The 113,383-nt window shown below is 73.1% G+C and carries 97 protein-coding genes (2 of these 97 running past the window's edge); 34 read left to right on the forward strand and 63 right to left on the reverse strand.

Annotation, left to right across the window (positions count from 1 at the left end):
* The 7 genes from ACIQE0_RS26200 to ACIQE0_RS26230 all read right to left on the reverse strand — a co-directional run.
* A protein-coding gene (locus ACIQE0_RS26200) for an SDR family oxidoreductase (protein WP_402336602.1) crosses the window boundary here: on the reverse strand, nucleotides 1–527 show its 5' portion. 241 nt of this gene lie to the left of the window's left edge; 527 of the gene's 768 nt are visible here — the first part of the coding sequence; it begins with the start codon at nucleotides 525–527; the stop codon falls past the left edge of the window.
* On the reverse strand, nucleotides 520–1,734 hold the full coding sequence (locus tag ACIQE0_RS26205) for an MFS transporter (RefSeq protein WP_366330882.1): 1,215 nt from the start codon (nucleotides 1,732–1,734) through the stop codon (nucleotides 520–522). Before ACIQE0_RS26205 ends, ACIQE0_RS26200 begins: the two co-directional genes overlap by 8 nt.
* 91 nt (nucleotides 1,735–1,825) lie before the next feature.
* The gene (locus tag ACIQE0_RS26210; protein ID WP_402336605.1) at nucleotides 1,826–3,529 is read right to left on the reverse strand and encodes a thiamine pyrophosphate-binding protein; all 1,704 of its coding nucleotides are present in this window, start codon (nucleotides 3,527–3,529) and stop codon (nucleotides 1,826–1,828) included.
* Nucleotides 3,529–4,353, reverse strand: coding sequence for a phytanoyl-CoA dioxygenase family protein (locus ACIQE0_RS26215; protein ID WP_402336608.1), 825 nt, complete (start codon nucleotides 4,351–4,353; stop codon nucleotides 3,529–3,531). Before ACIQE0_RS26215 ends, ACIQE0_RS26210 begins: the two co-directional genes overlap by 1 nt.
* Before the next feature lie 30 nt (nucleotides 4,354–4,383).
* Complete coding sequence (locus ACIQE0_RS26220) at nucleotides 4,384–5,256, reverse strand: fumarylacetoacetate hydrolase family protein (RefSeq protein WP_402336612.1); 873 nt, start codon at nucleotides 5,254–5,256, stop codon at nucleotides 4,384–4,386.
* Nucleotides 5,257–5,260: 4 nt separating this feature from the next.
* On the reverse strand, nucleotides 5,261–6,295 hold the full coding sequence (locus tag ACIQE0_RS26225) for a hypothetical protein (RefSeq protein ID WP_366330878.1): 1,035 nt from the start codon (nucleotides 6,293–6,295) through the stop codon (nucleotides 5,261–5,263).
* Between the two features lie 864 nt (nucleotides 6,296–7,159).
* Nucleotides 7,160–8,101, reverse strand: a complete 942-nt coding sequence (locus tag ACIQE0_RS26230; protein ID WP_402336616.1) for a LysR family transcriptional regulator — start codon at nucleotides 8,099–8,101, stop codon at nucleotides 7,160–7,162.
* A gap of 72 nt (nucleotides 8,102–8,173) precedes the next feature.
* Between ACIQE0_RS26230 and ACIQE0_RS26235 the strand changes: the two genes are divergently transcribed.
* On the forward strand, nucleotides 8,174–9,097 hold the full coding sequence (locus ACIQE0_RS26235; protein ID WP_402336619.1) for a DMT family transporter: 924 nt from the start codon (nucleotides 8,174–8,176) through the stop codon (nucleotides 9,095–9,097).
* 132 nt (nucleotides 9,098–9,229) lie between these two features.
* Here the strand turns inward: ACIQE0_RS26235 and ACIQE0_RS26240 are convergent, their stop codons facing one another.
* From ACIQE0_RS26240 to ACIQE0_RS26275, 8 genes are all read right to left on the reverse strand, one after another.
* Entirely contained in the window at nucleotides 9,230–9,841 is a 612-nt protein-coding gene (locus ACIQE0_RS26240; RefSeq protein ID WP_366330875.1) for an LmbU family transcriptional regulator, read from the reverse strand.
* 731 nt (nucleotides 9,842–10,572) lie between these two features.
* Entirely contained in the window at nucleotides 10,573–11,913 is a 1,341-nt protein-coding gene (locus tag ACIQE0_RS26245; protein ID WP_366330874.1) for an ATP-grasp domain-containing protein, read from the reverse strand.
* 8 nt (nucleotides 11,914–11,921) lie between these two features.
* The gene (locus ACIQE0_RS26250; RefSeq protein WP_402336622.1) at nucleotides 11,922–13,244 is read right to left on the reverse strand and encodes an MFS transporter; all 1,323 of its coding nucleotides are present in this window, start codon (nucleotides 13,242–13,244) and stop codon (nucleotides 11,922–11,924) included.
* Nucleotides 13,241–14,410, reverse strand: a complete 1,170-nt coding sequence (locus tag ACIQE0_RS26255; protein ID WP_402336625.1) for a GNAT family N-acetyltransferase — start codon at nucleotides 14,408–14,410, stop codon at nucleotides 13,241–13,243. Before ACIQE0_RS26255 ends, ACIQE0_RS26250 begins: the two co-directional genes overlap by 4 nt.
* A 2-nt stretch (nucleotides 14,411–14,412) precedes the next feature.
* Complete coding sequence (locus tag ACIQE0_RS26260) at nucleotides 14,413–15,387, reverse strand: aspartyl/asparaginyl beta-hydroxylase domain-containing protein (RefSeq protein WP_402336628.1); 975 nt, start codon at nucleotides 15,385–15,387, stop codon at nucleotides 14,413–14,415.
* Nucleotides 15,384–16,706 (reverse strand): diaminopimelate decarboxylase, encoded by a 1,323-nt coding sequence (locus tag ACIQE0_RS26265; protein WP_402336630.1) that lies wholly within the window; start codon nucleotides 16,704–16,706, stop codon nucleotides 15,384–15,386. The genes ACIQE0_RS26260 and ACIQE0_RS26265 overlap by 4 nt, the downstream gene beginning before the upstream one ends.
* Nucleotides 16,707–16,738: 32 nt before the next feature.
* Nucleotides 16,739–17,731 carry a fatty acid desaturase gene (locus ACIQE0_RS26270; RefSeq protein WP_366330869.1) on the reverse strand — a complete coding sequence of 331 codons (993 nt, stop codon included), beginning with the start codon at nucleotides 17,729–17,731 and terminating at the stop codon, nucleotides 16,739–16,741.
* Nucleotides 17,732–17,800: 69 nt separating this feature from the next.
* Nucleotides 17,801–19,726, reverse strand: a complete 1,926-nt coding sequence (locus ACIQE0_RS26275) for an AMP-binding protein (RefSeq protein WP_402336634.1) — start codon at nucleotides 19,724–19,726, stop codon at nucleotides 17,801–17,803.
* 435 nt (nucleotides 19,727–20,161) lie between these two features.
* Here ACIQE0_RS26275 and ACIQE0_RS26280 point away from each other — a divergent pair, with 435 nt between their 5' ends.
* Nucleotides 20,162–20,863: an HAD family hydrolase gene (locus tag ACIQE0_RS26280; protein ID WP_402336637.1), complete on the forward strand. Its 702-nt coding sequence runs from the start codon at nucleotides 20,162–20,164 to the stop codon at nucleotides 20,861–20,863.
* A 107-nt stretch (nucleotides 20,864–20,970) separates the two neighbouring features.
* On the opposite strand, the gene ACIQE0_RS26285 is transcribed toward ACIQE0_RS26280, so the two are convergent.
* Nucleotides 20,971–22,362 (reverse strand): cytochrome P450, encoded by a 1,392-nt coding sequence (locus tag ACIQE0_RS26285; RefSeq protein WP_402336640.1) that lies wholly within the window; start codon nucleotides 22,360–22,362, stop codon nucleotides 20,971–20,973.
* 136 nt (nucleotides 22,363–22,498) lie between these two features.
* On the opposite strand from ACIQE0_RS26285, the gene ACIQE0_RS26290 reads away from it, so the two are divergent.
* Together ACIQE0_RS26290 and ACIQE0_RS26295 are read left to right on the forward strand one after the other, a co-directional pair.
* Nucleotides 22,499–22,903: a (2Fe-2S) ferredoxin domain-containing protein gene (locus ACIQE0_RS26290; RefSeq protein ID WP_366330865.1), complete on the forward strand. Its 405-nt coding sequence runs from the start codon at nucleotides 22,499–22,501 to the stop codon at nucleotides 22,901–22,903.
* Between the two features lie 175 nt (nucleotides 22,904–23,078).
* On the forward strand, nucleotides 23,079–23,915 hold the full coding sequence (locus ACIQE0_RS26295) for a winged-helix domain-containing protein (protein WP_402336643.1): 837 nt from the start codon (nucleotides 23,079–23,081) through the stop codon (nucleotides 23,913–23,915).
* 71 nt (nucleotides 23,916–23,986) lie between these two features.
* Here the strand turns inward: ACIQE0_RS26295 and ACIQE0_RS26300 are convergent, their stop codons facing one another.
* Together ACIQE0_RS26300 and ACIQE0_RS26305 are read right to left on the reverse strand one after the other, a co-directional pair.
* Complete coding sequence (locus ACIQE0_RS26300; protein WP_402336645.1) at nucleotides 23,987–25,273, reverse strand: MFS transporter; 1,287 nt, start codon at nucleotides 25,271–25,273, stop codon at nucleotides 23,987–23,989.
* Nucleotides 25,270–26,043, reverse strand: coding sequence for a helix-turn-helix domain-containing protein (locus ACIQE0_RS26305; protein ID WP_402336647.1), 774 nt, complete (start codon nucleotides 26,041–26,043; stop codon nucleotides 25,270–25,272). The genes ACIQE0_RS26300 and ACIQE0_RS26305 overlap by 4 nt, the downstream gene beginning before the upstream one ends.
* Nucleotides 26,044–26,297: 254 nt before the next feature.
* On the opposite strand from ACIQE0_RS26305, the gene ACIQE0_RS26310 reads away from it, so the two are divergent.
* From ACIQE0_RS26310 to ACIQE0_RS26325, 4 genes are all read left to right on the forward strand, one after another.
* Nucleotides 26,298–27,194, forward strand: coding sequence for a DMT family transporter (locus tag ACIQE0_RS26310; RefSeq protein ID WP_402336650.1), 897 nt, complete (start codon nucleotides 26,298–26,300; stop codon nucleotides 27,192–27,194).
* A 32-nt stretch (nucleotides 27,195–27,226) separates the two neighbouring features.
* Nucleotides 27,227–27,778 (forward strand): NUDIX domain-containing protein, encoded by a 552-nt coding sequence (locus ACIQE0_RS26315; RefSeq protein WP_402336652.1) that lies wholly within the window; start codon nucleotides 27,227–27,229, stop codon nucleotides 27,776–27,778.
* Nucleotides 27,779–28,008: 230 nt separating this feature from the next.
* A complete protein-coding gene (locus ACIQE0_RS26320; protein ID WP_402336655.1) occupies nucleotides 28,009–29,067 on the forward strand; it encodes a phosphotransferase family protein in 1,059 nt (352 codons plus the stop codon).
* Between the two features lie 7 nt (nucleotides 29,068–29,074).
* Nucleotides 29,075–30,289: an acyl-CoA dehydrogenase family protein gene (locus ACIQE0_RS26325; RefSeq protein WP_402336658.1), complete on the forward strand. Its 1,215-nt coding sequence runs from the start codon at nucleotides 29,075–29,077 to the stop codon at nucleotides 30,287–30,289.
* A 206-nt stretch (nucleotides 30,290–30,495) separates the two neighbouring features.
* Here ACIQE0_RS26325 and ACIQE0_RS26330 read toward each other — a convergent pair whose 3' ends face one another.
* The 3 genes from ACIQE0_RS26330 to ACIQE0_RS26340 are packed head-to-tail and all read right to left on the reverse strand — an operon-like array spanning nucleotide 30,496 to nucleotide 33,616.
* A complete protein-coding gene (locus tag ACIQE0_RS26330; RefSeq protein ID WP_366330858.1) occupies nucleotides 30,496–31,107 on the reverse strand; it encodes a TetR/AcrR family transcriptional regulator in 612 nt (203 codons plus the stop codon).
* Nucleotides 31,108–31,136: 29 nt separating this feature from the next.
* Nucleotides 31,137–32,846 carry a class I adenylate-forming enzyme family protein gene (locus ACIQE0_RS26335; RefSeq protein ID WP_402336661.1) on the reverse strand — a complete coding sequence of 570 codons (1,710 nt, stop codon included), beginning with the start codon at nucleotides 32,844–32,846 and terminating at the stop codon, nucleotides 31,137–31,139.
* Complete coding sequence (locus ACIQE0_RS26340) at nucleotides 32,843–33,616, reverse strand: SDR family oxidoreductase (protein WP_402336663.1); 774 nt, start codon at nucleotides 33,614–33,616, stop codon at nucleotides 32,843–32,845. Before ACIQE0_RS26340 ends, ACIQE0_RS26335 begins: the two co-directional genes overlap by 4 nt.
* Nucleotides 33,617–33,843: 227 nt before the next feature.
* Between ACIQE0_RS26340 and ACIQE0_RS26345 the strand changes: the two genes are divergently transcribed.
* Both ACIQE0_RS26345 and ACIQE0_RS26350 read left to right on the forward strand, forming a co-directional pair.
* On the forward strand, nucleotides 33,844–35,142 hold the full coding sequence (locus ACIQE0_RS26345; RefSeq protein WP_402336666.1) for an exo-beta-N-acetylmuramidase NamZ domain-containing protein: 1,299 nt from the start codon (nucleotides 33,844–33,846) through the stop codon (nucleotides 35,140–35,142).
* A 104-nt stretch (nucleotides 35,143–35,246) separates the two neighbouring features.
* Entirely contained in the window at nucleotides 35,247–36,575 is a 1,329-nt protein-coding gene (locus tag ACIQE0_RS26350; protein WP_366330854.1) for an MFS transporter, read from the forward strand.
* Nucleotides 36,576–36,662: 87 nt separating this feature from the next.
* Here ACIQE0_RS26350 and ACIQE0_RS26355 read toward each other — a convergent pair whose 3' ends face one another.
* Together ACIQE0_RS26355 and ACIQE0_RS26360 are read right to left on the reverse strand one after the other, a co-directional pair.
* Nucleotides 36,663–37,703, reverse strand: a complete 1,041-nt coding sequence (locus ACIQE0_RS26355; protein WP_366330853.1) for a LysR family transcriptional regulator — start codon at nucleotides 37,701–37,703, stop codon at nucleotides 36,663–36,665.
* A 202-nt stretch (nucleotides 37,704–37,905) separates the two neighbouring features.
* Nucleotides 37,906–40,725: a penicillin acylase family protein gene (locus tag ACIQE0_RS26360; RefSeq protein ID WP_402336670.1), complete on the reverse strand. Its 2,820-nt coding sequence runs from the start codon at nucleotides 40,723–40,725 to the stop codon at nucleotides 37,906–37,908.
* A 253-nt stretch (nucleotides 40,726–40,978) separates the two neighbouring features.
* On the opposite strand from ACIQE0_RS26360, the gene ACIQE0_RS26365 reads away from it, so the two are divergent.
* Both ACIQE0_RS26365 and ACIQE0_RS26370 read left to right on the forward strand, forming a co-directional pair.
* Nucleotides 40,979–41,593 (forward strand): hypothetical protein, encoded by a 615-nt coding sequence (locus ACIQE0_RS26365; protein WP_366330851.1) that lies wholly within the window; start codon nucleotides 40,979–40,981, stop codon nucleotides 41,591–41,593.
* A 399-nt stretch (nucleotides 41,594–41,992) separates the two neighbouring features.
* The gene (locus ACIQE0_RS26370) at nucleotides 41,993–43,435 is read left to right on the forward strand and encodes an amidase (protein WP_402336674.1); all 1,443 of its coding nucleotides are present in this window, start codon (nucleotides 41,993–41,995) and stop codon (nucleotides 43,433–43,435) included.
* Between the two features lie 30 nt (nucleotides 43,436–43,465).
* On the opposite strand, the gene soxR is transcribed toward ACIQE0_RS26370, so the two are convergent.
* Nucleotides 43,466–43,993: a redox-sensitive transcriptional activator SoxR gene (gene soxR / locus ACIQE0_RS26375; RefSeq protein WP_366330849.1), complete on the reverse strand. Its 528-nt coding sequence runs from the start codon at nucleotides 43,991–43,993 to the stop codon at nucleotides 43,466–43,468.
* Between the two features lie 116 nt (nucleotides 43,994–44,109).
* On the opposite strand from soxR, the gene ACIQE0_RS26380 reads away from it, so the two are divergent.
* Nucleotides 44,110–44,571, forward strand: coding sequence for a MaoC family dehydratase (locus tag ACIQE0_RS26380; protein ID WP_366330847.1), 462 nt, complete (start codon nucleotides 44,110–44,112; stop codon nucleotides 44,569–44,571).
* Nucleotides 44,572–44,606: 35 nt separating this feature from the next.
* Here the strand turns inward: ACIQE0_RS26380 and ACIQE0_RS26385 are convergent, their stop codons facing one another.
* Both ACIQE0_RS26385 and ACIQE0_RS26390 read right to left on the reverse strand, forming a co-directional pair.
* The gene (locus ACIQE0_RS26385) at nucleotides 44,607–45,230 is read right to left on the reverse strand and encodes a TetR/AcrR family transcriptional regulator (RefSeq protein ID WP_366330846.1); all 624 of its coding nucleotides are present in this window, start codon (nucleotides 45,228–45,230) and stop codon (nucleotides 44,607–44,609) included.
* A gap of 139 nt (nucleotides 45,231–45,369) precedes the next feature.
* Nucleotides 45,370–46,524 (reverse strand): acyl-CoA dehydrogenase family protein, encoded by a 1,155-nt coding sequence (locus ACIQE0_RS26390; RefSeq protein ID WP_402336679.1) that lies wholly within the window; start codon nucleotides 46,522–46,524, stop codon nucleotides 45,370–45,372.
* 92 nt (nucleotides 46,525–46,616) lie between these two features.
* On the opposite strand from ACIQE0_RS26390, the gene ACIQE0_RS26395 reads away from it, so the two are divergent.
* Together ACIQE0_RS26395 and ACIQE0_RS26400 are read left to right on the forward strand one after the other, a co-directional pair.
* A complete protein-coding gene (locus tag ACIQE0_RS26395; RefSeq protein WP_402336681.1) occupies nucleotides 46,617–47,255 on the forward strand; it encodes a TetR/AcrR family transcriptional regulator in 639 nt (212 codons plus the stop codon).
* 77 nt (nucleotides 47,256–47,332) lie between these two features.
* A complete protein-coding gene (locus ACIQE0_RS26400; RefSeq protein ID WP_402336684.1) occupies nucleotides 47,333–48,325 on the forward strand; it encodes an urea transporter in 993 nt (330 codons plus the stop codon).
* A gap of 151 nt (nucleotides 48,326–48,476) precedes the next feature.
* Here the strand turns inward: ACIQE0_RS26400 and ACIQE0_RS26405 are convergent, their stop codons facing one another.
* Both ACIQE0_RS26405 and ACIQE0_RS26410 read right to left on the reverse strand, forming a co-directional pair.
* Complete coding sequence (locus tag ACIQE0_RS26405) at nucleotides 48,477–49,577, reverse strand: zinc-binding dehydrogenase (RefSeq protein ID WP_402336687.1); 1,101 nt, start codon at nucleotides 49,575–49,577, stop codon at nucleotides 48,477–48,479.
* Nucleotides 49,578–49,817: 240 nt separating this feature from the next.
* Nucleotides 49,818–50,465: a TetR/AcrR family transcriptional regulator gene (locus ACIQE0_RS26410; protein ID WP_402336853.1), complete on the reverse strand. Its 648-nt coding sequence runs from the start codon at nucleotides 50,463–50,465 to the stop codon at nucleotides 49,818–49,820.
* Between the two features lie 303 nt (nucleotides 50,466–50,768).
* Here ACIQE0_RS26410 and hmgA point away from each other — a divergent pair, with 303 nt between their 5' ends.
* From hmgA to ACIQE0_RS26425, 3 genes are all read left to right on the forward strand, one after another.
* The gene (gene hmgA, locus ACIQE0_RS26415) at nucleotides 50,769–52,094 is read left to right on the forward strand and encodes a homogentisate 1,2-dioxygenase (protein WP_366330841.1); all 1,326 of its coding nucleotides are present in this window, start codon (nucleotides 50,769–50,771) and stop codon (nucleotides 52,092–52,094) included.
* Between the two features lie 34 nt (nucleotides 52,095–52,128).
* Nucleotides 52,129–52,878: a GntR family transcriptional regulator gene (locus tag ACIQE0_RS26420; RefSeq protein WP_402336690.1), complete on the forward strand. Its 750-nt coding sequence runs from the start codon at nucleotides 52,129–52,131 to the stop codon at nucleotides 52,876–52,878.
* A gap of 102 nt (nucleotides 52,879–52,980) precedes the next feature.
* The gene (locus tag ACIQE0_RS26425) at nucleotides 52,981–54,249 is read left to right on the forward strand and encodes a type ISP restriction/modification enzyme (RefSeq protein ID WP_402336693.1); all 1,269 of its coding nucleotides are present in this window, start codon (nucleotides 52,981–52,983) and stop codon (nucleotides 54,247–54,249) included.
* A 166-nt stretch (nucleotides 54,250–54,415) separates the two neighbouring features.
* Here the strand turns inward: ACIQE0_RS26425 and ACIQE0_RS26430 are convergent, their stop codons facing one another.
* Together ACIQE0_RS26430 and ACIQE0_RS26435 are read right to left on the reverse strand one after the other, a co-directional pair.
* Nucleotides 54,416–54,685 (reverse strand): hypothetical protein, encoded by a 270-nt coding sequence (locus tag ACIQE0_RS26430; protein WP_366330839.1) that lies wholly within the window; start codon nucleotides 54,683–54,685, stop codon nucleotides 54,416–54,418.
* Nucleotides 54,686–54,925: 240 nt separating this feature from the next.
* Nucleotides 54,926–55,732, reverse strand: coding sequence for an SGNH/GDSL hydrolase family protein (locus tag ACIQE0_RS26435; protein WP_366330838.1), 807 nt, complete (start codon nucleotides 55,730–55,732; stop codon nucleotides 54,926–54,928).
* Between the two features lie 313 nt (nucleotides 55,733–56,045).
* On the opposite strand from ACIQE0_RS26435, the gene ACIQE0_RS26440 reads away from it, so the two are divergent.
* On the forward strand, nucleotides 56,046–57,284 hold the full coding sequence (locus ACIQE0_RS26440; RefSeq protein WP_402336697.1) for a S8 family peptidase: 1,239 nt from the start codon (nucleotides 56,046–56,048) through the stop codon (nucleotides 57,282–57,284).
* Nucleotides 57,285–57,391: 107 nt separating this feature from the next.
* On the opposite strand, the gene ACIQE0_RS26445 is transcribed toward ACIQE0_RS26440, so the two are convergent.
* Complete coding sequence (locus ACIQE0_RS26445) at nucleotides 57,392–58,099, reverse strand: YoaK family protein (protein WP_366330837.1); 708 nt, start codon at nucleotides 58,097–58,099, stop codon at nucleotides 57,392–57,394.
* A gap of 584 nt (nucleotides 58,100–58,683) precedes the next feature.
* On the opposite strand from ACIQE0_RS26445, the gene ACIQE0_RS26450 reads away from it, so the two are divergent.
* Entirely contained in the window at nucleotides 58,684–59,796 is a 1,113-nt protein-coding gene (locus tag ACIQE0_RS26450; protein ID WP_384100540.1) for a DUF5925 domain-containing protein, read from the forward strand.
* A gap of 43 nt (nucleotides 59,797–59,839) precedes the next feature.
* On the opposite strand, the gene ddaH is transcribed toward ACIQE0_RS26450, so the two are convergent.
* The 3 genes from ddaH to asnB all read right to left on the reverse strand — a co-directional run bounded on the left by ddaH (nucleotide 59,840) and on the right by asnB (nucleotide 63,103).
* A complete protein-coding gene (ddaH, locus tag ACIQE0_RS26455; RefSeq protein ID WP_402336699.1) occupies nucleotides 59,840–60,616 on the reverse strand; it encodes a dimethylargininase in 777 nt (258 codons plus the stop codon).
* 117 nt (nucleotides 60,617–60,733) lie between these two features.
* On the reverse strand, nucleotides 60,734–61,123 hold the full coding sequence (locus tag ACIQE0_RS26460) for a GntR family transcriptional regulator (RefSeq protein WP_402336702.1): 390 nt from the start codon (nucleotides 61,121–61,123) through the stop codon (nucleotides 60,734–60,736).
* A gap of 129 nt (nucleotides 61,124–61,252) precedes the next feature.
* The gene (gene asnB, locus ACIQE0_RS26465; RefSeq protein ID WP_402336704.1) at nucleotides 61,253–63,103 is read right to left on the reverse strand and encodes an asparagine synthase (glutamine-hydrolyzing); all 1,851 of its coding nucleotides are present in this window, start codon (nucleotides 63,101–63,103) and stop codon (nucleotides 61,253–61,255) included.
* A 223-nt stretch (nucleotides 63,104–63,326) separates the two neighbouring features.
* On the opposite strand from asnB, the gene ACIQE0_RS26470 reads away from it, so the two are divergent.
* Complete coding sequence (locus ACIQE0_RS26470; protein ID WP_402336707.1) at nucleotides 63,327–63,641, forward strand: hypothetical protein; 315 nt, start codon at nucleotides 63,327–63,329, stop codon at nucleotides 63,639–63,641.
* A gap of 33 nt (nucleotides 63,642–63,674) precedes the next feature.
* Here the strand turns inward: ACIQE0_RS26470 and ACIQE0_RS26475 are convergent, their stop codons facing one another.
* A complete protein-coding gene (locus ACIQE0_RS26475; protein ID WP_402336710.1) occupies nucleotides 63,675–64,343 on the reverse strand; it encodes a class I SAM-dependent methyltransferase in 669 nt (222 codons plus the stop codon).
* Nucleotides 64,344–64,528: 185 nt separating this feature from the next.
* On the opposite strand from ACIQE0_RS26475, the gene ACIQE0_RS26480 reads away from it, so the two are divergent.
* Both ACIQE0_RS26480 and ACIQE0_RS26485 read left to right on the forward strand, forming a co-directional pair.
* The gene (locus tag ACIQE0_RS26480; RefSeq protein WP_402336713.1) at nucleotides 64,529–67,060 is read left to right on the forward strand and encodes a SpoIIE family protein phosphatase; all 2,532 of its coding nucleotides are present in this window, start codon (nucleotides 64,529–64,531) and stop codon (nucleotides 67,058–67,060) included.
* Between the two features lie 349 nt (nucleotides 67,061–67,409).
* Entirely contained in the window at nucleotides 67,410–68,378 is a 969-nt protein-coding gene (locus tag ACIQE0_RS26485) for a lytic polysaccharide monooxygenase (RefSeq protein WP_402336715.1), read from the forward strand.
* Nucleotides 68,379–68,755: 377 nt separating this feature from the next.
* Here ACIQE0_RS26485 and ACIQE0_RS26490 read toward each other — a convergent pair whose 3' ends face one another.
* Nucleotides 68,756–69,670 carry an alpha/beta fold hydrolase gene (locus ACIQE0_RS26490; RefSeq protein ID WP_366330829.1) on the reverse strand — a complete coding sequence of 305 codons (915 nt, stop codon included), beginning with the start codon at nucleotides 69,668–69,670 and terminating at the stop codon, nucleotides 68,756–68,758.
* 349 nt (nucleotides 69,671–70,019) lie between these two features.
* Between ACIQE0_RS26490 and ACIQE0_RS26495 the strand changes: the two genes are divergently transcribed.
* Nucleotides 70,020–70,721: a pyridoxamine 5'-phosphate oxidase family protein gene (locus ACIQE0_RS26495; RefSeq protein ID WP_366330828.1), complete on the forward strand. Its 702-nt coding sequence runs from the start codon at nucleotides 70,020–70,022 to the stop codon at nucleotides 70,719–70,721.
* Between the two features lie 22 nt (nucleotides 70,722–70,743).
* Here ACIQE0_RS26495 and ACIQE0_RS26500 read toward each other — a convergent pair whose 3' ends face one another.
* Together ACIQE0_RS26500 and ACIQE0_RS26505 are read right to left on the reverse strand one after the other, a co-directional pair.
* The gene (locus ACIQE0_RS26500) at nucleotides 70,744–71,847 is read right to left on the reverse strand and encodes a hypothetical protein (protein WP_402336719.1); all 1,104 of its coding nucleotides are present in this window, start codon (nucleotides 71,845–71,847) and stop codon (nucleotides 70,744–70,746) included.
* Nucleotides 71,844–75,389 carry a DNA polymerase III subunit alpha gene (locus tag ACIQE0_RS26505; protein WP_402336721.1) on the reverse strand — a complete coding sequence of 1,182 codons (3,546 nt, stop codon included), beginning with the start codon at nucleotides 75,387–75,389 and terminating at the stop codon, nucleotides 71,844–71,846. Before ACIQE0_RS26505 ends, ACIQE0_RS26500 begins: the two co-directional genes overlap by 4 nt.
* Nucleotides 75,390–75,579: 190 nt before the next feature.
* On the opposite strand from ACIQE0_RS26505, the gene ACIQE0_RS26510 reads away from it, so the two are divergent.
* Nucleotides 75,580–76,653, forward strand: a complete 1,074-nt coding sequence (locus ACIQE0_RS26510; RefSeq protein ID WP_402336724.1) for a DUF3533 domain-containing protein — start codon at nucleotides 75,580–75,582, stop codon at nucleotides 76,651–76,653.
* Between the two features lie 130 nt (nucleotides 76,654–76,783).
* On the opposite strand, the gene ACIQE0_RS26515 is transcribed toward ACIQE0_RS26510, so the two are convergent.
* Nucleotides 76,784–77,554, reverse strand: coding sequence for an SDR family oxidoreductase (locus ACIQE0_RS26515; RefSeq protein WP_366330824.1), 771 nt, complete (start codon nucleotides 77,552–77,554; stop codon nucleotides 76,784–76,786).
* Nucleotides 77,555–77,683: 129 nt separating this feature from the next.
* Between ACIQE0_RS26515 and ACIQE0_RS26520 the strand changes: the two genes are divergently transcribed.
* Both ACIQE0_RS26520 and ACIQE0_RS26525 read left to right on the forward strand, forming a co-directional pair.
* Nucleotides 77,684–78,406 carry a TetR/AcrR family transcriptional regulator gene (locus tag ACIQE0_RS26520; RefSeq protein ID WP_402336728.1) on the forward strand — a complete coding sequence of 241 codons (723 nt, stop codon included), beginning with the start codon at nucleotides 77,684–77,686 and terminating at the stop codon, nucleotides 78,404–78,406.
* A 354-nt stretch (nucleotides 78,407–78,760) separates the two neighbouring features.
* Nucleotides 78,761–79,207, forward strand: coding sequence for a subtilase-type protease inhibitor (locus tag ACIQE0_RS26525; protein WP_366330822.1), 447 nt, complete (start codon nucleotides 78,761–78,763; stop codon nucleotides 79,205–79,207).
* A 116-nt stretch (nucleotides 79,208–79,323) separates the two neighbouring features.
* Here the strand turns inward: ACIQE0_RS26525 and ACIQE0_RS26530 are convergent, their stop codons facing one another.
* From ACIQE0_RS26530 to ACIQE0_RS26560, 7 genes are all read right to left on the reverse strand, one after another.
* Nucleotides 79,324–80,355 carry a S1 family peptidase gene (locus tag ACIQE0_RS26530; protein WP_402336855.1) on the reverse strand — a complete coding sequence of 344 codons (1,032 nt, stop codon included), beginning with the start codon at nucleotides 80,353–80,355 and terminating at the stop codon, nucleotides 79,324–79,326.
* Between the two features lie 477 nt (nucleotides 80,356–80,832).
* A complete protein-coding gene (locus tag ACIQE0_RS26535) occupies nucleotides 80,833–81,711 on the reverse strand; it encodes a DUF4231 domain-containing protein (RefSeq protein WP_402336731.1) in 879 nt (292 codons plus the stop codon).
* Between the two features lie 146 nt (nucleotides 81,712–81,857).
* A complete protein-coding gene (locus ACIQE0_RS26540; protein WP_402336734.1) occupies nucleotides 81,858–82,844 on the reverse strand; it encodes a slipin family protein in 987 nt (328 codons plus the stop codon).
* A gap of 141 nt (nucleotides 82,845–82,985) precedes the next feature.
* Entirely contained in the window at nucleotides 82,986–83,897 is a 912-nt protein-coding gene (locus tag ACIQE0_RS26545) for a S1 family peptidase (RefSeq protein ID WP_402336737.1), read from the reverse strand.
* Nucleotides 83,898–84,159: 262 nt separating this feature from the next.
* Complete coding sequence (locus ACIQE0_RS26550; RefSeq protein ID WP_402336740.1) at nucleotides 84,160–84,939, reverse strand: amino acid ABC transporter ATP-binding protein; 780 nt, start codon at nucleotides 84,937–84,939, stop codon at nucleotides 84,160–84,162.
* Between the two features lie 159 nt (nucleotides 84,940–85,098).
* On the reverse strand, nucleotides 85,099–86,997 hold the full coding sequence (locus ACIQE0_RS26555; RefSeq protein WP_402336742.1) for an FAD/NAD(P)-binding protein: 1,899 nt from the start codon (nucleotides 86,995–86,997) through the stop codon (nucleotides 85,099–85,101).
* Nucleotides 86,994–87,857 (reverse strand): amino acid ABC transporter permease, encoded by an 864-nt coding sequence (locus tag ACIQE0_RS26560; protein WP_402336744.1) that lies wholly within the window; start codon nucleotides 87,855–87,857, stop codon nucleotides 86,994–86,996. The genes ACIQE0_RS26555 and ACIQE0_RS26560 overlap by 4 nt, the downstream gene beginning before the upstream one ends.
* A 526-nt stretch (nucleotides 87,858–88,383) precedes the next feature.
* On the opposite strand from ACIQE0_RS26560, the gene ACIQE0_RS26565 reads away from it, so the two are divergent.
* Complete coding sequence (locus ACIQE0_RS26565) at nucleotides 88,384–89,337, forward strand: ABC transporter substrate-binding protein (protein WP_402336747.1); 954 nt, start codon at nucleotides 88,384–88,386, stop codon at nucleotides 89,335–89,337.
* A 108-nt stretch (nucleotides 89,338–89,445) separates the two neighbouring features.
* Here ACIQE0_RS26565 and ACIQE0_RS26570 read toward each other — a convergent pair whose 3' ends face one another.
* The 4 genes from ACIQE0_RS26570 to ACIQE0_RS26585 are packed head-to-tail and all read right to left on the reverse strand — an operon-like array spanning nucleotide 89,446 to nucleotide 93,269.
* Nucleotides 89,446–90,048 carry a GTP-binding protein gene (locus ACIQE0_RS26570; RefSeq protein ID WP_402336750.1) on the reverse strand — a complete coding sequence of 201 codons (603 nt, stop codon included), beginning with the start codon at nucleotides 90,046–90,048 and terminating at the stop codon, nucleotides 89,446–89,448.
* Nucleotides 90,032–90,373 (reverse strand): DUF742 domain-containing protein, encoded by a 342-nt coding sequence (locus ACIQE0_RS26575; protein WP_366330814.1) that lies wholly within the window; start codon nucleotides 90,371–90,373, stop codon nucleotides 90,032–90,034. Before ACIQE0_RS26575 ends, ACIQE0_RS26570 begins: the two co-directional genes overlap by 17 nt.
* On the reverse strand, nucleotides 90,370–90,795 hold the full coding sequence (locus ACIQE0_RS26580) for a roadblock/LC7 domain-containing protein (RefSeq protein ID WP_366330813.1): 426 nt from the start codon (nucleotides 90,793–90,795) through the stop codon (nucleotides 90,370–90,372). The genes ACIQE0_RS26575 and ACIQE0_RS26580 overlap by 4 nt, the downstream gene beginning before the upstream one ends.
* Nucleotides 90,792–93,269, reverse strand: coding sequence for a nitrate- and nitrite sensing domain-containing protein (locus ACIQE0_RS26585; RefSeq protein ID WP_402336755.1), 2,478 nt, complete (start codon nucleotides 93,267–93,269; stop codon nucleotides 90,792–90,794). Before ACIQE0_RS26585 ends, ACIQE0_RS26580 begins: the two co-directional genes overlap by 4 nt.
* 396 nt (nucleotides 93,270–93,665) lie before the next feature.
* Here ACIQE0_RS26585 and ACIQE0_RS26590 point away from each other — a divergent pair, with 396 nt between their 5' ends.
* Nucleotides 93,666–94,115, forward strand: coding sequence for a cell division protein SepF (locus ACIQE0_RS26590; RefSeq protein WP_384100587.1), 450 nt, complete (start codon nucleotides 93,666–93,668; stop codon nucleotides 94,113–94,115).
* Nucleotides 94,116–94,194: 79 nt separating this feature from the next.
* On the opposite strand, the gene ACIQE0_RS26595 is transcribed toward ACIQE0_RS26590, so the two are convergent.
* Nucleotides 94,195–95,388, reverse strand: coding sequence for an acyl-CoA dehydrogenase family protein (locus tag ACIQE0_RS26595; RefSeq protein WP_402336759.1), 1,194 nt, complete (start codon nucleotides 95,386–95,388; stop codon nucleotides 94,195–94,197).
* 167 nt (nucleotides 95,389–95,555) lie between these two features.
* Nucleotides 95,556–97,283 carry an MFS transporter gene (locus tag ACIQE0_RS26600; protein WP_402336762.1) on the reverse strand — a complete coding sequence of 576 codons (1,728 nt, stop codon included), beginning with the start codon at nucleotides 97,281–97,283 and terminating at the stop codon, nucleotides 95,556–95,558.
* Between the two features lie 225 nt (nucleotides 97,284–97,508).
* Here ACIQE0_RS26600 and ACIQE0_RS26605 point away from each other — a divergent pair, with 225 nt between their 5' ends.
* Together ACIQE0_RS26605 and ACIQE0_RS26610 are read left to right on the forward strand one after the other, a co-directional pair.
* Complete coding sequence (locus ACIQE0_RS26605) at nucleotides 97,509–98,702, forward strand: hypothetical protein (protein WP_366330808.1); 1,194 nt, start codon at nucleotides 97,509–97,511, stop codon at nucleotides 98,700–98,702.
* Between the two features lie 265 nt (nucleotides 98,703–98,967).
* Nucleotides 98,968–99,996 carry a phosphatase PAP2 family protein gene (locus ACIQE0_RS26610; RefSeq protein ID WP_402336765.1) on the forward strand — a complete coding sequence of 343 codons (1,029 nt, stop codon included), beginning with the start codon at nucleotides 98,968–98,970 and terminating at the stop codon, nucleotides 99,994–99,996.
* Between the two features lie 131 nt (nucleotides 99,997–100,127).
* Here the strand turns inward: ACIQE0_RS26610 and ACIQE0_RS26615 are convergent, their stop codons facing one another.
* Nucleotides 100,128–100,352 (reverse strand): proteinase inhibitor I78, encoded by a 225-nt coding sequence (locus tag ACIQE0_RS26615; protein WP_402336768.1) that lies wholly within the window; start codon nucleotides 100,350–100,352, stop codon nucleotides 100,128–100,130.
* A gap of 474 nt (nucleotides 100,353–100,826) precedes the next feature.
* Between ACIQE0_RS26615 and ctaD the strand changes: the two genes are divergently transcribed.
* The gene (gene ctaD / locus ACIQE0_RS26620) at nucleotides 100,827–102,506 is read left to right on the forward strand and encodes a cytochrome c oxidase subunit I (protein WP_402336770.1); all 1,680 of its coding nucleotides are present in this window, start codon (nucleotides 100,827–100,829) and stop codon (nucleotides 102,504–102,506) included.
* A gap of 22 nt (nucleotides 102,507–102,528) precedes the next feature.
* Here the strand turns inward: ctaD and ACIQE0_RS26625 are convergent, their stop codons facing one another.
* From ACIQE0_RS26625 to ACIQE0_RS26640, 4 genes are all read right to left on the reverse strand, one after another.
* Complete coding sequence (locus tag ACIQE0_RS26625; RefSeq protein ID WP_402336774.1) at nucleotides 102,529–103,446, reverse strand: MerR family transcriptional regulator; 918 nt, start codon at nucleotides 103,444–103,446, stop codon at nucleotides 102,529–102,531.
* A gap of 26 nt (nucleotides 103,447–103,472) precedes the next feature.
* Entirely contained in the window at nucleotides 103,473–104,315 is an 843-nt protein-coding gene (locus ACIQE0_RS26630; RefSeq protein WP_366330803.1) for a hypothetical protein, read from the reverse strand.
* Nucleotides 104,316–104,398: 83 nt separating this feature from the next.
* On the reverse strand, nucleotides 104,399–105,670 hold the full coding sequence (locus ACIQE0_RS26635) for a glycosyltransferase (protein ID WP_366330802.1): 1,272 nt from the start codon (nucleotides 105,668–105,670) through the stop codon (nucleotides 104,399–104,401).
* Between the two features lie 222 nt (nucleotides 105,671–105,892).
* Nucleotides 105,893–106,468, reverse strand: a complete 576-nt coding sequence (locus tag ACIQE0_RS26640) for a transglycosylase family protein (RefSeq protein WP_402336779.1) — start codon at nucleotides 106,466–106,468, stop codon at nucleotides 105,893–105,895.
* 287 nt (nucleotides 106,469–106,755) lie between these two features.
* Between ACIQE0_RS26640 and ACIQE0_RS26645 the strand changes: the two genes are divergently transcribed.
* Together ACIQE0_RS26645 and ACIQE0_RS26650 are read left to right on the forward strand one after the other, a co-directional pair.
* A complete protein-coding gene (locus ACIQE0_RS26645) occupies nucleotides 106,756–107,544 on the forward strand; it encodes a hypothetical protein (protein WP_366330800.1) in 789 nt (262 codons plus the stop codon).
* Nucleotides 107,545–107,660: 116 nt separating this feature from the next.
* Nucleotides 107,661–108,008, forward strand: a complete 348-nt coding sequence (locus ACIQE0_RS26650; protein ID WP_366330799.1) for a hypothetical protein — start codon at nucleotides 107,661–107,663, stop codon at nucleotides 108,006–108,008.
* A gap of 55 nt (nucleotides 108,009–108,063) precedes the next feature.
* Here the strand turns inward: ACIQE0_RS26650 and der are convergent, their stop codons facing one another.
* The 6 genes from der to ACIQE0_RS26680 all read right to left on the reverse strand — a co-directional run.
* A complete protein-coding gene (gene der, locus ACIQE0_RS26655; RefSeq protein WP_366330798.1) occupies nucleotides 108,064–109,533 on the reverse strand; it encodes a ribosome biogenesis GTPase Der in 1,470 nt (489 codons plus the stop codon).
* A 69-nt stretch (nucleotides 109,534–109,602) separates the two neighbouring features.
* Nucleotides 109,603–110,259: a lysophospholipid acyltransferase family protein gene (locus tag ACIQE0_RS26660; RefSeq protein ID WP_366330797.1), complete on the reverse strand. Its 657-nt coding sequence runs from the start codon at nucleotides 110,257–110,259 to the stop codon at nucleotides 109,603–109,605.
* Entirely contained in the window at nucleotides 110,256–110,990 is a 735-nt protein-coding gene (gene cmk, locus ACIQE0_RS26665) for a (d)CMP kinase (RefSeq protein WP_366330796.1), read from the reverse strand. The genes ACIQE0_RS26660 and cmk overlap by 4 nt, the downstream gene beginning before the upstream one ends.
* A 166-nt stretch (nucleotides 110,991–111,156) precedes the next feature.
* On the reverse strand, nucleotides 111,157–112,242 hold the full coding sequence (locus ACIQE0_RS26670; protein WP_402336784.1) for a prephenate dehydrogenase: 1,086 nt from the start codon (nucleotides 112,240–112,242) through the stop codon (nucleotides 111,157–111,159).
* Entirely contained in the window at nucleotides 112,239–112,601 is a 363-nt protein-coding gene (gene aroH / locus ACIQE0_RS26675) for a chorismate mutase (protein ID WP_366330794.1), read from the reverse strand. Before aroH ends, ACIQE0_RS26670 begins: the two co-directional genes overlap by 4 nt.
* Nucleotides 112,602–112,940: 339 nt before the next feature.
* Nucleotides 112,941–113,383, reverse strand: partial view of a pseudouridine synthase gene (locus ACIQE0_RS26680; RefSeq protein ID WP_366330793.1) — the 3' end only. 694 nt of this gene lie beyond the right edge of the window; 443 of the gene's 1,137 nt are visible here — the last part of the coding sequence; the start codon falls outside the window, past its right edge — the gene reads right to left on this strand; it ends in the stop codon at nucleotides 112,941–112,943.

A 113,383-nucleotide genomic window follows, 5' to 3' on the forward strand; every position in this document is an offset into this window, starting at 1 on the left:
TTGACCGTGATCCCCTCGGGCGCCAGCTCGTTCGCCAGCAGCTTCAGGTAGGAGTTCACGGCGGAACGGATCACCGACGAGACGGCGAGTTCGTCGATGGGGGCGATCACCGAGCTTGAGGAGACGTACAGCAGCCGGCCCCATTGCTGGGACTTCATGCCGTCGACGACCGCGGAGACGACCTGTTGCAGCGACAGGAACATCGAGCCGTAGGCGCTGGCGAAATCGTCCGATGTCGCGGTGGAGATACGCCCCGGCCGATACCCCGGGCCGTTGAGCACGACGACGTCGAAGCTCCTGCCGTGCCTCAGGAGCGTGTCTGCGACCTTCTCCGGATGGCAGAGGTCGAGGCCGATACCGGAGGCGCTCGGTATGCCGGCGGCGCCGATGCTCTCCGCCGTCCTAGCGGCTCGGTCCGGATCGCGGCTGGTGATCGTCACCTCCGCCCCGTGTGCGGCGAAGGACTGCGCTATTCCCCGGCCGATACCGGAAGTCCCGCCCAGCACCAGGGCAGTTCTCTTATGCACTGACCGTTTCCTTTCGATCCGTGCCCTTTCGGTTCGCGGCCGCGGTGAGTGCGAAGAGCACAAGCAGCGCCAGCGCAAACCCGACGAAGATCAGCACGATGGAGGTGAATCCGGCGATGTACACGTTGTCGAACACCACCAGCAGCACGCCGGTGAAGAACATCTTGATGGCGCCCTGTACCGCGCTGGCCGCGCCGCGTGCCGTTTCCACCGTCGTCATGCTCAGGGTCAGGGTCAGCGGCGCCATCACACCGCAGGTGAATCCGAGCGCGACGGAGAACAGACCGATCTTCACCAGACTGCTGTCCAGGCCCGAGAACGCCGAGACCGCGAAGACCACCAGATAGACCGCGAGACCCGCGCTATAGGTGCTCTTCGGCGACCAGCGGATCCAACTGTTGAAGAACGAGCCGCAGATGATGGACACCGAGTACAGGATGTAGAACAGGCTGTTGCCGACCGGGCTGATCCCCAGCGCGTGGAAAGCGAAAGGAGTTGTCGCGTAGAACGCGATGGTGAAGGCGAAGATCAGCGCCGAGGCGATGCTGTACGACGTGAAGTTGACGTTTTTCAGCACCGAGGTGTACGCCTGCACCTTCCCCGTCCGATCATGACTGCGCGCCGATTCCGGGTGGGTTTCCGGCATCAGGAACGCAATCATGATCAGACCTGCGACGATCGCCACCGAGAACAGCAGGAACTGGAGGTGCCAGCCGAAGCGGATACCGATGAAGCTACCGACCAGCGGGGCCAGCGAGGGCGACAACTGACTGGCCATCGAGAAGTACGAGAAGGCCTTCCGCAGCTTCCCGGGCTCCTGCAGGGTGTCGACGATCAGCGCTCGGGAGATCACGGTACAGGCGGCCGTGCCCAGGGCCGTGAGGACGCGGGAGATGTCCAGTACGACGATGCTGTGGGCGGTGTACCCCAGGAACAGCCCCACTGCTGCGACACCGAGCCCCGTCGTCAGGGCTATCTTCCGTCCCTTGGCGTCAGAGAGACTTCCGTAGAAGAACTGAGCCAGTCCGAGCACCACCATGTAGAGCACGATGAGGTTCTTGATGGTGCCCTGACTGACCGACAAGTCCTTCTGGATCAGCGGGAGGGAGGGGTTGAAGAAATCAACCGCCATCAACCCGATGACGACACTGAAGAACGCAAAGAACAGTACGCGCAGTTCGTTGCTCGTAAACTTCGCACCAGACATCTCCGCTACTTACCTCATTGTTGTTGCAGCACGCATCGCAGATCCGTGCCAGGGGTGGTTCTGACGTGCTTCCGGTGGGCCCGAGGACGTTCTACTGAGCATCGCTCCCACTTCTCGACTTGGCGAAGGACGTCAGGTTTTCCCGATACGACTGGGCGGGCGTGCCGGCATCACGGTCGACCATGATGTGCAGCACATAGACCCCGTCGTCGTCCTTGATCTTTTGGGCCACGGTGTCCAGTTCGTCGAGCGTCCGCACGCGGAATCCCGCCGCGCCGACGGACTCGGCGAACTTGACCCAGTCGTGAGCCGGCAGAACGCTCAGCTCCGGAAGATTGTTTTTGTTGTTCATGTACGTCGCGCCGTACGACGAGTTGTCGAAGATCGCGAAAATGATGTTCCTGCGGTACCGGACGGCGGTCTGGATCTCCATCCCGTTCATCAGGGCGCAGCCGTCACCGGTGATGACGAGGCAGCCCTCTTCCCGGGCGTAGGAAATACCGATCGCCGCGCCGAAAGCCCAGCCCATGACGCCCATGGTGGTGCTGGAGTGGAAACCGGCGTCGATGTGCGTCGTCCAATAGTGCGTCGCGAAGGACCGGTGGTTTCCCGAATCCGCTATGCACACCCGGTCTTTCAGCCACTTGTTCAGGCACCGCACCGCGCGGGCCGGGTGCAGGGCGTCGACGTCGTCGGGAACGGGCTCGTGCAGCGGGACGGTCTCGACGCGTTCGCGCACCGCCGCGTTTCCGGCGAAGGCCGTGCCGGCCAGAGTGGTCTCCCAGTGCCGCAGGAAGGCCAGTTCGTCGCAGAGGAGCGTTTCGGAGCCGGGCACGAAGTTGCCGATGTCCTCGATCGACGAGGTCACTTCGATGATGTTCCGCGCCCCGGAGAGGCCGGGATCCCAGGCGTTGGTGTTCCACTGCGAGGGCCGGCAGCCCAGCAAAAGCACGGTCTCCGGGGGATTGCGCGCGAAGAGGTCGACGGCCCGCAGGTTGGCCGAATACCCGAACACCCCGACGCTGTTGGGGTGGCTCTCGGTGAAAGCCCCCTTCGCGTCGATGGTGGAGCCGACGAGGATGTCGTGGGATTCGGACAGGCGGGTCAGCAGCTTCCGCACGTCCCGCTTGTTGGCGTGGGAGCCCACCAGTACGGCGACACTCGCCGACTCGTTGATCCTCGTGATCACGCGGTCGAGATCCGCCTGGTCGCAGCTCGTGTGCGACGAGGTCAACGCGCGCATGCTGACGGCGGATTCGTCGGTCTCCGCGAAGAGCACGTCCGCGGCATAGGACAGATACACCGGTCGCGTCGGACAGGCCGCGAGGCTCCTCAGCGTGGTGTTCCAGTAGCGGATCGGATGTCCCGCGCTCCGCGCCTGGAGCGATGAACTCGTCACCGGGGCCAGCAGCGCCGCCATGTCCAGGCCCGTCGGCGTCACGTCCTGGAGTGCGTCACGGGCGTCGAATCCCCGGGGAATGTGGCCCGACAGCAACACGACGGGCGAGCGGTCCGCCTGCGCGTTGACCAGTCCCCCGACGGCGTTGGCCACACCCGGTCCGTCCAGGGCGATGGCCACGCCGAACTTCTCCGAGGCCCTGGCATATCCGTCGGCCATCGCCGCCGCGCCGCCCTCGGCGGCGGCGATCACCGGTGCTATCCGGGGGTGCCCCTGCTCGTCCCCCTGACGGTAGTTGGACATATAGGCATTGATCATCTTCCCCGGGACCATGAAGAAGGCCGATATGCCCTCGTCCCCGAGAGAATCCAGGATCACGCGCGACACGTTGGGCATCAGCGTGCGTCCTGTTCCACGATGTCGGCGAACCCGCGGTACTCAAGGCCCTCCGGGAAGACCGGTTTCCCGCAGGATTCCTCGATGAGTTCGCGGGTGATGTGGGGCAGGTCCGCGAAGTAGTTCGTCGCCTTGTGGTTGGTGAAGTCCGAGATGTGCAGCTTCTCGGTCAACCGGGCGCGCAGGTATTTCAGGTAGTCCTGGGTGACCGCCTCGTCGGTGGAGAAGGTCCACTGCAGCGCGAGCCGGTCGACATCGCTCTCGACCTGCGGCTGGGTGCCGCGGTGCACATCCCGGTAGTCGAAGATCACCAGGTCGCCCGCCTTGTTCTGCACCGTGTCCTGGGGCACGAACTCATGGCTGCGGATGAGCTCTTCGCGCTCGTCGCGGGGCAGCAGATGGCTCGACGGGACGATGTCCGCGCCACCGCCGTTGACCGGATCGTTGTCCTGCAAGTAGACGTTGAACATCAGGATCGCGGGAAAGTCACCGGGCTTGTTCACCGGCTTCGAGAGCATGCGGTCGTCTATGTGCCAGTTGATGACCAGCTGCTTGCGGACGGTGAAGTTCGGATACATCAGCAGCGGTCCGACCTTGTCGTTGAGGTCGGCCACCATCGCGTAGAACTTCTCGGAGAAAAGCGCCTTCTTGAGCTCTTCGCTCTCCAGCAGCCGGCTCGGCGGCATCGTGCCGCCGACCTCACTGGTAAGGACCTTCTGGGACACCTCACGCAGGCTTTGCACGGTCTCCTGGTCGAGGTAGCCCTCGATCACGCAATAACCCTTTTTGGTGAAGTCATCGAAGTGCTTGGCGTCAAACACCATGTGTCCAATCCCTTCTCGTGAGTACGACGGCTACGCGGCTTCGACGGGGTGTTCCAGTACGCCGATACCGGAGACTTCCGCGCGAACGGTGTCGCCGGGGGAAATCACCGTGGCTCCCGGGGTGCCGGTGGAGATCACCGTGCCGGCCGGGAGCGTACGGCCGGCCGAGAAGTACTCGAGAATCTGTGCCGGATTGAACTTCATGGCACTGACGGTGTTCCGCGAGATCAGCTCGTCGTTCCGGTACGTGGAGATGCTGATGTCGCCGAGGTCGCCGTGCTTTTCCTGGTCCCGCAGCACGAGGGACGGTCCGACGCTGCAGAAGGCGTCAAAGCCCTTGCACCAGGCGATGTACCGGAGGTTCTTCCGCAGGGCGTCCTCGGCCGTCATGTCGATGACGGTGGTGAACCCGAGGATGTAGTCGAACGCCTCGTCCGCCGACACGTTCTTCGCCGCCTTGCCCAGCACGATTCCCAGCTCCCCTTCGGCGGTGACGCGAGAGGACTGTGTGGGAATCTTGATGGCGCCGCCGTTGGGGATCACGCAGCTGTACGGGCGCGAGTACGAGCCCGGGAACGGCGGTTGTTCGGCTTCCAGATCGTTGGCGTGCGCGGCGAAATTGAGTCCCACACCCCAGATCTGAGGTATGGAGGTGAACAGCAGGGAATCCGACAGCGAGACCTGACCGATCGCTATGCTCTCCCGGCCGGCGGCGCGGAGTTCGTGGAACTTCTCGACCAGCGGCGACAGCTTCTCCAGCGCGATGAGCTGTGCCAGATCGATCGGCAGCGGCTCCTTCAGCTCGCTCGCCAATGCCCGGACGGACGCCTGGTATCCCTCGCCGTCTTCGATGATGAGGTCGGGCTGCCGCTCGAATACCTGGGGGTAGACCTTCAGGTTCACGTTGTTACTCCGATTCCGGGAAAGACTTCGCGATGGCCTCGATGTCCTTGCGTGACAGATCCCGCCGGTACGCCTCCGGCTTCACCGCGTTCATCAACTCGGTCCGGCTGATCGCGTACGTCTCGGACGCGTCGGCGATGGCGGGGAAGTACTTGGAGTGGAGTCCGTACAGCGCGCCGAGAACCTGGAGTTCACGGTCCGTCCTGATCGTTTCGAGGCGCGAGACGCAGTACTCGCTGGTGTGGGCGAGCGCGTCCGTGTGGTAGACGCGCTTGCCTTCCTGCAGCTCCAGGGCGGCGGCCATCTGCTCCAGGACGGCGTTGCCGGCGTCCCTGCCCAGTCCCGCCAGCGTGCAGTCCACGATCGAGGCGCCGTTGTCCGCCGCGGCCAGGGAGTTCGCGTTGGCCAGGCCCAGGTTGTTGTGTCCGTGGAAGCCCAGGGGCGTCTTGAGCTGACGCGCCGCCGCGCTGTAGAGGCGGGCCGTGCGGTCCGGGAGGAACTGCCCGACCGAGTCGACGAAGTACAGGCCGTCCAGGTCGCAGGAGTTCTCTATCCGGGTGGCGATCTCTATGGATTCGTCGATCTCGCACACATGGGACTTCATCAGGTTGACGAAGACCGTCAGGCCGAGTTCCTTGCCGCGGGCGACGAAGTCGTAGACCTGCTCGTACGAGGTGATGTCGGCGCCGATACGGGCGAATTTCATCCCGGCGTCCGCCATCGGCTCCAGATCCGATACGGCGGCCAGATTCGCCTGCGCGAACATGCCCCAGCGGCAGTCCGCGGGCAGCAGGCGGTTGGCGATGTCGCACCACTCCAGGTCGGAGATGTTCGATTCGGCGATCAGATGGCCCTTGAGCCCCAGGCCATGGCCGACCTCAATCCACTCCAGACCTGCGGAACTCACGCTGCTGAGTATGGTCTCGACGGTCTTGAGGTCGAAGTGGAAATTGACCGAGTAGGCGCCGTCACGAACCGTGCAGTCCATGATCGTGTGGTGCTCCGGCTCCGGGAAAAGCGGCGTGCGATGCTCGTTCATTGGCACTCCTTCTTCTTGTTGATACGCATCGATGTCACGGGGTGTGCATTGCATATGCGCAGAACAGAGGTGAGAACCATGCGGCAGATTTCGAAGATCTGCCTTGGCGTCAGCGTCGCTAGCGGGAGACAAGATACAGCCTGATTCTGCCGGGGCAATGGCAGGGATTTTGCCGCACGGCGGCAAGGAGCGGTCGGCACGCCGAATTGTTCGCGTCGTGCCGGGAATCAAGAGAAAAACTGATGTGGACGAGGAAGTACTTACACCGCTTCCTCCACCCCTGAGGGCGTCGCGGCATCCGTGCCGGCGGAGCGTGCGTCCGCGGCACGGTCCTCAGAGCGCATCACTCCGGCACGGCAGGAGGAACTCCCGCTTTGCGCGGGAATCCAAGTCCACCAGGACGGCGGTGCCACAGGGAGCGAATGAGCCGCTTCCGCATGGCGGGCCGGTCGTTCCCCCCGAGCGTGGCAAAAACGTCGTTCCGACGTGCGCCGGCATCGGAGTCGCCTTGACGGCGCAGAGTCCCGGACGGGGCTCTGCGCTAAGTCCCCAGGCGCTAAGTCTCCAGGCATTCCCACAGCAGCCTTCCCCCGCTTGTGACAGCTGATGAAGTGCGCGATCCGTCTGGGCCCAGCCGTGCGGCCGGCCACAATGATCACTGAATCAGGGAATCCAGGTAGCGTGCAACTACCCGCTACCTTCCTTGAGTTGTTCTTTACGTTATGCAAGGTTGCCCTTACCTGCGATGGCAAAACCTGAGCAACTCCCTTGCGATGAGCGGCAGTTGACGAGCGGCCCACCGGGACGTGACGAAGCGCCGGTCCGGCCGGGCCCGTTCACAGGCCGCGCGCCTCGCTCCCGCTCTCAGGCGCCGTGCTCGGGGCCGGCTGCCGCCAGGCCCGCCGCGCCCGTCAGGCGGTCCAGGACGTCGCGGATGCCGGGGTGTTGGCCCGTGCCCGCGTGGTAAAGGGCCTGGACGCTGCGGTGGACCGGGGTCCGCAGGGTGTGGACGCTGAGGTCCGGCGAGGCCTCCGGCAGCGCCAGCCGGGGAATGAGCGTGACGCCCGCACGGCGGGCGGCGAGGGCCGCCAGCACGGTGAAGTCGTTCGCCACCGCCACCGGTCGGGGCACGAACCCGGCCGCTCCGCATGCGCGCCGGGTCATCTCGTGGCAGGCCGTGTCGGGGCCGGGCAGCAGCCAGTGGGCGTCGGCGAAGCGGCTGAGGTCCGCGGGGGCCCCCGCGGACAGGCCGTGGAGGGCGGCGTCGGCCGGGTGGAGGACGAGGTGGACGGGCTCGTCGAACAGGGCCCGCTGCTCGCACCCGGGAGGCAGCGGACGGGGCAGCAGGCTGTAGGCGTGGGTGACGGCGACGTCGACCTCGCGCTTCTGGAGCGCGGTCTCGGCGGCGTGCGGTTCGTGCTCGACGAGGTGGAGGGACGGGGCGTGCGCGGCGGGCTCCGTCTGCGGGTCGGGCCAGAGACGGGGAATCAGGGTGCGGGCGACGGAGGGGAACGCCGCGATGCGCACGCTCCCGCGCTCCCCCCGGCGCAGCGCCGCGAGGTCGGACTCCGCCGCGGCGAGATTACCCAGGACCACATGCGCGTGGTCTATCAGGCGCCGCCCCGCGGGGGTGAGGTGCAGCGTGCGGCCGCGCTTGAGCAGCAGCTGCACCCCGACTTCCTTCTCCAGGGCCGCCAGTTGCTGGGAGACGGCCGAGCCCGTCAGGCGCAGCGCGTCCGCGGTGGCGGCCACCGTGCCCTGCGCGGCGAACTCGGCCAGCAAGCGCAGCCGACGTACGTCCAACAAGAAGCTCACCTACTGGAACACGGAAGAAAGAGTAACTGGACCTAATCAATCCTACGGGGCAGAGTCGGTACGGTGAAGCTCGACAAGACCTTCCTCGCACTGGCCCTGACCGTGACGCTGTGGGCTTCGGCGTTCCCCGCGATCCGGGTGGCACTGCACGGCTACGGGCCGGCGCAGCTGTCCCTGCTGCGCCTCGCGGTGGCCGCGGTCGCGCTCGCGGCCGTGATGCCGCTGGCGAAGGTCCGCCGGCCGGCCCGACGGGACCTCCCTCGCATCCTCGTCGTCGGCGCCGCCGGCATGAGCGCCTACCAACTGCTGCTCAACTGGGGGGAGGTCCACGTCCCGGCGGGCACCGCCGCCCTGATCGTCGCCGTGGTCCCGGTGATCAGCGCTTTGCTGGCCGCCTCGTTCCTGGGGGAGCGGCTGAGCCCGGCGAAGATCCTCGGTTCGCTGGTCGCCCTCTCCGGAACGGCCGTCATCGCCGTGACGGGCGGCGAGACCGGCTACACCACGGCGGCCTGGGTGGTCCTCGCGGCCGCCGTGGCCCAGGGCGTCTACCACTTCGCCATCAAGCCCCTGCTGAGCCGCTACAGCGGGCTCGAAGTCGCGGCCCACGCCACCTGGGCGGGAACCGCGCTGCTGCTCCCGTTCGTCCCCACCACCGTGCGGGCCGTGCTGGACGCCCCGACCGGGAGCACCCTCGCCGCGGTCTACCTCGGCCTCCTGCCGTCGGCCGCCGGATTCGTGGTGTGGGGGTACGCCGTCGCCCGGCTGACCGTCACCGCCGCCACCGCGGCGCTGTACCTGGTGCCCGTGACCGCGCTGGCCGTGGCGTTCGTATGGCTCGGCGAGGAGCCCCGGCCCGTCGAGCTGCTGGGCGGGGTGGTGACCCTCGCGGGCGTCGCGCTGCTCAACCGGCGTCCGCGCAACCGCGGATCCGGCGGTGGGCAGCCGGTGCGCCCGGTGCCCGCGGAGCAGGTCCGTCGGGATTCCTGAAGGGGACGACCGCTGGTGAGCGAGAGGGGGGACCGCATGGCACGGAGGGCGGTGCAGCGCGCGCCGGGCCGATGCGCCGGTGGGCGCCTCCCGGCCGCCGGGCGCGGCGACGTGATCGGATACCGGCCCGCGTCAGCTTCCCGGCGCGGGCTTGAGATCCGCTGCCTGGTCCAGGCAGTGGACGATCCACTCGGCCAGATCACGGCCGGCGCGCTCCGCGGCGGTGGCCCATTTGGACTCCTGCTCACTGCTGACGCGCACCTGGAGGCGGACCTCCTGCTTCCGCTCCCCGTCCGGACCGGACAGCGCCTGGCGCATGTGCTGGCGCAGCGCGTTGCGGGACCAGTCCTCCCGGGCGGCGCGCTCCAACCACCTCCCGCGTTCGGCGGGTTCGAGCGAGGCGACCTCCGCGTGGTGCTGGAAGCTGAGTTTGGTATGCCGCTCGGTGACCGGGAATCTCCGGGCGACCCAGGCGTAGTTCCGCAGGGTCTTGTAGTCGAGTCCGGTCTCCAGGATCGCCTGGCGGTACCGGTCGGGGTACATGTCCTGCCCGTAGAGCAGCCAGTCTCCGAGCCACCAGCTGGAGGAGTCCGATATCAGGAACAGGTGCCGGCCGAACCGCTTCCAGTCCGTCAGGGAGAAGTCGGGCGGAAGGAGGAGGCCGGTGCGGCGGGTGAGTGCCTGAGCGTTCAGGGGAGGCGTGGGAGCCCTGCGGAGGTCGGTCACGCCGGCGGTGTTCACCATGCACATCACTTCCCTGGTCAAGGACGGATTGACTGCTGGACACGAGATCTGAACGGCCGTTGTGCATTTGAGGGCGACGGGCTTGTCCGGGGAAGGCCCCGGACAGGGGCGCAGGGCTGCCTGTGCGCGCACCGGCGCCCTGGTTCAACGCGTGGGACCAGTGCCTGCTGCCGCCGCGCGGACGCTCACCGCGAACAGCGACAGGCCCGGAGACATCCGGACGTCGCGCTCGTGGCGGATCCGCGTCCCTGGTCCACGCCCCGTCGGGCACGACGGTGCCGAAGTGCCTGCGCCACCCACCTGCACTTCGACACCTGTGCTTCTTTCGCTTCGCGCGTCGATCGACTGGGCAAGGTCCGTGACCCGCTGTGCTCCGAGTGACGGACGAGAACTCTCCGCTTTGGAGGCAGTCTGACATTGCCTTCGGGGCACGGTCCAGATCAATCGACGTCAACGAACGGGACCGGCCATCGGACGGTCTCGATCACGGCGATCGGACACGGCGGGGCGAGGGAACGGGACGCGGAACGGGTGGCGGAACGGGTGGCGGATGCAAACCGGCCGGCGACCGTCCGGCCGGGGACGATCCCCTCCCGGACGGTCGTGAGCAACCCCGCTACGCGCCCCGGCAGTCGGCGAGCCGCCGACTGCGCCGTCAGCCCGGCGGCCGGGGCCGGCCGCCTCGTGCGGTGGCCCGCGGTGGCCGGCGGGCGGGCGTCGCCGGGATCGGGTCAGCGGTCGCCGGCCGCCGCGGTGGGCGGACGGGTGGTGACCCGCACCGAGGAGGCCCACTGCCGGCCCGGCGCGTCGATGTCGGCGGTCAGCGGCGCGTCGCCGACGACGGACACGGCGCGGGCCACGGAGTCCACCTGCTCGCCCAGGAGTTCCCCCACCGCGCGGGTCACCAGTACCGCCGTGTGCCGGGCCGGCGCATCGGCGCCGGTGGCCTCGGTGGCGGGCCACCGGCCGTCGCACGGGATCCAGGAGACGTCAGGGCCTCCCGGTGCGGTGCGCACCTCGCTCAACGTGCCGCTCTCGTGGTCGAGATAGCGCTGGGCGGCGCGGCGGACCGGCTCCGGGTAGTCGGGCTTGGCGCCCAACGCCAGGTCGACGATGGCCGGTTCCAGCGGAGCCCCGGTCGCCAGGTGCCACAGCATGGTGATCGCGTCGCCCGGGAGCCGCGCGGCGACCTCCATCAGCACGGCCCTGCCGCCGGACAGCCGGAACTCGGCGTGCGTGATCCCGTGCCGCAGCCCGACCGCCGCCAGCACCCCCGCGTTCGCCCGGGTCAGGGCCGACTCCTCGGCGGCGGTGAGGCCGGGGGCCGGGCAGGTGTGGCCCAGTTCGGTGAAGAAGTGCCCGCCGTCCTCGTTGGTGCGCTTGGCGGTGATGCCCGACCACAGCACCGCACCGTCGTAGACCAGCGCCTCGACGGAGAACTCCGGTCCCTCCACCAGCTCTTCGAGGAGGACGAACTCCTCGGGGCCGTACTCCTGGAGCGCGGCCCGCAGTTGCCCGGCGTCGTCGACCCGACGCACACCGGAGCTGTACATCCGGCCGGCCGGTTTGACGACGGCCGGGTAGCCGGGCGGTTCGGCCCGGGAGCGCTCGGCCGGGGCGACGGCGCGCCAGCGCGGGCTGAACGCGTCCAGCGCCGTCCGCTGCATGATCTTGTCCCGGCAGACGCGGGACGCCCAGCCGCCGGGGCCGGGCAGGCGCAACAGGTCGTTGAGGGCGCCGGCCGGGTCCACGAAGACCTCGCCGCAGCAGACCGACGCCTTGACCTCGTACTCCCGCACCCAGTCCTGCACCGCGCAGAGCACCGTGTCCACCGCGGGGTCGGGGACCTGGACCAGCTCGCTGAGCACCGACAACGGGTGTGTGGGATCGGCCATATGGGCGCGCAGCCGGTCCATGGGGGTGTCCGGTCCGACCAGGACCAGGGGCACCAGATCGCGGGCGACGATCTCCTCGATCAGCCGGGACTGCCGTGCGAGCACGACCAGATCGCTCATCACGATCACCGCGGGTCTGCGGACGGCCTCGGGCGTGCGCTCGGTGCGGGAGTGCATGGATCACCTCACGAGGGGTTGGCGGGAGAGGTCCGGACGGGTTCCGCCGAGTCGTTCGCGGCGCCGTCCGGCCCGGTTCCGCGCCCCTTCGGCAACACCGCCGCGATCGTGGCGCGCAGCCGCAACGCACTGACGGCGAACACGGCGAAGGCGACGGCGAGCAGCGCGACGAAGACGGTCAGGGATGCCCGCAGCCCCAGGAAACCGCCCGCCCAGCCGCCGAGCAAGGCCCCCAGCCCGATCGGTCCGAACGCCAGGAAGCGGTAGGCCGCCGAGACGCTGCCCAACCGCTCGGGCGGGGTGAGCATCTGGCGCAGCGACACCGCGTGCACGTTGTACAGCGTCAGACCGAAGCCGTAGATCATGAACGTGGCGCTCGCCATCGTGATCAGGATCGGGCGGGACCCCCCGGCGAAGACCAGCAGCATGGGCGTGAGCGAGGCCAGCCCCATGCCGAGCACCAGCGCCCGCACCGCGGACATCCGGCCGCCCCGGCCGGCGGCGACCACGGCCCCCAGGACCGTGCCGGCCCCGCCCACCGTGATCGTCATGCCGACCGAGCCGGGCGAGAGCCCCCAGAGGCGGACGGCGAGCAGCAGGTAGACCGTCATCACCGCCTGCTCCAGGAAGTTGAAGAGGCCGGCCTGGACGGTCGTCACCCGCAGGACCGGGTGGCGCAGCAGAAAGCGCATACCGGAGACCGTGGCGGCCCAGACCCGCGGGCGCGCCCCGGGCTCCGGGCCCGCGCGGCGGCTGAGCCGCAGTCCCAGGCTCAGCACGCCGGCCGCGCAGCACAGCGCGCTGACCACCGTCAGCCCCGGCCCGGAACCGAACCGGTCGTAGAGCAGACCGGCGGCGCCCGGCGCCCCGACCAGGCACAGGGAGTAGACGAACTCCAACCGCCCGTTGGCCGCGACGAGTTGATCGGCGGGCACCAGGTCCGGGGGCACGGTCTGCGCGCACATGTCCGCGAAGGCCACCAGGCAGCCCATGGCGGTGCAGACCCCGACCAGGAGCAGGACCCGGTGCCGGCCGTCGCCGTAGAGCGGCACCAGCAGCAGGGCCGCGCTGTTGCCCAGGTAGGCGGCGACGAAGCAGGTGCGGCGGTTCCAGCGGTCGAAGGCGGCGCCGAAGAGCAGCGCGACCGCCAGCACCGGGAAGTACTGGAGGGCGTTGAGGAAGCCGAGCACCGCCGGGCTGACGCCGTAGCCGCGGATCGCCAGCAGCGGCAGGAACAGCAGGGCGACCTTGGCGCCGACCTGGGCACTGAGCTGGATCAGCCAGAACTGGAGGAAGCGTCCGGCCAGGACGCGGCCGGGACCTCGGCTCACAGCAGCTCCGCCAGGGCGGGGTCGTCGAGAGCGCTCGCCACCGCGTTGGAGCTGCCCATGAGCGTGCGCAGGGTGTCGGCGTTCCGCGCCGCCACCTTCTCGTCCATGCCCTCAAGGACGCTGTGCTCACTGAGGTCCAGCAGCCACAGGCCGCGCATCCGCCCGCCCCTGAGGGCCTTGGCCTCGGCGGCCTCGATGCCGGCGTGGACGCGGCGTACGCCGCGTTCGCAGGCGACCTCCAGCGGGAGGTAGTAGACGAGGTTGAAGTACTCGGTGGCGCCGGTCACGGCCTCGTAGTCGAAGCCGGCGGCCCGCAGGTAGAGCGTGTCGCCCCACACGTAGTAGAGGCAGAAGCCGAGCGGTCGGCCGTCGGCGGTGCGGGCCAGGAAGACCTCGGTGCGCCCGCGCATCGCGCGCGCCTGCTCCTCGAAGGACTGCGCGAGCACCTTGGCGTCGGCCGGGTGCCCGTAGCGGTGCTCGGTGCAGGCCAGCAGATGGCCGGCCTCCTCGCAGCACTCCTCCAGGGTCAGGCGCTCCACCCGGTGGCCGGCGGCCTCGAACCGGCGGCGGTCCCGGCGCACCGTGGCGGCCCGCTTGTGGCCCAGGCTCCGCAGATAGCCGTCCCAACCGCCTTCGGGGACGGGGATCCAGGCCTCCAGCTGGAGCAGCACCGCGGGCGCCGTCACCCCGGCCCGGCGGAAGGCCGCGACGGTGCGGCCGTCCACGAACATCGCCAGGCACGGCACCGGGTCGGGCTCCGGGGTCCCGGTGAGCTCCCGGGTCAGCGGATCGGCGGCCAGCCGGCGCAGCTCGGGTAAGAGCCCGGCGGCGGCCTCGTCGTGGGTCATGCCCGGCTCATGGAGCAACTCGGTGTGGTAGCCGCGGTGTTGACCTGCCATCAGGCCCTTGGGGCCGGGGCTCGGCAGCCCGAGCCCGCCCAGCGTCTCGTGCCACTGGTAGAACGCGTTGCCCATGGTGCGTACGGCCGTCACTGGGACCGCGGCCCGGGGACGGTCCGGGCTTCCGATGTGCACCGCGCCGACGCGCCCGGGGTCGTCCCCGTGGCAGAAGGAGAGCCAGTCGGCGGACGCGTACAGATGGGGACCGACCAGCCGGTCCCAGCTACCGGGGGCTATGCCCCCGGTAGCCGTGGAGAAGGGGTTCATCCTTACCTCGGGTCGTGGTTCTCGGGCAGGGCCAGGCAGCGCACCGTACTGCCAACCCTGCTGCGCAGCACAACCCCACCGCCACCGCGGCGCAGTTGCACCGTCCGCTCCTCGGACCAGCCCGCGTAGCGGAACTCCCCGTCCTCGATGTGGATCAGCCGGATCGGCGCGGCTCCCTCATAGGTCAGGAGCAGCTGGCCGTCCTTCTCCTGGACCGCGGCCCTGCGCCGCGGCACCGCCGGGTCGAGGAACGCCCCGTCCGGCTCCTCCCAGTCCGTGAAGGTCTCCGGGACCTCGAAGGAGCACTCCCACTCCCCCGGCGTGCCGGGCAGCGGCGTGGCCGGGCGGTTGAGCACGGCCCCGCCGCCCAGCAGGAAGTCCCGCCAGGCGCCGGGGAAGAGCTCCGCCAGCTCCGGTGCCACCAGGCAGTCGATCACCAGGTGGACGCGGGGCTCGGTGCCCTCGTTGGCCACCAGGTGGTCGCGGCTGAAGTCGCCGAACCAGAACGCGCCCGGCTGCCAGCGGTGTTCCTCCCCGTCGAGGTGGAGGACCGCGCCGGGGTTGGTGGTGAGGGGGACGTGCAGTCGGGCCACGCCCCATGCCGGGCCGTACTTCATGTCGAAGTGCCGGTGGCTGCGGGTCCCCGGCCCGAGGGCCATGTAGCGCACGGCACGCAGCGGTGCGGGGATGCTCCGCAGCACCTCCCGGGCCCGAGGGGTCCGCGCCGACCACGGGGTGTCGGCGAAGTCCTCCGGGCCGGGCCCGCCGGGGTCGGTGCGCGCACCGTCCCCGCCCGGGCTGCGCAGCGCCAGACAGGTCCAGTCGACCTGGGAGGCGCGGCCGATCTGGCCGCCGTAGATCCGCTGGCGCTGCCAGGCGTGCTGCCTGACCCCGTCCAGCTCCGCGGCCAGGGCTCCCCCGTCGAAGGTCGGTGTCAGCCGGGCTGCGGCGCCCGGCTGCTCGACCGTGATCGTCACGCGGACGCCTCGCGGAGGTCGTCGGGGATCAGCTCGTTCGCCGTCAGCTGGTCGATGGTCTGCCGGGACCGGATGAGCGTGAACGTGCCGTCGGTGCGGCGCAGCACCTCGGGCGCCTCCGGGTAGGAGTTGAAGTTCTTCATGGACATGCTGGCGCAGTAGCCGCCGGACCGCTCGATGACGAGGTAGTCGCCGGGCGTCACCTCGCCCAGCCGGACCGGGCTGAGCTCCTCGACGGATCCGGGACGCGTCGTCAGCATGTCGCCGGCGATGCAGCAGTGGCCGGCCACGCAGGTGAGCGGGCCCTCGGGGGGCAGCTCGCCCTTGCGGGTCACGGCCACCACGGGGTGCGGCGAACCGTAGTAGGAGGGCCGGAGGATCTCGGTCAGCCCGGCGTTGATCTTCACGAACCGGCGCCCCTCGTCACCGGTGGACACCACGTCGATGACCTTGGCCACGATGGCGCCGGCGTTCGCGACGAGGAAGGTGCCGGGCTCCATCTCCATGTGCAGCTCGCGGCCCGTCTCCTCCTGGAACAGCCGCAGGTCGGAGGCGAGTTCCTCGGCCCACTCGGAGTGGTCGTACTCCGGGTCGTCGGCCATCACGGTGAGGCGGTAGCCGCCGCCGAGGTCGACGGCGTGGACGTCACCGAAGTCCTTGGCGATCTCCAGCAGCCGGCGCGCGGCGGGCAGCAGGACGTCGGCGTGGTGGCCGGAGCCGATGTGGACGTGGAGCCGGACCACGGTGAGGGAGTACCGCTCGGCCAGCGCCTTCACCTCGGCCACCTGCTCGTGCCAGATGCCGAAGCTGGAGTCGGGGCCGCCCGAGGTCAGCCGGCGCACCAGGCCCGAGCCGAAGCCCGGGTTGATGCGCACCGACACCTCGGTGCCGGGGAACGCCTGGCCGTACTCGGCGAGCTGCTGGAGCGAGCCGGCGTCGAACTTCAGGCCCTGGCGGATCAGTTCCGGGAGCTCGGTGGAGCCGAAGTCCGCCTCCTGGGCGGTCATCAGGATCTTCTCCGGGGCCACCCCGGCCCGCACCGCCCGGATCACCTCCCAGACGGAGCTGGCGTCGAACTCCACGCCCACGCTGTCGAAGATCCGGATGACCGCGGCGCTGGGCGAGGCCTTGAGGGAGTAGCGGATGGTGTGCCCGTAGGCGCTGGGGAGTTGCTGGAGCTGGGCCACTCCCGCGCGTATGCGTTCCTCGTCGTAGACGAAGGCGGGGGTTCCGAACGTCTCCGCGACGTGCCGGACCTCGGCCGGGGAGAGGAACTTGAGCTGTTCCAGCGCGGGGGACGTGTCGCTCTGGACGGACATGTGGGGGTTCTCCATTTCGCGTAGTCCTGCGGTCACCGGGTCATGCAGTTCTCGGAACTGTCCTGGTAGGTGATGCGGCCGGTGAAGACGTCCCGGTAGAAGGCCCAGTAGGACGGCTCCACCGTCTGCACGCGGTTCTCGATCACGCCGTGCAGCTCGCGCACATGGACCATGGGGACGCCCTGGTGGAAGTGGTGCGCGGTGTGGACGTCGTTGCCGTTGGTGAACCACTTCGCGAACCAACCCGCCTCGATGGTGCGGGTGTTGGACAGGACGTCGGGGTCGGTCTGGGTGTTGAGGCCGTAGTGCTCCGGCATCTCGATCAGGAAGTGCGTCGGCTCGGCGACCAGGAGGGTGGGGAGCACCCAGACCCAGACCAGATAGGCGTTCTGGGCCACCACCGAGTAGGCGATCGCGGCGGCGATCAGCACGGCGAAGAGCTGGTACTCGGTGCGGATCTTCTTGGCCGCCACGGTCTTGGTGATCATCGGGTTGGTGCGCCCGATCAGCGAGCGGGCGGTGTCCTTGACGACGTCCAGGTACCGGCCCAGGTGGTACGCGCCGCGGACGAAGCCGGGGATGCTGCCGAGGCCGTCGAACCGGTAGTTGAAGAACTCCTGGTTCTGCGGGGTGCCGAGGTAGGCGTGGTGGCGCAGGTGGTCGTGCTTGTAGTGCCAGTACGAACTCAGCATCGGCGCACCGGCGAGGAACCCGATGAAGCGGTTCATACCGCGTTTGTTGTAGGCGTGCTCGTGCAGGGTTTCGTGTTGGAGTTCCACGAGATGGGCGTACATCAGCCCATTGACGATCACCGATAAGGCGATGACCCACCAGGTCGGCCGGAGAGCCACGGCGACCCAGGCGACGGCGACGATCGCGACGGCGAAAACGAATTTCACCGTGAAGACCGCCGGTCGCTTGACGAACATCGTCTTCGGAAGTTTTCGGCGCTCATCGGTCCCGCGGACGGGGGCCAACAGGACGTTTGTGGAACCGTCGAGGTCCGGCTCGACTGCCTGACTCATTTTCCGTTCCCTCCCTGTCAACTGACTGCGCAGATCTTTATACGCCCGCCTGAATTGCCGCAAGGAAAGTCACTGAGAATACCGAAAAATACCGGGGAGCATAGGAAACGCGGGCATCTTGTCTTTGCGCGGGGCGACCGGATTTTCCGTCCCATTGGCGGGCGCGGCGGCGGCCGCCGACCGCGGGTGGAGTGTCCCGCCGGCGGGACAAACGCCCTTCGCCTCTTGACAACCGCATTCAGCGGAGGGGCAGTTCGGCGCGCAGCGGTGGCCCGGCGCCGGGTGCAGCGGGAGCGGCAGGCTGCCGTGCACCAGGCGCCAGCGCGCCGCCGCCCGCGGCGCCCTCAGCTGCTCCCACATCAGGCGCCGCCGGGGCGTCCCGTTGGAGGTGCGGACGATGGAGCCGCGTCCGCCCTGGAGCACCACGACGTCGACCGAGGACGAGGTGAGGGCGCCGACCCGCTGCGCCGCGTTCCGCGGCCAGCACTCGGGCAGTTCGCCCTCCACGAAGACCGCCGCGAGGCCGGCCCCGGCGGCGGTGCCGAACGCCACCGTGACGCCGTGGGCCTGCGACCGGTCCAGCGCGGCCAGTTCCGCCTCCACCTCCTCGGCGGGCACCAGCGCCCCGCGGACGTTCAGGGCCTCGGCGATCCGGCCGGCGACATAGACCTCGCCGGCCAGCTCGAAGCCGGCGTCGCCGGTCCGCAGCCCTTCGGGACCGAACGCCGCCGTGCCGTCCTCGGCCAGGTAACCCCGGGCCAGGGAATCCCCGGACAGCCGGATCTCACCGAAGGTGCCGGGCGGGAGCTCCCGTCCGTCGCCGTCGACGATGCTCAGGCGGGTGCCGTCGACCGGCCGCCCGCAGCTCACCAGCCAGCCGCCGCCCTCGGTGCCGTCCCGGCCCAGCACCGCGCACTCGGCGACGGCGACCGGGTCGCCCGTCGAGAGCAGGGTGTTCTCGACCCGGACCAGGCGGGAGCCGCCGCCGGGCGACGCCCCGGTGGCCACCAGGGTGTTCTCCGCCAGGCCGTAGGCGCCGATCAACGCCCCTTCGGGGAGGCCGTGCGGGCCCACCAGACGCTGGAAGCCGGCGAGGACCGCCGGGTCGATGCGCTCGGCGCCGACGACGGCCGCCCGCCAGCGGGAGAAGTCCATGCCCGCCAGTTCCGCGGGCCGCACCGTGCGCACCGCATGGGCGTAGCCGGAGCTCGGGGCGGCCGTCAGCGTGGCGCCGTGCACCCCGAAGCAGGCGAGCCACTGGCGCGGACTCCGGACGAACTGACGGGGCGTCATAAGCCAGAGATCGGTGCCCGAGACGACCGGGGCGAGCATGCCGCCGATCAGTCCCATATCGCGGTGGAGGGGCAGCCAGCTGGCGAACACGTCCCGCTCCGACCAGCACAGCCGGCTCCGGATGGCGGCGATGTTGGCCGCCAGGTTCGCCCAGGAGACCCGGACGGCCTTCGGCGCCCCCGAGGCACCCGAGGTGAACTGGAGCAGCGCGAGGTCCTCCGGGGCGCGCCGGACCGGCAGCGCGTCCGGCCCGTCCGCCGCCTGCTCCGCCGCGCCGTCCGGCCGCGTCCGGCAGGTGACGTCGACAAACACGGCGGACCCGCCGGAGCCTTCGACCGCCTGCATCAACGGGGCCTCCACGGTGCGGTTTCCGCACACGAGCGCGGGCCGGGCCAGGCCCATCACCGCGGACAGGTGCCGCTCGTAGTGAGCGGCGCTGCGGAAGGCCGTCGGGGGCGCGAGGGGGGACGGCACCATCCCCGCGGCGAGCGCGCCGTTGAACGCCGTGATGAATTCCTCCGGGTCCCCGGTGACGATCACCGCCACGTCCTGGGGCCGGCCGCCCGCGGCCCGTAGTGCGCACGCGGTGCGGCGCACGTCGAGGGAGAGTTCCTTGTAGGAGCGGAGGCGCCACTCGCCGTTGTCCGCAAGGAAGCGGACACCGCGGTCGCTTCGCGCCTCCATGAGCCAGTCAAGTAGCACGATCCATCCTCTGCCGAGTCGGGGGACTCGCATTCCACCCAGGAGTGTGACCGCCCCCGTTGTGATGCGAGTGAGGATAGGGATGCGTGCATTGCGTGAGTCAAGAGAAAAGGATCATGGATGGCTGATTTCCTTCGCTGTCCGCGTCGCCCCCTCCGCAAGAATCCGTAAGGCACTCGACTAAACGTTCCGAGCGGAAGGAAATAGCGGTATCCGCGATTCCGGTTCAGCGGGTTTTACGCCACCGCGGTTGAATTTGACCTTTGCGTCAATCACTCATGACGAAGTCGAAATCGGCGGTGCCGGGCCCGACTTCGCCGACCGCCGTGCCGTGCGGCGGTTCCGCCCGTGGTCGCGTACCGGACGCGCGGAATTTCCGATGCGGGTGCGCCGGCCCCTGCGTAGGGTTCCCCCGGCCCATGGACGCAAGAGGCCATGGACGGCGAGAGGGGCGACGGACCGGTGCTGATCTTCGACGCGGACGACACGCTGTGGGAGAACAACGTGATCTTCGAGCGGGTCATCGAGGAGTTCACGGCGTGGATGGCGCGGCCGGGGCTGGACCGGGACGGGGTGCGGACCGTACTGGACGAGATCGAGGCGGCCAACGCCATGACGCTGGGGTACGGCAGCAAGGTGTTCCTGCACAGCCTCGGGCAGTGCCTGGAGCGGCTGCGGGGGCGGACGGCCACCGCGGCGGAGCGGGCGCGGATCGCCGGGTGGACGGCGGCGTTCGAGGGGAACCAGGTGGAGCTGATCCCGGGGGTGGCGCAGACGCTGGCGGAGCTGGCGCACCGCCATGAACTGCTGCTGCTGACCAAGGGCGATCAGGAGGAGCAGACGCGGAAGGTGACCGCGTCGGGCCTGACCGGGCACTTCCGAGGGGTGCACATCGTGCCGGAGAAGAACGTGGCCACCTACGAGGAGCTGACGCGGGCCTACGGACTGGCGCCGGAGCGGACCTGGATGATCGGGAACTCGCCGAAGTCGGACATCCTGCCGGCCCGTTCGGCGGGGCTGAACGCGGTGTTCATCCCGCACGACCACACCTGGGTGCTGGAGCACGGGGAACTGGACCCGGGCGACGAGAAGGTGCTGCGACTGGGGGCGTTCGGCGAGCTGGTGCGGCACTTCTGAGCCGAACGGGGCGCCGCGGCCGGCCCGTTGGGGACGGACCGGCCGCGGGACGCCGGGAAGCGGTCGCCCGTCAGCGGGGGTCGGCGGGCGCCACGGCGAGCACGGCTCTAGAGGGCCCGCAGGCGCACCCGGGCGGGGCCGGTCGCCTGGAGGGTGATGCCGGCGGCGACCGGCACGCGCTGGTCGACGGCGGTCAGTTCGTGGGAGCGCAGCAGGGTCGCCAGGGCCAGCACGGACTCCAGCATCGAGAAGTGCTGGCCGATGCAGGCGCGCGGGCCGCCGCCGAACGGGAACCAGGCGTAGCGGTGCCGCTCCGCCTCGCGCACCGGCGCGAAGCGGTCCGGGTCGAACCGCTCGGGGTCCTCCCAGAGATCCGGGTGGCGGTGGGTGACCCAGGGGGCGACGACGACATCGGCGCCGGCCGGGAGCGCGAAGCCGGCCACCTCGGTGGCCTCCACGGCCCGCCGGCTGACCACGGGGGCCGGCGGGAAGAGCCGCATGGACTCCTTGAGTGCCTGGGTGAGCCGCGGCAGCCGGTCCAGGTCGGCGGCGGTGGGGGCGCGGTCGCCCAGGACACTGGCCAGCTCGGCGCGGATCCGGGTCTGCTCGTGCGGGTGGCGGGCGAGCAGGTGGAGGGTGAAGGCCATGGAGGTGGCGGTGGTCTCGTGGCCGGCCAGCAGGAAGATCAGGACCTGTTCGCGGATCTCGGTGGCGTCGAGGGCGCCGTCCTCCTCGTTGCCGGCGGCGACGAGCAGGGAGAGCAGGTCCTGGTGGTCCGGGGCGCCGGCCGGGCCCGCGCCGGGGGCCGCGCGGCGTTCGGCGATGATCCGGTCGCACAGCGCGTTGAGCTCGTCGGTGACCCGGTGGGCGCGGAGGTTCCCGGGGGTGGGCCAGTCGCGGGGGACCTTCAGGGGGGCGTAGGCGCGGCGGACGACGTAGTCGTTGATGACGGGGGCGCAGCGGTGGATGGCGGCGACCGCGGCCTCCACGTCGAGGCCGAAGAGGATGCGGGCGACGGTGCGCAGGGCGAGCCGGTTCATCTCGGGGACCAGGTCGACCACGCCGTCCTGGACCGTCCGCCAGCGGGTGGTGACCGCGTCGGCCTCGGCGCTGATGGCGGTGGCGTAGCCGTCGACCCGGCGCCTGGTGAACAGCGGCTGCACCAGCCGGCGTTGCCGGAGGTAGTCGGTGTCCTGGCTGGTGAGCAGCCCGTTGCCGAACGACTGGCGGACCTCCTCGTAGAGCGGGTGCTCCTTGCGGAAGTTGGCGGCCTGGGTGGCGAGGACCTGCTGGACGCCCTCGGGCGCGAACACGGCGTAGAAGACGCTGCGGAGGCCGGGCGGACCGGCCTCCAGCCGGACCAGGTCGCCGTGTTCGCGCCGGGCTCTGAGGAACGCGCCGAGGGAGTCGCGGCGCAGATCGAGCAGGGAGCCGATCACGGGCAGGCCGGCGGGGCCGGGGACCGCGGCCCGGACGGGACTGGGGTTGATCAAGGACATGCTCCGATACCTCTCCACGAACGGTCCGGAAAATGTGGCGCCCGCGCTGCGGTGTGCGCAACAGGCGTGGCGGGGACGGCGGGACGAGTGGCCGGGAGCACACGGGCACGGTGGCACGGCCACGTAGCATGAACGAATGATCGAAAAGCGTGCCGGACGGGCGGGGACCACCGCACAGCAGTGCCGGGTCACGGTCTGCCGTGGCTGCTGCTGCGGGGACGCGGCGAAGCTCCCGGGGATCGACCACGCCGGGCAGATACCCCGGCTGCGGGCGGCGCTGGGGGACGCGGCGCCGGTCCGCGCCTCGGACTGCCTGGACGTCTGCGACCAGGCGAACGTGATCGTGGTGCAGCCCTCGCCGGCCGGCCGGGCCGCGGGCGGGCGGCCGGTGTGGCTGGGGCTGGTCAACGACGACGACGCGCTGGCGGACATCGCCGCCTGGATACAGGCCGGCGGGCCGGGGATCGCGGAGCCGCCCGGGGTGCTGGACCTCTACGCGTTCACGGTGTCGCGGCGGGTGCGGGAGCAGTTGGAGTCCTGAGGCCAGGGCCCTGGTGGGAGGGCCCGCCCGGGGGCGGCTCCCGGTTCGGCGCGCGAGGGCGCGCCGCCGGGTGTTCGCTGGAGGTATGAGGACTCTCCCGACGGCGCGTCCCCGCAGCCGGTGGGGCCGGGCGCGGCACGCGCGGACGCGGCCCCCGCGAAGGGCGGGCTGAGCCGTGCGCCGCGCCGCATCGCCCCCTCCCCCGCCCGGGCCGTCGCACCGCGTCCTGGTCGTCGCGGACGACCCGGCCGTCGCCGCTGCCGCCGCCGACGCGCTGACCCGCGCCGGCCATGCCACCGCCTCCGCCACCGACGCCTTCACCGCCCTCGAACGCGCCGCGGACTTCCGGCCGCACGCCGTCGTCCTCGATCCCGCGCTGCCGGGCATCGACGGCCTGGCGCTGCGCCGCCGGCTGCGGCGGAGCGGATACGGCCCACCGGTCCCCCTGGTGCCGTTGACCGAGGACACCGGGGCGGTGGGTGCGCGGACGGCGGCAGCGGGCGGACGGGCCGGGGCCGCCGGGACGCGGGGACTGGCGACACGGGTGGCCGCGGCACTACAGCAGACCGGGAGCGCGGCACCGGCCCACGCGCCCCCGAACATCCTCCGGGCCGGAGACCTGACCGTCGACCCCGGAACCGGCAGAGCCCACTGCGCCGGCCGCGAACTCGCCCTGACCGGCGACGAGTTCGCGCTGCTGGTGTTCCTGATGCGGCACCCCGGGCGGGTGTTCTCCCGGGAGCAGCTGCTCAAGCGGGTCTGGGGGCGGGACTTCGGCGACCTGTCGGCGGTGGCGGCGCGCCTGGACCGGCTGGGCGCGGCGCTCAGCCCGGATCCGACCGCCCCGCGGCTGCTGGAGGAGGTGTGGGGGGCCGGCTACCGCTTCGACCCCGGGGGCGGCGCGGTGGTGCTGGCGGACGCGGCCGCGGCCACCGGCGAGACGGTCCTGGCGGGCGGGGCGACCGGACCGCCGCAGGGCCCGCGACGGGACGGCCTGTGGGACGACCGGTAGCGGACCCCACGGGCGGATGCCCCCAAAACCCTTACCTCCCCCACCGGTTGACCTGCCTCCGAGAGATCGGCTCAGGACGGTGCGAGCAGACCGTCGGCGGACTGGGCGGCCTCCCGTTCCGGTTGGCGGGTCGGCAGGTCGCGGGCCGTGCGGAGCGGTGAGGCCAGGAGGATCAGGGCGGCCAGCGGAACGCCGGCGGTGGTGATCCACATGGCCGTGCGGACGCCCAGCGCGGCGCCGAGCCCGCCGCCGAGCAGCGCGCCCAGCGGCAGCGTGCCGTAGTTGAGGAACGCGGCGCTGGCGGTCACCCGGCCGAGCAGCGCGGGCGGGCAGTACGCCTGCTGGAAGCCCGCCTTGAGGACGTTGCCGCCGACCACACCGGCGCTGACCCCGAAGCTGCCGACGACGAACAGGGCGGCGCCGGGCCCGGCGGTGGCGAGCGGGATGAGCAACGCCGTGAGCGGCAGGACGAGTTCGAAGAGCAGGCCGGCACGGGCGGTGCCGATCCGGGCGGCCGCGCGGCGGGCAGCGAAGGCACCCGCGATACCGCCGGTGCCGGCCACCGCCAGCAGGGCGCCGACCGTGCCCGGCGCCAGCCCGGCCTCGCGGACCAGGAAGACCGGCAGGATCGACTGGTACCCCATCAGCGCGAGGTTGGAGGCGGCGCCGAAGAGCGTCAGGGTGCGGAGCCAGACGTCCCCGGCCACCAGGCGCAGCCCCTCGGCGACCTCGGCGCGCAGCGAGCGGGCGGGGCGCTCGCCGGCGCTGTCCGGGCGCGGTTCGCGGTGCCGGATGCCGAGCAGGCAGAGCACGGAGACCAGGAAGGTGGCGGCGTTGGCGAGCAACCCGTTGACGGCACCGGCGAGTTGGATCAGCAGACCGCCGGTGCCCTGGCCGACGAGCTGGGCCGCCGAGGCGCTGCCGTGCAGCTTGGCGTTGCCCTCGGGCTGGTCGGCGGGGGCCAGCAGGCCGGGGAGGTAGGCACTGTAGGAGGTCTGGAAGACGACCGCGGCGGCACCGTTCAGCAGGGCCGCGCCGATCAGCAGGCCGAGGCTCAGCCCGCCGCACCAGGCGAGGACGGGGACGGCGGTGAACACCGCCATCGACAGCGCGGCGGCGCCCAGCATCAGGGGCCGGCGGCGGGTCCGGTCCACCCAGACCCCGACCGGCAGCCCGATCAGCAGCCAGGGCAGCCAGCCGCAGGCGCTGAGCAGCCCGACCGCGAAGGTGTCGGCGTGCAGGGTGGCGACGGCGGTCAGCGGCATCGCCACGCCGGTGACCGCGGCGCCGAACTTGCCGGCGGTCTCACCGCACCACAGCAACCGGAAGTCGCGGTGGCGCCGGAGCAGCCCGCTCACCGGCCGGCCCGCCCGGTGCCGTCCTCGCGGCCGGCCCGCCCGGCCGGCCCGCTCTCGGCGGGGGCGGCGGCTTCCGCCTCCGCGACGGCGTCCGGCCCCGCCGCGCGGTCCGCACGCGACGTCCGGGGGAAGGACTGGAGCTGGACGATGACGGGACGGGCGGCCCGCGCGGCATCCGGAGCCGCCGCAGGGGCCCCGGAGTCCGCTGCGGACGCCGCTGCCGCGACCGCCCGATAGCGGTTGACCACGCCCTCCAACTCACCGTTGAGCGCGGTGAGTTGCTCGGGCGTCAGGGCGAGGTCGTGCCACTGCACGATGGCGCCGGCGTCCCGCCACTGCGGCTCCCAGTCCTCGGCGAGGTAGCGGACGACCTGCTGGAAGTGCTGCTGGACGATCTCGTGGACGTAGACCGAGAGCGGGCCGCGGGCGTCCGGATCGTCGCGGAAATCGGTGGTGTTGAGCTGCCGGGAGGCCGCCGCCGCGCGCCACCAGCGCTCGCGCCTGGTGCCGCGCCCGGTCTCCTCCTCGATGAAGGCGTGGTCGGCGAGGTGGCGCAGGTGCCAGCTGACGGTGCCGGTGTTCTCGCCGAGCCGGCGGGAGAGGCCGGTGGCGGTGTCCGGGCCGTCGAGGGTCAGCAGTTCCAGGATGCGCATCCGCAGCGGGTGGGCCAGGCCGCGCAGACTGCGGGCGTCCATCCGGCGAACGGGGCGCGGTGCGGGAGCCTCGGGCGCGTCCGGCCGGGCGTCGTGCGGCACGTCGTCGTGGGTCATGGACGTCAGCGTAGAGATGCAGAGAGTTCTCTGCAGAGGTTTCTCTGTAATTCGTTGCGGAGTGATCCGGAAGCTCGACCCCCGCCCCGCGCGGCCGGGCGGGGACCGAGGGGCGCGCGGGGCCCGTAACGGCCGGTGGCCGGTGGTACAGACGGGTACGCGCGTGAATGGCGGGACCGGGGGTCACGTTTCGGCCACCGTGGCTGACTATCCTCGGGCGCATCCCCCGCCCCGCGCGATACGAGGTGTGCGACGTGACGGTGATCCTGCTCGCCCTTGCCGCGGCATGCTGTCTGGGCACCGGGTTCGTCTTCCAGCAGCTCGCGGCGCAGCACGCCCCGCCGCAGGACTACCTCTCGTTCCGGCTGCTGCTCGACCTGGTCCGGATGCCCCGCTGGGTGGCCGGGATCGCGCTGATGGTGGTGGGGATGGCGCTGGGCGCGGTGGCGCTGGGAATGGGGGACATCACCCTCGTCGAACCGCTGATGGCGACCAATCTGCTGTTCGCGATGGCGCTGGCCCGGCGGGTCTCCGGGCAGCGGTTGGGCCTCACCGGCTGGGCCGGACTGGCGCTGCTGGCGGGCGGGGTGACCGCGTTCATCGTGGCCGGGCAGCCGCACGGCGGACACCGCAGCGAGGTGGGGCAGTTGGCCCAGTGGCTGATCATGGGCGGGGTGCTCTCCGTCGCGCTGCTGCTGGCCGCGACCGCCAAGCGGGAACGGGTCCATGTCAGCCTGGAGGCCGCGCTGCTGGGAGTGGCCGCCGGGCTGCTCTACGGGCTCCAGGACGCGCTGACCCGGATCAGCGGTCTGCGGTTCACGGCGGGCGGCTGGCACGCGCTCCTCACGAGCTGGTACCCGTACGCGATCGTGGTGCTCGGGGTGCTGGCGCTGGTGATGGTGCAGAGCGCCTTCGAGTCGGCGCCGCTGCGGATGTCGCTGCCCGCGCTGACCGCCGCCCAGCCGCTGGCCGGGATCGCCTGCGGGGTGGGGTTCCTGGGCGACCGGTTGCGGGTGACGCCGGTGGCGCTGGCCTTCCAGGCGGCCGGGATCGCCGCGGTGGTGACGGGGATCGTGCTGATCGGCAGCCATCCGGCGATGCCGCCGGGGGCCGGGGCGAGCGAGGGCTCCCGCGAACTCCAGCCGCGGTGAGGCCGGGAGACCGGCGGTGGTTCGATAGCCCCATGACCGATCAGCGACCGCACACCGCGCAGGAGCCGCTCAACGCGGACGAAGTCCTCGATGTCGTCGACGAGCACGACCGGGTGGTGGGACAGGCCCCGCGCGCCGAGACCTACGCCCGCCGGCTGCGCACCCGTTGCGCGTTCATCCTGGTCCGGGACGCCGAGGACCGGATCTTCGTCCACCGGCGGACCCCGCAGAAGCTGGTCTTCCCCTCCCACTACGACATGTTCGTCGGCGGCGTGGTGGGCACCGGCGAGAGCTACGACGAGGCGGCGCTGCGGGAGGCCGAGGAGGAGCTGGGGGTGTCCGGTCTGGCGCGCCCGGAGCCGCTGTTCCGCTTCCTGTACGAGACGCCCGAGCACACCTGGTGGTCGGCGGTCTACCAGGTGCGCTGCACGCTGCCGGTCTCGCCCCAGGAGGCGGAGATCGACTGGCACGCCTTCCTGCCGGAGGAGGAGCTGGCCCGGCGGCTGGAGGAGTGGCCGTGGACGCCGGACGGGCTGGCCGCGTACCGGGAGCTGACGGCCCGGCGGGCGGCCGGGGAGTTCTGAGCCCGGGGCCGGAGAGGGCGATGGCGGAGCTGAACGGCGGGGCGCCGCCGGCCTGTCACGCCTGAGGGGCACCCCGGGCCGGGGGCCTCGGTGGCGGAAAAGCACCGGGTGACCGACGCCCCACGGCCGGGCACTGGACGCCATACCGACTAGTCGGCATGATCAGGCGGGACGGGCCGCCCGCAGGCCCCGGACCGTCCGACCGCCCAACTCCGTACGGAGGAAGCACGATGAGCAACGGCACCCCGCCACCGCCGGCCAGCGGCGCGGCACCACCCGGTCTCGACCTGGCGCGCCTGCGGGAGCATCTGGACCGGGAGCGGCCGGGTCTGGTCTCCGGGCCGCTGCGCGCGCAGTTGATCGAGGGCGGGCGGTCCAACCTCACCTACCGGGTCACCGACGGCACCGGCTCCTGGGTCGTCCGCCGCCCGCCGCTCGGCCACGTCCTGGCCACCGCGCACGACATGCGGCGCGAGCACCGGGTGATCAGCGCACTGCACGACACCGCGGTGCCGGTGCCCCGGACGCTGCTGCTGTGCGAGGACGAGGCGGTCATCGGCGCGCCGTTCTACGTGATGGAGCTGGTGGCCGGCACCCCGTACCGCAGCACGGAGCAGTTGGCCGCGCTGGGCCCGGAGCGGACCCGGGCGGTGGTGCTGTCCCTGGTCGACACGCTGGTGGAGCTGCACGCGGTGGATCCGCAGGCGGCCGGGCTGGGCGACTTCGGGCGCCCGGACGGCTTCCTGGAGCGCCAACTGCGGCGCTGGGGCAAGCAGTTGGCGGCCTCCAAGAACCGCGACCTGCCCGGCATCGACGCGCTCCACGAGGCGCTGGGCCGGGCGCTGCCCGCCTCCCCCGCGCCGACCGTGGTGCACGGCGACTACCGGCTGGACAACGTCCTGGTCGAGCCGCGGCAGGGGGGCGACGCCATCACCGCCGTCCTGGACTGGGAGATGTCCACGCTCGGCGACCCGCTGACCGACCTGGGACTGCTGGCGATGTACTGCACCGACCTGGGGCTGCCGAAGTCCCCGGTCAGCACCACCAGCGGCGCGCCGGGGCACCCCGGCCCCGACGAGCTGATCGCCCGCTACGCCGAACGCTCCGGCCGGGACGTCGCACAGATCGCCTGGTACACCGCGTTCGCGTGGTTCAAGCTCGCGGTGATCCTCGAAGGCATCCACTACCGCTACACGCTCGGCCAGACGGTCGGTGCCGGCTTCGACCGGATCGGCGAGCTGGTGCCCCTCTTCATCGACCGCGGACTGACCACTCTCAAGGAAGGCTGAGGCAGCGATGGACTTCGCATTCGACGCCCGTACCGAGGAACTGCGGGACAGGCTCCAGGAGTTCATGACCGAGCGGGTCCACCCGGCCGAGCCGGTCGCGGAGGAGCAGCGGGCCGCGCTGGCCTCGCCGTGGGACACCCCGCCGGTGGTGGAGGAGCTCAAGGCCGAGGCCCGGCGGCGGGGCCTGTGGAACCTCTTCCTGCCCGACGAGGAGTACGGGGCGGGGCTGACCAACCTCCAGTACGCGCCGCTGGCCGAGCTCACCGGCCGCAGCCCGCAGTTGGCGCCCACCGCGCTGAACTGCGCGGCGCCGGACACCGGCAACATGGAGGTGCTGGCGCAGTTCGGCAGCGCCGAGCAGAAGAAGCAGTGGCTGGAGCCGCTGCTGGCGGGCGAGATCCGGTCGGCGTTCGCGATGACCGAGCCGGACGTCGCCTCGTCGGACGCCACCAACATCGAGACCCGGATCGAGCGGGACGGCGACAGCTACGTCATCAACGGCCGCAAGTGGTACATCTCCGGGGCGATGAACCCGCTGTGCGAGATCTTCATCGTGATGGGCAAGACCGACCCCGACGGCGCGGACATCCGCCGCCAGCAGTCGATGGTCCTGGTGCCGCGGGACACCCCCGGCCTGACGGTCAAGCGCGCCATGCAGGTCTACGGCTACGAGGACCACTTCCACGGCGGGCACGCCGAGGTGCTCTTCGAGGACGTCCGGGTGCCGGTGGGCAACCTGATCGGCGAGGAGGGCGGCGGCTTCGGCATCGCACAGGCGCGGCTGGGGCCCGGCCGGATCCACCACTGCATGCGGCTGATCGGGATGGCCGAGCGGGCGATCGAGCTGATGTGCCGACGGGCGGTGGACCGCACCGCCTTCGGGAAGCCGCTGGCCGGGCAGGGCGTGGTCCAGGAGTGGATCGCGGACGCCCGGGTGGCGGTGGAGCAACTGCGGCTGCTGGTGCTCAAGACCGCCTGGCTGATGGACACCGTCGGCAACAAGGGTGCGCACACCGAGATCCAGGCCATCAAGATCGCCACCCCGCGCACGGTCGTGGACATCCTCGACAAGGCGGTCCAACTGCACGGCGCGGGCGGGGTCAGCCAGGACTTCCCGCTGGCGGAGCTGTGGGCCGCGGCCCGCACGCTGCGCCTGGCCGACGGGCCCGACGAGGTGCACCAGCGGTCGCTGGCGCGGCGGGAGTTGAAGCGGTACGCGTAGCGGGTGGTGGCCTCGGGGGGGGCGGCGGGGTGGGCCTTAGGGGGCGGTCGCACACATCCCGTAAGGGTCGCGGGCGCCCCCTGCGGGGCCACAACGCGCGAGGGGGCGGCGGCTATTCCCGCAGGGGCGGCTGCCGCGGAGGCCATCCCCGCGGCAGCCGGCCCCGGCGGTCGCCCCGGCAGCCGCCCCCTGGCCGGCGAGCCGCCCTACGGCCGCAGCGCCCGCAGCAGCAGATCGGCCAGGTGGTCGGCAACCTGCTGCGGGCTCAGCGGGCCGTCCTCGCGGTACCAGGTGCCCAGGTGGTGCACCGAGCCGAAGTGGTAGTCGACGACCAGGTCGGCGGGGACGTCCGGGGTGAACACCCCGGTGCGCTGGCCCTCTTCGACCAGCGCCCGGAACCGCTCGTGGTAGCGCCGCCGTTCGGCCCGCACCTGCTTGTCCGTCTCCGGGCTCAGATGGTGCATCGAGCGGAAGAAGATCTTCGTGTCGTCGAGGTTCTCGATGGTGGTGACCACGACGTCCGCGGCGGCGTCCCGCAGCCGCCGCTCCACCGGCGCCGCGGCGTCCGCGAAGTGGTCCAGCCGCTCCTGCTGGAGCCGCAGCACCCGCCCGTAGACCTCGCGGAGCAGATCCTCCTTGGAGCCGAAGTAGTGGTAGAGGGCGCCCTTGGTGACGCCCGCCGCGTCCACGATCTCCTGGACGGAGGTGCGGTCGTAGCCCTGCTCAGCGAAGAGCCTGGTGGCGGTGGCCAGCAGCCGCTGCGCCACGGGCCTCGCCGTGCCGTTGCCGCCGCTGGTGCCGTCCTTGATACCGGCCATCGCCCTCACCCGTTCCTTACGTGCGTCCGTCATGCGTGCCGGGGCCGGTCGTCGCCCGCCCGCCCGTCCGGCGGACCGGGCACAGGCGCCCCGCCCTCGCGCAGCTCACGTCGGAGGATCTTGCCACTCGTGGTCTTGGGAAGCTCCGGCAGGATCTCCACCACCCGCGGGTACTTGTAAGCGGCGAGCCGCTCCCGGCAATAGGCGGTCAGCTCCTCCGGCTCGGCGGACGCCCCGGGGCGCAGGCTCACACACGCCTTGACGGTCTCCCCTCGGTAGGGGTCGGGCACCCCGACGACGGCCGCCTCGCGCACCGCGGGATGGGTGTAGAGGACGTCCTCCACCTCGCGGGGCCACACCTTGAAACCGGCCGCGTTGATCATGTCCTTCTTGCGGTCGACGACATAGAGCCAGCCGTCGCGGTCCATGAACCCGATGTCGCCGGTGCGCAGTTCGCCGTCCGGGAGCGCCTCGGCGGTGGCGTCCGGGCGGCGCCAGTAGCCGGGCACCACCTGGGGGCCGCGGACCGCGATCTCGCCCTGTTCGCCGAACGGCAGGTCGCGGCCGGCCTCGTCGATGATCCGCACCACCACGTCCGGCCCGGGGACGCCGACCGCGAGGGTGCCGGAGACCTTGTCGACCGGCGCCACCTTGCCGGGCGGGACGGTGGCGCAGGGAGCGGTGCACTCGGTCAGGCCGTAGCCGTTGTGGAGGTAGGGGCCGAAGGCGGTGCGGAAGGACTCGACGAGGGCGGGCGGCAGCGGGGCGCCGCCGGAGCTCAGGCTCGCGAAGGAGGCGAAGTGCTCGGCGGTGGCGTCCGGGTGGGCCATCAGCGCCATGTAGGCGGTGGAGGGGCCCACGGTGAAGGCCGGGCGGTGCTCCAGGAAGGCGTCCAGGACGGTGCCGGCCTCGAAGCGGTAGGCCAGCGCCAGGGTGCCGGTGTTGGCCAGGCAGGCGGCCAGTTCGCAGACCATGCCGGTGATGTGGAAGAGCGGGGCGAGCGCGAAGTAGGTGGCGCCCTCGGGGAGTTGGAGGCCGGTGCGCTGCCGTTCGGCGTTGTGGCTGATGTTGCCGTGGGTGTTGATGGCGCCCTTGGGGGTGCCGCTGGTGCCGGAGGTGTAGCTGATGAGCGCGATGTCGGTCGCGACCGGTTCGGGGACGGCGGGGGCCGGGCCTCCGGTACGGGCCGCGGTGAGCAGGTCGTCGGCGCCCTCCTGGGGGCCGGCCGGTGCGGCACGCAGCACCCGGGGGTCGTCGCGGGTCTGCAGGCCGCGTTCGTCGGCGGTCAGCGCGATCCGGACGGAGGGCGCCTCGGCGGCGGTGGCCCGCAGGAAGCCCGCCCAGGTGCGGTCCGCGCAGAGCACGGCGGTGACCTCGGCGTCGTCCAGGACGTGCCGGGTCTCCCCCGCCTTGTACATGGGGTTGACCGGGACGGCCACGCCGCCGGCCTTCCAGACGCCGAGCACGGCGAGCACGAAGTGCGGGGTGTTCTGGAGCATCACCACGGCGCGGTCGCCGGGCCGGAAGCCGCGGGCGGCGAGGTGGCCGGCGAGGCCGTCGGAGAGCGCGTCGGCCTCGGCGTAGGAGAGCCGGCCGTCGAAGTAGGCGAGCGCGGTGCGGTCGGGGGCGCGGCGGACCGCGGCCCGGAAGGCGTGCAGCGCGGAGGGCGGCGGCTGGACGGGGGCGCGCTGGGCGTCGGTGAACTGGGACAGCCACGGCCGGTCCTGATAGGTGGTCATCGGGCCTCCTCCGCCTGTGCCTCCAGCTTCTGCTGGAGGTGGTTCATCGCGGTCAGCCAGCGGTCGGGGTCGGTGGCCCGGGCGGTGTAGTAGTCGGCCACCTCCGGGTGCGGCAGGACCAGGAAGCGGTCGGCGTCCATGGCGGCGAAGAGCGCGTCGGCGACGGCGTCCGGTTCGATGGCGGTCGGGGTCAGGACGAGGTCGCCGGCGGCGCCGGTGGCGGCGAGCATGTCGGTGCGCACGCCCTGCGGGCAGATGGCGTGCACCGCGATGCCGCGGTGGCGGTAGGTCAGCGAGAGCCACTCGGCGAAGGCGTAGGCGCCGTGCTTGGTGACGCTGTAGGGGGCCGCGGCGACCATGGTGAGCAGGCCGGCGGCGGAGACCGTGGAGACGAACCGGCCGCTGCCGCGCGCCAGCCACTCCGGCAGCAGCGCCTGGGCCGCCCGTACGTGCGCCATCACGTTGACGTCCCAGGCCAGTGCCCAGTCGCCCTCGGGGGCTTCGGGGCCGCCGCCGGTGCCGACGCCGGCGTTGGCGCAGAAGACGTCGATGGTGCCGCCGAGGGCCTCGCGGGCCGGGCCGACGATGCCGGAGGCGTCGCCGGGGACGGCGAGCGCGCCGATCTCCTGTGCGGTCCTGCGGGCCTTGGCCTCGTCCAGGTCGTTGACCACGACCCGGGCGCCCTCGGCGGCGAACCGGCGGGCCAGCGCGGCGCCGATCCCCCCGCCCGCTCCGGTCACGACAACGGCCTTGTCCCGTACGGCTGCCACGCTGCGTCTCCCTCGGTCGCCTGATGTCGCCGGCTCACCGGCAGGGGCAGACTAACCAGTCGGTATGTCCGAGCGGAAGACCGCTTCCCGACACGTGGCCGCGCGCTTCGCCCCCGGGTCCGCGGGCGTCCGGTCCGGTCCGGCCGGGCGCGTTCCGCACCGGCCTCCGGAGGGTTAGCGTGCGCACGACACATATCCGGTCAGCAACCGAGCACGGAGGTGTGCACATGGCTCTGTCGAGACGTGTTCTGCTGGGACGACTGGCGGCGACCGGGGCGGCCGCGGCGGCGGTCACCGCCGGCCCCGCCCAGGCCGCGCCGTCCGGGGGCGGCCGGCGGGTGCGCACCGGCTTCGACCGCCTGGCCGCGGACGGCTACCGCCTCCTGGACGGCCACCGGGTCGGCATCGTCACCAACCCCACCGGCGTCACCCACGAGGCCCCCGCCCGCGCGAGCGAAGCCGAGCGCGGGGAAGTCCGGCACATCGTGGACGTGATGCACGCCGACCGCCGGGTCCGCCTCACCGCCGTCTTCGGCCCGGAGCACGGCTTCCGCGGCACCGCCCAGGCCGGCGGCTCCGAGGGCCGCTACGACGACCCGGCCACCGGCCTGCCGGTCTACGACACCTACGACAAGACCGTCCAGGAGCTCACCGGCGTCTTCGCCCAATCCGGCGTGGACACCGTCCTGTTCGACATCCAGGACGTCGGCGCCCGCTTCTACACCTACATCTGGACGCTCTACGACTGCATGGTGGCGGCCGCTCTGGCGGGCCTGCGGTTCGTGGTGCTGGACCGGCCCAACCCGGTGACCGGGCGGGCCGCGACCGGTCCCGTCCTGGACCGGCGGTACTCCTCCTTCGTCGGCCGGGAGCCGATCGCGCAGGCGCACGGGATGACGGTGACCGAGCTCGCCCGGCTCTTCAACGGCGAGTTCGTGCCGCGGTCCGCCGGGCGGCCGGTGGAGCTGGAGACGGTGGCGATGACCGGCTGGCGGCGCACCGACTTCTTCGACGCGACCGGGCTGCCGTGGGTGCCGCCCAGTCCCAACATGCCCACCGCCGACACCGCGCTGGTCTACGCCGGCACCTGCCTGTTCGAGGGCACCAACCTCTCCGAGGGCCGGGGCACCACCCGGCCCTTCGAGCTCCTGGGCGCGGAGGGCCTGGACCGGCGGTGGGCCCAGGCCGCGGCCGAACTCGACCTGCCGGGCGTGCACTTCCGGGAGGCGTACTTCGTGCCGACCTTCTCCAAGTTCCAGGGAAAGACGGTCGGCGGTGTGCAGCTGCACCTCCACGACCGGGCCGCGTTCGACCCGGTGCGGACCGGCATCGGCCTGCTGGTCACCGCCAAGCGCCACTGGCCGCAGTTCGCCTGGCTCGCCGACCACTTCGACCACCTGGCGGGCACCGCCACCGTCCGCACGATGATCGACGCGGGCGCCACGACGGACGAGGTCACCGCGGCCTGGCAGGCGGAGCTGGCGCGCTTCCGCGCGGTGCGGGAGCGGTATCTGCACTACCGCTAGCGGCAGTTCGGCCGGGGCGGCGCCCTCGTCTCCATGTCTCAGAGTCCGGGACGCGCCGTCCCATCTATTGACTGCACCGTACACCGGCCAAGAGAGTGCCGATCGTGCACAGTGACGCGACCTCAGCAGCGACGACGGCGGCCGGCCCGGCCGCGGAGCCGGCCGGCGGCGAGAGCCTGCGGCGGGTGGCCGTGGCCTCGTTCATCGGGACGGCCATCGAGTTCTACGACTTCTACATCTACGGCACCGCCGCCGCCCTGGTGCTCAACCAGGCGTTCTTCCCGACGCTCGACCCGGTCAACGCCACCTTGGCCTCGTTCTCCACCTACGCGGTGGCGTTCGCCGCCCGGCCGCTGGGCTCGGTGGTCTTCGGGCACTTCGGCGACCGGGTCGGCCGGAAGTCGGTCCTGGTCGCCTCGCTGCTGCTGATGGGCCTGTCCACCGCGCTGGTCGGGCTGCTGCCCGGCTACGGCACGCTGGGCGTCTGGGCCCCGCTGCTGCTGATCCTGCTGCGCTTCCTCCAGGGCATCGGGCTCGGCGGCGAGTGGGGCGGGGCGGCGCTGCTGGCGGTCGAGCACGCGCCACGCGACCGCCGCGGGCTGTACGCCGCGTTCCCGCAACTCGGGCCGTCCGTGGGGTTCTTCGCGGCCACCGGGGTGTTCTGGCTGCTGTCGGACACGATGAGCGACGCCGCCTTTCGCGCATGGGGCTGGCGGGTGCCGTTCCTGCTGTCGTTCCTGCTGGTGGGGGTGGGACTGTTCGTCCGGCTGAAGATCAGCGAGACGCCGGTCTTCGCGAAGGTCATGGACGCCCAGGAGGCCAGCCGGGTGCCGGTGCTGGACGTGCTGCGCCGCCATCCGCGGCAACTGCTGCTGGGCGCCGGGGGCATGGTGATCGCCTACGGCCTGTTCTACACCGCCACGACCTACTGCCTCTCCTACGCCACCGGCACCCTGGGCATCTCCCGCACCACCATGCTCGGCCTCTCCCTGGTCGCCTGCCTGTTCCTGGCGGCGGGCACCTGGCTGGCCGCCACCCGCTCCGACGGCCTCGGGCGCCGCACGCTGGTCCTGGGCGGCTCCGGCCTCGCGGTGGTGTGGGGCCTGGCCCTCTTCCCGCTGCTGGACACCCGGCAGCCGGTGCTGATCGCCCTGGGCATCGGCGGCGCACTGTTCTGCATGGGCGTGGTCTACGGCCCCATGGGCGCCTACCTGCCGGAGCTGTTCGGCACCACGGTCCGCTACTCCGGCGCCTCGCTCGCCTACAACCTCGGCGGGGTGCTCGGCGGCGCGGTCGCCCCGCTGGTCGCCACCCGGCTCCAGGCGGCGTTCGGCTCGGCGTCGGTGGGCTGGTACGTCAGCGCGATGGCACTGGTGTCGCTGGCGTGCGTGCTGGCGCTGCCGGAGACCCGCGAGCGGGAACTCCTGGCCTGAACCGTCCCGTTGGGACGCTCAGGGCCTGTCGCCGCCTTCCCGTCGCCGTCCGGGGAAGGCGGCGACAGGCCGATCGGCCGACCGGCCTTAGGGGCGCAGCCACCACCGTTCGCTCTCCCAGGAGAGCGCCTCCCAGAGGCGGTTGAGGGGGTGCTCGGGCCCGTAGGAGCCCCGTTCGCCGCGCCGGGTGAAGACGCCGACCAGGACCTCCGTACGGGGGCCGACGTCGCCGGTGACCTCCAGGGTGCGCAGCCCGGTGGCCTCGGGGAGGTGGCCGTCCGACGCCGCCTCGCCCAGGCCCCGGGTGACCAGCATCGCGCCGCTGACCACGCCCGAGCGGAGCAGTTCGAAGCCGTAGTGCGCCGCCTCTATCTCGGCCGCGACGGTCAGCTTCTGGCGGTAGTCGCTGCCGTACCAGGCGGTGAGGAAGCGGCCGATCAGCCCGCCGGTGGAGACCACCAGCGGCAGCCGCGGCAGATCGCCGGCGTGGAACGCGCCGCCGGGCAGCCGCTCCGGCGGCAGGTTCGTCAGCAGGGACAGTCCGCTGCGCCGCCACTCCATCACGTCGAACGGGGCGAGTTGGGTGGCCTCCTCGCCCTCGGTGACCACGACGCTGCCGCAGACCAGGTCCAGTTCCTTGGAGCGCAGCTTGGTGAAGAGGTCGCCGGTGCGGACGTGGGTGATCTTCAGATCGACGCCCTCGCGGTCGAAGTCCTCGCTGACGTACTCCACGGCGTCCAGGAGGAAGCCGAGGGTGTAGCGGGTGGTGCCGACGGAGAGCGTGCGGCCCAGGCGGCGGCGGGCGTCGTGGACGCCCTCGGTCCAGGCGCCGAGGGTGCGCCGGGCCAGCTCGACCAGCGCCTCGCCGGTGGCGGTGAACAGGGCGTCGCGGCCCCGGCCTTGCTTGCGGACCAGTTCCTCGCCGCACAGCGCGGCGAAGGTGCGGTTCATCGTGTCGAGCTGCTTCTGCACGCTGGACTGCTCCCGGCCCAGCCGGCGGGCCGCCGCCAGCGCGGTGCCCTCCTCGTAGACCGTGATCAGCGTGCGCAGCTGGTCCATCGTGGTGTCGAGCAGCTCGGGCGGGTACTGCTGTGGGCTGGGGTTCTGCTGCGGACCGGACACGGCCATGGTCCCTACTCGCTTTCCCTTCCCTCAAATTCAGGAATGAGCAGCATAGCCGCACGGGAAAACCGCTCCGGAGCTCGCCGGGGGCTATCTGCGGTTTCTCCCGGAACGTGCGGATACGTGCGCGGCGCCCGGGGCGCGGACGGAGCGGGAGAACGGCGCGGCCCCGGGGTGCGATCGCCCCGGGGCCGCGCCGCGCCCGCCGCTACCGGTGGGCGGGGAATTCCACCACCTGCTGGTAGGTGGGCCGGTTCTGCCAGGTCATCTTGTCGTGGGTCAGACCGCCCACCGCACGGTGCACGATCGCGTCGGCGCACCACTGGTCGCCGGCCTTGCAGTTGTCGTCACCGGGGTAGACCTGCTCGGTGGTCCGGGAGTCGGCCTGCCGGAGGGTGGCCAGCAGGGTGTCGCGGCACGCGGACAGGTCGCCGTCGCCGCAGTAGCGGGCGGCGAGCGGGCCCTGGACGCGGTCGCCGAGCACCGCGCGCAGGTCCTTGTCGACGTAGGACCACCAGCCGTACTGGAAGGCCGATCCGGCGTGCGCCCCGGTGGGGCCGTGGCCGGCCGACGGCGACTCGTCGATGGCGAGGTTGGCGCCGAGGGCGTCGTAGAGGTCGGTGCCCAGGCCCGGGCGGAAGACCTCCTCGACCATCAGCGGCCACCAGGCGTCCAGCAGCCGGACCGCGTCGGCGTGGGCGTAGGCGTGCGAGCCGGGGGTGGTCTCGCGGCGCTGGGCGCCGTCCTTGCGCCAGGCGTCCAGCCGCTGCACCGCGGTCCGCAGCGCGGGGTCGGTGACCGGTTTGCTGCCGATCACCCGCAGCAGGTCGGGCAGGATGTCCTCGCCGCGCAGGTCGGTGAGGGCGGCGTCGGCCATCGCCCGGGTCAGGGACGCGCGGGTGACGCCGCCGTCCTTGGTGAGCGCGCGGACCCGGTCGTCCAGCAGGTCGGCGCGGTGCACCGAGCCGTTGCCGAAGCCGGCCGAGTCGTAGTCCTTGGCCTGCTTGTTGTTCCAGGAGACGTAGTAGTCCTGGTCGATGGACTGCGGGTGCTGGGCGGGCGGGGTGTAGTCGGTGGTGTTGGTGGTGGGGTCGAAGCCCTTCCACTCGTAGGCCGGTTCGGCCTTGACGGGCAGCGCGGGGTCGACGTCGGGGTTGCGGACGGGGTTGAGGCCGCTGTTGTAGTACGCGATGTCGCGGGAGTCGGCGTAGAACCAGTTGAAGGCGTAGCCGATGTGCGCGGCGGCCTGCTGGAAGCTCTTGGCGTCGCGGACGTAGGACGGGTCGTTGAGCATCTGGAAGCCGATGATGGAGTCGGCCTCGTGGCGGTAGGTGCTGCGCAGCGCGGTGTAGGCGACGGGCCTGCCGCCGACGGTGGCGCGGTGGGTGACGATGCCGTACTTGGTGCGGAAGACCTGCATCCGGTAGGAGCCGGCCGCGGTGGGGTCGGCGATGGTGGGCTTCCAGGAGTTGGTGCGCTCCAGCTTCTCCATCGGCAGGCAGCGGCCGTGGTAGCGGTAGGAGGTGGAGTCCTTGGTGGGCTGGGAGCCGTCCGCGTTGCACAGGTCGACGGCGTAGGTGTCGGTGATGTCCTGGCCCGCGGAGGTGGCGCTCCAGGCGTAGTCCTGGCCGCGGCCGAGCTGGACGTACATCCCGACGCCGGCGAACGAGGCGCCGCGGGCGCTGATGCCGGGGCCCTGGATCTCCTGGAGCATCAGCAGCTGGGGCGCGAAGTAGCCGGTCTGCGGGCCGAAGACGGCGACCGGGTGGCCGCCGGCGGTGTGCTTGCCGGAGACCAGCAGGGCGTTGGACATCCCGCGGTGCTGGGTCGGGTCGAAGCTCCCCTTGGGCAGCACGCCGTCCTTGAAGAGGCCCTCCAGCTTCCGGTACTTCTCGGGGGCCTTGACCGGGGTCCGGGGCGGGGTGGCGCTCTTGGAGGCGGCGGCGCCGGTGCGGTCGAAGACCAGCGGTTCGGGGGTGACCGAGCCGCGGTCGGGCAGCGCGGTGCCCTGGGCCTTGGCGGGCTTGACGGCGTAGGGGAAGCTCTGGCCGTCGTGCAGCGTCTTGACCGCCTCGGGGTCGTTGCGCTCGCGGAAGGACTCCCAGACCTCGGTGCCCTTCTCCAGACCGTACTTCTGCTGGGCGGAGAGCAGGGCGAGGGCGGAGGGGACCTCGCCGCCGCCGCCGTTGCCGAAGAGGCCGCCGACGACGGAGGCCAGGGCTATCAGGTCGGTCAGCTCGAACGGCTGGATCTCACCGGCGTTGGTGATCGCGTCGACATGGCCGGTGACGACGTACTCGCCGGGGAAGTAGCGCCCGTTCTTGGACTGTTCGCGGTAGGCGTTGATGCCGTCCACGTATGCCTGGGCGTCCGCCATGGCCTGCTTGCCGCGGGGGCCGCTGTCGCGGATGGCGTCGACCTGCGCGTGGAGATCGGCCTCGGTGTACGGGGCGTTGGGCCAGAACTCCTGCTCCAGGCCCTGGTTGGCGGGGGCGCCGCCGGCGAAGGAGGTGAGTTCGCCGCGCCCGATGTGGCGGAAGAGGTCCATCAGCCAGAGCCGGTCCTGGCCCGCGGCGTAGCCGGCGCCGTACTCGGTGCCGTAGCGGGTGGTGCCCTTGATGTGCGGGACGCCGGTCTTCTTGTCGCGGGTGAGGGTGACGTCCGGACGCGGGGTGCTCACCGAGGCGACCTGGTCCTTCGCGACGCCGAAGGAGGAGTCGTTGAAGAAGTCGGTGAGGGTGGCGTCGGTGAGCGAACGGTAGCCGCCGGCCAGGGCGTTGTAGGGGGCGATCTGGTCGGTGGTGTGCGGGGGGTGGGTGCCGAACAGCTTGTTGCCGAGGATCTCCACCAGAGTGGCGTTGCCCGTCGCGCCCGGCGGCAGGATGTCCGCGCACTGGCCCTGGCAGTAGTCGTCGGAAGTCTGCGGTGCGGCAGCGGCCGCGGTGGGGGGCGGTGCCATGAGCGTGGCGCCTAGGGCCAACAGGGCGGCCGTGGCGGCGGCCCTGAGCCTTCCGGTACGTCGTCGCATTCCTGCTCCTCGATGGGTTCCCGTGCTCCGCGAGAGCCCGGGGGGAGGGTGCGCCGGACGTTACCGTCGGTTACTCGTTACCGGAAGATGAACAACAGTCACCTTTTCGCATTCCCCACAGTGGGCAGGAGTCCGGGCCGGACACCCCGGCACATCGCCACCCAAAACCGCAAAAGAATTCGATGGATCCAGGTGGCGGCCGGCTACGTCCATTCCGTGTCCAGTCGGGATCCTCCTCGGAGGTGGAAGCACCATGGCCAGTTTCAGAGCCCTCGCAGAACAGGTCCGCAACCCGCGACTCGTCACCGTCCGACGACGCACCGCACTGCGCAAGTGCCTTGAGCGCTTCGCCCCTTACGGGCATCGCGCGACCTGGCACCACCTGTGCACCCGGGCCGGGTTCGGCACACAGGACCGCGACCCCGATCCGGCGCGGCTGATGGCGGCCCTCGCCGAACTGGAGGAGGCCCGGACCCTCTGGCTCTCCTACGAGAAGGAGTTCGCCGCCCGGCGCCGCCGCGAGAAGCACGAGGGCATCCGCCAGCCCAGCGCCCTCGACGACTGGCACCGCCGCACCTGGGGTGGCTACGACATCGTGCCCTGCGCGTCCCCGCAGCGGCACCCGGCGGCCCGCCTCTCCGAGGTGCTGCGCCGCATGATCGCGGCGATGGAGGCGGGCCATCCGCGCCGCGACTGCCCGGTCTGCGGCGGCACCCGCTTCGCCTGGGTCCCCGGACCGGACGGCAGCCCGGCGGACGGCCCGGCCTGCCGGGAGTGCGGGGTGCTCGCCCCGGCGTCCGTCCTGGCCCCCGACGCCCTGCACACCGCGTCCGCGATACACGGCGCGGAAGTCTTCGCCGCGGCCTGAACCCCGCCTCCGCACAGCACCGTTCCCCCCGCTCCGCGAGAACTGTCAGACCCGCCTGCCCTCATCCAAGACATGCTCCAGATGCTTCAGGGTGTCTCAACGGCCCCCGCACGGCGGCCGATTCGGGTGCGGTGCCGCTCTCGCCCGCCGCGCTCGCAGAAGCGGCGCGGCAGGCGGTCGCGGCCGGCGCGCAGGACGTCCATGTCCACCCCAAGACCCGGTCCGTTCCTTGCGAGGCGGTCCTTTCGAGACGGACTTCACCGGACGGTCTTTACGCGCAGACCCGGAACTGAAACAACTGTTCACGAGCTGATCACCGGCGAACTCCCGCCCGGTGCCGGCCCGTTCCCCCCGCGCCGCACCCTGACCGCGCGGGCACCGACGAGAGGGTGGACGTCCATGGCCGAACTGCACGACCTGACCGCGCTCGAACAGGCCGCCCGGATCCGCTCCGGGGAGCTGTCCCCGGTCGAGCTCACCGAGCACTACCTCGCGCGGATCGACCGGCTGGACGACACCCTGGGCGCCTTCGTCACCCGCACCCCGGAGCTCGCCCGCAAGCAGGCGGCGGAGGCCGAGAGCGAGGCCGCCGCGGCCCGCCGCGAGGGCCGCGCGCTCCCGCCGCTGCACGGCGTCCCGGTCCCGGTCAAGGACCTCAACCACGTGGCCGGGGTGCGCTGCACGATGGGCTCGGCCGCCCTGGCCGACCACGTCCCGGAGACCGACGACCACGTCGCCGACGCACTGCGCCGGGCCGGCACGATCCTGCTGGGCAAGACCAACACCCCCGAGTTCGGCCTGCCCTGCTACACCGAGAACGCGCTCGCCCCGCCCGCCCGCAATCCCTGGGACCTGGACCGCTCGGCGGGCGGCTCCAGCGGCGGCGCGGCCGCGGCGGTGGCCGGCGGCCTGGCGCCGGTCGCGCACGCCAGCGACGGCGGCGGTTCGATCCGCATCCCGGCGTCCCTGTGCGGGCTCTACGGCATCAAGCCCAGCCGCGGCCGGGTCAGCAGCGGCCCCGTGCTGCACGACGTGACGGGCCTGAGCACCTCCGGCCCGCTGGCCCGCACGGTCGCCGACGCGGCCACCCTGCTGGACGCGATGGCCGGCCCCCGGCCCGGCGACCCGTACGCCGCCCCCGCGCTGCCGCCCGGCGAGACCTTCGCCGACCAGGCCGGCAGGGACCCGGGACGGCTGCGGATCGCGGTGCTCACCCAGGCCCCGCTCCCGGGCATGGAGCTGCACCCCGACTGCCGCACCGCCGCTACGGAGGCCGCCGCCCTGCTCGGCGAACTCGGCCACCACACCGAGGAGTTGTCGCTCCCCGTCGACGACACGATGCTGCACGCCTTCACCCGGGTCTGGGCGGTGACGGCCGCGAACCGCCCCGTCCCGCCGGGCGGCGAGGAGCTGCTGATGCCGCTCACCCGCCATCTGCGGGCCCGCGGCCAGGAGGTCTCCGGCGCCGCCTTCGCCGGCTCCCTCCACACCTTCCGGACGCTCGCGCAGACCATCGCCGACGTCCTGATGCCCCCGGGCACCGGCTACGACGTGATCCTCTCCCCCACCGTGGCCGCGCCGCCGCCCCCGGTGGGCGGGCTGCGCAACGACGCCGATCCGCGGGCCGAGTTCGCCGGGATCGGCCGGTTCACGCCGTTCGCCGCCTTCTACAACGCCACCGGTCAGCCCGCCGTCAGCGTCCCGCTGCACTGGAACGCCCAGGGGCTGCCGATCGGCGTCATGCTGGGCGGCCGCTACGGCGACGAGGCCACCTTGATCGCGCTCTCCGCGCAGCTGGAGGCGGCCCGCCCGTGGGCGCACCGCAAGCCGCCCGTCTGGTGAACGAACGGCCCCAGGGCCTGGCAGCAGGCCCTAGGTGCCGTCCGGGGTGCACGTCCTGGCGCCGGTGTCGTCCTTCGATGCCGGTGCCGGGTCCGTGGTGCGCCGGTCCACCCGCAACCGGCGGGCGCCGGGGCCCTGTTCGCCGAGGTTGTCGTAGGGGTTGGACAGCGCGCACTTGTCCATCGAGAGGCAGCCGCAGCCGATGCAGTCGGTCAGCCGGTCGCGCAGCTCGACGAGCTGGTTGATCCGCTCGTCGAGTTCGGAGCGCCAGACCTCCGAGAGCCGGGCCCAGTCCTCGCGGTTGGGGGTCCGCTCGTCCGGCAGCTCCGCCAGCGCGTCCCGGATCACCGCGAGCGGGATCCCGACCCGCTGCGCGGCCCGGACGAAGGCGACCCGGCGCAGCGTCTCGCGGGTGTAGCGACGCTGGTTGCCGGCCGTGCGGGTGCTGCTGATCAGTCCCTTGGACTCGTAGAAGTGCAGGGCGGAGACGGCCGCTCCGCTCCGCGCGGAGAGCTGGCCGACCGAGAGTTCGTGGACCTTGAACGGAAGCTGGGGCACGCCGCCAACCCTACGGGCCGCCGCCCGGATCCACCGTGGCCGGGCGTTGACACCGGGCGTCCGCCCTCGCATGCTGAGCAAGCGCTTAGTTCAACGACTGAGGAGGCGGACGAGGAATGGCGGAGCCCCGGGTGTTCGGGTCCATCGAGGAGCTGCGGGCGGCGGTCGGCGAGGAGCTCGGCCCCAGCGACTGGCTGACGGTCGACCAGGCGCGGATCGATCTGTTCGCCCAGGCCACCGGCGACCACCAGTGGATCCACGTCGACCGGGAGAAGGCCGCGGCCGGCCCGTTCGGCACCACCATCGCGCACGGCTACCTCACGCTGTCGCTGCTGCCGGTCCTGGTCCCGCAGCTGCTGCGGGTGGACAACGTGACGATGGGCATCAACTACGGCACCGACAAGGTGCGTTTCCCGGCCCCGGTCCCGGTCGGCTCGCGGCTGCGGGCCCGCGGCCGGATCGCGGAGGTGACCGAGGTGCCCGGCGGGGTGCAGCTCACCACCGTGGTGACCGTCGAGCGGGAGGGCGGCGAGAAGCCGGTGTGCGTGGCGGAGTCGGTCAGCCGCTTCCACTTCTGACGGAACGCGGCAACAGGCCCCCGTCGGGGCGGCGGTCAGGAGGCCCCGCCCACCATCCGCAGCACGAGGTCGGCGTAGAGCGCGCCGACCTCGTCGGGTGTCCGGGGGCCCTCGGCGGTGAACCAGCGGGCGACGTCCACGCACAGCGACAGCACGGCCAGGGTGGTGCCGGGCACGTCGTCGACGGAGAACTCCCCGCTGTCCGCGCCGTCCTGGATGATCTGGCGGAGCAGCCGGTCGGTGCGGCGGCGCAGCCCCGCGATCTCGGCGTAGTGCTCCTCGCTCAGCGCCTGGAGTTCGTACTGGATGACCCGGGCGGTGGTGTGGTGCTCGGCGTGCCAGCGGGCGAAGGTCCGCACCGCGTCGCGGAGCCGGTCGGTGGCGCTGCCCTCGGCCCCGGCGGCGGCGCCCATGATGCGCAGCGCCTTCTCGTGGCCGATGCCGCTGATGCGGTAGAGCAGCTCCTCCTTGGTCTTGTAGTGGATGTACAGGGCGGCCGGGCTCATCCCGGCGCGGCCGGCGATGTCGCGGGTGGTGGTGGCGTGGTAGCCGCGCTCGGCGAACGCCCGGACCGCGGCGCTGACCAGTCGCCGCGCGGCGTCCGGGGTCACCCCGGACCACTCGTCGCCCGCCTCCGCCGCCCGCTCGGCCGCACCCATCGCCGCTCCCCGCTCCTCGTCCGCCAGGGGCCTTCCGCTGTCGGATCGAACACCATACCGCGCCACTGAGCAAGCGCTTAGGGCCTGCCGGAGGACGGGGCCCGGCGACGACCGGCAGGCGGGAGCGCGGCGTCCCGGCCTAGAAGGCGGAGACGCCGGTCAGCGCGCGGCCGATGAGGAGCTTCTGGATCTGGCTGGTGCCCTCGTAGAGGGTCATCACCCGGGCGTCGCGCAGCAGTTTGCCGACCGGGTACTCGTCGATGTAGCCGTACCCCCCGAAGACCTGGAGGGCGTTGCCCGCGGCACGCACCGCGGCCTCGGAGGCGAAGAGCTTCGCCTTGGACGCCTCGGTGGCGAACGGCCGGCCCCGGTCGATCAGATCGGCCACCCGCCAGGTCAGCAGCCGGGCCGCGTCCACATCCACCGCGATATCGCTGATCAGCTCCTGGACGAGCTGCCGGCCGGCGATCGGGGCGCCGAACTGCTCGCGCTGCCCGGCGTATCCGAGGGCGGCGTCCAGCGCGGCCTGGGCGATGCCGACGCAGCCGGCGGCGACCGACATCCGCCCCTTGGCCAGTGCGGACATGGCGACCGAGAAGCCCTTGCCCTCGGGGCCCAGCATCGCGCCGGCGGGCACCCGCACGCCCTCCAGGACCAGTTCGGCGGTGGCCTGGCCGCGCAGTCCGAGCTTGCCGTGGATCGGACGGCGGGTCAGGCCCGGGGTGTCGGCGGGTATCAGGAAGGCGCTGATCCCCTTGTGGCCGGGGCCGCCGGTCCGGGCGAAGAGCAGGACCACGTCCGCCACCGTGCCGTTGGTGATGAACATCTTGCTGCCGTCGAGCACCCAGTCGCCGCCGGCGCCGTCCCGGACCGCGCGGGTGGCCAGGGCGGCCGCGTCGGAGCCGGTGCCGGGCTCGGTCAGACCGAAGCAGCCGAGCGCCGCACCGGAGGCGAGGCGGGGCAGCCAGGTGCGCTTCTGCTCCTCGTCGCCCCAGGCGGCGACGGTCTTGGCGACCAGTCCGAGCGAGACCGAGACGATGCCGCGGACCGCGGAGTCGCCGCGCCCCAACTCCTCGGTGACCAGCGCGTACGCGAGGTGGTCGCCGCCCGAGCCGCCGTACTCCTCGGGGAGGGTCAGCCCCAGGAAGCCGAGGTCGCCGAGCGCGCGGACGATGCCCGGATCGACCTGTTCGGCGCGGTCCCAGGCGGCGGCGTGCGGGGCGATCTCGCGGTCGGTGAAGTCCGCGGCGAGCCGGCGCACGGCGGCCTGCTCGGGGGTGAGCTCCAGATTCATCTCGGGCCCCTCGTCGGCGGGATGCGGGAGTGCGCACCGCGACGTTAATTAGCGGTGCTAGTTTTCGCTGGGCAGCCCCTACTATGTGCGGCATGGCCCGACCCCGCAAGCCCCTGCTGAGCCGCGCGCGCATCGTCACCACCGCGCTGGCCCTGATCGACGCGGAGGGGCTGGCGGCGCTCTCCACCCGGCGGCTGGCGGCGGAGTTGGGCGTGAGCGGCCCCTCCCTCTACAACCACTTCACGACCAAGGACGAGATCCTCGACGCGGTGGCCGACACCGTCATCGCCCAGGTCGACGTCTCCACCCTCGCCACCGGCGCCGACTGGCGGGCCGGCCTGCTGGACTGGGCCCGCTCCTACCGCGCGGCGCTGGCCGCCCATCCGCACATCGTGCCGTTCCTCGCCCAGGGCCCCGGCCGCCGGCCCGCCGGGCTGAAGATGGCCGACGCGGCGTTCGGGGGCATGGTCGAGGCCGGCTGGCCGCCCGCCCTGGCCACCAAGGTCTGCGCGATGGTGCGGTACTTCGTCGCCGGCTCGGCGCTCGGCTCGTTCGCCCGCGGCTTCGTCGACGACCCCGGGGCCTACGACCCGGCCGACTATCCGCACCTGGGCCAGGCGCACCTCCTGGCCGAGCACCAGCGCCAGGTGGACGAGGGCGCCTTCGAGGCCGGGCTGCTGGCGCTGGTCGACGGCCTGACGGCGCAGCACCCCGAACTGACACCTCCCTGAGGTGACTTCAGGATACGGATGTACAGTGCACCAGTCCCTGGCGGGCAGGGACGAGGTACGTCCTGCGGAGGCCGAAAATGCGCCAACTGAGCACGGCCGAGGGTGGGCCGGCCGCCAAGCGGCCCGACTTCTCGACGACCCGCTGGGGGCGCGGGATCACGGCGGTGCTGCGCGGCCAGGCGCAGGTCGACTTCCTGCCCAGCGCGCTGGCCGGGCTGGTGTTCTCGGTGGCCCTGTGCGCCGCCGGCTGGAGCTACGGCCTCTACGGACTGCTCGGCGCGGCCGTCGGCACCGGCACCGCACAGCTGCTGGGAGTGGACCGCGGCCGGGTCGCGGCCGGGCACGAAGGCTTCAACGCCTGCCTGGTCGGGGTCGCCTGCGCGGTCTTCCTCGACGCCGACCACCTCTCCACCCTGCTGATCGCGGTGGCCGCCAGCGCGACCGTCACGGTCGTCACGGCCGCCGTGGCGCGCGTCCTGGGCACCTGGGAACTGCCCACCCTCACCCTGCCGTTCTGCCTGACGGCCAGCGCGCTGACCGTGGCCGCGCCGAGCTTCCAGCGCGTCTGGCACCTGCCCGACGACCCCGCCGCGCTGCCCCGGACCGCGTCCGGGCCGACCGCGCTCAGCCTCACCGACCTGTGGCACGCCTTCTTCACCAACATCGGTGAGATCTTCCTGATGCCGCAGTGGTACGTCGGCCTCGTCTTCCTCATCGGCATCTTCGTCGCCGACCGCCGCCTGGGCGCCCTGGCCTGCGCCGGCAGCGCCGTGGCCATCGCCACGTCCTGGGCCCTCGGCGCCCCCGCCGACCAGGTGCGCCACGGTCTGATGGGCTATGACGCGGTGCTGGTCGCCATGGCGCTGGGCGGGGTCTTGCTGGTCACGGACGGCTGGAGCGTGGGGTACGCGCTGGTCGGCGCGGTCGCCTCCACCGTGCTGAGCCCGGCGCTCGGCGCGCTCTTCGCACCGTCCGGCGGACACGCCTTCACCTGGCCGTTCGTGCTGGTGACGCTGGCGTTCCTGGCGGCCGCGCCGGCCTTCCCGCGGCTGCGCAGGGCCACGGGCTGACGGCCCGGCGGCGGCCGCGGGCGGACCGTCAGATCGGTCAGACCGGCCAGACAGGTCAGATCCGCGCGGACCGTCAGACCCCTCAGGCCCGTCTGACTCGCCTGGCCTGCCTGCCCCGTCAGGCCCGTCAGGCCCGTCAAGCCCGTCAGGCTCAGAAGACGACCAGCGCCCGGCCGCCCTTTCCGGCCAGCATCGCCTCGAACGCGGCCGGGATGCCGTCCAGTCCGATCCGGTCGGTGACCAGCGCGGAGAGGTCCAGCGCACCGGAGCGGACATGCTCGGCGATCACCGGCAGATCGCGGGCCGGATCGCTGTTGCCGTAGACGCAGCCGGAGAGCGTCCGGCCGAAGTAGAACAACTCCAGGGCGGAGAAGGCGACCTGCTGGTCCTTGCCGCCGATGCCCACCACCGTCGTCCGGCCGCCGCGGCGGGTGGCGGACCAGGCCGCGCGGATGGTCTGCGCGCGGCCCACGCACTCCACCGCGACATCGGCGCCGACCCCGCCGGTGAGCGCCCGGATCCGCCTGGCCCCCTCCTTCTCGAAGAACGCCGGGCCGTCGGCGACCAGGAAGTCGGTGGCACCGGCCGCGCGGGCCAACTCCTCCTTCTCCGGGGAGACATCCACCGCCACCAGCGGGCCGGCCCCGGCGATCCGCGCCGCCTGGAGGGTCGCCAGGCCCACCCCGCCGACGCCGTAGACCACCACCGACTCCCCCGCCCGGACCCGTGCGCTGTGGTGGACGGCGCCCCAGCCGGTGAGCACCGCGCAGCCGAGCAGCGCCGCGTCGACCAGCGGCACCCCGGCCGGCAGCGGCAGCGCGGCGCGCGCCGGCACCACCGTCTCCTCGGCGAACGCGGCGGTGCCCAGGCCCGGGTGGAGCGCGCCGCCGTCGGCGCCGAGGGTGGCGTAGGGGGCTTCGGCGGCCCGTCCGGCGTGGGCGCACAGCCAGGGCTCGGCCAGCGCGCAGAAGTGGCAGTCGCCGCAGGACGGCGCCCAGTTGAGCACCACCGGGTCGCCGGGGGCGACCCCGGTCACGTCCGGCCCCACCGCGGTGACGGTGCCCGCGCCCTCGTGCCCGAGCACCGCCGGGACGGGCTGGCGCAGCGTCCCGTTGGACAGCGACAGGTCGGAGTGGCAGACCCCGGCGGCGGCGAGCCTGATCCGGACCTGGCCGGGGCCGGGCTCCGGCAGCGCGATCTCGGTGATCCTCAGCGGGGCGTTGACGGCGGGCAGGACGGCGGCGCGGACCACGGGATCTCCTCGGGACGGGCGGGCGGGGCGGAGCCGGGGCAGGGTGCGCCCGACGGGGCCGCCCGGACCCGCGGCGTCCGGCACCGCGGGCCGCTCCACGCCGGCCCACCGGACAGACCTTAGGGACGCCCTGAGGCGCTTCCCAGGGGAACACCCCACAAAACTACCGACGGTAGTTTGGCGCCGGCGGCGGCACTCCGCGCCCGCCCGGGCCGCGGGGGACGAACCGGCGCGGCGCGCTCACGGCGCGCCCCCGCCGGGCCCGCCCGCGCCCTGCGCACCGCCGTCCGCCGCCCCGTCCAGATAGCGCGCCAGATACGCCCGCAGCAGCTCTTTGGTCTCCGCGACGATCGCCGGATCACCGGACGGGTCGGTGCGGAAGGCGAGTTGGAGCAGCGCGTCGGCGGACTCCACGCCGACCAGGAAGGCGGTGCGCAGCCGGGGGTCGGCGGGGTCCAGGCGGAGCTGCCCGGCGAGCAGGCGCAGCAGCCGGTCGGCGACCTCGTGGTTGGCCTGCCGGGACTCGCGCGGGGCGGGGACGGTGAACTCCACCAGGGCGAAGCCCGGCACCGTCCGCTTCATGGCGAGGTACTCGTCGACCACCACGTCCATCGCGGCGCGCCAGCCCGGCAGTTGGTCCGGGGCGGCCATCCGGGCGCCGATCCGGTGCGCGTAGGCGTCGAGGTTGCGCCGGGCGAGCGCCTCGGCCATGGCGCGCTTGTTGGGGAAGAAGCGGTAGACGGAGCCGATCGGGACCCCGGCGCGGCCGGCCACCGCGCGGGTGCTCAGGTCCTCGTACCCGGTCTCGTCGAGGAGTTCGGCGCAGGCGTCGAGGATCCGGGCCAGGCGCTGGGCGCTGCGCCGCTGGACGGGCGCGCGGCGGAGCAGGGCCGGCGCGGGGGGCGCGGGAGCGGCGGCCGGCGCGGGGGCGAGGGGCCGGGGGACGGGCGGGGGTGTCGAAGACTGCACCTCGTCATCTTGCCCGGCATGCGGCCCGGGGAGGGCCGAGCGGGGCGATCCGGCCGCGACGGCCGGGATTCCCCCGGGTTGCCGGCTTCTCCCGGACAAGGACGCCGCGCACCGTTGACGCCCCTCCCCCTCAATCCTAAGGTCATGCATAGGATTCCTTGTGATCCTGTGGTGCCTTGGATTCCGTGGACGTCTTGTTCCGTAGAGCGGCGGGAGCGTGTGATGACAGGTACGGACAACGAGCGGGCGAGGAAGACGGCCGAGGGGCTCGTCTACTCCTCCGGCTTCGGCAACGAGCACAGCTCGGAGGCGGTCCCCGGCGCGCTGCCGGTGGGCCGCAACTCCCCCCAGCGGGCCCCCCTCGGGCTCTACGCCGAGCAGCTCAGCGGCTCCGCGTTCACCGAGCCGCGCCGGCGCAACCGCCGGTCCTGGCTCTACCGCATCCGGCCCTCGGCGGCGCATCCGCCGTTCGCCCGCGCCAACCGCGGCGAGATCCGCTCCGCGCCGTTCGCCGAATGCCTGCCCGACCCCAACCGGCTGCGCTGGAACCCGCTCCCCGAGCCCGCCGACCCGACGGACTTCGTCGACGGCCTGTGGACGCTGGGCGGCAACGGCGACGCCACCCAGCGCGCCGGCATGGCGGTGCACCTCTACCACATCAACGCCTCCATGGAACGGCGGGTGTTCGGCAACGCGGACGGCGAGCTGCTGATCGTGCCGGAGCGCGGCGGGCTGCTGCTGCGCACCGAGTTCGGCCTGCTGCGGGCCGAACCTGGCCAGGTGGCGCTGATCCCGCGCGGGGTCCGCTTCCGGGTCGAGCTGCTGGACGCCACCGCCCGCGGCTATGTCTGCGAGAACTACGGCCACCCCTTCGAGCTGCCCGACCTCGGCCCGATCGGCGCCAACGGCCTGGCCAACGCACGGGACTTCCTCGCCCCGACCGCCGCCTACGAGGACGTCGAGGGGCCCGTCGAGGTGGTGAACAAGTTCTGCGGCCACCTGTGGACCGCGACCTACGACCACTCCCCCCTGGACGTGGTCGCCTGGCACGGCACCCATGTCCCCTACGTCTACGACCTGCGCCGCTTCAACGTCATCGGCTCGATCAGCTACGACCACCCGGACCCGTCGATCTTCACGGTGCTGACCTCGCCCTCGGACACCCCGGGGCTGGCCGGCGTCGACTTCGTGGTGTTCGCACCGCGCTGGCTGGTCGGCGAGGACACCTTCCGGCCGCCGTACTTCCACCGCAACGTGATGACCGAGTACATGGGCCTGATCGAGGGCGCCTACGACGCCAAGGCGGAGGGCTTCGTGCCCGGCGGCGGCTCGCTGCACAACATGATGTCGGCGCACGGCCCGGACCAGGAGACCTTCGAGCGGGCCAGCGCCGCCGAGCTGGCCCCGCAGAAGATCGACGACGGGCTGGCGTTCATGTTCGAGACCCGCTGGCCGCTGACGCTCACCCCGCAGGCCCGGGACGCCGGCCATCTCCAGCGCGGCTACGACGAGGTGTGGCAGGGTCTCCAGCGCCACTTCCGCCCGTAGACCGGGACCAGCTCCGCCGACCGGGGAACGCACCGTGACCACCTTCGCACCCGACTCGCTCGCCCTGAACCGCAAGCTGCCGCTGTGGTACCAGGTCTCGCAGTCCCTGCGCGCCTCCATATTGGGCCGCTCCCCCGACGCGCCCCTCCGGCTGCCCACCGAGGAGGCGCTCGCCGCGCACTACGGCGTCAGCGTGCTGACGATGCGCCAGGCGCTCAAGGAGCTGGAGGCGGAGGGCCTGATCAGCCGGCACCGGCGCCGGGGGACGTTCATCGAGCCGCATGTGCGGCGCGGGACGCCGGTGCGGCTGCTCGGGTCCGTGGACGCGATCGTGGCCCAGCAGTCCGGGATGAGCACCGTCCTGCTGGAGCACGGACCCGTCCCCGTTCCCGCCGAACTGTCCGAATATTTTCCCCAGATGACGGAAGTGGCCGGTTATCGGCGCCTGCGCAGCGATGAGGCCACGGAGGAGCCGACCAACCACGCGCGCAACTACGTGCGCCCCGATGTGGCGGCCCGGATCGACCTCGCGGACCTCACCCGCTGGCCGATGACGAAGGTGCTGCGGGACGCGGTGGGCCTGCGCATCGGGCGGATCACCGACACCGTCGAGGCGCGGCTGGCCGACCCCGAGACCGCCCGGCTGCTGCGCGTGCCCCTGCTCAGCCCGATCCTGCACTACACCGGCATCACCTACGACGATTCCGGGCAGGTGCTCGACGTCGCCCTGATCCACTACCGGGGCGACCGGTTCTCGTTCACGGTGACGCTGGACGCACACTAGGCCGCTTCGGTGCGGCGGGCGCGGTGCACGGGTGCCGCGCCCGCCGCCAGGTCCCCTCGCTACGATGCCAGGGGTCCACCAACGGTCCGGGAGGGGCTGCGCGTGACGGCGAAGCAGGGCGCGCCAGAGGTGGCCGCGCCGCGGCTGTCCGATCTGATGCCATGGTCCGTGCCGCCGCTGCGGCTGGGCCGCTCCTGGGTGCGGGACCCCGATCCGGCCACCCTGCGCGCCCGTTGGCGGGCCCTGACCGAGGCCGACCCGAATACCCGCGCGCTGCTGTTCCGCCCCTCCAGGGCCCGCACCCTGCACTCCGCGGTCGCCCAGCTCCCCGGCCACCGCGCCCCGACCGGGCGGCTGTCCCGGGCGGTCGGCCCGTGCCCGGAGCCGGTGCGGGTGTTGCACGGCCCGTTCGACCGGCAGTGGTTGCTGCCCGACCACCGGCTGATCGACGCCGCCCGCCCGGAGCTGTGGCGGGTCGCCGACGAACACCAGCTGTTCCTGGTCGAGTCGGGGCAGCTGCCGCAATCGTCCGGACCTACGGTGCTCTGCTCCGCGCTGCTGCCGGACGGCCACTCCCCCGCCGGACGCCCCGGCCGGATCCGCCCGCTCTACCGCCGGCCCGGCGGGGCCGAACCCAACCTCGCCCCCGGTCTGGCCGCCCTCCTCACCGACCGCCTGGACCGCCCGGTCACCCCGCCCGCCCTGCTCGCCTGGATCACCGCCACCGCGGAGCACTCCCCCGACGGCACCGCCGTACCGCTCACCGCCGACTCGGCGCTCTGGGACCGCGGGGTGGCGCTCGGCACCCGGCTGCTGTGGCTGCACACCTGGGGCGAACACACCGGGGACGGCGCCGAACGACCTGACGGGCGGCCCCGGTTGCCGGGCGGCCGACGCCCCTACGTACGGGCCGCGCTGCCCGCCCGCGGACTGCCGCGAACCCTCGACCACGACGCCGACGAGGAGGCGCTGCTGCTCGGCGACGGCCGGATCTCACCGGTCCCGGCGGATGCCTGGCAGTTCCACGCCGGGGGCGTGCGGGTGTTCCAGGAGTGGTTCGCGCACCGCGGCGGCGCCGGGGCCGCCGGGGCGGGGCCCGCCGAGCCCGGTTCGCTGGCGGCGCTGCGGCCGGCCGCCTGGCCGCAGGAGTGGACCTCGGAGCTGCTGGAGCTGGTCACCGTGCTGGCGCTGCTAGCCGAACTGGCGCCGGAGCAGGCGGGGTTGGCGCGGGAGGTCGCGGACGGCCCGCGGATCGGGGCGGCGGAGCTGCGGGCCGCGGGGGTGCTGCCGGTACCGGCGGCGGCGACGCGTGCGGCGTCGGTGCTGGACCATCAGGAGGAGGGCCCGGACGGCCAGTTCGCACTGTGGTGAGCCCGCGGTGCGCGCTCCCCGGCGGGGGCATGCCTGCGCCCGGACACATAAAGGAACCACCCGTCACGACGTGACGGGTGGTGAGCACGAGGCACCGGGGCAGCGGCACCGCGACGAACCGGGACGGTGGGGCGCCTGGGCCGGTGGTGCCGCTGTGCGGGGCGGCTCAGACGTGGCCGTGGCCGCCGAAGAGCGAGCGGCGCAGCCTGCGCAGCGGCGCGAACAGCGACACCCGGTGGCTGCGACTCCTCCTCATGCGTGCGTGATCACGCGCGGTGAGCTCCTGCATCAGTGAGGCGGCCCCCTCCACCTCACGCTGCGGGATGGCGGGACCGCCGAGCACCGCGAGATGGCGGTCGAGCCGCGCACTGGTCGCGCTGCTTCCGCACGTGATGGCAGGGACCCGCGCCCTGCTGCGCACTGTTATCTGTTCCATGACTCTCCCCACCCGTACGAGGGCACCCGGCCAACGGGCAGAGTAACCCTATCTCTCTTGGAGGACACGCGTGCAGACCGGTCAACGGATTCACCTGCCATGCCTTGACGTTGACGAACACCATACGGAATGTCACGTACAGCGTGCCTGCCAGGGCGAGTTGAGCGACCGCACGGGCGCCGCCTGGGCGGGCACGGCGCGGAGGGGGACGCCCCTCCTCCGCGCCCTGTGCACGGAAGGTCACGCAGCGGAGCCGAACACCGGGAGATAGCCGCTGGCTTGGCCGGCGGCGGTGGGGTGGTAGGACTCGTCGACGGGGAGGGTCACGCTGCGCAACCACGGGCTGCCGGAGCACAGCTCGTGGCCGGCGAAGGTCGAATTGACATCGGCGAAGGCGAAGCCGTGGTTGGCGGCACGCTTGGCGATGACGCCGTTGATGTCGTCGGCCGCGGCGTCTATGGCGGCGCGGGACTTCTCCGAGAGACCGGCGATGCAGGTGCCGTTGAGCTTGTAGAAGTGCGGGTACCCCAGGGCGACGACATGGGCGGAGGGGGCCTTGTTGGCGATGGCCGAGTAAACGGAGTCGAGCTGCCCGGGGAGGGTGCTCCCGATGTAGGTGCGGGCCTGGGCGACCCGGGAGAGGCAGGCGCTCTCACCCTGGAGGGCACAGGTCTGCATGGTGTCGGCGAACCCGGCGTCGTTGCCGCCGATGGTGATGCTGACCAGGCTCGTGGCGGAGCTCAGCGGGCCGAGCTGACCGCTGACGACATCACCCGTACGGGCCCCGGAACATGCGGTGAAGGAGAACGACGAGGGGGAGTGCGCGGCCGCCCAGAGGGCCGGATACGCCTTGGTGCTGCGCTTGCAGGAACCGCTGCTGCTGTCGTAACTACCGGCCCCGACGCCGGCGGAGTACGAGTCGCCGAGGGCCACATAGCCACCGGAGGCGGTGAGTTGGGCTGCCGAGGCGGCGGTCGCGCCGGTGAGCGCGAGCGACATGGCAACAAAGAAAGCGGCTGTCAACGCCGTCAAACGGGACACTCTCATGGAACCTCCCTTAGCAGGATCTCTGCGCGATCTGTCGTACCAGCAGTAACGGCGTGGCCGATAGTGTCCATGCCAAAAGTCGTACAGAGTTCACGGCAAATCTGCCGATCTGTCAGTTTGTTCGCTGCGGCGCCATTACCTTTTCATGACGCGTATATGACATCCCGTTGGAACTCTTGATACCGACGTGTCGCTCGACGACTCTTGTGACGGCCGTTCAAAGACGTTCATGAAACGGCCGATTGTGTGCCACTCCGTACACCCACTCAGCGCGCGCACCACGGCGCGCCACCGATGAGGAGGCTCCCTCGCGATGGCAGTGATGCGTTCCACCACCCCCCGCGCCGCCCGGCGGCGATCCACCACCCTGCGGACCGCCGTGGCGGTCACCGCGGCCGCGGCGGCGGCCACGCTCGGCGCCCTGTCCCTGCCCGCCCAGGCGGCGCCCGCCCAGGGCACCGTCGTCGGCGCCGGCGCCGCGGACGCGGTGCACGGCAGCTACCTCGTCACGCTCAAGCCGAGCGCCGGCCTCAAGGCCGCCTCGGCGGACGGCCGCGGCGTGATATCCGCCTACGGAGGCACCGTCAGGCGCACCTACACCGCCGCGCTCAACGGCTTCGCCGCCACCCTGTCCGAGACCCAGGCCAGACGGCTGGCGGCCGACCCCGCCGTCGACCGCGTCTACCAGGACCGCACCGTGCACGCCCAGGACACCCAGGCCGACCCGCCGTCCTGGGGCCTGGACCGGATCGACCAGGCCAAGCTGCCGCTGGACAAGAAGTACACCTACCCCACCACGGCCGGCTCCGGCGCGACCGTGTACGTCATCGACACCGGAGTGCGGATCTCCCACCGGGAGTTCGGCGGCCGGGCGTCGAACGGCTACGACGCGATCGACAACGACAACGTCGCCCAGGACGGCAACGGGCACGGCACCCACGTGGCGGCGAACATCGCCGGCTCCTCGTACGGCGTCGCCAAGAAGGCCAAGATCGTCGCGGTGCGGGTGCTGGACGACTCCGGCTCCGGCAGCACCGCCCAGGTGGTCGCGGGCATCGACTGGGTCACCAAGAACCACAAGGGCCCCTCGGTGGCCAACGTCTCGCTGGGCGGCGGCCCGGACGCGGCACTGGACACCGCCGTGCAGAACTCCATCAAGAGCGGCGTGACCTACGCGATCGCGGCCGGCAACGACGGGGACAACGCGCAGAACCACTCCCCCGCACGCGTCCCCGAGGCCATCACGGTCGGCGCGACCACCTCGGCCGACGCCCGCGCCTCCTACTCCAACTACGGCTCCCGGGTGGACCTGTTCGCGCCCGGCAGCAGCATCACCAGCGCCTGGAACACCAGCGACACCGCCACCAACACCATCTCCGGCACCTCGATGGCCACCCCGCACGTCGCGGGTGCCGCCGCGGTCTACCTCACCGGGCACCCGACCGCCACCCCGGCCCAGGTCGCCACGGCCCTGGTGAACGGCGCCACCCCCGGAGTCGTGACCAACCCCGGCAGCGGCTCGCCCAACAAGCTGCTGAAGCTCGTCCCGTAAGGAGCACCCCGCGCAAGGGGGGCGCCCGGTAGCGGGCGCCTTCCTTCCGGGCCGCCCGGCAGCGGTCCCCGCCAGGAGACCGGCGGGCGCGGAACGCCGACGGCCGGTCAGCCGTCGGCGTTCCGTCCTTGGGCGAGCCCGGGAACAAGGAAGGCGGTGGCCGCGACGGTCACCGCGGCCAGCAGCACCACCATCGGCGTCCGGGTGCCCAGCCCGATCAGCCAGGCACCCAGCAACCCGCCCACCAGCAGCCCGCCCACCGTGCCCAGCCGGCGGAGCCCGGCACCGCCGCGGTCGCCCAACCGCCGGTCGCCGCCCAGCACCGAACCGCTCACCAGCGCGGTCATCGCCCGGGTCGCCACCGTCGTGGTGAGGTCCGGGGAGGCCACCCGCAGCGCCGTGACGTTGCGCATCCCCATCGCCAGCGCCATCAACCCGATCACCGCATAGCGCCGGCCGGCCGCCGACTGCCCGGCCGGGCCCGCCTCCCAGCCGACCGCCGCCGCACCGGCCAGCAGCGCCGCCTCGGCCAGCAGCGCGACCGGGAACCACGGACGGCGCCGGGCGGCCAGCGTCGACTCCAGCCGCGCCCCGAGCACCGCCCCGGCCAGGAACGCGCCGAGCGAGACCGCCGACGTCGCCGCCGACAGCCCGCCCTGCCGGGCGACGCCGAAGCCGAGGAAGAGCAGGTTCCCGGTCTGGTTCGCGGTGAAGACATGGCCCAGCGTCAGGAAGCTGGCGGCGTCGAGCACCCCGGTGACCACGGTCAGGCAGACCAGGACCACCGTCAGGGCGGCTCCGCTCGGCGGCTCCACGGATGCGGCTCCTTCCACCGGGCGCCCGGAGTCGGCGCCCTGCCAGTCTCCGGACGGCCGGTGCGGCGCCGGGCCATTGCGCCGTCTGTGGGCGCCCCGCCACCCTGACGCGGTGTCACCTCCGCAGGCGGTGGGACGCCCCGCGCCCCGGCCCCCGCCACATGCTCACCGCCCACCCCGCACATCACCAGCAGCAGCGCCAGCGCCGCCACCCCGACCACGACCGCCACCCCGAAGGCCGTCCCCCGGCGCCCCCGCAACGGCCCGCCGCCCGCCCGCTCCGGCCCGTCCTTGCGTTCCCCACCACGACGTCGCACGGCGGACCACCCTAGGGCGGGCCCCACGGGCGCGGACAGGGCGCCTTCCGGCGCGCGCACCGCCCGCGGACAACCGGCGCCCGCGCCCGGGCCCTGCCGTCCCAGTCCCCCCTGCCGGACCGTCACCCGGCACACCGAGAGCACCCACCGGACACCACCCGGCCCGCCCTCCGGGCAGACGACGGGAGGGTGACGGCAGGACCCGGTGCGCGACACGGCCGGGTTATTCCGTGTACGCGGCCGGTCCCTCTGGCAGATCATGGCGGCATGTGTGCCGATCAGGTCCCGCCCGCCCGCGCCGAAGAGTCGCTGCCGCTCCGGCTGACCCTGGACGACAGCGACTCCCCCTCCGACGTCGTCGATGCACTGTTCCTGGGCCGGTTCGCCACGGGCGAGCAGCCCTACGCCCGCAGCCGCACGGTGGACCGGGTGAAATCCGGGCTGACGCTGCTGCCGCCCGGCGCGCAGATCCTGCGCTCGGCCCGGGACGACGACCGCAGCGCCACCCTCGCCGAGGGCGACGGCTTCACCGTGCTGGTCTCCCGCTGGAACCGCGGCGCCGACGTGACGGTCACCGCGGTCACCGACGCGCTCGCCGAGAAGGTGCTCGGGCAGGCCACGGACGGCGCCGAGGACGAGCCCGCCCCGCAGCCGGAGAACGTCCCGATGGGCTTTTGGTACTTCTCCCCGCGCCGCGGCCCGCACCGCACCTCCCGGCAGATCACCGCCGGTTCCTGGGAAGAGGTCCGGGCCAACTACACCGCCCCGGTGGCCGAGGCGATGGACCGTCTGATGAAGGTCTCGCCCGAGGAGATCGCCGGCCGGCTGCTGCTGCTGCACGGCCCGCCCGGCACCGGCAAGACCTCCGCGCTGCGCACCCTGGCCCGGTCCTGGCGGGACTGGTGCCAGGTGGACTGCGTCCTGGACCCGGAGCGGCTCTTCACCGACGTCGGCTACCTGATGGACATCGCCATCGGGGAGGACGACGCCACCGGCACGGGCCGCTGGCGGCTGCTCCTCCTGGAGGACTGCGACGAACTGATCCGCGGCGAGGCCAAGCACACCGCGGGCCAGGCGCTCTCCCGTCTGCTCAACCTCACCGACGGGCTGCTGGGCCAGGGCCGCAACGTCCTGGTCGGCGTCACCACCAACGAGGACCTGGAGCGGATGCACCCCGCGGTGGTCCGCCCCGGCCGCTGCCTGGCCCGTATCGAGGTCGGCCCGCTGACGCGGCCGGAGGCGGCCGCCTGGCTCGGCACCGAGGAGGGCGTGGGCCGCGAGGGCGCCACCCTCGCCGAGCTCTACGCCCTGCGCCGCGGCAGCCACCCCACCGCGGTCCCCACCCAACCCCAGGGCAGGGCGGCCGGGTTGTACCTGTGAGACGAGAACGCCCCCGCGCGCCGGGGGCGTGCCGCGCCGTCGTTCACGACGCCAGGTCGCGCAGGCGCACCGACAGGCAGGTGACACAGCCCTCGCGCTTCTCGAACTCGCCGATGTCGACGAGGACCGGGCGGTAGCCGAGGCGGGTGAACAGCTTGGCGGTCCGGGGCGCGGAGGCGGCCATCAGGAGCGCGTCGCCGCCCAGGAGGACGACGTGCGCACCGGACTCCTCCAGGACGGGCCGGAAGTGCGGGAAGACCGACGGATCGTCGACCAGGGGCGGGTAGCCGATGACGGTGCCGTCGGGGAGGGCGGTGACCGCCGATTTGAGGTGGAGCGTCCGGCTGACCGGGACGGGGATCACCCGGGCCCCCAACGGTTCGAAGACGGCGCGGAGTTGGCGCACCCCCTCGGCGTTGGTGCGGCAGCCGCGGCCCACGTACACGGTGTCGCCGATCTTCAGGACGTCGCCGCCGTCGAGCGTGCCGGGGGCGCGGACGGCGTTGAGGGAGCAGCCCAGCGCCTCGGCGGCCTGCCGGGCGGCGGGGACTTCGAGGCGGCGGGCGGTGGCACCGGAGCGGGCGAGCAGGGCCACGTTGCGGAAGACGGCCATGGTGTCCTCGACGAAGACCGCGTCGGGGCAGTCGTCGTCGGGGGCCACCTCGGTGGTCCGCCAGCGGTGCTCGCGCAGCGCCCGGACGTACGCCTCCCACTGGCGCAGGGCCAGTGCGGGGTCCACCCGCCGTCGGTCGAGGTGGGTGAGCAGGCCCTCGGCGAGGCGGGGGCCGGGGCGTCGGACGAGGGCGTGCCGGCTGGGCATGGGCTCCTCCCGGGGGGCGGGGCGGGGCCGGGGCCGCCTGGTCGGGGGCCCCGGCCCGCCGGGTCGGGTGCCGGTTTCCGTCGGGTGCCGTGCGGTCGGGTGCGGATGCGGATGCGGTCAGGTGCCGCTGTCGTACGCGGCGCGCAGCGCTTCGGTGACGGCGGCGAGGGCGGCGGCGCGGTCCAGGCCGAGGCGGTGGGCGCGCCGGGCGTAGGCCGCGGCGGCCGCGGCGGCCTCCTTGTCGGCGGCGTCGCCGGCCGCGGCGACGAAGCTGCCGTTGCGGCCGCGGGTCTCGATCACCCCGTCGGCCTCCAGGGCGCGGTACGCCTTGGCGACGGTGTTGGCGGCCAGGCCCAGTTCCTCGGCGAGGCCGCGGACGGTGGGGAGTTTGTGGCCGACCGGCAGGGTGCCCGTCCGGGCCTGGTCGGCGATCTGGGTGCGGACCTGCTCGAACGGGGCCTCGGCCGCCGCCGGGTCGATGGTGATCATGAGGGGCTGGGGGGACACGGTGGCGCTCCTGATGCTGGTGCTGGTGGTGGCGCGGCGGATACGCGGATCCGCCGGCGCGGGTGCGCGGTTTTGTCGCATCCATTGTGCGTCAGGAGCGGCCACCGTGCCCGGGAGTGCGGCAGGGGGCTACAGCTCCAGGGTGGTGCCGGTGGTGCGCAGCCAGGCGTTCATGCCCAGGACGAGTTCGGCGCCGGGCCGGACGTCGCCGGCGGCACCGTCGGCGGTGGCGTCGGCCAGCACCGCGGCGTCCAGCAGCGGCCGGACCGGGGCGTCGCGGTCGGCGGCCAGCTCCCGCAGCCCGCCGCGCAGCGCCTCGTTGTAGCCGGGGTCCTGGGTGCTGGGGTAGGGGCTCTTGACGCGGTCGGCGACCACGTCGGGCAGCACATCGCGGGCGGCGGCGCGCAGCAGGGACTTCTCCCGGCCGTCGAACGTCTTCATCGCCCACGGGGTGTTGAAGACGTACTCGACCAGGCGGTGGTCGCAGAACGGGACCCGGACCTCCAGGCCGACGGCCATACTGGCGCGGTCCTTGCGGTCCAGGAGGATCTGCACGAAGCGGGTCAGGTGGAGGTAGCTGATCTCCCGCATCCGCCGCTGGTGGCCGGCATCGCTGTCCAGGTACGGGACTTCGGCGAGCGCCTCCCGGTAGCGGCCGTGCTCGTAGCCGGGCAGGTCGAGCTTCTTGAGCAGCGCCCGGTCCAGCAGCGCCTCGCGGACCGCGTTGCCGCCGGAGAACCGGCCGGACAGGCCCGCGGCGACCCAGGGAAAGGTGTCGGCGTTGACCGCCTCCGGGTCGTGGAACCAGCGGTAGCCGCCGAACACCTCGTCCGCCGACTCCCCCGACAGGGCGACCGTCGACTGCTCGCGGACCGCCTTGAACAGCAGGTACAGCGAGGTGTCGCCGTCGCCGAAGCCGTTGGGCAGATCGCGGGCGGCCAGCACCGCGGCGCGGTGCGCCGGGTCCATCAGCGCGGCGGTGTCCAGCATGATGTCGCGGTGGTCGGAGCGGACGTGCTCGGCCAGGGCGTGCGCGTAGGGGCCGTCGGGGGTGCCGCGCAGGTCGTCGGGGGTGAAGTTCTCGGTGTAGCCGGTGAAGTCGACGGCGAACGAGCGGACCGGGCCGCTGCCCTGTGCGGCCAGCGCCTTGGCGGAGAGCGCGGTGATGGCCGAGGAGTCCAGGCCGCCGGAGAGCAGGGTGCACAGCGGGACGTCGGCGATCAGCTGGCGGGCGACGATGTCGTCGAGCAGCTCGCGGACGCGGGCGACGGTGGTGTCGAGATCGTCGGTGTGCTCGCGGGCTTCGAGGGCCCAATAGCGGCTGACGTGCACGCCGTTGCGGTCGACGCGGACCAGGTGGCCGGGGCGGACCTCGTGCAGTCCCTTGTAGACGGCGTGACCGGGAGTCTTGGTGAAGGTGACAAGCTCGGCCAGGCCCTCGGCGTCGACGGTCGGCTGGATGTCGGGGTGGGCGTACACCGCCTTGGGCTCCGAGCCGAAGAGGACGCCGTCGCGGGTCGGGTAGTAGTAGAGCGGCTTGATGCCCATCCGGTCGCGGACCAGCAGGAGTTGCTCGGTGCGCGGGTCCCAGAGCGCGAAGGCGTACATGCCGTTGAGGCGCTCGGCGAACGCCTCGCCCCACTGGAGGTAGGCGTGCAGCACGACCTCGGTGTCGCTGTTGGTCCGGAAGGAGTGGCCGAGCTGCTCCAACTCGGCTCGCAGTTCCCGGTAGTTGTAGACCTCGCCGCTGTAGGTCGTCACGAGCAAGGTGCGGCCGTCCTGCTCGACGGCCATCGGCTGCTTGCCGCCGTCGAGGTCGATGACGGCGAGCCGGCGGTGGCCCAACGCGGCGTGCCGGGCGAGCCATATGCCGCCGGCGTCCGGGCCGCGGTAGGTCATGGTCCGGGTCATCGCCTCAAGGACGGGGCGCTGGGTGGTGAGGTCGTTGTCGTAAGAGATCCATCCGGTGATTCCGCACATGCCGCGGCTCCTCCTTAGGGGTGGGGCAGACCGGCCGCCTTCCCGACGGCGGACTGCGCGATCACCGTACGCCCAGATAGTTGCATCGGCCACCTATACTTCGGGGCGACCCTCCGGAATGAGCCACGCCACCCCCTCGGGCCGGGAAAGCCGCGGCAAACCGCCTGTCGCGCCCCGGAAAAGGAGCGGCAAAGCCGACCGCCGCGGCGTACCGTCCGCAGCCATGACGCTCACCGTGCGCGACTTCCGCCCGTCCGACGCCAGGGCCGTCGCCGATCTGCGGCGGGCCGCCCTGCCGTTCCCCATCGCGACCCCGCAGGGCGTGGCCTGGCGGGTCGGCGGCGCTCCCCCGGCGCAACGGCCGCGGTCGCCGGTGGCCGAACGCGACCGCCGGGTGATCGGCCAGATCGATGCCGGGCTGCTGCACGAGAGCAGCGCCCGGACCGGGCGCGGCCACCCCCGTCGTCCACCCGGCCCACCGCGGCCCTGCGGCGGGCCGGTGCGGTACGCGCGGGAGCTGCGCGGGCCGGGCCGGTGACGGCCGCCCGGCGGGGTGCCCCGACCCCCGCACTCAGTCCTCCCCCCGGCGCCCGGCCGCGCCCCGGTCGGTGTGGACGAGCACGGCGTACCGCTCGTCGAAGACCTCCCGGCCCCACAGCGCCGGCTCGCCGGAGAGCGGCACCAGCTCCACGCGGGACGCCAACGGGGCGGCCAGCGCGGTCAGTTCGGCGGCCGGCAGGCCCACCGGGGCGGACTCGCCCCAGCGACCCTCCACCAGCACCAGCCGGCCACCGGGGGCGAGCAGCCCCGCCCAGTGGCGCAGGGCCGCCGCCGGATCCGGCAGCGCCCACAGCACATGGCGCACCAGGACGACGTCGAACCGCCGCTCCCCCACGGGCGGTTGGGCGGCGTCGCCGACGAGGAACGCGGCCGGCCATCCGGCGAGCTTCGCCCGGGCCCGGGCGAGCATGGCCGGTGACCGGTCGACGCCGGTGACCCGGTGGCCCCGCTCGGCGGCGAGCAGGGCCAGGCTGCCGGTGCCGCAGCCCAGGTCAAGGACGGTCGAGGGCTCCGGCGGCAGCCAGTCGCGCAACCGGGCGGCCCAGGCGGCGCGGACGGCCGGGTCGCGCAGGCCGTGGTCGGGATCGTCGTCGAAGGTCGCGGCCGCGGCGTCCCCGTAGGCGGCGGCCGCGCCGGGCAGGGCTGGTCCCGCTCCGTCGGCGGGGGTGTGGGCACTCATACCGCGAGGGTGCCAGCCACCCCTGACAACCGCCGGTGACCAGCGGCGCAGCGGTTCCGGCCGGGCCCTCCGCACCAGCGCCCCGGGAAGGTATCGGGAGTACCGTTGAAGGCGCCGGTGGTGGGCGGGGGCGGGCCGGCGGCCGGTCTCCGCAGGGTGTGGAGCCGACATGGGAACGGTCTTGTATGAGCGCCTCCCCGAGCAGCCGCCTCCCCGGCGACGAAGCCTTCGACCTCACCCGGACCGCCGTGGTGATGGCCGATCGGACGGGAGTGGTACGGGGCTGGACGGCCGGCGCCGAGCGGCTGCTCGGCCATCCGGCGGCCCGGGCGCTCGGCCGGCCGCTGGCGGAGCTGTTCGCCCCGGCCGACCCCGCTGCGGCACCCGGGGAGCGGGCCTGGCGGGAGCGGCTCGCGGCGGCCGAGGGCTGGAGCGGGCTGACGGCGGTGCGCGACCGCGCGGGACGGCGGCTCGATCTGGAGGTGCGGGTGCTGCCGGTGCTCGCCGGCCCGACGGAGTCCGCACGGCTGGTACTGGCCACCGAGGCGGTGCTGGCGCCCTGGTCGGGGGCGGGCCGGTCGCTGCTGCACGGAATCCTCGGGATGTCCCCGATCGGGGTGGCGATGCTCGACCCCGAACTGCGCTACGTCTGGCTGAACGACGCCCTGGAGCGGATGGGCGGCACCTCGCGCGCCGAACGGCTGGGGAAGCGGCTGGGCGAGGTGCTGCCGGGCCTGGCGGTGGAGTCCATCGAGAGGGAGATGCGGCGGGTGCTGCGCACCGGGGCCCCCTCCCTCGGCTACGAGTACCTCGGCCACCCGGAGTCCGACCCGCGGCGCGAACACGCCTACTCGACGTCCTTCTTCCGCATGGAGGACGAGTCCGGCCGGATCCTCGGCATCTGCTACATGGTCCTGGACGTCACCGAGAGCTACCGCGCCCGGCAGCGGATGGCGCTGCTCAACCGCGCCGGCGAGCGGATCGGCCGCACCCTGGACGTCTGGCGGACCGCCCAGGAACTGGCGGACGTGGCGGTGCCGGACCTCGCCGACTTCGTCACCGTCGACCTGCTCGACGCGATACTCGGCGGCGCCGAGCCCGGGCCCGGACCGGTCGAGCCCGCCGACCTGTTCGCCATGCGCCGGGCCGGCCAGCAGTCCGTACGGGACGGCTGCCCGGAGGCGGTGATCGCGGTCGGCGACCGGACCGCCTACCCGCCGTCCTCGCCGGTGGTGCTGAGCCTGACCGGGGGCGAGTCGGTGCTGGTCCCGGCCCTCGACCTGGACCGCACCGATTGGGCCGCCGACGATCCGGTCCGGGCCGCGCAGCTGCGCACCCTCGGCTTCCACTCGCTGATGGTGGTGCCGCTGCGTGCGCGCGGCAACTTCCTGGGCGCGGCCGCGTTCGCCCGCTGGCGGCCCACCGGGCCGTTCCAGCCCGACGACCTGGTGCTGGCCGAGGAGTTCGTCACCCGCGCGGCGATCTCCATCGACAACGCCCGCCAGTACACCCGCGAGCACACCACGGCGCTCACCCTCCAGCGCAGCCTGCTCCCGCGCGATCTGCCCGAACAGAGCGCGGTGGAGGCGGCGTTCCGCTATCTGCCCGCCGACTCCCGGACCGGGGTGGGCGGTGACTGGTTCGATGTGATCCCGCTGTCCGGTGCGCGGGTGGCGCTGGTGGTCGGCGACGTCGTCGGGCACGGGGTGCACGCCGCGGCCACGATGGGCCGGCTGCGGGCCGCCGTCCAGGCGCTGGCCGACCTCGACCTGTCCCCGGAGGAGGTGCTGGCCCACCTGGACGACATGGTCAACCGGGTGGCGCACGACGCGCACCGCGACGACGGGGTGATCGGGGCGACCTGCCTGTACGCGGTCTACGACCCGGTCGGCTGCTCCTGCACCCTGGCCCGGGCCGGGCACCCCGCGCCGCTGCTGGTGAGCCCGGCGGGCGGCTGCCAGATGCTGGAGCTGCCGACCGGGCCGCCGCTGGGGCTGGGCGGGATGCCCTTCGAGTCCGTGGAACTGCCGCTGCCCGAGGGGAGTCTGCTGGCGCTCTACACCAACGGGCTGCTGATGGGGAAGGCCCTCGACCTGGACGGCGGGATCACCCGGCTGCGGACCGCGCTGGCCGATTCGCAGGCCCCGTTGGAGGAGCTCTGCGAGGCGGTCATCGACACCCTGCCCGGCGCCCGGCCGGTGGACGACGTGGCGCTGCTGCTGGCCCGCACCAGGGCGTTGCCGCAGGAGCAGCTGGCCACCTGGGACATCCCCGCCGACCCCTCTGCGGTCGGCGAGGCCCGCCGGTCCGCCGCCGGGCAACTGGCCCAATGGGGGCTGTCCCAGCTGGAGTTCTCCACCGAACTGATCGTCAGCGAGCTGGTCACCAACGCCATCCGGCACGCCTCCGGGCCGATCGCCCTGCGGATGATCCGGACGGAGTCGCTGATCTGCGAGGTGTCCGACGGCAGCAGCACCGCACCGCATCTGCGGCACGCCCGGACGACCGACGAGGGCGGCCGGGGCCTGTTCCTGATCGCCGGGTACGCCCAGCGGTGGGGCGCCCGCTACACCTCGCACGGCAAGTTCATCTGGGCCGAACTCCCGCTGGACGGCGGCCCGGTGACCCCGGTCATGGACGCCTTCGAGGCGCTCGCCGACGGCCTCGACGACCTGACGGACCCGACGGACCCGCTCACCGACACCGGCGGACGCTGAGCCGCACCCACCCGGGCGGGCGCCCCAACTCCCGTCCCCAGGACCCCGGATACCCGCCTCCGGCCCGTCTTCCGGCACCCCCGCTTAGCGGCTCCTTACCCTCTCCTTAACACGACCATAAGGATCCCCCCGATTGCCCGCCGATCGACGAAACCGCTGCTCACAGCGGCTAGCGTCGGTGGTGCAAGGCGGGTTCGCGGGCCCGCCGGTGCCGTTCACCCGGGGGGCGGCACCGGTGGTACATGTGCCCTCGACCCCCCACACCCGCCTTCCGTCCCCTCCTGTGTGCGGCGCACCTCCGGGTGCGCCGCACACGGGAGATCCTCGCCCCGACGTAGGAGGCCCCACGATGAACGCTCGCCGCACGGCCATCGGGATCGCGCTGCTCGGCATCGCCCCCATGGCGCTCACCGCGCTCAACGCGACCCCGGCCGCCGCACACGGGTCGATGTCGGACCCGGTCAGCAGGGTCGCGGCCTGCTTCGCCGAGGGCCCGGAGAACCCCAAGTCCGCGGCCTGCAAGGCCGCCGTACAGCTCGGCGGCACCCAGGCCCTCTACGACTGGAACGCCGTCCGGGACGGCGACGCCGACGGCAGGTCGAAGGAGCGGATCCCGGACGGCAAGCTGTGCAGCGCCGGCAACGACGAGTACAAGGGGCTGGACCTGCCCCGCGCCGACTGGCCGGCCACCGCGATGAAGGCCGGCAAGCACACCTTCCGCTACCGGGCGACCGCCCCGCACAAGGGCACCTTCGCGCTGTACCTCACCAAGGACGGCTACGACCCGACGAAGCCGCTGAAGTGGTCCGACCTGGAGGCCGAGCCGTTCGCGAAGGCCACCGACCCGACGCTGGAGGACGGCAGTTACGTCTTCGACGGCACGGTGCCCGCCCGCTCCGGCCGCCACCTCGTCTACAGCATCTGGCAGCGCTCGGACAGCCCGGAGGCCTTCTACACCTGCTCCGACGTGGTCTTCGGCAAGGACGGCGCCGGGAACGCGCCGGCGCCCGCGCCGACCGCCTCCGCGCCGACCGACGGCCAGATCGCGACGGACGCCGCCAAGTCCTCGATGGACATGGACCACCACGGCCACACCGCCCCCGACGGCCAGGAGCGGTCGGCGCCGGCAGCCGGTTCCGACGCGGGCGGGATGCGCCCGGACGGCGCGGCGGCGCCCGCCGACGGCAGCCACCTGGCGAAGACCGGTGGCGACGGCACCACCGCCGCGCTGGCCATCGGGGGCGCCGCGGTGCTCGCCCTCGGCTCCGGCGTCCTGTTCACCACCGCCCGCCGCCGGTCCGCCCGGCACCAGAACTAGTGCCGCAACGGGCAACGTTCGCCCCGCCGCGGCACTAGGCGGGTCGTCAAACTGGCGGTGTTCAGCAGACGCCGGCTTGACGACACGCCCTAGGGCCTGACCCAACTCCCGCGTCCGTCCGCAGGCCAGGCCCTGGGGCGCGGGTGCCCCACTCCCGTCACCCGCGCCCGGCCGCTGCCGCCCGCCGGTCCGTCAGGACCGCTCGGGCGGCAGCGGTTCGATGACGTCGCCCGCGAGCTGCTGATCCCGGTGGGGCCGGCGGGCGCGCCCTACGGCTTTCTGACGCTGCGCCGGTTCGGCCGGGCCGCCCGCTGAACCGCCGCGGGCGACCCGGCCCCGGCCCCGGCCCGCGCACCGACCGCGGGCCGGGACGCCGCTCAGCTCACCGCCGACGCGCAGGTGGTCGGGGTGGCGTGCGCCGGGTCGAGCGCGTTGGCCGTCTCGTGGAAGGCGATCCGGTCGACGGTCCCGATGGCCACGTGCTCGGAGAGGTCGACCGGGCACAGGTCCTGGAGCAGGACGTTGCGGACGTCGGGGCCGTCGAGGAAGCCCGAGGTGTAGGGCGTGACGACCTCGTCGTACGTGGTGGCGATGACGGTGTAGTGGATGCCGGGGACGGTGTCCCCGCCGGCGTTGAGCCGGGTCAGGATGTCGGACCCGACGGCCTGGTCGGTCAGCCCCGGGGTGAGCTTGTCGAGGTACTTCCGGGCGCCGGGGTAGAGGTCCAGCAGCCTGGTCAGGCCGCTGAGGGTGGTGCCGTGGTTGTCGGGGGCCAGCCCGACCAGCGTGTGCACCTTGTCCGCACCGCCGTGGAACTTCAGGTAGACCCGCGGCATCATGCCGCCCTGCGAGTGCCCGACGAGGTCCACCTTGTCCGCGCCGGTCGCGGCCCGCACCCGGTCGACGTATGCGGCCAGTTGCCGCGCCGAGGCGTCCACCGGGCCGAGTCCGTGGAAGACCGGGACGCCGGGCAGCTGGCCGTAGTCCAGGGAGAAGACGCAGTAGCCGCGGGCCACCAAGTAGGGCGCCAGGCCGAGCCAGTTGTCGACGGCGTTGCCGAGGGTGCCGTGGACGAGGACGACGGGGCGCGGATGGGCGGCGGAGGGCTTGCAGGAGAAGTCGTTCCAGCCGCTGGTCGTGCTCTGACGGGTGCCACGCGAAGCGTCTCCGGCCGGGGTGGTGGCGGGCGACGGGTGGGCGGCGGCAGGGGGTGCCATGGCCACCGTGGTGAGCGCCATGGCGAGGGCGACGACCGGGAGGACGGCGCGCAGTCTCGACCGACGTGGTTTCATACGGTGCTCCTTGCGGGGTGAGGGGACTCCGACATGCGCGTGAGCCGTTCACCTGCGATCCGGATCGCAAGGGCCAACGTGGAGACTTCCAGCAAGTTACGGCTCAGTAAGCAGGGCGTACCAGCGGGGCGACGGTGAAGGAAACCGCACCCGACCCACACCGCGCGTCCGGGTACGCAACACCGGTTGCGTGCAGGGGAATCGGGGCCGGCGGGCGGCCGCGGTCCGCGGCCCGGCCGGCTGTCAGGGGCCTCGCGTAGAGTCGACGACGTACCAGCGCCGACGGGAGATCCGAGGGGAACACCGAGGGAAATCCGGGCGGCCGGACGGGCGACGAGGGGAGAGACCGATGGACGCGAGCGCGAGCAGAGCCGCCCGGGCGGCCGCCGATCGGGAGCATGCGGCTCCGGTGGAGCCGGCGGCCCTGGCGGGCATCGAGGAGATCGGTTCGGAGGCGGAGCTGCGGGCGCTGCTCGGCGAGCCCAGCAGCCATGCCGCGCACAAGACCCGCGACCGGCTGCACGCGCTGGACCGCCAGTGGCTGGCGCACTCGCCGTTCTGCCTGCTCGCCACCTCGGACGCGGCCGGCCGCTGCGATGTCTCACCCAAGGGCGACCCGGCCGGTTTTACGCACGTCCTGGACGACACCACCCTGGTCATCCCGGACCGCCCCGGCAACAAGCGCGTGGACGGCTTCCGGAACGTCCTGGCCAATCCGCGTGTCGGACTGCTCTACGTCCTGCCCGGCCGGAGCGACACCCTGCGGATCAACGGCCGGGCCCGGCTGCTGCGCGACGCGCCGTTCTTCGACGCGCTGGTCGTGAAGGGCCACCGCCCGCGGCTGGCGCTGCTGGTCGAGGTGGAGGAGGTCTTCTACCACTGCGCGAAGGCGTTCCTCCGCTCGGAGCTGTGGAAGCCGGAGACCTGGCAGCCGGAGGCGCTGCCCTCAAGAGCCCGGATCGTCAAGGGGCTTGAGGCCCAGGACATGCCACTGGAGGCGCTGGAGGAGCACTACGGCCCGCGGTACGCGGAGCGGCTCTACACGTCCTAGAGCGTGTCGCCGCGCTCCCGCCCTAAGGCCGGTCCGGCTTCGGCCGCGGGCCGAGGGCGGCCGCGGGGCGTACCGCGGTGGTGCCGAAGCGGGCCCGGGCGCGGTCGACGGCCGCCTCGATGCGGTGGGCCCGGTCGTCGGCGGGGTCGAAGGTCAGCTGCCGCGCGGCGTGTTCGGCGCGGCACAGGTCCTCGGCCCGCAGCGCCAGCGTGCGCACCCGGGCCCGCTGGAGGCCGAGCGCGGTGTGCAGTGCGTAGGCCGCAGCGGTCAGCGCGGGGCCGTGCGCGGTCGGCGCGTCCAGCCGCCGGGTGCGGGTGGTGGTGGAGCGGTCGGCGTAGCGGACGGTGAGGGTGAGCGCGCGGGCCGCCTGCCCGCTCCCCCGCAGCCGGGCGCCGAGTTCGTCGGCGAGCGAGAGCAGTGCCCGGCGGCGCCGGTCCGGGTCCAACTCGTCGTGGCCGAAGCGGTGTTCGGCGGCGATCGAGCGGGCGGCCGCGTTGGGGGTGACGGGGGTGGGGTCGATACCGCGGGCCCGATCGGAGACCGCCCGGCCGGCCCTGGCGCCCAGGATCCGCTGGAGGGTGGCGGGCGGTGCGGCGGCGATCTTGCCGACGCTGTCGAGCCCGTAGGCGGACAGGGCGCGGGCGGCCGCGGGTCCGATGCCGTACAGCGCGGAGGCCGGGCGGCGGTCGAGGAAGGCGGCGACGGCCCGGGGTTCGGCGGGCACGGAGCGGATCCCGCCGGGCGGGGCGTCCTGGGCGGCCAGCCGGGCGAGCTGGGGGTTGCCGCCGACACCGATGGTGCACCGCACGCCGTGCCAGGCCAGCGCGCGCAGCCGGATCAGTGCGGCGACGCCCGCCGCGTCCCGGTCGAAGTAGCGCAGGGCGCCGCGGACGTCGGCGAGCGCGGCGTCCGGCGGCAGCGCCTGGATGACCGGGGTGAACTGGCCGAGCAAGATGAGCAGTTGCTCGTACTGCTCGGCGTCGACGGGTTCGCCGGCGGCGGTCCGAAAGCGGAGGTAGAGGGTGCCGGGTGGGCCGGCGGAGCCGCCGCGGGCGGCGGGGGGCACGCCGGGGGGCGCGGCCCCGGCCGCTCCGGTGGAGCCGGTGCGTGCACGGGGCGGGTTCATCCGGCGCTCCCGGGGCTGGCGTGCCACAACTTACGGCCGGTGGCGGCCCGTTCACCGGGCGGCTGGAGGTCCGCCCACGGGTGCAGCGTGTAGCCGGTCTCCAGGCGGATGGTGCGGCCGGGGCCGGCAGGGGCGGGCTCGGGGGCGGTCCCGTCCGCCGGGGTGCCCGCGGGCGGGGCGCGGTCCGGTTCCGGTGCGGCGGCGAGGCGCGCGGTGACCGCCTCCAGGCCGCCGGTGCGGCGGAGTTCGGCCAGTTCGGCGAGGTTCCAGGCGGCGCTGCCGACCACGCTGAGGCTGCGCGGGCCGCGCCGCTGGACCGTGCCGCGCACCAGCAGCAGCCACGAGTGGAAGACGGTGTGTGCGCACTCGGCAAGGGGACTGGGGGCACCTCCCGGGCCCCCAGGGCCCGGGGGAGTGTCGAAGAAGGCGCAGTCGACCAGGCCGGTGCTGTCGTCGAGGGTGGTGAAGACGACCCGGCGGCCGGAGCGGATCGGCGGGGTCTGGGTGGCCGCCTTGGCGCCGGCGACCAGCACCGTCTCGCCGTGCCGGGCGGTGCGCAGCCGCCGGGCCGGCACCGCGCCCAGCTCGATGAGGAACTCCCGGTGGTCGGCCATCAGATGGCGGGAGGCGTCCATGCCGAGGATGCCGAGCTCGGCGCTGAGCCGCTCCACGTCGGTGAGGTCGGGCAGGCCGGCCGGCTCGACCGGTTCGGCCTGCCCCGCCTCCTCGCCGGTGAGCAGCGTCAGCTGCCCGCCGGGGGCGGTCCGGCCGTGGTGGTGCAGTTCGGCGACGTGCAGCAGCAGGTCCCGCCGGTTGGCGCCGAAGGCGTCCAACGCGCCGACCCGGGCGAGGCGTTCGGCCACCGGGCGGCCGGGCCGGGCCCGCTGCCAGAGGTCCTGGAGCGAGCGGTAGGGCCGGCCGTCCGCGATCCGCCGGGCCTCGGCCTGGCTCATTCCGTACACGTCGGAGAGGGCCAGCCGCAGCCCCCAGGTGTCCGGCGCACCCTCTCGACCGGACACCAGTTCGATCCGGTGGGCGACCGCGGACCGGTTCACGTCCAGCGGCAGCACCGGCACCCCGCGCCGCCGGGCGTCCGCGAGCAGCAGCCGCTTGGGGTACATCCCGGGGTCGTGGGTGAGCAGCCCGGCGTAGAAGGCCGCCGGGTGGTGCGCCTTGAGCCAGGCGGACTGGTAGGTGGGCACGGCGAACGCGACGGCGTGCGCCTTGCAGAAGCCGTACGCGCCGAACGCCTCGACGATCTCCCAGGTGTGCGCGACGACCTCGGGGGCGTAGCCGCGCCGTCCGGCCCGCTCGGTGAACCAGGCGTGCACCCGGTCCCGGGCCTCCGGGTCCGACAGGGCGCGGCGCCGCTCGTCCGCCTCGTCCCGCCGGCATCCGGTCATGATCCGCAGGATCTCGATGATCTGCTCGTGGAAGACCACCACGCCGTAGGTCTCGCGCAGCGTCTCCGCCAGGTCGGGGTGCGGGTAGCGGGGCGCCCGGCGGCCGTGCCGGGCCTCGATGAAGGGCCGCACCATGTCGGCGGCGACCGGCCCCGGCCGGAAGAGGGAGATGTCGACGACGAGATCGTGGAAGGTGGCGGGCTGGAGCCGGCCGACCAGGTCGCGCTGGCCGGGCGACTCGATCTGGAAGCAGCCCAGGGTCTCGGCCCCGCGGATCAGGTCGTAGGTGGCCGGGTCGCCGGGCGGCACCTGCGCCGGGTCGTCCAGGTCGAGGCGGGTCCCGGTGGCCCGGCCGAGCTCGGCGACCGCGTGCGCCATCGCGGACTGCATCCGCACGCCCAGCACGTCGAGTTTGAGCAGCCCCAGGTCCTCCACGTCCTCCTTGTCGAACTGGGACATGGGGAAGCCGTCGCCGGCGGTGGGCACGACGGGGGTGCGGTCCAGCAGGGTGGCGTCGGAGAGCAGCACGCCGCACGGGTGCATGGCGATGCCGCGGGGGAGTGCGTCCAGCGCCTCGACCAGCTGCCACAGCCGTTCGTCGGCGCTCTCCCGCACCCCGCGCAGCTCGGGCAGTTCGGCCAGTGCGGCGCGGGCGTCCCGGGCCCGGATGTGCGGGAACGCCTTGGCCAGGCCGTCCACCCGGGCCGGGTCCATGCCCAGGGCGGCGCCCACGTCGCGCACCGCGTGCCGGACCCGGTAGGTCTCCGGCATCGAGACGGTCGCCACCCGCTCGGCGCCGAAGCGGTCGAAGATCGCGTGGTAGACCTCCAGCCGGCGGGCCGACTCCACGTCGATGTCGATGTCCGGCAGCGCGGCCCGCCGCGCGGACAGGAAGCGCTCCATCAGCAGCCCGTGCGCGACCGGGTCGGCGTGCGCGATGCCCAGCAGGTGGTTGACCAGGGACCCGGCGCCGGAGCCCCGGGCGGCGACCCGGATGCCCCGCTCCCGTACGTCGTCCACGACCTGGGCGACCGTCAGGAAGTACGAGGGGTAGCCGAGCCGCTCGATGGTGCGCAGTTCGTCGTGCAGCCGCGTCCAGTACGCGCGGTCGCGGTCGTAGCCGCGCAGCACCATCGCGGCGGCGCAGCGGGAGCGCAGCACCCGGGCGGCGGTGCGGTGTTCCGCGCCGACCAGGTGGGACTCGGGGAAGTGGATGCGGCCCAGCCCGATGTCGCCCCGGGGGTCCACCAGGCACGCGCCGGCGGTCTCCTCGGTCATGGCCAGCAGCCGGTGGGCGAGGTCGCGCCGGAAGCCGGCCGCCTCGGCGATCCGCTCGGCGGCGCGGCCCATCGCGGCGGCGTCCTTGAGCCAGCGTTCGCCGCTGTCCCAGGTCTCGGGGCGGCGCCGGTCCACCGGCACCAGGCGGCGGGCGGCGTCCAGGACGTCGGCGACCGGGCCCTGGCCGGGGTCGGCGTAGCGGACCGCGTTGGTCAGCACGGCGCGGACACCCTGGTCGACGGCGAAGCCGAGGGTGCGGGCGGCCAGCCGCAGGGAGCCGGGGCCGCTGCCGGGGCGCCCGTGGTCGACGGCCTCCAGGCGCAGCGCGTCGCCGTACCGTTCGCGCCAGGGGGCGAGGAGTCCGGCGGCGCGGTCCGGGCGGCCGGCGGTCAGCGCCCGGCCGACGTCGGAGTCCGGGCCGAGCAGGACGGTCAGCCCGCCGGTGTCGGTTTCCAGGGCGGCGCGGGGCAGTACGGGCCGCTCGGCGCGGTCCGCGTGGGCGGCGGAGACCAGTCGGCACAGGGCGGCCCAGCCGGCCGCGCCGTCCCGGGCCAGGAAGACGACGCGGGCGGCGGACTCGTCGACGAAGGCGCCGCCGCGCACCGGGGTACGGGGGCGGGCGGCGGGCCGGGGCGCCGACTCCCGTTCTGCCACGGCCAGTTCGGCGCCGAACAGCGGGCGGATGCCGGCCTCGGCGGCGGCCTTGGCGAAGCGGACGGCGCCGGAGAGGCCGTCCCGGTCGGTCAGCGCGAGGGCGCCGAGTCCGCGTTCGGCGGCGCGCTCGACCAGCCGCTCCGGGTGGGAGGCGCCGTAGCGCAACGAGAAGCCCGAAGCGGTGTGCAGATGCGTGAACCCTGGCATCCGCACCTCCTGCACCTCATAAGCCCCCCGGCCGTCTTCGCGTCGCTTGTTTCACTTCCTCCACCATAACGCCTCTCTCGAACATTCGTACGAACACGCGCCCTGGAGGCCACCAATCAGGAGATATCAACCAAAGGGGATATAAAACCCGTGGAACAGCTGCGAACCGAACCCCAGAACGGAGCGGCGCATGGCCACGCCCGACGACGGCACCCGCCTCACCTTCACCGAGGAGGTGAAGAGCGCGGTGACGGCCCGGGCGGCGCTCCTGGTGGTCGGGGTGCTGGGCCTGATGGTCGCGTTCATCACGTCGTACACCGGCGCCTTCCACCGCCCGAAGCCGGACCGGATGGCGCTCGCCGTGGTCGCCCCCGCCCAGGTCCGCGGGGAGCTGCTGAAGAAGCTCGACCACCTCCCGGGCACGCCGCTGGACCCGCGCCCGGCGGCCTCCGAGGCGGCCGCGCGGCGCCAGGTCGAGCACCGCGAGATCGACGCCGCGCTGATCGTCCAACCGCGCGGCACCACCGACCGGTTGCTGGTCGCCAGCGGCGGCGGCGCCGCGCTCTCCCAGGCGGTCGAGGCGGTCGTGACGGCGGTCGAGAAACAGCAGCAGCGGACCGTCCACGTCGAGGACGTGGCCCCGGCCGGCGCCGGCGACAGCCGCAGCCTGTCGTCCTTCTACCTGGTGGTGGGGTGGTGCGTCGGCGGCTACCTGTGCGCCGCGATCCTGGCGATCAGCGCCGGGGCGCGCCCGGCCAACCTCCACCGGGCGGTCATCCGGCTCGCCGCGCTGGCGCTGTACGCGATCGCCGCCGGACTGGCCGGGGCGATCGTGGTCGGCCCGGTCCTCGATGCGCTGCCCGGCAGCCTCTTCGGGCTGTGGGGACTGGGCGCGCTGATCGTCTTCGCGGTGGGCGCCACCACCCTGGCCTTCCAGGGGCTGTTGGGCATCATCGGCATCGGCCTGGCGATCCTGGTGATCGTGGTGTTCGGCAACCCGAGCGCGGGCGGCGCCTATCCGTATCCGCTGCTGCCGCCGTTCTGGCGGGCGATCGGGCCCGCGCTGCCGCCGGGCGCCGGCACCTGGGCGGCCCGCTCGATCACGTACTTCCACGGCCAGGCGCTGACCGGACCGCTGCTGGTGCTCTCCGCCTGGGCGGTGGGCGGTGTACTGATCACCCTCATCCTGGCGGCGCTGCACCGCACGGCCGACGAGCGGAGCGGCGGACTGACGGCCGACGGCGGAAAACGGCTGCCCGCCTAGGACACACGACGGCGCCCCGTGCCTGCCACGCCCCTCCCGACGCGGCACGCACGGGGCGCCGCCCATTCTCGCGCCCCGCCCCGCGGACGCTCCCCCGCCGGGCGTCGCCTTCCGGCCACCGCCGGGACCGTCACATGTGCGTACCGCCGTCTATCCGGATCTCCGTGCCGGTGATGAAGGCACCGTCCTCCGAGGCGAGCATCGCGATCACACCGGCGACCGTCTCCGGGCCGGCGAACCCCTGGCCGATGGCCGGGAGGAGCTTCGCGAACAGGCTCATGTCGGCGTCCTCCGGCAACCCCGGGCCGCGGCCGGTGGTCATGCCGCTGGCGATGGAGCCCGGCGCCACGCACACCGCGCGCAGCCCCTGCTTGCCGTACTCGCCGGCGATGGCGTGGGTCATGGACTGGATGCCGCCCTTGCTCGCCGCGTACGCCGCCATGTACGGGTGCGCGAACGAGGCGGAGGTGGAGCTGAAGTTGACGATCACCGGAGCCCGGCCCCGGAGCAGCGCGGGCAGCGCCTCGCGGATCATCAGGAAGGTGCCGGTGAGGTTGACCGAGATGATCTGGTTGAAGAACTCCAGCGTGGTCTCGTGGGTGTGCGCGGAGCGCAGGATGCCGGCCGCGTTGACCAGGACGTCCAGCCCGCCGAGGTGCTCCACGGCGGCGGCCACGCCGGACCGCACCGCGGCCTCGTCGGAGATGTCCAGCAGCGCGGTCTCCAGGCGGTCGGCGGCGCCGTCCGCGGCGGCCCGCTCGGCGGTGGCCGCCAGGCCGGCCTCGGCGACGTCCACCGCGACGACCCGGCCGCCCTCGGCGAGGATCCGGTGGACGGCGGCCTGTCCGATGCCCGAGCCGGCTCCGGTGATCAGTACGCGGCGTCCGTCAAAGCGGTTCATGGTGCTGCTCCGTTCATGAGGCGCCCCTGAGGGCGCGGTCCACTGCTGCCGCACCGTACGCCGACTTGGCACAATGTGCCACCTTCGCACGTCATGCCGACTTGTCACCGCGCTCCGTAAGCTGGCGGCATGCCCACCGCACCCCGCCCCTCCCTCACCGAGCGCCGGAAGGCCGCGACCCAGCTGGAGATCGCCCGCACCGCGGCGGCCCTGTTCGCCGAGCGCGGCCCCGGGGTCACCGCCGACGAGATCGCCCGCGCCTCGGGCGTCGCGCTGCGCACCTTCTACCGGTACTTCCGCACCAAGGAGGACGCGGTGGCCCCGCTGCTCGCGGTCGGCGTCCGGCAGTGGATCGAGGACCTGGCGACGGCCGCCGCCGGACCGGACGCACCGCCCGCCCGCGCGGCGCTGGAGCAGGCCGCCCGCCGGGCACTGTCCCCCGCCGACGAGCGGGCCGCGGAGGCGCTGCGCTGGACCCGCGGGCTGCTGCGGGCGATGCCCGGCGACCCGGCGCTGCGCGCGGTCTGGCACCGCGTCCACCACGACTCCGAGGAGGCACTGCGCCCCGTACTGGCGCAACTCACCGGCGCCGGGCGGCTGGAGGTGCGGTGGGCCGCGGCGGCGGCGAACACCGCGATGCGGGTCGCGGTCGAGGAGTGGGCCGCGGGCGACGCGCGGGCGGACGGCCCGCACGGCCCCGCGGAGCTGGCGGCCCGCGGTATGCGGACGCTCACCGCCGGGCTGCCCGGACTGGACGCCCGGCCCGGCGGCGAGGGCGCCGACGGCGGGAGCAACCGCCGTGGCGGCGAAGGGAGTCCGGGCGAGGGCGAGGGCCCCGCGGCCGGCGGCTAGGGCCGGCCGGAGAGGGCGACCCGAGGGGCGGCACGGAACGGCGCGCGGCGCCCGCCGGCGGATCGATGGGCCCTGCCGTTCGGACAATCGCCGGAGATCAACTCCCGGCCGAACGGACGGTCGGCGGCCGGATCCACCCCTCCCGAGGGCGGGCCGATCCCTACCGGAGGGAACTCATCCGCGCTGGCCGTGCACCGCGTACGGGCACCCCGCTCCCCCACTTCCGAACGCTTTCGCGCCATTACCCTCAGCTTTCACCTATCGACCGAAAGTGATCGGGTCGCGTGCGTTTGAGGTGCAGTTGGTCCAGACTCCCGTCCGGCATCTGCACCTACAAGCAAGGGAGTGTTCGTCATGCGGTACATCACTGGGGCGGTCGCGCTCGGCGCGGCGCTGGTTCTGGGCAGCCTGTCCACCACCGCGCAGGCCGTCGCCGCATCGGCCCAGCCCGCCCGGAGCGGGGGGCTCTACGCCCCCTCGGAGCTGGTGTTGACGGTCGGCCGGGGCGAGACCCGGGCGACCGCCACGGTGGAGCGCGCGGTGACGCTGACCTGTATGCCGAAGGCGTCCGGCAGCCACCCGGCCCCGAGAGCCGCCTGCGACCAACTGCGCTCGGTGGCCGGCGACTTCGGCGCGGTGACCAAGGGCGCGGCGACGAGCGAGCGGCTGTGCACCAAGGAGTGGGCGCCGGTCGTGGTCACCGCGGACGGGGTCTGGCAGGGCCGCCGGGTCTCGTACACGTACACCTTCGCCAACACCTGCGCGATGACGGACGGCAAGGGCTCGGTGTTCGAGTTCTGACCGGCCCCGAGCCGTTCCTGACGTAAGCCGTCAGGACGGCGACGGCACCGGCCCCCGGACGAGGAGAGCGTCCGGGGGCCGGTTCATGCCGTCGGCCCGGGGCCGGTCGGCCTGGTTCAGCCGATCTGTGCGCCGTACGCCTGGAGGGCGGCCGGAACCGGCTGGAAGAAGGTCTCGCCGCCGTTGCTGCAGTCGCCGCTGCCGCCGGAGGTGAGGCCGATGGCGCTCTCGCCGTCGAAGAGGGCGCCGCCGCTGTCACCGGGCTCGGCGCAGACGTCGGTCTGGATCAGCCCGTCGACCGTGCCCTCCTGGTAGTTGACGCTGGCGTTCAGCGCCTTGACGGTGCCGTCGTGCACCTGGGTGGTGCTGCCGGAACGCTGCACCTTCTCGCCGACGGTGGCGTCCGCCGCCTTGGTGATCTTCTGGGTGCTGCCGTTGTAGAGGTCGACCTCGCTGGGATGGTCGGCGTTGCCGGTGTACTTGACGATGGAGTAGTCGTTGCCCGGGAACGTGGACTGGTCGGTGGTCGCGATCTCCTGGCCGCCCTGCTGGTCGGACCAGCTCTTGACGGCGTTGCCGCAGTGGCCGGCGGTCAGGAAGTACGGCTGGCCGTCCTTGACCACGTTGAAGCCGAGCGAACAGCGGGCGCTGCTGCCCCAGATCGCGTCGCCGCCCGCTATCAGCGGCTTGAACTCGCTCTTGCTGTGGCGGATTTCGACGGTGTCACCGAGGCCCTCGGCGACCTTGGTGAGCCGGTCCAGCTTGGCGCCGGTGACCGTGCGGTCGGCGGTCACCACGACCTTGTTGGCCCTGGGGTCCATCGCCCAGGCGGTGCCGGGGATGGTCGCCTTGGCCTTCAACGTCTGCCGGGTCGCGTCGAGTTGGGCCATCGAGTGCTTGACTATTCTCGCCTCGGCGCCCTTGGCCTGGACGGTCGCGGCGGACGCCTGGTCCACCACGTTGACCACCAGCTTCTTGGCCTGCGCGTCGTAGTACGCGCCGGCGGTGCCGGACTTGAGCTGGGACGCCAGCGCGGTCGCGGCGGCCGGGGAGAGCTTGGCCGCCTTGGGGGCCGGGGCGGCGTGCGCGTTGGCGAGAGTGACGGTCGCGGTGGCGGCGAGCGCGAGTGCGCCGGCGCCGGCCAGCATCGTGCGACGGCGGGATATGCGACGGTGCTTCAACTCAGGGCCTCCCGTGGGGGGTTGGACCCGGGACTGTGGGGAGTCGTGCGGGCCCGAGAGTGAGGTGTGAGGTACCGAGCACAGACAACTCCACCCCGTGGCGGCGCCTCGGGGAGTCGCGTCCATGCCAACAGGCCCGAGTATTCCCACCCGTTTCTCCCGTGCACAAGACCGGGTTCCGGTCTCGGTTGCGGGAGTTCACGCTTTCTCCACACTGTGTTCACGCCGCTCTTCGCCCGCCCCGGTCCCGAGTGCGGACCTCAGAGGGCATACGGAGCGGTCGGCGGCGCGCGAAGTGTGAGGACTGCACCTGACCGGAAAACGCCCCGCCCGACCGGCCCCTTCCGCGCTCGCCCCGGTCTCACCGGGCCGCCCGCGCGGGCGACTTCGGGCTTCAAAGCGCGCGACGGCGGCGGGCGGCAGGCGGGAGTTCGGCGACCGGCCCTACTCGCTGAGCCACTTCGCCATCCAGCCTTCGTTCTGCGCGGAGATGACGCGTTCGCACCGGCCGACGAAGGCGTCGTCGGCGGCGGGGCCGGCCGCCCGGCCGCGGTGCACCGTCAGCCGCTCCAGCTCCGCGGCCGTACGGGAGAACTCCAGCTCCTGGTAGGCGTACCGGGCGGCCGCCGCATGCGCGGTGACCGCCGCGGCCACGGTGGTGACCATGGCGACCCATGCGGTGGCCCACTCCGCGCCGAAGACGACGGACACCGCGCCCAGCACCGCGGCGGCGCCGGCCAGGGCCAGCTCCGCCCGGCGGACCTGGCCGGTCCGCCGACCCATGTGCGCGGCCCGGGGCCGGTAGTAGCCCTCGATCTGGCCGGCGACCCGTACGTCCACATAGGAGCCGAGGTCGGTGACGGAGGGCAGGTCACGCCGCCGAGGGGTGTGCGCGATGGTGTGGCCGACCAGGTCGGAGGCGTCCTCAAGGACCCGCTCGGCGCGGTCCAGCAGCACCTCGGAGGCGTCCGCTTCCCGATAGGGGGCGACGCGGGCGAGATAGGTGTAGACCTCGCTCTTGAGCTCCTCGCTGAGCGAGCGCAACCGGGTCCAGTCGCGGACCTGTCGGGGGCCCGCCGCCCTGGCGGCCAGCGGCGCGAGCCCCACCGCGACGGCCGCCAGGAACGCCAGCGCCTTCCCCACCCCGTCGTTCCACGCCATGACCTGCGCGGCCGCGGTGCCGGCACACGCGCCCAGCACCCCCAGCACCAGACCCGCCGTCCGGGCCCGCCCGATCGCACGCTTGGCGTGGTCGGCCGCCTGCGACCAGACGCTCTGACGGTCCCATAACCACTGCGCGGTCGATTCCCCTGAAACCCCCACGCGCGCATTCTCTCAGCGCCGCCCCGCGAAGGACAGGGAGCGCCGAAGCGGCCGGCGGAGCGGGACGCCCGGGTCACACCGCCGGTGCGCCCTCCCCCTGGGCGCCGTCCGCACCGCCGCGGCGGACCGCGTCACGACGGACCGCGTCACGACGGACCGCTGCGGAGGTTTTCGGCCTCCGGGAGGTCTTCGAGCGCCGGCAGGGCGTCCTCGACGGGGCCGCTCTCGACCGGCGGCGGGGGCGGGGCGGCGTCCGCGGAGACCATCCGCTCCTGGGCGGCGTCCGGCGGAACCATCCGCTCCGGGGCGGTCGGCCGCTGCGCGCGGGCCCGTTGGGCCTCCGCCTCCACCTGCTCGGTCTGCGCCTGGGCCTGGAGCCCGGAGCGCTCCAGGAACCGCAGCAGCTCCACGGGGAAGGGCAGGACGAGGGTGGAGTTCTTCTCGGAGGCGACCGCCACCACGGTCTGGAGCAGCCGCAGTTGGAGCGCGGCGGGCTGGTCGGACATGGCCGCGGCGGCCTCGGCCAGCTTCTTCGACGCCTGGAGTTCGGCATCGGCGTTGATCACGCGGGCCCGGCGGTCGCGGGTGGCCTCCGCCTGGCGGGCCATCGAGCGCTTCATCGTCTCCGGCAGCGAGACGTCCTTGATCTCGACCCGGTCCACGCTCACGCCCCAGCCGATGGCCGGGCTGTCCATCATCAGCTCCAGGCCCTGGTTGAGCTTCTCGCGGTTGGACAGCAGGTCGTCCAGTTCGCTCTTGCCGATGATCGAGCGCAGCGAGGTCTGCGCCATCTGCGAGACCGCGAACCGGTAGTCCTCGACCCGGACCACCGCGTCGGCGGCGTCGACGACCTTGAAGTAGACCACCGCGTCGACCCGGACCGTGACGTTGTCGCGGGTGATGCCCTCCTGCGCCGGCACCGGCATCGTGACGATCTGCATGTTGACCTTACGCATCCGGTCCACACCCGGGATGATCATGGTGAAGCCCGGCCCGCGCACCGGGGCGGTCAGCCGCCCCAGCCGGAGCACCACACCGCGTTCGTACTGCTTGACCACCCGGGCGGCGGCCATCAGATAGACCGTCCCCGCGGAGGCCAGACCCACTCCGGCCGCCACCAGTTCTCCGAGCATCACGGCCCCCTGAACTGCGCCGTTACGTCGCTTAAGGCCCTTTTGTCTTCCATGGTAGGCCCGGCCCCGGAGGCGGTCGACGCGCGCGACGGGCCCCCGCCTGCCGGCCGGCGGGGGCCCTGCTGCGGACTTCTCAGCCGGTCAGGCGAGCGTCACGCCGTAGGCGCTGAGCGCCGCGGTGACGGGCTGGAAGAAGGTGGTGCCGCCGCTGGTGCAGTCGCCGCTGCCGCCCGAGGTCAGGCCGAGCGCCGTGCTGCCCGAGTACAGGGAGCCGCCGCTGTCGCCGGGCTCGGCGCAGACCGTGGTCTGGATGAGGCCGGAGACGATCTCGCCGTTGCCGTAGTTCACCGTGGCGTTCAGGCCGGTGACCTTGCCGCTGTGGACGCCGGTGGTGGAACCGCGGCGGGTGACCGACTGGCCGACCGTGGGGGTGCCGGCGCTGGTGATCGTCTGGCCGCCGACCGCTCCGGGGTGCGCCAGCGAGGTGTTGTTGTACTGCACGAGGCCGTAGTCGTGGCCGGGGAAGCTGGAGCCGACGGTCGGGCCGATGCTGGTGGCGCCGGAGGAGCTGGTGTACCACGGCGGTTTGCCGTCGGTGCAGTGACCGGCCGTCAGGAAGTAATAGGTGCTGCCCTTGCGGACGTTGAAGCCGAGCGAGCAGCGCCAGCTGGGCGCGTAGATGGCGTCGCCGCCGGAGATCAGCTTGCGGATCGTGCCCGCGGTGCGCTCGATCCGGACCGCGCCGGCGTTGCTGCCGGCGGCCTGCTGGATCTTGGCGACCTCGGTCTTGGAGACGGTGCTGTCGGCGGTGACGACCAGGGTGTGGGTCGCCGGGTCGACGCGCCAGGCGGTGCCGGCGACGTCCGCGGAGCGGACCGCGTCACCCGCGGCGGTGAGCTGGGCGGCACTGAACGTCTTGGCGGGAGCAGGGGTCTGGGCGCCGGCGGTGGCCGGGACGGCGACCGCACCGAGGGCCACCAGTCCGGACGCCACGGCGATCAGCCGGGTGCGTCTCGCCACACCGCTGCGGGGGGTTGTGCGCGCGTTCCTCACTGATTCCTCCGAGGGGGATCGGGGGCCGCCGGTGGGCGGCCCGTGAGGCGCAGCCGAGGAGCACACGGGTGCGCGCAGGGGAAACCCCCGCGCCCCATTTTTTGCGTGCCCCTGACAAGCGCTTGCCCGGGAGTTTCGGGTGCGGGACCCCCGCGGCGCAAGAGGGCGTCCACGATCCGGATCCCGACCGGGTTCCCCAACGCACCGCCCGGGAAGCCGGATTGACGGCTTCCCGGGCAGTTGGGGGACGGGGCGGTCGCGGTCACAGGACCTTGGCGAGGAAGGCCCGGGTGCGCGCATGGCGCGGGTGGTCGAGCACCTGGGCGGGCGGTCCCTGCTCGACGATCCGCCCGCCGTCCATGAAGACCACGGTGTCGGCGACCTCGCGGGCGAAGCCGATCTCATGGGTGACGATGATCATGGTGGTGCCCTGGTGCGCCAAGTCCCGGATGACGTCCAGGACTTCGCCGACCAGCTCGGGGTCGAGGGCCGAGGTCGGCTCGTCGAAGAGCAGCAGCCCGGGCGACAGGGCGAGCGCCCGGGCGATGGCGACCCGCTGCTGCTGGCCGCCGGAGAGCTGCCCGGGGTAGGCGTCGGCCTTCTCCGCCAGCCCGACCCGGGCCAGCAGCCGGCGGGCGGTGGCCTCGGCCTCCTTGCGCGGGCGGCGCTGCACCGCGATCGGCGCCTCGACGAGGTTCTCCAGCACCGTCAGATGCGGGAAGAGGTGGAAGTTCTGGAAGACGAAGCCGATACCGGTGCGCTGTCTGCGGATCTCCCGCTCGGGCAGTTCGTAGAGCCGGTCCGCCCGGGCTGCGGGGCCCGCACCGCGCCGGTAGCCGATCAGCGCCCCGTCCACGCTGATCCAGCCGCCGTCGGCCTTCTCCAGGTGGTTGATGGTGCGCAGCAGCGTGGACTTGCCCGACCCGGACGGGCCGAGCACCACCGCCACCTCACCGGCCGCGACCTCCAGGTCGATACCGCGCAGCACCTCGACGGCGCCGAAGCTCTTGTGGACGGAACGGACTTCGACCATGGCGTTCATCGCGCGGTCCCCTCGGTGTGGTGGCGTTCGAGACGGTGGTGCGGGGCGGGGTGCCCCGCCCGGACGGCCCGGCGTGCCGCGGCGGTCGCGGCTGCCCGGCCGGCTCCCCGGCCGCGGTGGTCCCGGCGGACGGGTCGTGGACGACGGCGGGCCCGGCGCTCAGCGGCATGGCACGTCCTCGCCGTGCGGGGCGGGGGCCGGGACCGGTGGGGCGGTGCGCTCGCGCAGGAAGGTGAGCAGGGCCTGCGCGGTCGCGTCGTTCTGCCGGAAGGCGGGCGCGTTGGTACGGGGGCGGGTGAAGGCGCCGCTGCCGCGGGCGTCGGTGTGCGGGCCGAGGGCGAAGCGGCGCGGGTGCGGGCGGCCGGCCCGGTCCAGGATCCGGCCGTCGGCGGGATCGACGGCGAGCAGACCGCCGGCCGTGGCGCGGGCGCCGTCGGCGTACAGGGCGCGCAGCAGCCGGTCCCGGGTGCGGGCCACGGACGGCGCCGGCAGCCGCGCCTCCACCAGGGCCCGGGCCTCGGTCCATACCCCCGGCACGCTGGCGGACCCGGCGCGGAACACCCCGCGCTCCTGGTCGGCGGTGACGGTGAGGCCGGCACCCAGGAAGCGCACCACCCCGGCCCGGGAGAGCGCCAGCAGCTGCCGCAGCCGGGGGCCGGGCGGCCCGGACGCCAGGAAGCTGAAGAAGCCGTGCCACCAGGGCCCGTGGTCGCCGAGCCGGACCAACTGGCCGTAGACCGACAGCAGGGCGAAGAAGACCGCCAGGTCGGGGCTGTGGGCCGGGTCGTGGCGGCGCGCCAGGTCGGCCTCGATATGGGCGCGCAACCCGGCCTGGAGGGACGCGCCGTCGGCGTGGCGGATGCCGTCCAGCGGGTGGTCCAGCGCGTCCGGGTCCAGGTGGTCGGCCGGATCGGGGACGGCGGCGGCGACCAGGGCCTGGAGGGCGGCGCCGCCGGGCTCGGCGACGGCGTACTTCTCCTCGAAGTCCGGCCAGGCCATCCGGGTGCGTTCGGGGTGCGCGGTGAACAGCCGGTGGTAGTGGGCGAACCCCAACTCCTTGTCGATCAACGGCCGTACGTCCCGCCGGAAGTCGAACCCCCCGGGGCGGGCGCGCAGCGCGTCGACCTCGGCGGGCCCCAGGAAGCGCGGCAGCGGCGGACGGGCGCCGGACGGCGGGTAGCCGATCTTGGAGTGGTAGGGGACGCCGCGCCGGGACCCGACGTGCAGCACCGGCTCCCGCCCCGAGGGACGGTAGGCCAACTCCCCGTCGGCACCGGTGGTGTACGTCCCGCCGCGGCCCTCGGTCAGCAGCACCATCAGGTCGACGAAGGCCAGCCCGAAGCCGCGCACCAGCACCGGTTCGCCGGGCCGCAGCGCGTCGAGAGCGCTGTCGGCGGTGAACGCCGGCGGCAGGTACACCAGCCCGTGCCGGGTGGCGAACTCCCCCAACGCCCGCTGTGCGTCGTCCGGTTCGGACTCCAGGTGGCCGAGGGCGAGCACCACCAGGTCGGCCGCGAGCGGGGTGGGGTGGCCCGCCAGCCACACCTGCTGGCGGCCTTCGCGCGGCCCGGTGACGCGCACCGCGGTCCGCCGGTGCGTGTGCACCGTGACCCGGGGCGGCAGCGCGGCCACCGCTTCCTGATGGACCCAGCGGAGGTAGGCGCTCTGGAGCCGCCGCCCGGCGAAGTCCCGCGGGCCGAGCGCCGCCACGTCGTCGCAAAGGCCCTCCGGGGCGGCGAGTTCACCGTCCCGCACCGCACGGGCCCACTCGGCGAGCGAGGGCCCCGGCCGCACCGGCCCGGCCAGCTCCACGGTCTCGTCGGTGAACAGGGTGACGTCCTCGGCCAGGGAGTTCATCCACAGCAGCGGGGACTGCTCCTGGCGCCAGATCCGGCCGCCGCCGGGCGGATGCGGATCGACCAGGTGCAGATCGAGGGGCGCGTCGCCGTACAGCTCGGGGGCGTTGGCGGCGATCCGCTCCAGCACCCCGGTGCCCCGCGGGCCGGCCCCGACGATCACCACGGACGGCCGGTCCGGGCCGGGTGCGGCCGGGCTCACCGGGCACCGGCCGTACCGCGGGCGTAGTGCCGCTCCAGGTAGTGCTGGCCGACGCTGAGGACCGAGGTGACCAGCACGTACCAGAGGGTGGCCACCAGCAGCAGCGGAATGACCTGGTAGGTGCGGTGGTAGGTCAACTGGACCGCGTAGAGCAGGTCGTTGACGGCGATGACGCTGACGATGGAGGTGCCCTTGAGAGTGCCGATCAGCATGTTCCCGGCCGGCGGCACGATCGACCGCATCGCCTGCGGCAGCACGATCCGGCGCAGCCGCCGCCCGGCGCCCAGGCCCAGCGCCTGCGCGGCCTCCCACTGCCCCTTGTCGACGGAGAGGATGCCGCCGCGGACCACCTCCGCGGCGTACGCGGCCTCGTGCAGGGTGAGCCCGAGGACGGCGACGGCGACCGGCGAGAGCAGGTCGACGGTCTTGACGCCGAGGACCACCGGGTACAGCGCCCCGATGTTGAACCAGAACAGCAGCTGGACCAGGATCGGCGTCGACCGGAACAGCCAGACATAGCCCCGGCCGACGCCGCGCAGCACCGGGTTGCCGGACAGTCGCAGCACCGCGAGCAGGGTGCCGAGCGCGAAGCCCAGCACCATCACCACGGCGGTCAGCCAGAGCGTCAGCCCCAGGCCGCGCAGCACGGCGGGGGTCAGGAAGTAGTCGGCGACCACGTCCCACTGGAAGGCGGGGTTGCGGACGACGGAGACGAGGGCGAGCGCCAGCAGGGCGAGCAGGACGACGGCGGCCGCCCACTGCCCGGTGCGGCGGCGCGGCACGAGGCGCGGGGCGGCGCGGGACGGTTCGCCGGGCGGCGCCGCGGGCACGGCGGGGACGTCGAGGATGTCGGAAGGCATGCGAAGGCTCCGTGGACGCGTCGTTCGAGCACGGGAGTCGGGCGCCTTCACACAGGCATCGGCGGGTCGCGCCCCTCAGCACGACCGGCACTTGAGGCTATGGGGTGGGCACGGCCGGTTGTCAAGGGCCCGGCGGGCGGCGCCCGTTCGGTGAGCGATGGATCACGTCGCTGTTGACGCGGAAACAGATGCCTGTTCCACTGAGTCGCATGTATCCATGGCAGCGGCTGGTCACCCGCGACCACATCGACTTCGGTCGTGTGTGGTCGTCGTCCTGTTGAGCTGACCCCCTGCCCATGAGGCCCGCCGCCTGACGGCCGGGCTGTTTCCGCGGTTCTCCTTCCTCCCGCCGCGCGCCTTCACACCGCGCCGCCGTCCGGCGCACCCCTCCCCTCGCCGTACCGCTCCATCGTCTTCTGACTCTCCGTCATCTCACCTTCCCCGCACCGCCCTTCCGCCCGTCGGCGGCGGGCCGCCCCCGCGTGCCGCCCGCCGCCGTTCGAGACCCCCTGGAGACCCCGCGCCCATGCCCACCACCCGCCTCCCCACCACCGCGCTGCGCACCGCCGCGCTCCTGGTCACCGCGGCCCTGGCGGTCACCGCCTGCGGATCCGGCCGGGCGGCCACCGGCGCCGGGGACACCGGCCCATCCGCCGGGCGCGGCACGGTGCCCACCACGGACGTGGTCTCCGCCGTACGGAAGGACCCGGCCGCCGCCGCGCTGCTGCCCGCCGCCGTCCGCGCCCGCGGCACCCTCGCCCTGGCCGCCGGCGTCGGCTCCCCGCCCAGCTCCACCTACCTGCCCGACGGCACGACCCTGGCCGGCCAGGACATCGACTTCGCGGACGCGGTCGGCAAGGTCCTCGGCCTGAAGCTCACCCGGGAGGTCGCCGGTTTCGAGGCGATCCTGCCGGCCCTGGACAGCGGCAAGTACGACGTGGGCACCGGCAACTTCGGCGTCACCGACGAACGCCGCAGAACCCTCGACTTCGTCACCTACATCAACGACGGCCAGGGCTTCGCCACCCGTCAGGACAGCCCGCTGAAGAAGGTCACCTCGCTGACCCGACTGTGCGGTCTGACGGTGGCCACCGGCGCCGGCACCACCTTCGAGACGACACTGGCCGAGAACCGGCACCGCTGCGCCGACGCCGGGAAGCGCCCGTACGACGTCCGGACCTACGCCGACCCGGGCGCCCTGTGGCTCTCGCTCCAACAGGGCCGCACCGACGTGGTGATGAACACCATCAACGGGCTGCGCTACGCCGTGCGGCAGCAGCCGGGCCTGCGTTTCCTCAACGAGTTCAAGCGGCTGGACGTCGGCTTCGCCTTCAAGAAGGGCACACTGCTGGCGCCCGCCTTCCAGGCCGCCGTCAACCGGCTGAAGAAGGACGGGACCTACGACCGCATCCTCGCGAAGTGGGGCACCACCGCCTCCGCCCTGACGACCTCCCGGATCAGCCCGCCGGAGAAGCGCTGACCCGGGGGCGGCGGCGTGGCGGCGCCGCCGTGCACAGGGGCACGGGGTCCCGGCCTCCGGTCGAAGGCCGGGACCCCGTGCCCGTCCACCCCGCGGGCCGCCCGCCGCTCAGCGGGCCGGCGCCCCCACCCGGACCGCTCCGCCGGCCGCATGGCGCTGCACGACCTGGTCCATCAGCGCCGCCAGCACATCGCGCACCGACGACCGCTGCCGGGCGTCGCAGGCCAGCGCCGGCACCGTGCCGTCGATGCCCAGCGCCTCCCGGACCTCCTCCAGCGCGAACTGCTGCGCCCCGTCGAAGCGGTTGACCGCGAGCACGAACGGCGTCCCGCGCTCCTCGAAGAAGTCCAGCGCCGGGAAGGAGTCCTCGATACGCCGGGTGTCGACCAGCACGATCGCCCCCAGCGCGCCCTCCACCAGGTCCTCCCAGAGGAACGAGAAGCGGTCCTGGCCCGGCGTGCCGAAGAGGTAGAGCGCGAGCGTCGGGTCGAGGGTGATCCGGCCGAAGTCCAGCGCCACCGTGGTGGTCGTCTTGTTCTCCACCCCGACCAGCGAGTCCACCCCGACCGAGACCTGGGTGATGGCGGCCTCGGTGTCCAGCGGCTCGATCTCGGAGATCGCGCCGATGAACGTCGTCTTGCCGACGCCCAGTCCGCCGCTGATGACGATCTTGACGGCGAGCGGCGCCGCCTTCTCAGAGCGCCCTGACATGGTCCCTGATCCTCTCCAGGACATGGAGCGGCAGCTCCTTGGGTTGTTGACAGACCAGCAGTCCACCGACGACGAGGTCGGCGATGAGCACCTTGGCGACGCCCAGCGGCACCCCGATGCCGGCGGCCACCTCGGCCACCGTCGTCGCCTGCGCGCACAGCGTGACGATCCGGCGGCGCTCGAACTCCAGCTCCGCGAGGGGCGGTTCGGGCACCGCCACCACCAGCGTCTCCAGCCGCAGCCCCTCGTGCATCGGCTCGGCCCGGCCGCCGGTCATGATGAACGGCCGGACGAACAGCTCGTCCTCCTCCCCTTCCTGGCTCATCGGGGCAGTACCTGCCGCAGGTCCGCGATCAGCGCCGGGGTCAGCAGGTCCCCGGCCCGCTCGGCCAGGACCGCCATCTCGTAGCCGACCAGGCCCAGTTCACCGGTCGAGTCGGCGAGCACGCCCAGGCAGCTGCCGTCCCGGATCGCCGAGACCAGCAGAAAGCCCCGGCCCATCTCGATCATGATGAGCTTGACGCCGTCGAACTCGTAGCGCCGCGACGCGCTGCGGGCCAGGCTCGACAGCCCGGACACCACCGCCGCCAGATGGTCCGCGTCGGTGCGGTTCAGGCCCTCCGAGACCGCGATCAGCAGCCCGTCCGAGGAGACCGCCACCGCGTCCCGCACCCCGTCGGTCTTGCGGACGAAGCTGGCCAGCAGCCAGTTGAAGGTCTGCGAATCGTTGTGGAGATCGACGCTCACTTCTGGTCCCCCTTCGCCACGGCCTGCTCCGCCTGCTCCCCGCGCCCGCGCTCCGGTACGTCCCGGCCGCCGGCGCCCCGCTCCCGCTTCTGCTCCTCGGCCCGCTCGCGCTCCTTCTCCACGCTGATCCCGCCGCGCATATGGGCGCTGCGCAGGCCCGCGAGCATGCCGGAGACCTCGTCGGGCGAACGCTCCGGCGTCGGCTCGGCCTGCTGCTGCCAGCGCGGTGCCGCCGCCTCGTCGACCGCCGACTGGATGGCGCTGCGCTTGGCCCGCTTGACCAGGCCGTTGCGGGTGCGGGCCGCCGAGGACCCGCGCGGCCCGGCCGGCGCGTCCGCCGGCTCCGCCGCCCGCTTGGCCCCCCGGGGCCGGGGCAGCGGCGCGGACTCCCCGTCGCCCGCCGCGGAGCGCGCCGGGTCCGGCCGGCCGGCCTGTGCACCGTCGTCCGACGCGGTGGCGTGCTCGTCCGGCACCGCACTCCTCCCCTTCTCCTGCTGCGCCCGGTCCGGCCTCTCCGGTACGGCGGGCACGGCCGGCGCCGCGGCCGACTCCGCGAGATGGTGCGCCGGGATGAGCACCCGCGCGACGGTGCCGGCGGCCGGCGCCTCCCCCAGCCGGACCTCGATCCCGCACTTGCGGGCCAGCGCGCCGACCACGAAGTGGCCCAGGAAGCGGGTGGGTTCGGCCATGAAGCTGGCGGCGCCGGAGAGCCGGACGTTGGCCTCGGCCATCGCCTGGGCGTCCATTCCGGTGCCGTGGTCCACGATCGCGACGAGGTAGCCGGCGCTGGTGCGGCGGCCCTCGACCTCCACATCGGTGTCCGGCGGCGAGAAGCTCAGCGCGTTCTCGATCAGCTCGGCGAGCAGGTGGGAGATCTCGGAGACCACCGTGCCGCCGAGGAAGACCGCGTCCACCCGGCGCAGCTTGACCCGGCGGTACTCCTCGACCTCGGAGAGCGCCGCCCGGATCACGTCGGTGACGGACAGCGGGTTGGCCCAGGTGCGCGGGCTGGCCTCGCCGGCGAGCACCAGCAGGCTCTCGGCGTTGCGCCGCATCCGGGTCGCGAGGTGGTCCAGTTCGAAGAGGTTGGCCAGCGTCGTGGGATCGGCGTCCTCGTGCTCCAGCTTGTTGATGAAGCTGATCTGGCGGCGGACCAGGTTCTGGTTGCGGCGGCCGAGGTTGACCAGCGACTCGGTGGCGTTGCGGCGCAGCACGGCCTGCTCGGTGGCCAGGTCGTAGGCGACCCGCTGCACCTGGTCGAAGGCGTCGGCCAGCTGGTGGACCTCGGCGCCCGCACCGCGCGGTACGGTCACCGGCCGCAGCGGCTCCGGCGTACCGGACTCGTTCTGGACGCGGGTCACGGCGGTCGGCAGCCGCTCGCCGGCGACCTCCCGGGCCTGCCGCGTCAGCGAGTCCAGCGGCCCGGAGACCGAGCGGGCGGCGCCGACGGCGAGGGCGCCGAGGGCGAGCACCGACCCGACCGCGAGCGCCGCGAACAGCGCCAGGGTGCCGGTGGCGTCCTCCTCCAGCGCGGTCGCCCGGGCGTTGATGTCCGTGCCGAGCGAGATCTGGACGGTGCGCAGCTCGTCGATGGTGGCGGTGGTGGCGTTGTACCAGGCGGTCGGCGGGACCTTGCGGGCGCCCGGCAGCACCCCGCGCCCGGCGACGATCAGCTTCTCGTAGCGGAACAGCTCCTTGGCCGACGGGCTCGCCAACGCGGCCGTCACCAGGCGCTCCTGGCGGGGCGTGGCCCACTCGGGGAACTCCCCCAGCGCCGCCAGCCGCCCGGACCGGGTGGTCATGAAGCGGGTGTAGTCGTCCCCGAGGAACCGCCCGGCGTGCAGCGAGCCGAGCACGATGGCGCGCTCCTGGCCGGTGAACTCCTTGGCCGTGCCGAGGACTTGCAGCGACTGGTAGTCGGCCCGCAGCTGGGCGTCACGGACCCCGACGACGCCGGTCCCGACGCGGTTCAACGCGACGTTGGTGTCGGTGAAGTAGTCGTACGTCCGCTCCACGTCGCCGGTGCCGCGGTCCGCGGCGGACCGGATGCCCTGGAGGGCGTCGACCCGGGTCAGCCCGTGCCGCACGCCGTCGGCGGCGCTGTCCCCACGGCCGCTCAAATCGTGCCGCACCGCGGCCAGCGCCCGGTCGGTGAGCCGGCGCTGGGCCAGCATCCGGTCGTGGAACTCGGCGATCCCGCCCACGTATCCGGTGGTCAGGCCGCGTTCCTTCTGGTGCTCGTGGATGAAGCCCTGGAGCGCGTTGGCCAGGCGGGCGTCGGCGGCGGTGGTGCCGGCGTTCTCGTAGTCGCCGATCTGCCGGGCCGCGGAGTAGCCCAGGAGCGCCAGGAGTATCGCCAGCGCCACCGCCAGGATGCGGATGAGTTTGGCACGGAGGCTGCGGGGCGCCACGACCGTCGCCGTGAACGCCCGTCGGAAGCGCGAGAGGCGCTCCCCCTCGTGTGGTGTAGTCACGTGGTGAACTTTCGGAGAGTCTATGAAGACGGGATGGTGGTTTCTGCTCCCGTGTCAACGACGCTCCGCGGGGTCGGTCACCCGATCATCCGCCTATCCCTTACGCGGCCACTCGGACCTCGGGCATATGCCCTGGTCCCACCGTCGAACCTACCCACAGGTCGAATCCGGCCGGCGGCGTCAACTTGTCGACATCACCGAATCGGGTACCGACCGTGATGCCCTTCGTACTGTCAGTTCACCGCCAGGGCGGGAAAGCTGACGGCGCACCACCCTTTTTGCACCAGGTATGTCACGAACCCCCCGTGCGGCGGCTATCCGCTTGGCACTCCCTCGCCCTCATGGACGACGATAGGGCGAACGGAACGCACACGCCGCGGGTGAGAGGAGGCGTCAATGGGATCGGTGCGCAAGGCGAGCGCCTGGCTTGGCCTCGTCGACGACAACGATGACGAGCGCTACTACGACGACGACTACGCCGAGGGACCCGAGTCCGCCGACTCGGGTGGCAGTCCCTGGGTGACCGACCCCCGGGTCCGGGTGACCGACGAGGCCGCCCAGGACCAGGGCACGCGCATCGCCACCGTCTCCCCGGCCTCCTTCCGGGACGCCCGCGGCATCGGCGAGCTCTTCCGGGAGGGCGTCCCGGTGATCGTCAACCTCACGGCGATGGACTCCGGGGACGCCAAGCGGGTGGTGGACTTCGCGGCCGGCCTGACCTTCGGCCTGCGCGGCTCCATCGAGCGGGTCGCCACCCGGGTCTTCCTGCTGACCCCGCCCGACTACCGGGTCGTCACCGGCGAGACCCGCGGCCACCGCAACGGCGGCTTCTTCAACCAGAGTTGAGACCAGGCGCGACCGGCCGCTCCGGCCGGGGACCGAAGGCGTCCCCGACCAGCGCGGCGGTCGGCGCGGCGCACCGGGCTCACCGGAAGGCGTCGAGTCCGGTGAGGGCCTTGCCCAGCACCAGCTGGTGCATCTCCGCGGTGCCCTCGTAGGTCAGCACCGACTCCAGGTTGGTGGCGTGCCGCATGACGGGGTATTCGAGCGAGATCCCGTTGGCGCCGAGGATCGTCCGCGCGGTGCGGCAGATGTCGATCGCCTCGCGGACGTTGTTGAGCTTGCCGAAGCTGATCTGCTCCGGCTGCAGCCGCCGGGCGTCGAACCGCCGCCCGAGGTGGTGGGCGAGCAGTACGCCCTTGTGGAGCTCCAGCGCCATGTCGGCGAGCTTGGCCTGGGTGAGCTGGAAGGCGCCGATGGGCTTGCCGAACTGCTCACGGGTGCGGGCGTAGTCGAGCGCCGCCTCGAAGCAGGTCCGCGCCGCCCCCATCGAGCCCCAGACGATCCCGTAGCGGGCGTGGCTCAGACAGCGCAGCGGGGCGCCCAGCCCCCGGGCCTCCGGCAGCATCGCGTCGGCGGGCAGCCGCACCTCGTCCAGGACCAGTTCGCTGGTGACCGAGGCGCGCAGCGACCACTTGTGCTTGATGTCGGTGGCGGTGAAGCCGGGGGCGTCGGTGGGGACGACGAAGCCGCGGATGCCGTCGTCGGTGCGGGCCCAGACCACCGCGACGCCGGCCACCGACCCGTTGGTGATCCACATCTTGCGCCCGGTCAGCACCCAGTCGGTGCCCTCGCGCTTGGCGTAGGTGCGCATGCCCGCCGGGTCGGAGCCGTGGTCCGGCTCGGTCAGCCCGAAGCAGCCGATGACCTCGCCCGCGGCCATCCGCGGCAGCCACTGCTGCTTCTGGTCCTCCGAACCGAAGCGCCAGATCGCGTACATGGCCAGCGAGCCCTGGACGGAGACCAGCGAGCGGATGCCGGAGTCGGCGGCCTCCAACTCCAGGCAGGCCAGCCCGTACTGGAGGTGTGAGGCGCCGGCGCAGCCGTAGCCGGTCAGGGCCATGCCCAGGGCGCCGATCGCGCCGAGTTCGCGGGCGAGTTCGCGGATGCCGGGGAGTTCGCCGCGCTCGTACCAGTCGGCGATGTCCGGCAGGACCCGGTCGGCGGCCCACCGGCGGACGGTGTCGCGGACCGCGCGGTCCTCGTCGGTGAGCAGGTCGTCCAGGCCCAGGGGGTCGCTGGGGTCGAACGGCGGAAGCAGGGACGGCGTTGCGGTCATGGCGGGACCTCCGGCGGGTTCGGCGCTCGCGCGAAAAACTAGCAGTGGTAGTTACGCGGGTCCGACGGTACGGTCCCCGGCGCCGCCCGGGCAAGGGTCACCGCCGCGCGGCGGCGGCCCGCACGACCGCCGGGGCCGGCCCGACGGATCGGACCGGCCCCGGATCGTCAACGGCCGGTGCCCGCGGGGGCCCGCGCCCCCTCGCACCCGGCGGGCGGAACGTCCCCGTCCGCGGCGGGCGCGGACTTCTCCTCGGCCACCGCCCTGGCGTCCTCCTCGGCGCCCTCCTCGGCCACCGCCCCGGCGCCCTCCTCGGCCGCCGCGGCGTCGGCCTGTTCCGCGCCTCCGGACTCCGCGGCCCGGCGCGGCAGCCGCAGCGCGATCCCGGCACCGGCCAGCAGCAGCACGGCGCTGGCGATGAGGGTGACCCGCAGGCCGTGGATGAAGGCGTCCCGGGCCGCCACCCGGAGCGCCGCCCGGGCCTGCTCCCCCAGCCCGGCGGCGACCTTGTACGCCTCGCCGAGCGAGTGCGAGGCCGAGTGGGAGGCCGCCGCGGAGACCCCGCCGACGCGGTGCAGCCCCGGCGCGTACGCGGCGTTCATCACGCTGCCGAGCAGCGCCACACCGATCCCGGCGCCCAACTGGTAGGCGGTCTCGCCCAGTGCCGCCGCACCGCCCGACTGCGCGGCCGGCGCCTCGCTGAGCATCGACTCGTACGCCCCGAACAGCGTGGCCTGGAAGCCGAAGCCCAGCAGCACGAAGCCCAGGGACAGTTGCCAGAAGTGGTCCTGGCTGCCCATCGCGGTCAGCGACAGCACGGCGACCGTGGTCAGGGTGAAGCCGCCGGAGACCATCGCCCGCGGGCCGAGCACCTGGAGCAGCTTGGAGCCGGTGAGGCCGGCGGCCATCGCGGCGAACACCAGCGGCAGCATCCGCAGCCCGGTCGCCAGCGGGCTGAGGTGCAGCACCAGTTGGAGGTACTGGACGGCGATCAGCTGCAGCCCGACGAGGGCGAGCATGGCCAGCACGATGCAGCCGATGGAGGTGCCGAACGCCGGCCGGGAGAACAGCCGCATGTCGATCAGCGGGTGGGCGCGGCGGCGCTGCCGGCGGACGAAGAGGGTCAGCAGCGCGGCGCCGAGGAGGATCGGCAGCAGCGTCGTCAGCCCGACCACCGGGGCGCCGCTGCCCAGCCGCTTGACCCCGAAGACGATGCCGACCACGCCGAGCGCCGCGACCACCGCGCCGATCAGGTCCCAGGGCCCGTTGCGCTCGCCCCGGGACTCCGGCAGCAGCCAGCGCCCTATCAGGAACATCGCCGTCATCATCGGGATGTTGATCAGGAAGACCGAGCCCCACCAGAAGTTCTCGACCAGGAAACCGCCGAGCACCGGACCGACCGCGGCGCCGACCGCGGCCACCGCGCTCCACACCCCGATGGCGACCGCCCGCTCCCGCCGGTCGGGGAAGACCTGCCGCAGGATCGACAGCGTCGCCGGCATGATCATGGCGCCGCCGATGCCGAGCAGCGCCCGGGCCGCCATCAGGATCTGCGGATTGGGCGCGAGCGCGGCGGCGGCCGAGGCCAGGGCGAAGAGCCCGTAGCCGAGCAGCAGGATGCGGCGGCGGCCGACGCGGTCGCCGAGCGTGCCGAAGAGGATCAGCAGCGAGGCCGCCATCAGCGGGTAGACGTCGACGATCCACAGCAGCTCGACCGGGCCGGGCCGCAGGTCCTCGGTGATGGAGGGCACCGCCACATAGAGGATGGTGGTGTCCAGCGCGACGAACAGCAGACTGACGCAGAGCACGGTCAGCACGGTCCAGCGGTTCACGCCGCCTGTGTGCCGGGGAACTCCCCCCGTCCGCCCCCTGCCGGACGCGGTCGTCCCGGACATCCAGTACCTCCTGTCATGCGCTCGCCGTCCTGCTCTCGCGGCCGCGACCAGGCGCGACGACGCGCCGGCGGAACCGGCGGGCACAGGCGAGTTTGGGACGTCAGACTACGCGAGTCCCTCCCGGGCCCGCGTGGCCCACCTCACGGTGAGACGCTCATCGCAGCCCCGACGTTCCCCCGGCCGACCCCGGCAACCGCGCCCGAAGCCACCTGGATAATCGTCCGGATGAACGATCTCGCCTCGACCGCCGCGCCCGGCCGGACCCTGTACCCGCCCGCCGTCCGGGCCGCGCTGCGCCGCGCCGTCCCCGGCCTCGCCGCGTACGCGGCGGTCAGACTGCTGGGCCTGGCCGTGCTGGCGGCCTGGTCGACGGCGAACGGCAAGGACTGGCACACCCTGCTGACCGCCCGTTGGGACTCCCTCTGGTACACCCGGGTCGCCGAGCAGGGCTACGGCTACACCGTCCATCTGGCCAACGGCGACGTCCATTCCAACCTCGCGTTCTTCCCCCTGCTGCCGTGGTTGGAGCGGGGCCTGTCGGCGCTCACCGCGCTGTCCGCGGCGGACGCCGGGATGGCGGTGGCCTGGCTGGCGTCGCTGGCCGCGGCCTGGGCGCTGTACGCCACCGGGGAGCGGCTGCACGGGCCCCGGGCCGGGGTGCTGCTGGCCGCGCTGTGGGCGGCGCTGCCGGTCGGGATCGTCCAGTCGATGGCGTACTCGGAGTCGCTGTTCACCGCGTTCGCGGCGTGGGGCGTCTACTGCGTGCTCACCGGGCGGTGGGTGTGGGCGGGCGTCCTGGCGTCGCTGGCCGGGCTGACCCGGCCGGTGGGCGCCGCGGTGGTCGCCGCGGTGTGGATCACCGCGGCGGTGACGGTGGCCGACGAGCGGGCCGGCGGCGTCCGGGGCCGCGCCCTCCTGCGCGGCCGGCACCGGCGGATGCTGCTCGGCGTCGCACTGGCCCCCCTCGGCTGGTGCGGCTACGTCCTGTGGGTCGGCGCCCGGCAGGGCTCGCTCACCGGCTACCTGGACGTCCAGGCCGGCTGGCACAACGGCTTCGACGGCGGCCTCGCCTTCAGCGCCTTCGTCTGGCACCAGCTCACCGGGCCCGCGTTCGCCGCCGGCCTCGGTCTGCTGGTCGGCGTGGCCCTGGTGATCTGGCTGTACGTGCACGGCGTACGGAAGGGCCAGCCGCTGCCGCTGGCGGTCTACGGCGGGACGGTCCTGCTGGTCGCGCTCACCGCCAAGGGCTACTTCGGGTCGAAGCCGCGGCTGATGATGCCGGCCTACCCGCTGCTGCTGCCGCTCGCGGCGGGGCTGGCCCGGTGGCGTCCGGTGCGGTCGTGGCTGGTCGTCGGGGTGGTGGCGGTCGGCTCGGCGGTCTACGGCGCCTTCTGGCTCAACGGCTCGGGCCCACCGTGACCGGAAGATCCCGCTCCGTAATCGCCGGCCCGGGGAAAACACGCCGCGACACCCGTGCGAATGACGGATAAACTCCGCCACCGAAAAACAGATAAGCGCCTATACGGGCGACACGCGGATGACCGGAAGGGAATCCGAAGCCCGGGAAATTCTCTTCGAAATCCCGGGACGGCGGCCGGGATTGAGACTCATTCCACATCACATCGTCATTACAAAGCGCACGGTTTGACCAAGTGCATACATCACACGCGGTAACGTCGTTTGAGTGCGTACCGATGACAAGCTCGACCAGATGGAGGAGCGCCTCCCGGCGGATCGCGTGAAACCGCCGCCCATGACCCGGACCCGCCTGTGGCTGTTCTGGGGCACGCTGGCGGTGTACGCGGCGATCGTCGCCGGGGTACTGGCCGACACCTCCCTGGTCACCATCGACTGGCAGCTCATGTTCTTCCGGCCGTACAAGCAGTGGCCGGAGTTCCATGCCTTCCTCGACTACTTCGTCGTGCTGGGCCAGCGCGGCCCGACGGCGCTGGCGGTGGCGGCCTGGCTGGGCTGGCGCTGCTGGCGGCAGCGCAACCTCCACCCGCTGCTGGTGCTCGGCGCCTCGCTGCTGATGCTGAACGTCACCGTCGGCGCCGCCAAGCTCGGGATGGGCCGCCTCGGCCCGCACTACGCGACGACGGTCGGCTCCAACGAGATGTGGCTCGGCGGCGACATATTCCCCTCCGGCCACACCGCCAACGCCGTGGTCACCTGGGGCGTGCTGGCCTACATCGCGACCACCCCGCTGCGCCGCCGCACCCTGTCGGTGATCGCCGCGCTGGGTGCGCTGGGCGTCGGGATGACCACCGTCTACCTCGGCACCCACTGGGTCAGCGACGTCCTGCTGGGCTGGGCCGCGGGGCTGCTGGTGCTGCTGGCGATGCCGTGGCTGGAGCCCGGCATCACCTGGATCGAGGACCGGCTCATGGGCATCCTGCTGCGGCTGTGGCTGCGGCTGCGCCCCGATTCGCTGCGCGGCCCGCTGCCGGCCGGCGCGCTGGCCTCCGAGGTCGCCCGGCAGCGGAGCGCCCAGGACGGGGAGGTCCTGGTGCGCGAGGCGGTCGGCGCGACCACCGGCAGCCGCGCCGCCCACGCCCCGGAGGGCTGGCCGCACCACCCGCACACCTCCCGCGCCGAGCGCACCGCGATCACCCCGACCGGCCCCCGCCGGCCCTCGCACGCGGACCGCATCCCGCGCGGTGCCACACCGTTCGGCCCGGCCACCGGCCACCCGCGCAACGGCACCGGCTGACCGCCGGCGGCGGGGACCGGTACGCACCTCCCCCGCCCCGTGCAAAGGCCCCGGCCGCTCCTCGAAGGAGCGGCCGGGGCCTTCGTCGTTCCGCTTGTGCCTGCGGTGTCGCGTGCCGGGCCGACGGGCCGTCAGCCCCGCCAACTGCGCGCCACCACCCCGTCCTTGACCTCGAAGTTGATCCGGCCGAGCAGGTACTCCATGGTGAGCATCGCGCCCGGCGGGACGGCCCGGACGGTGCTCCAGCCCTGGGCCAGGGCCTGCTCCTGTGCGGCCTGCTGGTCGAGGCCGACGTAACGCTCGGGGTCGTCCTGTACTTCGGGGGTCTCGCCGGGAAGCTTCGGTTCGGGTGCCATGGCAGCCACCGTAGGCGCCCGTGGCGGCGCACGGAAGGCCGGCCCCGCGCCCCGCCCGACTCCCCGCCGCCCCTTGGTCACACTTCTGTCACAGCGAACGCTCCTGCGATTGCCCGCACCACCCGTCCCCTTACCCACCGTTCGCCGTCGCGACCGGACGCAAAACAAAGCGACCGGAATTCCCCCTTGATCAAATACGGAAGGGTGTGCCGCCGCTTCGGACAACGCCGGGCAGCCCGCCGGAATTAATCGCGCGATACCCCGGGATTCCCCTTACCCGACGTCCTTTTCCGGCCGTCCCGGAATTGGCCAACGAAGCACATTCCACGCACATTTCCCGCACATCGGTGCGGAGTGCCCAGACCACCGCCGGCGGATGCCACCGGAACGGACCGGAGCGCCCCCTCGCTCGGTGCCCCGGGCCCGCGCATCATGACCGGGCACCGATACCCCCCGCCGAACGAGGTGGAGCCGATGATCAGCGAGGTCTCCCAGGAAGGCACCCGGCTTCCCCGGGCGCGACGCCGCGGGGCGGTGCTGGCCGACTGGCTGTCGACCACCGACCACAAGAAGATCGGGCACCTCTACCTGGTCACGTCGTTCGGGTTCTTCCTCGTGGGCGGGCTGCTGGCACTGGTGATGCGGGCCGAGCTGGCCCGCCCCGGGCTCCAGTTCATCGGCCCGGAGCAGTTCAACCAGGCGGTGACACTGCACGGCACGATCATGCTGCTGCTCTTCGCCACCCCGGCCTTCGCCGGCTTCGCCAACGAGATCGTGCCGCTGCAGATCGGCTCCCCCGACGTCGCCTTCCCGCGGCTGAACATGCTCTCGTACTGGTTCTTCCTCTTCGGCGGCATGATGGTGCTGGGCAGCCTCCTCACCCCGGAGGGCGCCCCGTCCTACGGCTGGACCGCGTACGCCCCGCTCAACTCCACGGCGCACATGCCCGGCATCGGGGCCGACCTGTGGATCATGGGGCTGGCGCTCGCCGGCTTCGGCACCATCCTCGGCTCGGTCAACTTCGTCGCCACGATCATCACCCTGCGGGCGCCGGGCATGACGATGTTCCGGATGCCGGTGTTCACCTGGAACATCCTGTTCACCTCGGTGCTGGTGCTGATGGCGTTCCCGGTGCTGGCCGCGGCGCTGCTGGTGCTGGAGGCGGACCGGAAGTTCGGCGCGGTGGTCTTCGACGCGCGCTTCGGCGGGGCGCTGCTGTGGCAGCACCTGTTCTGGTTCTTCGGGCATCCCGAGGTCTACATCATCGCGCTGCCGTTCTTCGGCATCATCACCGAGATCATCCCGGTCTTCTCCCGCAAGCCGATCTTCGGGTACGTGATGCTGATCGGCGCCACGATGGCCATCACCGCGCTGTCGGTGATGGTCTGGGCCCACCACATGTTCGCGACCGGCGCGGTGCTGCTGCCGTTCTTCTCCCTGATGTCGTTCCTGATCGCGGTGCCGACCGGGGTGAAGTTCTTCAACTGGATCGGGACCATGTGGCACGGCTCGGTGTCCTTCGAGACGCCGATGCTGTGGTCGGTCGGCTTCCTGGTGAGCTTCCTCTTCGGCGGGCTGACCGGCGTCATCCTGGCCTCCCCGCCGCTGGACTTCCACGTCACCGACAGCTACTTCGTCGTCGGCCACTTCCACTACGTGGTCTTCGGCACCGTCACCTTCGCGACCTTCGCCGGCTTCTACTTCTGGTGGCCGAAGTTCACCGGCAGGATGCTCGACGAACGGCTCGGGAAGATCCACTTCTGGTTGCTCTTCGTCGGCTTCCACACCACCTTCCTCGTCCACCACTGGCTGGGCGTGGCCGGCATGCCGCGCCGCTACGCCGACTACCTGGCCGCCGACGGCTTCACCGGACTCAACACCGTCTCCACCATCGGCGCCTTCCTGCTCGGCGCCTCCACCCTGCCGTTCCTCTACAACGTCTGGCACACCCGGCAGTACGGCACCCGGGTCACCGTGGACGACCCCTGGGGCTACGGCCGCTCCCTGGAGTGGGCGACCTCCTGCCCGCCGCCGCGCCACAACTTCCCCGCCCTGCCCCGGATCCGCTCCGAGTCGCCGGCCTTCGACCTGCACCACCCGGAGATGACCGAGCGCCCCACCACCCTCCCGACGCCCGGGACGTCCCGCGGCTGAGCCGGCCCGGCCGCCGCGCCGCTCAGTCCCCGGCCGCCGCGCCGGCGTCGAGGGCGGCGACCAGCCAGTCGTGCGCGGCCCCCATCGACGGACCGTCCCCGTCGGACACCTCGGCGGCGTACCGCCAGTACGCCCGCAGCCGCGGGTCGTCGCCGGCCCGCAGGGACGCACGCAGTCCGGTGCGGAAGCCGGCGCCGTCCCGCCGGCGGTAGGCGCGGGCGTGCGCGGCCACGAAGGAGTCGAGTTCGGGCCCCGGTGCGGGCCGGCGCCCGGCCGCGAGCGCCGCACCGGCCAGCGCGTACGCCTCGCCCAGGCCCGCGTAGAGCGCCACCGGGTCGGTCTCCCCCGCCAGGGCGGCGGCCGCGCGCACCCGGCGGCAGCGCACGGTCAGACCGCCGTCCCGGCCCGCGGCGAGCGCATGCAGCCGGGCGTAGCCGACGACCTGGGCGGGCCGGGGGTCGGCGGGCAGCGCGGGCACCGCGGCGTCGAGGACGGCGGTGCGCAGCGCGGACGGCAGCGCGCGGGGCAGTTGGCGGTGCCAGAAGCGGACCAGCGCCTGGCTGGTGGGCGGTTGCGGGAGGCCGCCGAGCAGACGCAGCAGCGCAGGGCGGCGGTCCTCGGGGGCGGCGGTGAGGGCGCGCAGGGCGGCCTCCCGCCAACGCAGCGCGGTGAGTTGCCCGTCGACGGCGGCCAGTTGGGCGGCCAGGGCCCGCTCCAGGGAGCCTTCGTCGGCGAGCGCGCCGGCCACCGCGGGCAGCGGCATCCCGACGGCACGCAGATCGCGGATCCGGTGCAGCCGGTCCACGGCGTCCGCCCCGTAGCGGCGGTGCCCGCCGGCGCTGCGGCCGGCCTCCGGCAGCAGCCCGGCGTCGGAGTAGTGGCGCACGGTCTTGACCGTCACCCCCGCACGGCGGGCCAACTCCCCGATACCCAAGGGCACTTGGCCCGGCTCCGCCTCCACGCGCCCTAGTCCTGGTCGGCGCGGTCGGTGACCCGTACGGCCAGGTCGTTGTCGAGCGTGTAGTACGGGCCGATCCGGAGCTCTCCGCCGGGCGCCGGCACCGCCCGCGCCGGGTAGCTGAACACCTGCTCCTTCTCCGGGACGTCGTCCAGGAGCCGGGCGATCCGGACCTGCGGGGCACCCGCGGCGGGACGCAGCCACAGGTCCCAGGGCTCGCTGCCGCTCCGCCACTGGGCGACCAACTCCCCGTAGGGCAGGGTGAAGCGGAAGTCCGAGCCGTCGACGGCCAGCGGGACGGCGAGCCGGTCCCGGCCGGTGTGCCGGGGCCGGGCCTCGGCCTGGGCGCCGGCCGCCGGACTCGCCCCGTACAGACGGCCGGTGACGGTGATGCCCTCGGGGGCGACCAGGATGTCGCCGGCCTCGGCGTGCGGCCCGCGCAGCCAGCTGCGCAGCGCGAGGTTGCCCAGCTTGGTGGCGTAGGGGATGCGCACGCCGAGCCGGCCGATACCGGCCAGCGGCCGGCGGTCCACCAGGGACCGCAGGTCGTTGACGCCGGGCAGCAGCCGGCGCGGATCGGCGCCGTCACCGAGGTCGGCGTAGGCGTGCCAGCGGCCCTCGGCGAGCGCGACGGTGCTGGGCAGGACGGCGCGCAGCCGACCGGGGCCGTTCGGCCCGAGCGGCAGCCGCACCTCGTCGTCGTCGGGGTCCGCGACAACGGGGTCGACGGCGCGCAGCCGCAGCACCAGGGCCGCACTCCAGGAAGTGCCGGTGCCCTGCGGCACGTTCAGATCGAAGGTGAGGCCGCCCGCGGAGTCCGCGATGCAGTCGGCCTTCAGGTCCACCGGCACCGGCGTCCCTCCTCCCGTCGTCGCGGTACGCCGCGGGCGCTTCGTCGCGCCGGACCCGGTCGCGGGTGACTGCGTCGAGGCACTCATGCCGTCCGCACCCCTCTCATTGCGGCGCGGGCCGCATGCCGGGCGGCGTACTCGGTAACGTACGCGCCGCTGATCAGCGTTCCCCGGGCGCGGTGCAGGGAGCCGCGCAGGCCGCTGCCGCGGCGCCGGGCGAGCAGTTCGCCGAAGAGCTCGGCGTGCCGTTCGGCCACCGCCGCCGGGTCGAAGCGGGCGGACGAGGCGAGCGCGGCGGCGCCCATCCGCTCCCGGGCGGTGTCGTCGCCGATCAGCTGCAGCAGCGCCGCGGCCAGCGCCGCGGGGTTGCCGACGGGCACCAGCCGGCCGGTGCTCCCGTCCTCGACGATCTCGCCCGGCCCGTAGGGGCAGTCGGTGGCGATGACCGGCAGCCCGCAGCGCATCGCCTCGGCGAGGGCCGTGCCCAGGGGTTCCCGGCCGGAGGAGTCCACGGCGAGCGCGCCCTTGGCCCACTCGGACTCCAGGGGGCCGGCGGGGCCCATGAGGAAGACGTGGTTGTAGAGGCCGAGTTCCTCGATCAGGGCGCGCAGCGCGGGCTTCTCGGGTCCGCCGCCGTAGATCCGCAGCCGCCAGTCAGGGCGCCGCGCGGCCACCGCCGCGAACGCCCGGACGAGCACGTCGAAGCGCTTGGTGCGGGTCAGCCGGCCGGCCGCGATCACCCACCGGCCGGTGCCGTCGGCGGGCGCCAGCCGCGGCGCGGGGACCGCGCGGGGCACCGCGGTGACCCGGACGCCGGGCAGCCGCAGCCGGCGGAGGTGGGCGCCGGCGTCCGCCTCGGTGGCGGTGACCAGCGCGTCCAGCCGCGGGTAGGCGCCGCGCAGCGCCAGCCGCAACTCCCGGCTGTGCGCGGCCAGGCAGAGCGGCTCCTGACCGACCCGCAGCGGCCCGCGGCGGGTCTGCCGGGCCACGTGCACGGTGAGGCCGGGCCGGGTGCCGACCACCACGTCGGCCTCGGTGCGCCGCAGGTACTGGGCGATCCGCTGGTCGGTGAGCTCGCTGTACTGGCCGAAACCGGGCTCGGCGGCCGGGAAGACCTTGGCCGGCCGGGCGTGCGCCGGGTCCGTGCGGTCGCCGCTCCGGCCGTGCTCCCGGAGGTCCACCAGGGGGCGGAGCGCCACCTTGGGGCCGAGGTCGAGCGCCGGGGTGTCGCGGTGCCGCAGGACGGAGACGATCTCGACGTCGTGCTGCTCGGCGAGGGCGTCCGCCAGGCCGAAGGTCGCCCGCACCGTCTCCCCGCTGCCGTAGGCGTGGTGAATCAGGAATGAGATGTGCATCCGTCCCCGTGTCCCCTGGTTCCTCGCTCGTCCTGGTCCCCCCGCGGTCCGCGCGACCGCCCTCCGGGCAGCGCCCGTTTCCGGCTGTTGAAGAGTAAGACCGCGAAGTGGCCTGAGAGGTTGGGGGTACTAACCAAGTTGTGCCGTAAAAGTTAGGGCATCGGTATGACGTTGTGGGAACTCTTCCGGGCCCGGGGCCGGGGTCCGGGGACGGGCCGCAGGTCAGCGCAGCTTCAGCCGGGTGCCGACCGCCAGGTCCTCGGGGTGCTCCCCGATGACGTCCCGGTTGCGCTCGTACAGCGCCCGCCAGCCGCCCTCGACGTGGTGCCGCTGCGCGATCTCGGCGAGGGTGTCGCCGCGCCGGACGGCGTAGGTGTCCTCGCCGAGCAGGCCGTAGCGCCGGGCGCAGACCGGCCAGGCGCCCCAGCCCTGGTCGGCCTGGACCCGCTTGGCGACCTCGATCTGCTCGTCGCGGCTGGCGAGGTCGGCGCGCCGGGCGTAGTCGAGGCCGCCGTACGCCTCCCAGGTGGGCTGCCAGAACTGAAGGCCGCCGTAGTAGCTGTTGCCGGTGTTGATGTGCCAGTCGCCGCTGCTCTCGCACTCGGCGAGGCAGCCCCAGGGCCACTGGTCGTCGGCGCAGGCGTACGGCGGCCGGCCCCCGTCCCCGCCGTCGTCGCCGCCCGGTGCCCCGTCGGCGGTGGCGGCGCCGGGCAGCCACAGGACCAGGGCGGCGGCCGCCGCGAGGAGCGCTCCGACGGATTCCACGCGGCGCCGCGGCACCGATGAGTTGTCCGACATAGCCGGTGACGGTAAGCAGCGGGGCGCCGGAGCCCACCGCGCCGCGCCCTCCCGAAGTCCGACCACACCCCGTCCGGTGTACAAAGCGCGGCCACCTGCGCCAGGTTCTGCGTAGGAATTGGCGGTCCGTGATCGGTTCGATGACGGCTTTTCACCGGTTCCCCGGCATGCGGCCCGCGGTTCGATTCTGTTCGCGTCGGCGCGTGACTCTGCCAGAGGTCACCCGTTGTCCTTGTACGAGCCGGGAGACCGCCCGGCAGCCGCTCATGAAGATCGAGGAGCCACCCGTGCCGCGCATGCTCGACGTCAGCAACGACGTTCGCGCCGAGATCGGCGACGCAGAAGCCGACCGGCTGCTGGCCGGAGAAGACGCCCCCGGCAGCTACGACTGCACCTCCTGCCGGACGCCCGGCAACAGCGAGCAGGAGCGGACCAGCACCGTCCTGTTCGTCGGCGACGAGACCGCGGTGCTCGCGTTCGCCCATGCCACGTGCATCCCCTCGCAGGTCGTGCGGGTCTCCGAGGAGCAGCTCCGCGGGGCCGTGCGCTCCATCACCGGCGAGGACGCCACCCGCCCCCCGGCCGCCCCGATCCCCACCAACGACCGCCAGGCCACCCTCGGCATCACCTGCGGCCTGGTGCTGATCAGGGGCGAGCTGTACCCCGCCCTCGTGGTGGAGCCCAACGGCCCGATCGCCCGCCCCGGTTCGACCAGCCTGGACGACGACTTCCTGCCGCTGCTCCTGGAGCACGGCTTCACCCCGGTGACGGACGTGAACGAGCGCCCCGCTCCGATCGAGGGCTGGTCCGCCCTGCTGGCCATGGGAAAGCTGCACGCCGTGCTCCAGCCGGGCACCAACGGCACCCAGTCCGCATGGTGGCAGGCCCACCAGCCGCTGGCCGTCTCGGACGGCTGGCGCGCCGCGGCCAACAAGGAGCACACCGTGCTCATGTACGCCGCGCCCTCCGGCACCATCGGCCACCAGCCGCGCGAGGACCTGATGCGCCAGGCGCTGGAGCAGGCCGCCGCCAAGGGCCTGTTGGTCGCCGCCGCGATGCCGCTGGCCGGAACCTGACCCTCCGGCGCCCGGTCGCGGGAGCATGACCGTCCGAAGCGGCGGGATTGCGCCCGCGATCAGCCATTTCCCCCTGAAAGCCGCATCCCACGGGCACCGGGGTCGTTGGCACCTACGTGCACGCATACGACCGCGCCTCCGGCGCCCCGTACCCCCACCCCATCCCCGGCATGCGGCCGGCCCGCGATCATGGGGCGTCGCGCGGCGCCGACCGCGGCTCGGCCACGCCGATCTACGACGCGCTGTACGCCGAGTACCGCCGCGCCTTCCGGGCGCTGCCCGGGGACCGCACGGACGAGCCGGAGCTGCCGGAGTCGCTGCGCAACGGGAACTGGGGTCGCGCCACGGCCTCGCCGGGGCAGTGGGAGGTGGTGGGCCGGCAGCCGTTCCGGGCCCGCGGCCGGCTTCCGGCGGCGCTGCCACCGGGGCAGCGGGACGCCACCCGCCCGCCCGGCAGCCGCTGACGCCACCGGCCGCTGCGGCCCGTGGGCAGCGCGCCGCCCACGGGCCGGATCCCGGCTACTTCTTCTTGGTCTTGGTGCCGCGCTTCTCGCGCACCCGCACCGAGATGTGGATCGGCGTCCCCTCGAAGCCGAACTCCTCGCGCAGCCGGCGCTCGACGAAGCGGCGGTAGCCCGCCTCCAGGAAGCCCGAGGCGAAGAGCACGAAGCGCGGCGGCTTGGTGCCGGCCTGGGTGCCGAAGAGGATGCGGGGCTGCTTGCCGCCGCGGATGGGGTGCGGGTGGGAGGCCACGATCTCGCCGAGGAAGGCGTTCAGCCGCCCGGTGGGGATGCGGGTCTCCCAGCCGGCCAGCGCGGTCTCGATCGCCGGCACCAGCTTGTCCATGTGGCGGCCGGTGCGCGCGGAGACGTTGACCCGCATCGCCCAGGGGATCTGGACGAGGTCCCGCTCGATCTCCCGCTCCAGGTAGAAGCGGCGCTCCTCGTCGAGGTTGTCCCACTTGTTGTAGGCGATGACCAGGGCCCGGCCGGCCTCCACCGCCATCGTGATGATCCGCTGGTCCTGGACGCTGATGGACTCGCCGGCGTCGATCAGGACGACCGCGACCTCGGCCTTCTCCACGGCCGCCGCGGTGCGCAGCGAGGCGTAGTAGTCGGCGCCCTCCTGGAGGTGCACTCGGCGGCGGATACCGGCGGTGTCCACGAACTTCCAGGTCTTGCCGCCCAGTTCGATCAGCTCGTCGACCGGGTCGCGGGTGGTGCCGGCGAGCTCGTTGACGACCACGCGCTCCTCGCGGGCGAGCTTGTTGAGCAGCGAGGACTTGCCGACGTTGGGGCGGCCGATCAGGGCGATCCGGCGGGGGCCGCCGACGGCCGTGCCGAAGGTCTGGGCGGGCGCCTCGGGGAGGGCGTCCAGCGCCGCGTCGAGCATGTCGCCGGTGCCGCGGCCGTGCAGCGCGGAGATCGGGTGCGGCTCGCCCAGGCCCAGCGACCACAGCATCGCCGCATCGGCCTCGCCGGACTGGCCGTCGACCTTGTTGGCCACCAGGACGACCGGCTTGCCGGCGCGGCGCAGCAGCTTGACCACGGCCTCGTCGGTGTCGGTCGCGCCGACCTTGGCGTCCACCACGAAGACCACCGCGTCGGCGGCCTCGATGGCGAACTCGGCCTGCATCGCCACGGATGCGTCGATGCCGAGGACGTCCTGCTCCCAGCCGCCGGTGTCGACGACCTTGAAGCGGCGGCCGTTCCAGTCGGCCTCGTAGGTGACCCGGTCGCGGGTGACGCCCGGCCGGTCCTCGACGACCGCCTCGCGGCGGCCGATGATGCGGTTCACCAGCGTCGACTTGCCGACGTTGGGGCGGCCGACGACGGCGAGGACCGGCAGCGGGCCATGGCCGGCCGCGGCGATGTCGCCCTCGACCTCCTCCAGGTCGAAGCCCTCTTCCGCGGCGAGCTCCATGAACTCCGCGTACTCGGCGTCGCCAAGCGCACCGTGCTCGTCGCCGGTGGGGATCTGCTCGTTCATGAAGTCCGTTCCTCGTTCATCCATGTGGTCGGTGGGCCGCTGAAGGAGGGCCCACTGCTCAAGTGTGGGTCAGCGCCCGGTAAGGCGCCGGGCCTGTGCCAGGTGGGCGGTCAGCCGCTCCTGGATCCGTACGGTCGCCTCGTCCAGCGCCTTACGGGTGCGCCGCCCACTGCCGTCGCCCGCCTCGAAGGCGTCGCCGAAGACGACGTCGATGCGGCCGCGCAGCCGCGGCACGGCCGGGGTGAGCCGGCTGGGACGGTCGGTGCTGCCGAGCACCGCCACCGGGACGACGGGGGCCCCGGAGCGCACCGCGAAGTACGCGAGGCCGGCGCGCAGCGAGGCGAAGTCGCCCTCGCCGCGGGTGCCTTCGGGGAAGATGCCCAGCACACCGCCGTCGGACAGCACCCCGAGCGCGTCGCTGATCGCCTTGCGGTCGGTGGCCTGACGATCGACCTTCAGCTGCCCGATGCCCCGCAGGAACGGGTCCAGCGGGCCCACGAAGGCTTCCTTCTTGATCAGGAAGTGCACCGGCCGGGGCGCGGTGCCCATCAGCATCGGACCGTCGATGCCGTGCGAGTGGTTGACGGCGAGGATCACCGGGCCCGCGGCCGGCATCCGCCAGGCGCCCAGCACCCGCGGCTTCCACAGGCCGTACATCAGCCCGATGCCGATCCGCCGGCCGATCACGGCACCGCGGGGGCTCGGCGCCTTGCCGCCGTCGGTCACCGGATGTCCCGCCCCGCCTTCTCGGCGCGGACGCCCTCGATGAGGGTGACCACGCACTCGATGACCTGATCCAGCGTCAGGTCGGTGGTGTCGACCTCGACGGCGTCGTCCGCCTTCGCCAGCGGCGAGGTCTTGCGGGAGGAGTCGGCGGCGTCCCGCTTGATCAGCGCCTCACGGGTGGCGGCCAGATCGCCGGCGGCCTTGCCCTTGAGCTCGCCGTTGCGGCGGGCCGCCCGCGCCTCCGGGGAGGCGGTGAGGAAGATCTTGAGATCGGCGTCGGGCAGGACGGTTATGCCGATGTCCCGGCCCTCGACGACGATGCCGTGCGGCGCCTCGGCGGCGATGGTGCGCTGCAGATCGGTGATCGCGGTGCGCACCTCGGGCACCGCGCTGACCGCGCTGACCGCGCCGGTGACCTCGGCACTGCGGATCGGGCCCGCGGCGTCCGCACCGTCGACGGTGATGGTCGGCGCGGCCGGGTCCGTACCGGAGACGATCACGGGCTTGGCGCAGGCGTCGGCCACCGCGACCGGGTCGTTGACGTCGATGCCGTTGGTCAGCATCCACCAGGTGATCGCACGGTACTGCGCACCCGTGTCGAGGTAGCCCAGGCCCAGCTTTCCGGCGACGGCCTTGGACGTGCTGGACTTGCCCGTGCCAGCGGGGCCGTCGATGGCGACAATCACTGCAGCCGGGGCGGTCCGGTCGGCGGTTTCCACGGTGACGAACACCTTTCTTCATACACGGGGCGCGGTCCAGGGCACCGGGGTCTGTCGTCGCGCTCCCGCCGTCCGCGCACGGGCGGACCGGGCATCGACCGGCGGACGGGAGTTCGGCAACAGGGCCTGGGGCCTCGGACAAGGTTACTGGCTCGGCCACCGCGCGCCGTCCACGGTGTCACTGACGGATGGACCACCCCCGCTCCCGCAGCTCCGCGGTCAGCACCGGGACCGCCTGCGGCTCGACCATCAGCTGGATGAAACCGGCCTGCTGACCGGTGGCGTGCTCGATGCGGACGTCCTCGATGTTGACCCCGACGCGGCCGGCGTCGGCGAAGATCCGGGCCAGCTCGCCGGGCTGGTCGCCGATGTGGACCGCGACGACGTCGTAGGCGGCCGGGGCGGCACCGTGCTTGCCCGGGACCCGCTCGCGGCCGGCGTTGCCACGGCGCAGGACGTCCTCGATGCCGCCGGCGCCGGTGCCGCGCTTCTCCTCGTCGGCGGACTCCAGCGCGCGCAGCGACCGGACCGTGGCGTCCATATCGGAGGCGACCTCGGCCAGCACGTCGGCGACCGGGCCGGGGTTGGCGGAGAGGATGTCGATCCACATCCCCGGATCGGAGGCGGCGATCCTCGTCACATCGCGGATGCCCTGGCCGCAGAGGCGGACGGCGGTCTCGTCGGCGCCCTTGAGACGGGCCGCGACGAGGCTGGAGACCAGCTGCGGGGTGTGCGAGACCAGGGCGACGGCGCGGTCGTGGGCGTCCGCGTCCATCACCACCGGGACGGCCCGGCACAGCGCGACCAGCTCCAGGGCGAGGTTGAGCACCTCGGTGTCGCCGCCGGGGGGCGGGGTGAGCACCCAGGGGCGGCCTTCGAAGAGGTCGGCCGTCGCGGCCAGCGGCCCGGAGCGCTCCCGGCCGGCCATCGGGTGCGTGCCGAGGTAGCCGGAGAGGTCGCAGCCGAGGGCCTCCAGCTCCCGGCGCGGGCCGCCCTTGACGCTGGCGACGTCGAGGTACGCCCGGGCCGCGCCGCGCCGTATCGCCCCGGCGAGCGTCGCCGCGACATGCGCCGGCGGCACGGCCACGATCACCAGGTCGACCGGGCCCGCGGGCGGCTCGGTGGTGCCCGCGCCGAGCGCGGCGGCCGTCAGCGCCTGGGCGTGGTCGTGGTCCTCCAGGTGCACCTGCACGCCGCGGGCGGTGAGCGCGAGGGCGGCCGAGGTGCCGATCAGGCCCGTTCCGATGACGAGTGCGGTTCTCACTGGGCGATGTCCTTCCGCAGGGCCGCGGCCGCGCCGAGGTAGACATGCGCGATCTCGCCCTTGGGCAGGCCGGTCTCGACGTGCGCGAGCACCCGGACCACCCGCTCCATGGCGCCGGCCACGTCCAGCTCCTGGGCGCAGATCAGCGGGACGTCTGTGATCCCCAGGGCGCGGACGGCGGCGGCCGGGAAGTCGCTGTGCAGATCGGGGGTGGCGGTGAACCACACGCTGATCAGGTCGTCCGGCGCCAGACCGTTGCGCTCCAATATCGCGGTGAGCAGCGCGCCGACCTGCTCCCGCATGTGCTCCGCGTCGTCCCGCTCCAGCTGGACGGCCCCGCGCACGGCCCGTACCGCCACGTCCTCAGCTCCCTCGTCGCTGCGTCCGCGCACACGACCGCGTACGCACTGATCAGCGTAACCAGCGCCACTGACAACCGTGTCCCGCGCTCCGGGAATCCGGTGGCCACCGCCGCAGCCGCCCGGCGACGGTCGCCGCCATGCCGACCCCGTCCGCCGCCCCCGCGCCGCTGCACGGGGCGATGCCCCGTGCTGGACGCGCCATGAAAAACCACCCCTCAAACGTCGCGACGACGTCAAGGGGTGGTGAGCGAGCACCGCCGGCGGCGGTCGGTCCGCGCGGACCGCGCCGGGCCGGCTGCTACCGGCCGGCCCGGACCGCGCGGCGCGCCCGGCTCGTCAGAGGTCGACCTCCCGCATCAGCATGCCGACCTCGGTGTTGGTCATCCGGCGCAGCCAGCCGGACTTCTGGTCGCCCAGCGCGATCGGGCCGAAGTGCGTGCGGACCAGCTTGTCCACCGGGAAGCCGGCCTCGGCGAGCATCCGGCGCACGATGTGCTTGCGGCCCTCGTGGAGGGTGACCTCGACGAGGTAGTTCTTGCCGGTGTTCTCCACGACCCGGAAGTGGTCGGCGCGGGCGTAGCCGTCCTCCAGCTCGATACCGTCCTTGAGCCGCTTGCCCAGGTCGCGCGGGAGCGGGCCCTGGATGGCCGCCAGGTAGGTCTTGGTGACGCCGTAGCGGGGGTGGGTCAGGCGGTGGGCCAGCTCGCCGTGGTTGGTGAGCAGGATGATGCCCTCGGTCTCGGTGTCCAGCCGCCCGACGTGGAACAGCCGGGTCTCCC

This window comes from Streptomyces sp. NPDC093097 (genome assembly GCF_044754325.1).
Taxonomy (GTDB): domain Bacteria; phylum Actinomycetota; class Actinomycetes; order Streptomycetales; family Streptomycetaceae; genus Streptomyces.

Coding starts and splice junctions, on each gene's coding strand:
- ACIQE0_RS26565 (WP_402336747.1), top strand. CDS start 88,384: ATGCCCACCACCCGCCTCCCCACCACCGCGCTGCGCACCGCCGCGCTC.
- ACIQE0_RS26400 (WP_402336684.1), top strand. CDS start 47,333: ATGCGCCAACTGAGCACGGCCGAGGGTGGGCCGGCCGCCAAGCGGCCC.
- ACIQE0_RS26205 (WP_366330882.1), bottom strand. CDS start 1,734: ATGTCTGGTGCGAAGTTTACGAGCAACGAACTGCGCGTACTGTTCTTT.
- asnB (WP_402336704.1), bottom strand. CDS start 63,103: ATGTGCGGAATCACCGGATGGATCTCTTACGACAACGACCTCACCACC.
- ACIQE0_RS26540 (WP_402336734.1), bottom strand. CDS start 82,844: ATGCTCGGAGAACTGGTGGCGGCCGGAGTGGGTCTGGCCTCCGCGGGG.
- ACIQE0_RS26575 (WP_366330814.1), bottom strand. CDS start 90,373: ATGAGCCAGGAAGGGGAGGAGGACGAGCTGTTCGTCCGGCCGTTCATC.
- ACIQE0_RS26515 (WP_366330824.1), bottom strand. CDS start 77,554: ATGAACCGCTTTGACGGACGCCGCGTACTGATCACCGGAGCCGGCTCG.
- ACIQE0_RS26525 (WP_366330822.1), top strand. CDS start 78,761: ATGCGGTACATCACTGGGGCGGTCGCGCTCGGCGCGGCGCTGGTTCTG.
- ACIQE0_RS26640 (WP_402336779.1), bottom strand. CDS start 106,468: ATGTCGGACAACTCATCGGTGCCGCGGCGCCGCGTGGAATCCGTCGGA.
- ACIQE0_RS26360 (WP_402336670.1), bottom strand. CDS start 40,725: ATGCGACGACGTACCGGAAGGCTCAGGGCCGCCGCCACGGCCGCCCTG.
- ACIQE0_RS26325 (WP_402336658.1), top strand. CDS start 29,075: ATGGACTTCGCATTCGACGCCCGTACCGAGGAACTGCGGGACAGGCTC.
- ACIQE0_RS26270 (WP_366330869.1), bottom strand. CDS start 17,731: ATGAGTCAGGCAGTCGAGCCGGACCTCGACGGTTCCACAAACGTCCTG.
- ACIQE0_RS26370 (WP_402336674.1), top strand. CDS start 41,993: ATGGCCGAACTGCACGACCTGACCGCGCTCGAACAGGCCGCCCGGATC.
- ACIQE0_RS26530 (WP_402336855.1), bottom strand. CDS start 80,355: ATGCTGGCCGGCGCCGGCGCACTCGCGCTCGCCGCCACCGCGACCGTC.
- ddaH (WP_402336699.1), bottom strand. CDS start 60,616: ATGCCCAGCCGGCACGCCCTCGTCCGACGCCCCGGCCCCCGCCTCGCC.
- ACIQE0_RS26290 (WP_366330865.1), top strand. CDS start 22,499: ATGATCGAAAAGCGTGCCGGACGGGCGGGGACCACCGCACAGCAGTGC.
- ACIQE0_RS26570 (WP_402336750.1), bottom strand. CDS start 90,048: ATGTCAGGGCGCTCTGAGAAGGCGGCGCCGCTCGCCGTCAAGATCGTC.
- der (WP_366330798.1), bottom strand. CDS start 109,533: ATGAACGAGCAGATCCCCACCGGCGACGAGCACGGTGCGCTTGGCGAC.
- hmgA (WP_366330841.1), top strand. CDS start 50,769: ATGACAGGTACGGACAACGAGCGGGCGAGGAAGACGGCCGAGGGGCTC.
- ACIQE0_RS26240 (WP_366330875.1), bottom strand. CDS start 9,841: ATGGTGAACACCGCCGGCGTGACCGACCTCCGCAGGGCTCCCACGCCT.
- ACIQE0_RS26225 (WP_366330878.1), bottom strand. CDS start 6,295: ATGAACGAGCATCGCACGCCGCTTTTCCCGGAGCCGGAGCACCACACG.
- ACIQE0_RS26320 (WP_402336655.1), top strand. CDS start 28,009: ATGAGCAACGGCACCCCGCCACCGCCGGCCAGCGGCGCGGCACCACCC.
- ACIQE0_RS26215 (WP_402336608.1), bottom strand. CDS start 4,353: ATGGTGTTTGACGCCAAGCACTTCGATGACTTCACCAAAAAGGGTTAT.
- ACIQE0_RS26210 (WP_402336605.1), bottom strand. CDS start 3,529: ATGCCCAACGTGTCGCGCGTGATCCTGGATTCTCTCGGGGACGAGGGC.
- ACIQE0_RS26330 (WP_366330858.1), bottom strand. CDS start 31,107: ATGGCCGGTATCAAGGACGGCACCAGCGGCGGCAACGGCACGGCGAGG.
- ACIQE0_RS26450 (WP_384100540.1), top strand. CDS start 58,684: ATGTGTGCCGATCAGGTCCCGCCCGCCCGCGCCGAAGAGTCGCTGCCG.
- ACIQE0_RS26490 (WP_366330829.1), bottom strand. CDS start 69,670: ATGAAACCACGTCGGTCGAGACTGCGCGCCGTCCTCCCGGTCGTCGCC.
- ACIQE0_RS26380 (WP_366330847.1), top strand. CDS start 44,110: ATGGCGGAGCCCCGGGTGTTCGGGTCCATCGAGGAGCTGCGGGCGGCG.
- ACIQE0_RS26480 (WP_402336713.1), top strand. CDS start 64,529: ATGAGCGCCTCCCCGAGCAGCCGCCTCCCCGGCGACGAAGCCTTCGAC.
- ACIQE0_RS26385 (WP_366330846.1), bottom strand. CDS start 45,230: ATGGGTGCGGCCGAGCGGGCGGCGGAGGCGGGCGACGAGTGGTCCGGG.
- ACIQE0_RS26505 (WP_402336721.1), bottom strand. CDS start 75,389: ATGCCAGGGTTCACGCATCTGCACACCGCTTCGGGCTTCTCGTTGCGC.
- ACIQE0_RS26550 (WP_402336740.1), bottom strand. CDS start 84,939: ATGAACGCCATGGTCGAAGTCCGTTCCGTCCACAAGAGCTTCGGCGCC.
- ACIQE0_RS26280 (WP_402336637.1), top strand. CDS start 20,162: ATGGACGGCGAGAGGGGCGACGGACCGGTGCTGATCTTCGACGCGGAC.
- ACIQE0_RS26315 (WP_402336652.1), top strand. CDS start 27,227: ATGACCGATCAGCGACCGCACACCGCGCAGGAGCCGCTCAACGCGGAC.
- ACIQE0_RS26335 (WP_402336661.1), bottom strand. CDS start 32,846: ATGACCACCTATCAGGACCGGCCGTGGCTGTCCCAGTTCACCGACGCC.
- ACIQE0_RS26500 (WP_402336719.1), bottom strand. CDS start 71,847: ATGAACCCGCCCCGTGCACGCACCGGCTCCACCGGAGCGGCCGGGGCC.
- ACIQE0_RS26600 (WP_402336762.1), bottom strand. CDS start 97,283: ATGTCCGGGACGACCGCGTCCGGCAGGGGGCGGACGGGGGGAGTTCCC.
- ACIQE0_RS26255 (WP_402336625.1), bottom strand. CDS start 14,410: ATGAACCCCTTCTCCACGGCTACCGGGGGCATAGCCCCCGGTAGCTGG.
- ACIQE0_RS26245 (WP_366330874.1), bottom strand. CDS start 11,913: ATGCACTCCCGCACCGAGCGCACGCCCGAGGCCGTCCGCAGACCCGCG.
- ACIQE0_RS26265 (WP_402336630.1), bottom strand. CDS start 16,706: ATGTCCGTCCAGAGCGACACGTCCCCCGCGCTGGAACAGCTCAAGTTC.
- ACIQE0_RS26510 (WP_402336724.1), top strand. CDS start 75,580: ATGGCCACGCCCGACGACGGCACCCGCCTCACCTTCACCGAGGAGGTG.
- ACIQE0_RS26395 (WP_402336681.1), top strand. CDS start 46,617: ATGGCCCGACCCCGCAAGCCCCTGCTGAGCCGCGCGCGCATCGTCACC.
- ACIQE0_RS26605 (WP_366330808.1), top strand. CDS start 97,509: ATGAACGATCTCGCCTCGACCGCCGCGCCCGGCCGGACCCTGTACCCG.
- ACIQE0_RS26305 (WP_402336647.1), bottom strand. CDS start 26,043: ATGACCCACGACGACGTGCCGCACGACGCCCGGCCGGACGCGCCCGAG.
- ACIQE0_RS26390 (WP_402336679.1), bottom strand. CDS start 46,524: ATGAATCTGGAGCTCACCCCCGAGCAGGCCGCCGTGCGCCGGCTCGCC.
- ctaD (WP_402336770.1), top strand. CDS start 100,827: ATGATCAGCGAGGTCTCCCAGGAAGGCACCCGGCTTCCCCGGGCGCGA.
- ACIQE0_RS26440 (WP_402336697.1), top strand. CDS start 56,046: ATGGCAGTGATGCGTTCCACCACCCCCCGCGCCGCCCGGCGGCGATCC.
- ACIQE0_RS26495 (WP_366330828.1), top strand. CDS start 70,020: ATGGACGCGAGCGCGAGCAGAGCCGCCCGGGCGGCCGCCGATCGGGAG.
- ACIQE0_RS26475 (WP_402336710.1), bottom strand. CDS start 64,343: ATGAGTGCCCACACCCCCGCCGACGGAGCGGGACCAGCCCTGCCCGGC.
- ACIQE0_RS26485 (WP_402336715.1), top strand. CDS start 67,410: ATGAACGCTCGCCGCACGGCCATCGGGATCGCGCTGCTCGGCATCGCC.
- ACIQE0_RS26470 (WP_402336707.1), top strand. CDS start 63,327: ATGACGCTCACCGTGCGCGACTTCCGCCCGTCCGACGCCAGGGCCGTC.
- ACIQE0_RS26435 (WP_366330838.1), bottom strand. CDS start 55,732: ATGAGAGTGTCCCGTTTGACGGCGTTGACAGCCGCTTTCTTTGTTGCC.
- ACIQE0_RS26615 (WP_402336768.1), bottom strand. CDS start 100,352: ATGGCACCCGAACCGAAGCTTCCCGGCGAGACCCCCGAAGTACAGGAC.
- ACIQE0_RS26285 (WP_402336640.1), bottom strand. CDS start 22,362: ATGTCCTTGATCAACCCCAGTCCCGTCCGGGCCGCGGTCCCCGGCCCC.
- ACIQE0_RS26430 (WP_366330839.1), bottom strand. CDS start 54,685: ATGGAACAGATAACAGTGCGCAGCAGGGCGCGGGTCCCTGCCATCACG.
- ACIQE0_RS26595 (WP_402336759.1), bottom strand. CDS start 95,388: ATGACCGCAACGCCGTCCCTGCTTCCGCCGTTCGACCCCAGCGACCCC.
- ACIQE0_RS26345 (WP_402336666.1), top strand. CDS start 33,844: ATGGCTCTGTCGAGACGTGTTCTGCTGGGACGACTGGCGGCGACCGGG.
- ACIQE0_RS26520 (WP_402336728.1), top strand. CDS start 77,684: ATGCCCACCGCACCCCGCCCCTCCCTCACCGAGCGCCGGAAGGCCGCG.
- ACIQE0_RS26365 (WP_366330851.1), top strand. CDS start 40,979: ATGGCCAGTTTCAGAGCCCTCGCAGAACAGGTCCGCAACCCGCGACTC.
- ACIQE0_RS26355 (WP_366330853.1), bottom strand. CDS start 37,703: ATGGCCGTGTCCGGTCCGCAGCAGAACCCCAGCCCACAGCAGTACCCG.
- ACIQE0_RS26560 (WP_402336744.1), bottom strand. CDS start 87,857: ATGCCTTCCGACATCCTCGACGTCCCCGCCGTGCCCGCGGCGCCGCCC.
- ACIQE0_RS26590 (WP_384100587.1), top strand. CDS start 93,666: ATGGGATCGGTGCGCAAGGCGAGCGCCTGGCTTGGCCTCGTCGACGAC.
- ACIQE0_RS26635 (WP_366330802.1), bottom strand. CDS start 105,670: ATGCACATCTCATTCCTGATTCACCACGCCTACGGCAGCGGGGAGACG.